A 115,343-nucleotide genomic window follows, 5' to 3' on the forward strand; every position below is an offset into this window, starting at 1 on the left:
ACCACGTTCCGCTCCTGCTGTCGCCCTACGGCTACTCCACATACCGCGGCAGCTGAGCCGCGCACCCCAAGATACCTCTCCTCCCGCTTGGCATCCGCCGGCGGTTCCCGTCCCAGGCAACTGGGGCGGGCTTTTTCATTCCGAAGGCAGCGACGCCTGGATGTGGTCCACCATGAAATCCATGAACAGCCGCACCTTGGGGTCCTGATGGCGGCGGTGGACGTACAGGCAGGCCATCTGGATCGGGATCGGCGGCTCCTCCGCCAGCACCGGCACCAGCCGTCCGGAGGCCAGATGCTCCGAAATCTCGAACACCGGCTTCAGGATGATCCCGTGCCCCTCCAGCGCCCAACTGGTCAGCACGTCGCCGTGATCGGATTCAAACGGGCCGGTGACCGTCACCCGCTTGACCCCGTCCTGACTGCGCAGGGGCCACTGGAACTCCGGCGCGCCGGGGTAGCGCAGGTTCAGGCAGTCATGGGCCTCTGTCTTCAGTTCCTCACTGTTTTTCGGCTGGCCGCGCTGGCGAATGTACTCCGGTGCCGCGCACAGCACCCGCGGGCAGTCGGCAATCTTGCGGATGCGCAGGTTCGAGTCCTCCGGCACGCCGAGGAAAAACGCCGCGTCCAGTCCCTCGGCCGCCAGGTCCAGCTTGCGGTCCGACAGCCGCAGCCGGATTGAGATCAGCGGGTAGGCTTCCTTGAACTTGGGCACCGCCGGCGCGATCAGCCGCTGCCCCAGCCCCAAGGGCGCCGCCACATACAGCGTGCCGCGCGGGGTTTGGGTGACGCTGCTGATGTCGGCCTCGGCCTCATCCACCGCTTCCAGAATCTTGACTGCGCCGTGGTAGAACAGGTTGCCCTGTTCCGTCGGATTGAGCAGCCGCGTGGTGCGCTGGAACAGGCGCACATTCAAGTGATCCTCCAGCTGTGAAATCCGCGACGACGCCACGGCCGCCGAGATCCGCATGTCACGCGCGGCGGCCGACATGTTGCCAAGTTCATAAACACGGACAAAGGTGCGGATATTGTCGAGATAGGCCATTCAAGTATTCTTTGTGTTATTTTGAAACAGCTTGGATTTTTTACCTAATACATGAAAATAACACCATGCTCTAGTGTCCTTGCCAAAGCTTATGAGGAGAGAACAATGGAAGAGCTTGTGATCATGTGGGACTGGCTGGGCTTTGCGGTCCGCTGGCTTCACGTCATCACCGCCATTGCCTGGATCGGATCGTCCTTCTACTTCGTCGCGCTGGACCTTGGCCTGCGGAAAGTTCCGCATCTGCCGGTCGGCGCGCATGGCGAGGAATGGCAGGTCCACGGCGGCGGTTTCTACCACATTCAAAAATACCTGGTGGCGCCGGAGAACATGCCGGACCATCTGATCTGGTTCAAATGGGAAAGCTACGCGACCTGGCTGTCGGGTGCGGGCCTCTTGATGATCGTCTACTGGGCGGGCGGCGAGCTGTACCTGATCGACTCGACCAAGGCCGATCTGGCCCTGTGGCAGGGTATCCTGATTTCCGGCGCATCGCTCAGCATCGGCTGGCTGGTCTATGACTACCTGTGCAAATCGCCCCTGGGGGAAAAGCCGACCTTCCTGATGGTGCTGCTGTTCGTGCTGCTGGTCGCCATGGGTTGGGGCTACAACCAGATCTTCACCGGCCGCGCAGTGATGCTGCATCTGGGTGCCTTTACGGCTACCATCATGACTGCAAACGTCTTTTTCATCATCATGCCGAACCAGCGCATCGTGGTGAAAGATCTGCAGGAAGGCCGCACGCCGGATGCGAAATACGGCAAAATCGCCAAGCTGCGTTCGACCCACAACAACTACCTGACGCTGCCGGTCGTGTTCTTGATGCTGTCCAACCACTACCCGCTGGCGTTTGCCACCGAGTACAACTGGCTGATCGCGGCGCTGGTGTTCCTGATGGGCGTGACCATCCGCCACTACTTCAACAGCAACCACGCGGGCACCTCCAACCCGACCTGGACCTGGCCGGTGACCGCCATCCTGTTCATCGGCATCATGATCCTGAGCCAGGCACCGCTGCAGCAGGACACCTACGAAGAGTCCGAGGCGCGGGAGCTCACCAGGAGCGAGCAGGTCTTTGCCAGCAACCTGCACTTCGAGGACGTGATGAATGTGGTGCCGGGCCGCTGCGCCATGTGCCACGCGCGGGAACCCTACTATGACGGCATCCGCCGCGCGCCCAAGAACGTGCTGCTGGAGACGCCGGCTGACGTGGCAAAATACGCCAAGGAAATCTACCTTCAGGCTGGCGCCACCGTGGCGATGCCGCCGGCGAATGTCACCCATATGGAAGAGGACGAGCGCGCTTTGATCCGACGCTGGTATAGCAGCGCTTCCAAGGATCTGCCCTTCGCGCTGGCCTCGAACTGAGCAGATCTTCCGCAGCGAAAGGAATGGCCCCGTCTCGGCTACGGGGCCATTTTTCGTGCGCGGGGATGACAGGACGGGCTGGAACCATTTGCAGACCTCACGCGTTCTTCTTGAAAACGGGTTTGCCCCAAAGGGTGGGGCGCATAGCGCTCTGGTGAGCTGAAACACAATTCTAACTCCTCACCGGCACACCCCGGCCCCTGCACCGGATTCCGGGGGCACTCCGTTCGGGACCACGGATGATTGTCGGAAACCGGCAGTCGAGGAGGATACAAAATGCTTCGGAAAACCATCGCAATCGGATTTGCCATCTGCACTGGCCTTGCTGCCTGCGGAGATACGACAGGCGAGCAGCTTCTTTACGGTGCCGGTGCCGGTGCGGCGGGTTCTGCCCTTCTGGACGGCAATTTGGTGACCGGCGCAGCGGTCGGCGCCGCAGCAAACGTTATCTACTGCAAGGAAAAGCCCGGCCGCTGCTGATGCAACTCCAGGTGCTCCAAAACTTGAAGGCGGTTCACTAAGAACCGCCTTTTTCCCTCGTGCCGCCGGGAGACTAGTTCCCGGTTTCGATGCGCCGGAAGGCGGCGAGCCCTTGTTTCACTGCATAATCCACGAATAGCCGGATCTTGGGGTCCTGCAGTTTCCGGTGCGGGTAAAGGCAGCCGAAGATCGTCGCCTCAGGCGGTGTGTCCGGCAGCACCTCGACCAAGGCGCCGCTGCGCAGATGCGCGGCCACGTCGAACCGCGGCTTGTTGACGATGCCGCGCCCGTCAAGCGCCCAGCCTGTAAGCACATCGCTGTCATCGGCGTCATACTTTCCCGACACCTCCAGCTTGCGCGGCCCCTCCGGGGTCGACAGCGTCCAGAAATATTCGGGCGATCGCGGGTAGCGCAGCAGCAGGCAATTGTGGCCGGTCAGCAGATCCTCCGGCACCTGAGGGGTGCCGTGGCGCTCCAGATACTCCGGCGCGGCGCACAGCACCCTGGCGCAATCGGCGATCTTGCGCATCTTCAGGGTGGAGTCGTGCGGGGTGCCGATAAAGAAAGCCACATCCAGCCCGTCGGCCAGGATATCAACCTTTCGATCCGACATCCGCATCCGGATTTCGGTCGCAGGATAGTCCTCGACAAATCCCGGCACCAGCGGCGCGATAATGCGGCGGCCGACACCCAGGGGCGCGGTCACCCGGATCACCCCGCGCGGTGCAGCTGAAAACTGGGAAACCACCGTCTCGGCGTCCTCAATCGATTCGAGCACCTTTTTGGCTTCGGCATAGAACAGCTGCCCGACCTCGGTCGGGGTCAGCGATCTCGTGGTGCGGTTGAACAAACGGACACCAAGGTGCTTTTCAAGCTCCTTGATGCGCTTGCTGGCGACCGCAGGAGTCAGCCGCAGGTCGCGCCCGCCGGAGGTGATGCTGCCCAGTTCGACGACTCGGGTAAACACCCGCAGGGATTCCAGATAAGACATGGTTCACAGACCTTTACGGGGCGCATCCGCCGCTTGCCCTTTACCGCGGCAGGCGGCAGACACGCCGGTTCCGGCACCTATTAGCCTAACCATTTTCAACAGGGTGTTGAAAGCCTTTCGCGATTGCGGCCGTTAACCGGGGCAGTCGGACAAGGTAAAAATGACTGAACAGAATTAGAAGCTGTCCAGCGACTACTTGGAGGCCAGATGGAACATCAAAACGACATTCGCTTTCTGCTGAACGGGCGGGAGCTTTCGGTCAAGGACGTGAAGGCGACCACGACCCTGTTGGATTTCCTCCGGCTGGAGAAGCGCCTGACCGGCACCAAGGAAGGCTGCGCCGAGGGCGACTGCGGCGCCTGCACCGTGCTGGTGGGCCGTCTTCATAATGGCGCGCTGCGTTACGAGGCGGTGAACGCCTGCATCCGTTTCCTGGCGTCTCTCAATGGCTGCCACGTTGTGACGGTTGAGCATCTGTCCGGCCCCAAGGGCCGTCTGCACCCGGTGCAGCAGGCGATGGTGGAGTACCACGGCAGCCAATGCGGCTTCTGCACCCCGGGTTTCGTGATGTCGCTTTATGCGCTGTGGATGGAAAACCCGCAGCCCAACGAAGCGGAAGTGGAGACCGCCGTGCAGGGCAATCTGTGCCGCTGCACCGGCTATGAGCCGATCGTGAAGGCAGCACTTGCGGTGAACCAGTACGGCACCCCGGCCAATGATTACCTGACCACCGAGCGTGAGAGCCTGACCGCCAAGCTGAAGGCGATCCAGCCGCAGGCCCGCGTTGTGACCGGCCCCGAGGACGACCGCGCCATCCTGCCGCTGGATGCGGCGGATCTGGCAGAGGTGCTGGCCGAGAATCCCAAGGCGACCATTGTTGCCGGCTCCACCGATGTGGGCCTGTGGGTCACCAAGTTCATGAAGCCGATTTCTCCGGTGGTGTTTGTCGCCCACCTGGAGGAGCTGAAGGCGGTTGAGCTGACGGATGAGGCGCTGATCATCGGTGCCGGCGTCACCTATACCGAGAGCGAAGCGGCGATCCGCGATGCTTTCCCGCATCTGAGCGCCTACTGGGACCGCATCGCCGGCTGGCAGGTGCGCAACATGGGCACCATCGGCGGCAATATCGCCAACGGCTCGCCCATTGGGGACACCCCGCCGGTACTGATCTCGCTGGGCGCCGAGGTGACGCTGCAGAAGAAGGGCGGTTCGCGCACGCTGCCGCTGGAGGATTTCTTTATCGACTACGGCAAGCAGGACCGCGAGCCGGGCGATTTCGTCGCCTCGATCCGCATCCCGCTGCGCCGGGACGGGCAGATCGACGCCGCCTACAAGATTTCCAAGCGCCGGGACGAGGATATCTCCTCGGTTGCGGCGGGTGTCAGCGTCACCGTGAAGGACGGCATGATCACCTCTGCGCGCATCGCATTCGGCGGCATGGCCGCAACGCCCAAACGTGCAGCCGGCGCCGAGGCGGCCCTGGTGGGCCAGTCCTGGAGCGAGGCCGCTTTTGAGGACGCAGCGGAAGCGGTGAAGCAAGACTTCACCCCGCTCAGCGATTGGCGCGCCTCTTCGAACTACCGGTCGCTGACGGCCAGCAACCTGCTGCGCCGCTTCTACCTGGAACATGACGCGGGAACCGCCGGTGCCGTCCGGCTGGCCGTCGCCTGAGGAGATTTTGAGATGAAAGACCATCAGACCATCAGCGGCGCCGTTCACCATGACCGCCAGCACGACAGCGCCATCAAGCACGTGACGGGCCGCGCCGAATACACTGACGATATCGCCGAGCCCTATGGCACACTGCACGCCTACCTGGGTGTCTCCACCGTGGCGCATGCCAATATCAAAGGCATCGATTTGTCAGCAGTGCGCGCTGCGCCCGGCGTGGTGGATGTGCTGACCGCCGATGACATTCCCGGTGTCAACGACATCAGCCCCACCGGCAAGCATGACGAGCCGGTGTTCCCGACCGAGAAAGTCGAATTCCACGGCCAGCCGATGTTTGCGGTCATCGCCGAAACCCGCGATGCCGCCCGCCGTGCGGCTGAGCTGGCGCAGGTGGATTACGAGGTGCTGCCGCACGCCCTGGACCCGGTCCAGGCGCAGGAGGCCGGTTATCCGATGATCACCGACCCGCTGAAGCTGGAGCGCGGCGATGTGGAAGCTGGGCGTAAGGGCGCTGCCCACCGCATTCAGGCGCAGATGACCGTCGGCGGCCAGGATCATATGTATCTGGAGGGCCACATCGCCTTTGCCATCCCCGGCGAAGACGAAGATGTGACCGTGCATTGCTCCACCCAGCACCCGAGCGAGGCGCAGCATATGGTGGCGCATGTTCTGGGCGTGGCGAACAACGCGGTGACCGTCAACGTGCGCCGGATGGGCGGCGGCTTTGGCGGCAAGGAAAGCCAGATGAACCTGTTCTGCGCGGTGGCTGCAATTGCTGCGAAGAAGCACAACCGCCCGGTCAAGATCCGCCCGGACCGCGATCAGGACATGACCGCCACCGGCAAGCGCCATGACTTCGTGATCGACTATGACGTGGCCTTTGACGATGCGGGCCGCATTCAGGCGGTCGAGGGCGGCTTTGCCGCGCGCTGCGGTTATTCCTCGGACCTGTCCGGTCCGGTCACCGACCGCGCGCTGTTCCATGCGGATAACGCCTATTTCTACCCGAACGTGCGGCTGAAAAGCCGCCCGATGAAGACCAACACGGTTTCAAACACCGCCTTCCGCGGCTTTGGCGGCCCGCAGGGTGTGGTTGCAGCGGAGCGGATCATCGAGGAAATCGCCTATGCCCTCGGCAAGGACCCGCTGGATGTGCGCAAGGCCAACTTCTATGGCGAAGAGGGCCGCGACCTGACGCCCTATCATCAGAAGGTGGAGGACAACATCCTCGACCGGCTGATCGGGGAGCTGGAAGAAAACGCCGAGTACCGCAAGCGCCGCGAGGAGATCATCGCCTTCAACAAGGAGTCGAAGATTATCAAGAAGGGCATTGCTCTGACCCCGGTGAAATTCGGCATTTCCTTCACTGCAACCTGGTACAATCAGGCGGGCTCGCTGATCCATGTCTACAATGACGGCTCGATCCACCTGAACCACGGCGGCACCGAGATGGGGCAGGGCCTCAACACCAAGGTGGCGCAGGTTGTGGCCGATGCCTTCCAGGTGGATTTCGAGCGCATCAAGATCACCAAGACTACCACCGAGAAGGTGCCGAACACCTCGGCCACCGCGGCCTCGTCCGGGTCGGACCTGAACGGTATGGCGGCGCTGGATGCGGCGGAGCAGATCATTGCCCGGCTGACCAAGTTCGCGGCTGAAAAGTATGAAGTCTCCGAGGCGGAAGTCCAATTCCTGCCCAACCGCGTGCGGGTTGGCAGCGAGGTGATCCCCTTCGACACGCTGGTGAAAGAGGCCTATATGGCCCGCGTCCACCTGTCGGCGGCGGGGTTCTACAAGACGCCGGAAATCCATTGGGACCGCGCGGCGGGCAAGGGGCAGCCCTTCTTCTACTACGCCTATGGCGCGTCCTGCTCGGAAGTCTCCGTCGATACGCTGACCGGCGAATACCGGGTGGAGCGCACCGACATCCTGCATGACGTGGGCCGCTCGCTGAACCCGATCCTGGACAAGGGCCAGGTGGAGGGTGCCTTCATCCAAGGCATGGGCTGGCTGACCACCGAGGAACTGTGGTGGGACGGCGAGGGCCGCCTGCGCACCCATGCGCCCTCGACCTACAAGATCCCGCTGGCGTCTGACCGGCCGCGCATCTTCAATACGCAGCTGGCCGAATGGTCGGTGAATAAGAAGCGCACGATCAAGCGGTCCAAGGCCGTGGGCGAGCCGCCGTTCATGCTGGGCATCTCGGTGTTCGAGGCGCTGTCGATGGCGGTTGCCAGCACCGCGGACTACAAGGTCTGCCCGCGCCTGGATGCGCCGGCCACGCCGGAGCGCGTGCTGATGGCGATCGAAACGCTCAAAGGGCAGGGCTGAGCGATGACCCGCCGCCTCTCCCTCCAGGGTTTTCTGGCAAGCCACAGCCGTGTGGTGCAGGTCGCGCTGACCCGCGTTCGCGGGTCCTCCCCGCGCGAAACCGGCACCTGCATGTTTGTGGCGGCGGAAGGCCTGTGGGGCACCATTGGCGGCGGCCAGCTGGAATACATCGCCATCGACCACGCCCGGCGGATGCTGAAGCAGCATGTGATCAGCGACACGCTGGATGTGCCGCTGGGGCCGGAGATCGGCCAGTGCTGCGGCGGAAGAGTGGAAATGTCGCTGGCGCAGATGCGCCAGGCCGACCGCGAGGACGCCATTGCCCGCCAGCAGGCCGAGGACCAGGCGCTGCCGCATGTCTATGTGATGGGCGCTGGCCATGTGGGCCGGGCGCTGGCGGATCTGTTCCAGCATATGCCGGTGCGCTGCATCCTGGTTGACCAGCGCGCCGAAGAGCTGGCCCTGTGCAACGCGGATGTGGAAGTCCGCCAAAGCGCTATTCCTGAGATCGACATCGCCACCGCCCCGGCGGGCAGTGCGTTCATCGTTCTTACTCATGATCACGCGCTCGATTTCCTGCTAGCCTCCGCTGCCCTGCAGCGCGGCGATGCGGGCTATGTCGGCCTGATCGGATCGGCCACCAAGCGGGAGAAGTTCCGCCGCTGGTGCCGGGACCATTGCGACGGTCTGGGAACCGACCGTCTCATCTGCCCCATCGGGGCAAGCGGTAGCCGCGACAAGCGGCCCAGCGTCATCGCAGCCTTCGTGGCGGCGGAAGTGATCGCTGATTTGACCTCTGAAACTGCCGCGTCCGCCCCCGCAAGGGGCACAGACCTGCCCGGAACGGGCAAGCAACCGGACGCAGAGGGAGACCCGGCTGGAGCAATCAGCCGGTAAGGACTGCGTCCTCTGATAGGAGGAGGCCGCCATGACCACAGGGCGGAGCTATACGTACAAACTGTTCGCGCGGAATGACTTCAGTGCATTCTGGGCGCTGTTCACCGACAACCTGATCAACCTGATCGTGCTTTCCGGCATCTGTCAGTTTGTCTTCAACATGCCGGCCGACATCGTGTTTGGCCGCATCGTGCCCGGCGCCGCAGTGGCGATCCTGGCCGGTATCGCGGTCTATACCTGGCTGGCCAAGCACATCGCTGAGAAAGAAGGGCGCGACGTGACCGCGCTGCCCTATGGCATCTCGACCCCGGTGATGTTCGTCTATCTGTTCGGCGTGATCGGCCCGATCTACTGGTCCACCAATGACGCCATGCTGGCCTGGCAGGTGGGCATCGGCGCGGGCTTCATGGGCGGCATCGTTGCAGGCCTTGGTGCCATCGTCGGCCCCTGGCTCAAGCGGGTGACCCCGCGCGCCGGTATGCTCGGCACCCTCTGCGGTATTGCCCTGGTGTTCATCGGCACCGTGCCGCTGGCGACGATTTTCGAGAATCCGTTCATCGGCTTTGCCTCGATGATCATCATCCTGTGGGGCCTGGTCGGCCGCCACCGGCTGCCGTTCAACATTCCCGCCGGTCTTCTCGCGCTGATCGTGGGTACCGTCGTGGCGCTTGGCATGGGCGAGGCCTCGGTCTCCTTTGAGGGCGTGGGTGTCTACCTGCCGGTCCCGTATTTCGGTGACCTGATTGCCGGTATCCAGCATCTGTTTGCCAACCCGGAGCTGTTCCTGGTCCTGGTGCCGGTGCAGGTCTACAACTTCATCGAAACCATGAACAACGTCGAAAGCGCCGAAGCGGCGGGCGACCACTATCCGGTGGGCCTGTGCCAGGTCACCGACGGCGTCGGCACCATGATCGGTGCGGTCTTCGGCTCGCCGTTCCCGACCACCGCCTATATCGGCCACCCGGCCTATAAGCGGATGGGCGCGCGGTCCGGCTATATCATCGGCGTCGGGCTGGTGATCCCCTTTGCCGCCTTCTTCGGCCTCCTGGCGTTCCTCAACAACCTGATCCCCGTGGCCGCGGCCGCGCCGGTGCTGGTGTTCGTGGCGCTGAGCCTGGTGACCAATACCGCGCATTCGGTGAAGACCGACCACATCGCCGCCGTGACCATCGCGATGATGCCGCATGTCTCCGCGTTCCTGGTGGTGAAATGGGGCGCGCTGGCCGGTGCCCTGGGCGCACTGGGTGCCACCGGCATGGCGCAGCTGGGCGACCCGGAACTGACCGCAGCGCTGCTGCAGCAGGGGGCGCATTACGAAGGCCATCTGGCCCTCAGCCAGGGTGCAATCCTGACCGGTCTGATCTGGGGCGCCATCGTGGCCAGCGTGATCGACGGCGATTTCCGCAACGCGGGCGGCTTTGCCCTGGCGGCAGCTCTGATGTCACTGGTCGGCGTAATCCACTCCGCCAGCCTGCACTGGCCGGAGTTCAGCGGTATCGCACTAGGCTACCTGATCGCCGCCGGCTTCCTGTTCATCTACCCGATCTTCCACAAGGCCGAGGAGCATGAGGAAGCTGAGGAGGACGGTGTGAAACCCCACGTGCCGCACCTGCCGGCCGGCGAATAATCTAACATGACACCCAAGTGACAATGGGCAGGGGGCCGCGCGCTCCCTGCCTGCGAACCAAGGACAACAACGACATGACATCGAAACAGACGCTGCTGCGCGGCCGGGTGCTTTCCTTCACCGCCGAGCCGCAAGACCCCCAGGACACCAGCGCCTATGAGTTCATCGAGGACGGCGCGCTGCTGGTCGCGGACGGCATGATCCTGGCCAAGGGAAGCTATGGCGACCTCGCCCAGCAGGCGGCGGATGCGGAGGTGATCGACCACCGCCCGAACATCCTGATGGCCGGCTTCATCGACACCCACCTGCATTTCCCGCAGGTGCAGGTGATCGCTTCCTGGGGCTCGCAGCTCTTGGAATGGCTGAACAACTACACCTTCCCGGAGGAGGTCCGTTTTGCCGATGCAGGCCACAGTGCCGAGATGGCCGGGCATTTCTTTGACCTGCTGACCAGCCACGGCACCACCACCGCGGTGGCCTACTGCTCGGTCCACAAGACTTCCGCCGAGGCCTATTTCACCGAAGCCGCCCGCCGCAACATGCGGATGATCGGCGGCAAGGTCCTGATGGACCGCAACGCGCCCGAGGGCCTCTTGGACACGCCAGTCAGCGGCTATGACGACACCAAGGAGCTGATCGCGAAATACCACGGCAAAGGCCGGGGCATGTATGCGATTACCCCGCGGTTTGCCATCACCTCCACCGCCGGTCAGATGGAGATAGCGGGCGCGCTGGTGCAGGAGCACCCGGATTGCTACGTGCAGACTCACCTGTCGGAAAACCACGACGAGATCGCCTTTACCGCCGAACTGTACCCGCAGGCGCGCGATTATCTGGACGTCTACCAGTCCTACGGGCTGCTGACCGAAAAAATGCTGCTGGGCCATTCCATCCACCTGCAGCCGCGCGAGATCGATGCACTGGCGGAGACCAAAGCCAAGCCGGTGTTCTGCCCGACCTCCAACCTGTTCCTGGGCAGCGGGCTTTTTGACGACGCAGGCCTGCGCGGGCGCGGCATCACCAATGCTATCGCCACCGACATCGGCGCCGGCACCAGCTATTCGATGCTGCAGACCCTGAATGAGGGCTACAAAGTTCTGCAATTGCAGAACCAGAAGCTGCACCCGCTGCGCGCTTTCCATTGGATAACCCGCGGCAACGCGGTGGCGCTGGGGCTGGAGGATAAGGTGGGCACGCTGGAAGCCGGCACCGAAGCCGATATTGTGGTGCTGGATTCCCGCGCCACGCACGCGATGGACCTGCGGATGCAGCGGGCGGAGACCCTGTCCGAGGAACTGTTCATCCTGCAGACCCTGGGTGACGACCGCTCCATCGTACAGACCTATGTGGCTGGCCAGCCGATGAAGGCCTGACCCTGCCGCCGCGGGCAAGCGCCCGCGGCATTTCCCGTTCGCTTTATCTACCGGGTCTTTGTTGCACCCTGCGGAAATTGGGCCAGGCAAGCGCTGCAATTGAGGTTCAGATTCCATTGATCTTGATTGATCGTCATGATTCACCGGACGCAAATCGAGCGGTGACCTTTCTGATCTCTTGTTGGCTGACCGGTGCGCAGTTGGCGCGACTGGCGCCGTATTTCCCAATGTCGCATGGCGAGCCTCGGGCCGATGACCGGAGCGTGCTGGGCAGGATTGTCTTCATCAATCGCAATGGCTTGCGCTGGCAAGAGGCACCGAAGGTATACGGCCCGCACAAGGCCTTGCACCACCCTTGTAGCGATGGAGCGTCAATGGCGGGCTTCGCTCAGATGATGGCTGGACTGGCAACTGACCTGTCAGCAGGCAAGCTCCCCGTTACAGCATCTCATTGAGTTTCAAAGCCAGTAGATGACGAGGGCGGCAAGAGCGATTGCTAAGTGGAATACCTGCGGACATTTGCCGGAGCGGGTCACGATGCGCCTCCAGTCCTTCAGCCTGCCGAACATGATCTACACCCGGTTTCGCCACTTGTCATATTCGATGGTCGCTGTCCCGTGTGCCTTGAGATATGATGCGTCAATTATGACGGTCTTGCCTTCATTGTGGTCAGCCGCCAGTCTCGGGGTCAAAAAAGGGGACGCGGACAGCTGATCGGGCGCGCCAAGGGTGGAATGGACACCAAGCTGCACGCAATCTGTGACAGCCAGGGGCGTTCACTGAACCTGTTCGTGACCGCCTGGCAGGTGAGTGATTACACCGACGCAAAGGCGCTTCTGAGTGGGCTGCCAGACGTCCAGTGGCTTCTCGGAGATCGCAGAAATGATGCCGATTGGGTTATAGAAGCGTTGAAGGACAAATGGATACGCGCCTGCCATCCCGGCCGAAAGCAGCGCAAGAAAGCCACCAGATACGACAAACGCCGATATAAGCGGCGCAACCGCATTGAGATTATGTTCGGCAGGCTGAAGGACTGGCGGCGAGTCGCGACACGATACGATACGATACGATACGATACGACAGATGCCCAAAAGTCTTCCACTTAGCAATTGCGCTTGCAGCACTCGTAATCTACTGGCTTTGAAACTCAATGAGTCCAGAGCCTAGATCACTTTCCGAGGCTGTTGGCGGTCACTGCGGCGGCCGGGACAGAAGCTCCTGCGGATCAGGCCAGCAGGCGGGTGCGATGATTCTGATTTACCCGGCACCGCTGCCATGCGGCCGGTCTGCAAACTCAGAGGCACCGCTTGGCGGTTGTTGTGACGCCGCGAAGCGGCTAAGCAGGCTTCGTGCGCGGTTCATTTTAAGAGGCGAGAGTGAAAGCTGTTCCTGGCTGCCCCTATCCGGGCACCGCGAGGCTGGCCAAAAAGCGGTCTCTGTCGTTCACGCTGCTTCGCGTGATACGCGGTCATCCAAGCGGAAATGAAATGTTCCTCGGCGCGATTCTGGAGCAATTGGGCGACAGGTCCTTTGGCTGGGCCATTCTGCTGTCCTGCCTGATCAATTTGCTTCCGTTGCCGCCGGGGGCGACACTGATCACCGCCATTCCGCTTTTGATCTTCTGCGGTCAGTTGAGCCTGGGGTTCTCCAGCGTCCGCCTGCCGAAAAGAATTGCGCGGATCCGGATTCCTCTGGAGGCCATGCGCCGCAATGTCCTGCGCCTGCGGCCGGTTTCCCGGCGGCTGGAACGCATTGCCCGCCCGCGTCTTCCTGCGGTCTTCCATCCGAAGCGGGAGCAGTTCATCGGCTGTTTGCTGTTCCTGGTGTCTCTGGCGCTGTTCGTGCCCTTGCCGCTCAGCGGCTGGTTTCCCGCAATTGCCCTGTTCGTCGCAAGCATCGGGCTGGTCGAGCGGGACGGGATAATAGTGCTGGCAGGCGTCTGCGCAGGGGTGTTTTCGATAGCCCTGACAGCCTTTGTTGCGGCATCGATCCTGATCGGAGCAAACAGCCTGCTGCACTGAATTCCTGTGATTCCGGCGGGCTGCAGGGCGGCCGCTGAAACAGCCCTGTTCCGGCCCCTGCCGTAGAGCTACTGACTGCTGCCCCGGAGTATGGCAGCAATATCCGCAAAGCCGCGGGCCTCGGCATGCTGCAACGGGGTGACGCCGTCGAAATCGGCAATTGCTGCGTTGGCTCCGGCCCCGACCAGGGCATGCACGGTGGCGGTGTGATCCGGCCCGCCGTCGCCTAGCACCACCGCCTCCATCAGCGCGGTCCACCCCAAGTTATTGACATGATCCAGCGGCGCGCCGCCGGCAATCAGGCGCCGGACCACCTCATGGTGGCCCAGATGGGCAGCGGCGATCAGCGCGGTGCCGTCATAGACGCTGGTGATCAGATCAGCGCGGTTGCCCAGTTCCAGCGCCAGCGAAACCATCTCGGGATCATCGGCGACCGCGGCGATGGTGAGCACGTCATAGAACCGGTTTTCCAGCGCGTTCATGTCGCCGCCGGCCTCGGCCAGGGCCCGCAGCGCCTCATCGCTGGAGGCGAAAGCGGCGACATGCGCCGGAGTCCGTCCGGCACGGTCCCGGGCATCAGGATCCGCCCCTGCGGCGGCAAGGCGGCGGATGGCAGCGGCATTGTCCTCGTGGGCCGCAAGGTGACCCCCCCCGTAGCCTGCCAGATCAGCGGCGGACGGCGGGGTTTGCGCCTGCACGGCGGGTGCCGCCAGCAGTATCAGGCTCAGCAATATGCGCAGCATTTGCAGGGTCCTCCTTGGCGTGCGGCCGCCCGGAAGTGGGCGGCCGCGGGTTCCGTGCGCGGTTTATTCGGCGCCGATGGCGTCCAGGCCCGCGCGAACGCACGTGGCGTCGATGTCGCCCGAGGGCGCGCCGCCGGCGCCGATGCCGCCCACCAGCGCGCCGCCGATGCGAATCGGCAGGCCGCCGGCCTGGATCACCAGGCGGCTGTCCATGTCGCGCAGCCCGTCGTTCTGCGGGTTGCTGCCGATAAAGCCCGCCAGGCCGGCGGTGTCGCGGCCCATGCTGGCGGAGGTGAAGGCCTTGCCGGTGCTGCTGCCGACGGTGTGCGGCCCGGCGTTGTCGGCGCGCAGTATCACCTTGGTCACGCCGCTGCGGGCGACGACGGCGACACTGACATTGTGGCCTTCGGCGGCGCAGGCATCAACCGCGGCCTGCGCCGCGGTCTGTGCCATCTCCAGCGGCAGGTAGGGGGCGGTCGGCAGCTCCTGCGCGGCGGCGGCAACCGGGGCCAGCAAGGCGGCGGCGAGGGTCAGTTTGCGGATCATTGCGGTCCTCCTTCATGTCTGATGGGGGCACCCTAGCGGCGCATCCGCCGGCCGGGAATTGGTAGGGCTTGCAGCGCTCTCGGTAGTTCTACGGAGTGCCGTGCGCCTCCAGCCAGAGCCGGGTCAGCTCGGCGGCGGAGGTGGTGCCGGCCTTGGTGCCGATCGCCGCCCGGTGGCTGTCGACGGTGCGCGGCGACAGGTCCAGCACCCCGGCGATCTGCCGTGTGGTCAGCCCCTTGGCGATCATCTCCAGAACTTCGGCTTCGCGTCCCGTCAGCCGCGCGAGCAGGCGCCGGGCCTCGTCGGTTTCCGACGCCTGGCGGCGGCTGCGCTCCAGCTCGGCCTGGCCGCGCTGGATGGCGTCGATCAGGTCGTGCTCGTCCACCGGCTTGCTGAGAAAGTCGATGGCGCCGCTGCGGAAGGCGCGGCGGCAGGCCTCGATATCGCCGTGGCCGCTGATCACCACCACCGGCCAGTCCACGCCCTGCGCGCGCAGCTGCTCCTGCAGCTTGAGGCCGGAGATCACCGGCATCCGGATGTCGAGGATCAGGCAGCCCGGCGGCAGCGTGGCGAGGGCGCTGAGGAACGCCTCCGGCGCGGCAAAGCCGCGGACCTCGATGCCGACGGTGCGCAGCAGCAGCGACAGCGCCTCGCGCACCGCGTCGTCGTCATCCACCAGGTAAACCGGGCAGCTCATTCCGCGGCCTCCGCCGGGCGGGCGCCGGCGTCCGGCAGGCGCAGGCGGAACAGGGTTTGCGGCGCGTCCGCGCCGAGCGACAGATCGCCGCCCATGCGTTCGGCCAGCCGCTGGCAGAGCGCCAGGCCGAGGCCGGTGCCGTCCGGCTTGCCGGTGACGAAGGGTTCGAACAGCCGCGGGCGGATCTCCGGCGGCACGCCGGGGCCGCTGTCGGCAACCTCGATCAGCACCCCGCCGCCGCTGCGCCGGGCTCTGAGCGCGACCTGTTTCTCATCGCTCTCTGCGGCGGCCTCGATGGCGTTGCGCACCAGGTTGAACAGGATCTGCTCCAGCTCGACCGGGTCGGCGCGGACGGTCATTGCGGACGGCCCCGGATCCACCGCGAGGCGGACGCCGGCGCGCCCGGCCTCGGGCCGCAGCAGCAGCTCGACGCTGCGGATGGCCTCCTGCACCGGCGCCGGCCCGGCGGGGCCGGTGCGCGGCCGGGTCCAGCTGCGAAGCCGCCCGAGAATGGCGGAGGCACGCTTGGCCTGGCTGGCAATGCCCTCGAACACCGGGCCGGTCTGGTCCGCGCCGCCGCGCGCCGCCAGGTGCCGCCCGGCCTGGGCCTGGCTGAGGATCGCGGTCAGCGGCTGGGTCAGCTCATGCGCGATGCCGCTGGCCATTTCGCCCAGGGCGTTGACCCGCGAGGCATGGGCGAGGCGGGCGTCCTGCGCGCTCAGCCGGGCCTGGCTTTCGGCCTGCCGCGCCCGCAGCAGCTGGCGCAGGCCGAGCGCGGCGATCAGGTAGAGCAGGGAGGTGAAACCCGCCACCGCCAGCAGCCGTTGCAACGGCAGCAGATCGGTGAGGCCGGGCGCAATACCGGCGCTGAACGACAGGGGCTGCGAGGCACTGCCGAGCGGTTTGGCGAATTGCGCGGCAGCGTCAGCGGCCGGGCCGCCTTGAAGCAGGCCGGTGCCATCGGGCAGGTCCAGCGTCCGGGACACCGAAGGCCGGGACCAGAAGGCGCTGTCGGAGGCCAGCAGCGCGGCGGCATCGATCTGCAAGGCCAGGCCGAAGCGTGCGCTGTCTGAGTTAGGGCTGCGCTTGACCAGCAGGTAGTGGCCTGGTGCGCTGGGTGTGGCCGCCAGCACCAGCTGCCCGCTGGAGGCCCGCGCGGCGCTGCGGACAATGGCGGCGGTTTCCTCCGGCAGGCCGGGGCGGCTGGTCAGATAGCCGCCGCCCGCCAGCGGCACCAGGTCGATGGCGGTGATGCGCGGGTAGAACCGAAGGATGGTGGCGCCGACATCCAAGAACAGATCGCGCCGCACCTCTTCTCCCGCAGTGGCCAAGGCGGACAGAGAGGTCAGGTGGGCGTCGTGCTGATCGGCGCGCTGCGAGGCGAGGCGGTGGAGGATATGCGCCTCGGTCTGCAGTTCGTTTTGCAGCTTCTGGCGTTCCAGCAGCGCCGAGAGCCCGGCCGCCACGAACAGAACGGCCAGCCAGCCGCCCAGCAGGCGCAGGGGAGAGGCGGGCGGACGTGGGGTCGGGGAAGGCGTTTTCATGGTCCGGTAGGTGCAGATCTGGCAGGACAGACCGTATGGGACGGAAGGGGCCGCTGCAAGCCGCGGCGGCAGCGGGCCGGATCAGGGCCGGTCAGACGGGCGGGCCGCGCCGCAAGGCTGCCTCAATCGTACCGAGGTGGCGGGTCATCGCGGCGTAAGCCTCCTCCGGATCGCCCCGGGCGATGGCCTCGGCCACCGCGTGATGCTGGTCGCTGTGCAGGCTGCGGAACTCGCCGACGCCGATCCGGCGGTAGGTGCGGTCCCATTCGCGCTGCCAGGCGGTGCGGCGGCGGGTGCCCGAAAGAAAGCCCAGGAAGCCGATCAGCACCGGGTTGGCCGAAACCTGGGCGACCGCGCGGTGAAAGGCATCATCGACCTGTTCGCAGGCCAGGGTGTCGCGCGCGCTGCGGCCGGCCGCGGCCTTGCGCCGCAGGTAGTCCGCATCCGCCGCATCGGCCCGCCGTGCGGCCTCGGCCGCAATCTGCGGCTCCACCAGCAGCCGTGCGCGCATCAGGTCCAGCGGTGTCACCCCGTCTATCAGCACGGTATCCCGAAGCGGCAGATGCCGCGGGCGCGAGCCGCGGAAGGTGCCCTGTCCGACGTGGCGCCAGATTTCGCCCTGCGCCTCCAGCCGGGCCAGCGCCTTGCGCAGCGTATCGCGGCTGCAGGACAGCATCTGCGCCAGTTCCCGTTCGGGCGGCAGGCGGTCGCCTGCTGCCGGGGCAAGGCTGTCCAGCAGTTGCAGCAGCGCGCTGCCTGCCGCTTCCACGGTTTGCCTAGCCATATTGTCCTCCCGAATTTCAGACCAATTTGCAGACCAATCAATGCGAGGGCAAGCAGGGGCCGCTGAAGACGGAGATGAAAAAATGCTGGAGACTGCACTGCTGTTCGTGGCGGGACTCGCCGGGGGGCTGCTGAATGCCGTTGCCGGGGGCGGCACCTTTCTGACCCTGCCGGCGCTGATCTATGCCGGAGTGCCGCCGGTCAGTGCCAACGCGACCGCGGCGCTGACGGCGCTTCCAGGCTACATCAGCAGCGCCTGGGGCTTTCGCGGCGACCTGCGGCCGGAAGGCAGGCTGGGGCTGAGGGGTACGGTGGCGATTGCGGCGGCAGGCAGCATTGCCGGGGCGCTTCTGCTGGTCGTGACGCCGGGGGAGACCTTCCTGTGGGTGGTGCCATGGCTTCTGCTGGCCGCCACGGCGCTGTTTGCTGCCGGACCGCATCTGATGCGGCTGATGAGGCGGCAGGACGGGGAGACGGCTGGTCCGGGCGGCTCAGCCGTGGTCATTCTGGCGGTGTCGGTCTATGGCGGCTATTTCAACGGCGGGCTGGGGATCATGCTGCTGGCCGCGTTCGGGATGATCGGCTACCGCAGCCTTCACGGGATGAACGGGCTCAAGAACATGCTGTCGGCGGTGCTGTCGCTGACCTCGGTGCTTGCCTTTGTCACCGCAGGGCTGATCGCTTGGGAACAAGCGCTGGTGATGGCGGCGGGCGCAGCGGCGGGTGGTTACGCCGGCGCGCGGCTGAGCCGCCGGATCGTGCGGACCGATCTGCTGCGCCATTTCGTGACCGCCACGGGCGCCGGAATGACGCTGGTGTTCTTCCTGGTCTGATCCGCCGGATGCCGGGCCGGCGCCAGAAACCGGACCCTGCGAATTGCACGCCGGTTGCGATCGATGCGGCAAGCGGGTGCGGTCGAATTGGCCGCTCCTTGTGACTTGATAGGCTCTGTTTGACCTGCCCGCCGATAGGTTCAGGGGACCGTAGACCGAGATACCGGAATAAGCGGTACTGGCTGTCGTTAACAGGTCAGAAGTCCAACAGGTTGACGTGGCTACAGCGCAAGGCAACCCGCGCGAGAATGCGGTTCGCGAGGGTGCAATTTTCGGTTATGCGCTCTTGAGCAGCAGCCGCGGCACCTGTAATGGCGCGGGCGCCATCATTTAACATAATCATCATTATGGAATAATTTATTCGCAGCAGCTGTTCTCCGCGAGGCTTTCACAGGGTTTGCCTCCTGAAACGTAAAGCAGCAAACAGGCTGGCCGCCATCACCCCTGAGTGAACAGCTGATAGCCCGGATGCGCCACAGCGCGCAGGCTGGTTATCGGATCCTCCCCGATCCATGTGGTGCGCTCCATGACGAACAGTGCGTCACCGGTTTTGCTCTGGAGCACTTCGCTGTCGCTTTCGGTGCCGGGCCGCGCGTAGAGCCGCAAGTCGCACCGGCTGTAAGGACGATGGCGGACCAGCCATTCATTTGCACTTTCACGGGTCAGATCGACCGCTTTGATTTCCGGCACGGTTTCCAGGCAGATCCAACGGTCCTCAAAGATATAGGGCCGGTTGTCAGCCAGGTGAAGTGCTTCGACACGCAGCATCGGGCGGGCCTCGTGCAGGCCGAAATTGGCCATGATGGCCTGGGATGAAATCTGAACGGACTGGCGGATCAGCTGATACTGGTAAACGCTGCCCTTCTGTTCGACCTCAAGCCGGGTGATCGGGATATTCAGCGTCGCGCGGGTGACCGGATCGCGCCGCACCATCGTGCCGCCCTTGCGCCGCCGCTCCACCGTCCCGCTTTCGGCCAGGTCCCGCATGGCGCGGTGAACGGTCGAGCGGGCACAGCCGAATTGGGCCGCAAACTCTTCATCGCGCGGAAGTTTATCCCCGGGCCCGTAGGTGGAATCCAGGATCATCTTCCGGATGCTGTCCCGGATATCCGTCCAGGAATGGCGCCGCTTGTCCGTCAAGATTCCTCCCCCAGACCACACGGGACAATGGCCGTTTCCGCTCCATATTTCATCCCGCGGCAAAAGGCGAACGTGAACTGCCAACCACGATTGACAATATTATGTAGCTACATATTAATGTAAAGCACTTACAAAACAAGACCGAGTCTGCGCCACCGGCCAGCGGCCACCGCAGATCCACCGACAGACGGAGGAATGGAACATGCAAAGACGGAAGTTTCTGAAGGCCGGCGCTTTGGGCGCAGCGGCCACGGCGCTGGCCAGCCCGGCCATCGCCCAGGGCAAGATGCAGTGGAAGATGGTCACTGCTTGGCCGAAAAACCTGCCCGGTCCCGGCGTGGCGGCACAAATGCTGGCGGACCGGATCACCACGCTGTCGGGCGGCCGGATCGAGGTGAAGCTGTTTGCCGCCGGCGAACTGGTTCCGGGCCGCGGCGTGTTCGATGCCGTCTCCGAAGGCACTGCCGAGCTGTATCATGCGGTGCCGGCTTACTGGGGCTCCAAGTCCAAGGGCATCCTGCTGTTCGGCTCGCAGCCGTTCGGCCTGCGCGCAGATGAGCAGGTCGGCTGGATGTATCACGGCGGCGGCCAGGCGCTCTATGACGAGATGTACGGCCGTTTCGGCATCAAGCCGTTCCTGTGCGGCAATTCCGGACCGCAGTGGGGCGGCTGGTTCAAGACCGAGATCAACTCCGCCGAAGACCTGAAGGGACTCAAGTTCCGCACTACCGGCCTGGCCTCGGAAATGGCATCGAAACTGGGCATGGCAGCGGAGGCCACCAGCGGCCCGGCGATGTTCCAGGGCCTGCAAACCGGGGCGCTGGACGCGGGCGAGTTCATCGGCCCCTGGACCGACAGCGCTCTCGGCTACTATCAGGTCGCCAAGAACTACTACTGGCCGGGCGTGGGCGAGCCTTCCTCGGCCGAGGAATGCGGCGTCAACGCCAATGTGTTCGCGGAACTTCCGGAAGACCTGCAACAGGTGGTGACGATGGCCTGTGAGAGCCTCTACAACCCGGTCTGGACCGAATACACCACCAAACACGCGCTGGCGCTGAAGAAGATGGTGGAAGAGGACGGCGTGCAGGTGAAAATGTTCCCCGAGGACGTGATCGCCGCAATGGGCGCAGCCGCCAAGGAAGTGATCGCCGAGCTGCAGGAGGACGAGGACGAGCTGGTGCGCCGCATCACTGAAAGCTTCCTCTCCTACCGCGACAGCGTCGGCGGCTACATGACCTATGCCGACAACGGCCAGATGAACGCCCGTGCCTCGGTGATGGGCTACTGAGCTTTGCAAAGACCGCCGGCATCCGGGTGACCGGGCGCCGGCTTTTTGATGGGGGAGAGACGCAGGATGCTACGGGTTGCGGAGGCGCTGGACGGCCTCAACCGGGGTCTGGCAATGGGGATACGCTGGCTGGCGCTGCTGATGGTGCTGGCGCAATTTGCCATTGTGGTCGGGCGCTACGTGTTCGGGGTGAACTCCATCGCGGCGCAGGAAAGCGTCCTCTACATGCATTCCGCCCTGTTCATGCTGGCGGCGGGCTACACGCTGCTGGTCGACAAGCATGTGCGCGTGGATGTGTTCTATGCGGGCCTCAGCCCCCGCACCCAGCGCCGCATCGACATCTTCGGCCATCTGGTGCTGCTGCTGCCCTCGATGGCAGCCCTGCTCTACTGGTCCTGGCCCTCGGTGCGCAATTCCTGGGCCATCCTCGAAGGCCCGATCGCCGTCGGCGGCCTTGAGGCTGTGTTCCTGCTGAAGTCGCTGATCCCCGCCTTCTGCGTGCTGGTCATGCTGCAATCCATCGCCCTGCTGATCCGCCTGTTCTCCGAAAGAGCCCCCCAATGACGGAATATCTCGACCTGGTCATGTTCGCGGCCCTGATGGCAGCGATCCTCATGGGGTTCCCGGTGGCCTTCTCCATTGCGGGCATTGCGATCCTGTTTGCCTATCTCGGCTGGGCGCTGGGGGTGATGGACATCTCGCTGCTGGGGGCATTGGGCCAGCGCGCCTTTGGACTGCTGAGCAACCAGGTGCTGATCGCCATCCCTCTGTTTGTGCTGATGGGTGCGATCCTGGAAAAGAGCCGCATCGCCGAAGAGCTGCTGGACACAATGGGGCGGCTGTTCGGCCAGCTGAAGGGTGGATTGGGCATTTCGGTGGTGCTGGTCGGGGCTCTGCTGGCGGCCTCAACCGGTATCGTCGGTGCGACCGTTGTGGCGATGGGCATGATCGCCCTGCCCGCCATGCTGCGCGCGGGCTACAACCCGCGGGTGGCTTCCGGAATTGTCTGCACGGCTGGCACCCTGGGGCAGATCATCCCGCCCTCGACCCTGCTGATCATCCTCGCCGACGTGATGTCCAATGCCTACCAGCAGGCGCAATACGAACAGGGAAAATTCTCGGTCGAGGCGCTGTCCGTTGGCCAGTTCTTTGCCGCGGCGCTGTTGCCCGGGCTGGTGCTGGTGGTGTTGTACCTTCTCTATATTCTAATCCGGGGTTTCCTGCGTCCACAGGATATGCCCTCTGCCCCGGCTGACCTGGCCCGCCCCGGCCGCGTCGAGGTCGTGCGCGCCGTCGTGCCGCCGATCCTGCTGATCTTTGCCGTGCTCGGCGCCATCCTCGGCGGCGTTGCAACCCCCACCGAAGCCGCCTCTGTCGGCGCCATCGGCGCCCTGCTTATGGCCGGCGTCCGCGCCGGCGGCCCGGTCCGGCTTATCCTGCTGGGGGCTGCTGCGCTGATCCTGCTGGGCATCCTGTCCGGCCTGCATCCCATCCGCCTGCAGCGCAGCGACCTCAGCAGCGGCGATTTTGCGGCGGGGATGTTTTATGCGCTGCTGGCCGCAGCCGGAGCCATCGCGGTGATCGCCGCCCTGCGCAGCGGGCTGAAACAGCGCATTCTGCACGAGGCCGTGACCTCGACCACGACAATGACGGCAATGATCTTTGCCACCATCCTGGCCGCGGGCATGTTCTCGTTGGTGTTCATCGGCCTGGGCGGCGAAGAGCGGGTGGCGCATATCCTCGGCAACATGCCGGGCGGACCCTCCGGGGCGCTGCTGTTCTGCATGCTGTTCATCTTCGTGCTGGGCTTTTTCCTCGATTTCGTCGAGATCTCGGTGATCGTGCTGCCGCTGGTCACGCCGACGCTGATCCTGATGGGGCATGACCCGGTCTGGCTGGGTATTTTGATAGCGATCAACCTGCAAACCAGCTTTCTGACCCCGCCGTTCGGCTTCTCGCTGTTCTACCTGCGCGGCGCCGCGCCCAAGGAAGTGACCACCAGCCACATCTATCAAGGAGTAGTTCCGTTCATCGGGCTGCAGGCGCTTGGCGTTCTGATGGTCTGGCTGGTCCCAAGCCTTGCCACCTGGCTGCCCGCTGCAATTTTCTGACGCCCCACGCCCTGGTGGCAGCTCCAATGGAAACCAGCCGTAAAGGCAAAGAAGCTCAGGACTGAAGAAGAAAAACAGTCGCGCGGCGCCGTAAAGCCAACAGAGGTTCGCGGCCCCTTGCTTGCGTGGCGGGAGCCGCGTGATTCAGAAGCCGATCAAAAGCACGGTTCCCGGCGCCGACCAGGCCATCGCCACAGGCAGCCGGAACTAAAGGCAGAGGCTGAGGCTCGACACGACCGCCGCCTCCGCAGGCGTTTCGGCCGCCGGCACGCGCAGTCCCAGAATGCGCCGCGCCTCCTGCCAGGTCGCAACCGGGCGGCTGTTTGCTGCGCAGATCTCGGCGGTGCGTCTCACCAATGCGGCGTTGGACGGGGCCAGCGTGTCCCGGTCAAGCCGGACATTGTCCTCCAGCCCGGTGCGCGCGTGCCCGCCCGCAGCAATTGCCCATTCGTTCAGCGTCAGCTGATTGGCCCCGATGCCGGCCGCGCACCACGGCGCGTCTTCTCCGAACAGCCGGTGAACGGTGCGGACGTAATAATCGAATACATCCCTGTCCGCCGGCATGGCGTTTTTCACCCCCATTACGAACTGAATATAGGGAGTGCCCGCCAGCTGGCCTGCGTCGGCCATCTGCTTTGCCTTCAGAATATGGCTCAGATCGAACGCCTCGATCTCCGGCTTGACGCCGAAGTTCAGCATTTCCGAGGCCAGCCAGTCCACCAGTTCCGGCGGGTTCTCGTAGACGCGGGTGGGGAAATTGTTCGACCCCACCGAAAGCGACGCCATGTCGGGCCGCAGGGGCAGCATGCCGCCCCGCGTCCGGCCCGCCCCCGACCGCCCGCCGGTCGAGAACTGGATGATCATACCGGGACAGTGTGTTTCGATACCTTCCTTCAGCGCCGCGAATTTCTCCGGGTCGGACGAGGGCGTCTCATCCTCGTTGCGCACATGCGCATGCACGATCGCGGCCCCCTCCTCAAAGGCTTCATGGGTGGATTCCACCTGTTCCGATACGCTGATCGGAACCGCCGGATTGTTGGCTTTGGTCGGCAGGCTGCCGGTGATCGCCACGCAGATGATACAGGGGTTTGTCATTGTTTCGTTCCGGTTTCTGAGGCGTTTCGGGACTGCGGCCTGTCAGGTCATGAGCCGCTCAGCGCGCGCCTTGCGCGGTGCGGAGGCCTTACCGCCCCGCTGCAAGCTCTCGATCGCGGCGCCTTCTTCATCGCTGAAGAACATCCACGCCGCATCGGGCTTCTTGTGTTTTATGCACCCCGGACAAGGGTCTCCGGCATTCTTGCACATGGCTCCGTCTTCCCGTGCTGTCTTTAGTTTCAGGCCGCCCTGGCAGCCGCTTCCGGCATCTTCCCGAGCGCCTCAAGAAAGAAGGGGCGGAACCCCTCCGGGTGTTCGCTCATCGGGAAATGACCCAGCTCGTCCATCACGGCCAGCGTGGCGCCGGGGATCGCCTTGGCGGTGCGCTTGGCATCCTCGGGCGTGCAGGTCAGATCGTAGGCGCCGACGATGATGTGAACCGGGGTCTGGCCCGTGTCGATCCCGGCCAGCCGGGGGATCAGGCTGTCGTCCTTGGTGTAAAAACTCAAGTCTCCGCGGAATACGCCGGGGCCGCTCTGCATGAACATCCAAAGCGTGTTCCAGCGCTCGGCATCCGGTGCAAAGGGTGAAATATTGGCCGAAACCAGCGCCGCCCCCATTTCGCCGCCATGGGCGTCCGGGCGGTGGAACCAGTCGATGTCATACCAGGCGGGCTGGAAATCAGACGCTTCGATGGCGATGAAGCCGCTGAATTTTTCCGGATGCAGGGCGGCAAGCTGCAGTGCGATGCGCCCGCCCATCGAACAGCCCGCCAGCACCGGGCGGTCCAGCCCCAGCCCGTCGATAACCGCCAGAACGGTTTCGATATAGGCTTCGGTGGTCAGCAGGTATTCCTGCGTCTCGAACCCTTCGGGCGGCAGCGATTTGCCGTGCCAGGGCATGTCAAAGGCAATCAGCCGGTTCGCGGCAGTGATCTCCGCGTCATTCAGCAGATGCCGCCACTGGCGGGTGTCGGCCCCGGCGGTGTGCAGGCAGAGGACCGGACGGCCCTGCCCGGCTTCCTCGAAATAGATCCGGCGCGGGGCGCCGCCCACAGTGACCGTCACATAGCGGCCGGTGATCGGTTCGATAGTCATGCGGCCAGCTCCTCTTCTGCGCGGGCAAGCGACAGCACCTCCTTGAAGAACCGCAGGTTCTTGACCAGGCTCAGGACGTCGCCGTCGATCCGGCCGCGGCCGGTCTTGACCAGTCCGAAAATGTCGTGAAAGCCCGGCTCGGGCCGCGCCTGCCAGAACTTCTCCAGCGCCTCGGCGTCGGTGCGCAGGGCAAACCGCCAGGGCGTTTTGCGGCTCGGGCCTTCGGTAACGGACAGGATATGCCCCTTGTCGAACGCCAGATAATATTCGCGCCCGTCGATCTCGATCAGCACCGTTTCGGAAAACAGACGGCCAAGGCGCAGCAGATGCGGCGCCGCCTCCAGACTGGCCTGAATATGCTTGAACATTTCGATCACCTGCACCTCCCGCAATCTCATCAGCTGGGAAAGTGTTGCCACAGCGGGATGCGCGGCGGCCATGCCGGCACGGGTATCAGGTGATACTTGCGGGCAGTGCGCGCGGGGGTGCACCCTGCGGTCCGCGGTATCACCCGATACCGCCTCAGGCATTGGGAAACCCGTCCGTATTGGCAAAGCTCCGGTGCATGCGAGGGACGGTGGAGCGTCCTGCAACCGACCCAGCCTGCCAGGAGGAGGAACAACCCATGGGCATCGTCAACCAAGACAACATTACGGACGTCGTGATCGGCAGCCTTGGCCAGCATGGCACCATCACGGACCGCGAGCGCGAGATCGCCACCGGCATCATCAAGCACATGCACGCCTTCATCAAGGACGTGAAACTGCAGCACCATGAGTTTCTAGCCGCCTGCGATTACCTGGCGCGCGCGGGCCAGCTGTGCGACGACAACCGCCAGGAATTCATTCTGCTGGCCGACATCCTCGGGATCGAGGTCTTGGTCGACATGATGACCAACCCGGTCGAAGGCAACGAAAGCGAGTCAACCGTTCTCGGCCCGTTCTACCGCGAGAACCCGCCGGTCCTGCCCAAGGGCGCCTCGACCATCCAGAAGCATTTCGACAACGAGGAAACCGCCTATTTTGAAGGCTATATCAAGGACGAAAGCGGCAACGGCATCGCCGGCGTGACGATAGACGTCTGGGAGGACGCCCCGAACGGCGTTTATGAAAACCTTGATCCGGACCAGCCCGAATACAACCTGCGCGGCCGATTCGAGACCGACGAGAACGGCCACTATGCCTTTGTTGCGGTCCGCCCTGTCCCCTACCCGATCCCCGATGATGAAACCGCGGGTGAGCTGCTGCGATTCATGGGCCACCACCCGAACCGCCCCGGCCACATGCATTTCATTATCTCCAAGGACGGTTACCGCCCGCTGATCAGCCAGATCTACGACGCCGACAGCGATTGGCTGGAGAACGACAGCGTCTTCGCCGTCAAGCAAAGCCTGATCGGCAAGTTCAAGACCGCCGCCAAGGAGCTGGGCACCGACCTGCACTTCGAATTCGACTTTGTGCTCAAGGAAGGCGCCGCCGCGCAGGCCGTCGCCGCCGAGTGAGTGCCTAATACCTCCCACCAGACTGGCCTCCGATTTTCGGGGGCCTTTTTTCACTTGCAAGGATCCCCTATCGTGAAGACGTGGGGGAGACGCGGACAATGAACTTCAAACAGCTGTCCTATTTCATTGCAGTGGCGGAAGAATTGCATTTCGGGCGGGCCGCAGAGCGTCTTGACATGGCGCAGCCGCCGCTCAGCCGCCAGATCAAGCAGCTGGAAGAGGAACTGGGCGCGATTCTGTTCAACCGCGGCCGCAGCGCGATCACGATGACCCAAGCGGGGGAACGGCTTCTGGAGCGCGGGAAATCAATCCTGGCCCAGCTCGAGGACACCCGGCTGGAAGTGCGCCGCCTGGGCCAAGGCGCCGAAGGGCGGCTGCGCATCGGCTTTGTCGGTTCTGCGACCTTCGGCATACTTCCGAACATTATCCGGTCCTACCGGGCGAATTATCCGGAGGTGAATCTCAGCCTCATTCCCATGAATAACGCGGATCTGCACCGGGCATTGGTTTCACGCGAACTTGACGTCGTGTTCGCGCGTCCGACGCTTCAAGACCCGGAGTTTCTGTCAAAACACCTGGTCGAAGAACGGCTGATCCTGGCCTTGCCCGATATCGTGGACACCGGCACACGCTCGGTTGCGAAGCTGGAGCGCCTGAAGACGCATCATCTGATCCTTTACCCCGAAAAACCCCGGCCGAGCTATGCGGACATGGTCCTAAAAGCTATCGAAGAAGCCGGATTTGAAGCGCCCTTGCGCATCTGGTGCATGGATCTGCAAACCGCGCTTGGTCTGGTCGCTGTCGGCGAAGGCGTTTGCATCGTCCCGGAGTCAGTTGCAAACGCCCCGCGGAAGGGCATGAAATTCCTCAAGATCGAACCGGAAGTCGCGCGCACCGAACTGTCCTTGAACTATCGTCTGGACGAGCAAGGGCTGCACGTGAAGAATTTCGTCGACATTGCCCAGAAGGTTGCCCGGAAGGTCTTTTGAAGGAACGGCCCCTGTGAGAGGCCGTCCGCTCACACGCCCAGCCAGGTATGCTGTGCGGCCTCGTCGGCGCGGATTTCCTCTGCGCTGCCGGTCCAGACGGCCTGCCCCTTGCCGACCACCACCACGTCATCCGCAAGCGAGGTCGCGAACCCGAAGTTCTGCTCGACGATGATCATCGGCAGCCCCGCGGCCTTCAGATCCTGCAGCTTGTCATGGATCAGCTTCACGATGATCGGCGCCAGCCCCTCGGTCGGCTCGTCCAGGATCAGAAGGCGCGGGTTCATCAGCAAGCCGCGGGCAATCGCCAGCATCTGTTGTTCGCCGCCCGACAGCTGGGTGCCGCCGTTGTCCATGCGTTCGCCAAGGCGGGGGAACAGGTCCAGCACCCGCTCCATCGTCCACTCCGGCGCGGCGCCGCCGAACCGCTTGGCGGCGATCTCGAGGTTCTCGCGCACTGTCAGCGACGGGAAGATGTCCCGCGTTTCAGGCACATAGGCGATGCCGCTCTTGGCAACGTCATACGGCTGCCGCGCGATCGGCTTGCCCTCAAAGACGATCTTGCCGGATTTCAGCGGCAGCAGGCCCATGATGGTTTTCAGCGTGGTGGATTTTCCCGCGCCATTGCGGCCAAGGATGGCGAGCACCCTGCCCTGTTGCGCTTCCAGCGACAGGCCATGCAGGACCTGCGTTTCGCCATAGCCGGACTCAATTCCGCTCAGTTCAAGCATCTTCCCAGCTCCCCAGATAGATTTCCTTGAGCAGGCTGGACCCCCGCGCCGCCTCCGGCAGTCCGTCAAAGACCACCTCGCCGTAGTTCAGCACGGTGATCGTGTCGGCCACGTCAAAGGCCAGGTCCATGTCATGCTCGATGATCAGCAGGGTCAAATCCCGCGGCAGGTTGTTCAGCAGATCATGAAACCCCTTCGCCATCTCCGGCCCGACGCCGCTGGTCGGCTCATCCATCAGCAGCACATGCGGCCGGGTAGCAAGTGCCACACCGACCTCCAGCTGGCGGCGCACGCCATAGCTCACCTCGGACACCCGGGCCTGCAGGAAGTCCGTCAGGTTGACCTGCTCGGCGACCTCTTCGACGATCTCGCGAACCTCGGGCTTGGCCAGGCTGTCCGACCAAAGCTGCGTCGCGCTGCCGGTATGCACCGCGGCGGCCAGACCGAGGTTTTCCTCCACCGTCAGCCCGTCGAACAGGGTGTTCTTCTGGTAGCTGCGCGACAGGCCGCGGCGGGCGCGTTTCGCCACCGGCAGCGCGGTGACATCCGCGCCCGCCAGATGAACCGAGCCGCTGTCGGGCGTCAGCTCCCCGACCAGCTGGTTGAACAGAGTCGTCTTGCCCGCCCCGTTCGGCCCTAGGATCACCCGGCGCTCGCCGCGCTCCAGCTTCAGCGACACATCGCGGGTGACGTGGACGGCGCCAAAGCTCTTGTCCAGATTGCGTGTCTCAAGCATCGCTCAGCACCTCCTTGGTCTTTTGTTTGCGCACAGCCTTGGCCGCCCGGCGCTCGGCGCGCCCGCCCCAGCAGGCCTCGATCCAGCCGAAGATCCCATTGGCGCGGCTCATCACCACGGCGATCAGGATGACACCGACGACAAGGTGCCAATGGGGGGTCAGCGCGCTCAGCTCATGTTTAAGCAGCACAAAGGCAGCAGCACCCACCAGCGGGCCAACCAGAGTTCCCAGCCCGCCAAGGATGACAACCACCAGCGCCTCGCCGGACACCGTCCAGCTGAGCAGACCGGGCGAGATATACATGACGTGCTGCGCCGCCAGCACCCCGGCGAGGCCCGCAATCATGCCCGACAGCCCGAACACATCCGCCTTGACCCGCCAGACCGTCAGGCCAAGCGCCCGCATCCGCTGCTCGTTGTGCATCACGCCGGCCAGCGACCGGCCCAGCCCGGAGCGCAGGATCAGCACTGACGCGCCATAGACGGCACCAAGCACCGCAAGGCAGAACAGCGCGAAGCTGCGGCTGTCGTTCAGGTCCACGCCGATCAGGCTCAGATCCAGCCGGGCGATGCCGCCCAGCCCGTCATCGCCGCCAAAAACCGGCGCTTCAAACACATAGGAATAGGCCATCTGGCCGAAGGCCAGCGTCGCCATGATGAAATAGATGCCATGGCTGCGCGCGCAGATGGCGCCGATGACCCAGGCGCAGCCGCCAGTCAGCGCAAGGGCAGCCGCCATCGCCACCGGCGGCGAAAGCCCCGCCTTGGCCGACAGGATGGCATAGGCATATGCGCCCACGCCCATCAGCGCGCCGTGGCACAGCGACACCATGCCGCCAAAACCCGCGGCGATGTCGAGCGCCAGCACAAGAATGGCGAGGATCAGGATCTCGGTCAGGATTTCCAGCCCGAAATACCCGGCCGTCAGGGCTTGGAACAGGGCCGCGGCGGCCAGCAGCAACAGCACCGTGCAGCGAAGCGCGTTGTGACGAAACATCGGCTTATCCTTTCGCGGGAAACAGGCCCACGGGCTTGATCACAAGGACCGCCGCCAGCAGGGCATAGATGAGGACAGAGGCAAGCTGCGGCGCCAGCACTGCACCGAAGGTCTGAACGAAACCATAGATCAGCGACCCAGCAATCGCGCCCTTGAGCGAGCCGAGACCGCCGATGACGATCACGATCAGCGTCGGGATCAGGATCTGCAGCCCCATGTCCGGCGTCACGCTGAGAAGCGGCGCCGCGACAACCCCGGCAAGCCCCGCCAGCGCGCAGCCGACACAGAAGACGATGAAGAACAGCCGCTCGACGTTGATCCCGAGACAGGACGCCATGGCGTCATTGTCGACACCGGCCCGGATCATCGCGCCGATCTGGGTGCGGCCCAGCACAAACGCCAGCGCCGCGAAAATCGCCAGGCCGAGACCTATGATGAACAGCCGGTAGGCGGGATACTCGATGCCCAGCAGTTCCACCCGGCCGGCAAACAACGTCGGCACATCGATGGCCAGCGCCAGATCGCCCCAGAAGATCCGTGTCAGATCAAGCATCACGAAGATCAGCCCGAAGGTCACCAGCACTTGCGCCATCGGACCGGACTTGCGCATCCGCCGGATCAGCCCGGAGTAGAGCAGAATGCCCACTCCGGCCACGGCGACGGGCGCCAGAAAGAACCCCATCCAGTAGCCGCCGATGGCAGCCAGCGAGGCGGCAAAGTAAGCCCCCAGCGCATAGAGCGATCCATGCGCAAGGTTGACGAAGTGCATCAGCCCGAAGATGACCGTCAGGCCGATGGAAAGCAGGAAAAGCAGCATGGACAGTTGCAGCGCATTCAGCGCCTGAAGCGTCCAGAAACCAAGATCATGTGCCATGAGAGGCCCTCCTCGGAGTAGGGGCCCGGCCGCACGCGTGGCGGCCGGGCCGCAGTGTCAGTTGGAGACGGGAGCCATCTCGCAGCCGTTGGCCGGGTCGGCCTCGGCGGGCAGCTCGGCCAGCACTTTCTGGGTAAGCCCGCCTTCGCCCGCCACGGTCTCGTAGACGTAAACCGGCTGCACGATGTTGTTGGTGGCCGAGTCGATCGACAGCTTGCCGCGCGGGCCGTCAAAGCTGACCTGGCGCAGCGCGTCGGCCAGCGATGCGCGGTCACGCGCGCCTGCCTTGGCGGCCTCGACCAATGCGCGGGCCGCGTCATAGCCATGCACGGCGAATTCCGACGGCAGGCGCCCTGTCTTGGCCTCGAAGGCCGCGACAAAGGCGGCGTTGGCCGCGTTGTCCAGCGTCGGCACGTAATGCAGCGCGGTGATCACCCCCTCGGCGGCCGGGCCTTCGGCGTTGACATACAGCGGCGAGGTCAGGAAGCCGGAGCCGTAGAGCGGCAGATCCGCCTTCAGCCCGAAACTGTCGTATTGTTTGACAAAGGAAATCGCCTCGCCGCCGGCATAGAACACATAGACCGCATCGGCGCCGCTGGCCTTGGCCTGCGCCAGGTAGGGGCCGAAATCCTGGGTCTTCTGAAACGGGGTGAAATCCTGCCCGACGATCTCCCCGCCCGCGGCGGTAAAGGTCCCGGCAAAGCCCCCGATCATCTGGCGGCCCGCCGCATAGTCCGGCGCCAGCGTATAGACCTTGCGGATGCCCTGATCGTACATCCACTGCCCCATCGGACGGTTCACCTGCCCGTTGGAAAAGGACATCCGGGTGATATAGGGCGAGCAGCTGGTGCCGGTGGCCTCGTCATTGCCGGCGTTGGCGACGATCAGCGGCACCCCGGCGCCATGCACCATGTCGCGCACTGCCCCCAGAACACCCGAGCTGACGACGCCCGCCATCACGTCCACCTTGTCCTGCAGGATCAGCTTCTTGGCCTTGCCAAGCGCCACTGGCGGCTTCACTTCGGTGTCCTCGCGGACGATGTCGAACCCGGTGCCGGCCTCGCTGCCGAACTGTTCCAGGGCGACGCTGAATCCCGCCTCGATGTCGTTGCCAAGCGCGGCATAGACGCCCGAGAACGGCAGCAGCAGGCCGACCTTGATGTTCTCCTCTGCGGCTGCAGGCACAGCGAGACTGGTGGCGAGCCCGAGGGCCGCCAGGATTGCGCGTTTCATGATGATTTCCTCCTGTTGGTTTTGCGGCCCTCTCCTCAGGGCCTGCCCGGCTCGGCGTCAGCCGAGATCTCCGCCCCCCACCGGCACCGTGACGCCGGTGATGTAGGATGCGTCCTGCGACGCCAGGAACAGGATCGGGCCGGCCTGTTCGTCGAGCGTGCCGTAGCGTTTCATCAGCGACGACTGCACCGTCTGATCGACAATGGTGTTGTACCAGTCTTCGCGCTGTTCTTCCTCGGCATTGGGATTGCGCGGGACGACGCGCGGCGGCGCCTCGGTGCCGCCCGGCGCGGCGGCCACCACGCGGATGCCGCGCTCGGCCACTTCCCAGGCCAGGCTCGCCGTGATCGCATTCACACCGCCCTTGGCGGCCGCGTAAGGCACGCGGTTCAGCCCGCGCGTGGCGATGGACGACACGTTGACGATTACCCCCGAGCCCTGCGGCAGCATATGCTCTATCGCGGCGCGGCAGCAGTAGAGCGTCGGGAAAAGCGACCGGCGTACCTCGGCGTCGATCTGCTGCGGCTCGTAATGCTCAAACGGTTTGGCCCAGATCGTGCCGCCGACATTGTTGACCAGAATGTCGATCCGGCCCCACAGGTCCACGGCCGCCTGCATCGCCTCCGCGCAGCCCCCCCAGGTTTCCAGATCAACAGCGACCGCCTGCGCCGTGCCGCCCGCGCTGCGGATTGCCTCCGCCGCCTCCTCGCGCGCGGGGGAGCGGTCCACGATCAGCACCCGGGCGCCCTCCGCCGCGGCCCGTTCGGCAACCCGGCGGCCGATGCCCTGGGCCGCGCCGGTCACGACCATGACTTTTTCATAAAACCGGCGGCTCATGCGGCTTCCGCCTCTGCTTCGGTCGGGTTGAACTTCTCGAAGTAGAAATTCGCAGGCTCGACCCCCAGCTTGGCGAAGTGGCCCCGCACCGCATCCACCATCGGCGGCGGGCCGCAGAGGTACACATCGCAGTCGCCGCCGTTCAGATCACCGGCGGTGACATGATCGGTGACAAAGCCCTTGCGCTCATGCGCGTCTTCCTCGGCGGCCAGAATTGTGATCACGGTGACATTGCCGATCTTTTCGGCCAGCTCCTGCACGCGCTCCAGTTCCACCAGATCGGCGGCGCGGGTCACCGCGTAATACAGCACGATGGGGTGATCCGCCCCCTGCTCTGCGACCTGCTCCAGCATCGACAGGAACGGCGCCAGGCCGGTGCCGCCGGCCAGCCACAGCTGCGCGCGCTCGATCGGGCGCAGGTAAAACGCGCCCATCGGCCCGGTCAGCGTGACGCTGTCGCCGGCCTTGGCCCGCTCGCCCAGATAGCTGCTCATCACGCCCCCGGGCAGATTGCGGATCAGAAACGCGGCCTCGTCGGCTCCGGGTGCAGAGGAGAAGGAATAGGACCGGTGCTTGCCCGTGCCCGGAATGGTGACGTTCACGTATTGACCGGGCAGGAAGCCGATCGGTTTGGCCAGCTTCACCCGCAGCCCGAAAGACGTCTCCGACAGGCGGTCCACCCCCAGCACCTCGCCCTCGACGGCCTCCGGCGCGGTCTTGCACGCCGCGGAGGGTACCGGGACGCGCACCACGCAGTCGCTTTCCGGCGTCATCTGACAGGTCAGCGCATAGCCCTGTTCCGCCTCATCGTCGCTCATGGACTCATCCATGAAGAATTCCAGCTCGTACTCGCCCTTCTCAACAAAGCACTTGCAGGTGCCGCAGACCCCGTCGCGGCAATCCATCGGCAGGTTGATCTTCTGACGGAAGGCCGCATCGGTCACCTTCTCGTCGTCATCGCACTGGATGACGCGGGTGACACCATCCTCGAAATTCAGGGCAACTTTGTAGCTTGTCATGGCATGCTCCTCCCTTGGCCGCGCACCCTGCCGGGGATGCGCGGAGGTCTTTTGGCTCCCGGAATGGCCCGGATCAGATGTGGTAGACGTCGATCACGTGGTGGATGAGGTCGTTCTTCAGAACCACCTTCTTGTCGATGATCAGCGGCTTTGGCCCGCTCGCGTCGATCATGTAGAAGGACGTGCCCCAGTGCTGGTCGGTCTTGCCGTAACGGAAGCTCAGCGTGTGCCAATTGAAGCGCAGCTTGATCTCCGTACCCTGGCGGCTCAGCACCTCGATCCCCGACAGGTAATGGCAGGTGCGCGGTTCCGGCAGCGAGGTCGCCGAGGAGCGGTCGGTCTTGATGCGGAACACCCGGTCCTCGATGCCCTGCTTGTTGGGGTAGTACATCAGCGACATCTCGTTCTGCGGATCTTCCGTGAGCGTGTCGTAGTCATCCCAGGCTGGCATCCAGAACGGGCAGTCTGCGTGATAGAACGTCAGCCAGGTGTCCCAGTCCCGGTCATCCAGCGCACGGGCCTCGGCAAAGAGAAAGGCCTGGATGGCTTCGTAATTCATTGCCGGGCTGGTGCCAGTGCGTTCAAGCGTTTCGGTGGTCATGTCTTTTCCTCCTCACTCGGCCGCGGTGCGTGCCTCAGGCGCCGTGGCGCGTTCCTTGGCGATGGCTTCGCCCATGCGCTCGGACCAGTTGCTGTGCTGGATGACGAAGAGCCCCTCGTCTTCGGTGCGGGCGCCGGAAAGAACCGGATTGATGCCGAGCGCCTTGGCGTCCTCGTCCGGGCCTTCGATCCACTGGGTCGCGCCGCGGGTTAGGTCGTTCCACTGGGCATGGGCCGCGCCGGCATAGCCGCGCTGCGTGGCCCGGAATTCCTCGGTGTCATCCGGCGTTGCCATGCCGGAGGCGTTGAAGAAGTCCTCGTACTGGCGGATGCGGCGGCTGCGGGCCTCTTGGCTCTCGCCCTTGGGGGCGATGCAGTAGATCGTCACCTCGGTCTCGTTCACGCTGACCGGGCGAAACACGCGGATCTGGCTGCTGAACTGATCCATAAAAAAAACGTTCGGATAAAGGCAGAGGTTGCGCAGAACGCCGACCATCCATTCCGCCTTGGTCTTCCCGTATTTCTCGGTCCATTCCGCCAGCCGCGGATATCCGGGGCGGTTGGTCGGATCGGCCCATTCGGTCCACAGCAGGATGTGTCCGTTGTCGTAGGCGTGAAACCCGCCGCGCTGCTTGGCCCATTTCGAGGCATCGGTCGCCTTGATCTGGTCTTCCTTGCCATCGTCGGTGCGGTGCGCAGTGGTCGCGACATAGTTCCAGTGCACGGCGGAGACGTGGTAGCCGTCGGCGCCGTTTTCGGCCTGCAGCTTCCAGTTGCCGTCGTAGGTGTAGGTCGAGGACCCGCGCAGCACCTCCAGCCCCTCGTCGGCCTGATCGACCATGATATCGATCATCTTGCGCGCCTCGCCGAGATACTCCTCAAGCGGCTGCACATCCGCATTCAGCGAGCCGAACAGGAAACCGCGGTAGTTCTCAAAGCGGGCAACCTTGGTCAGATCGTGGCTGCCGTGCTTGTTGAACTGCTCGGGATAGCCTGCGCCCTTGGGGTCCTTGACCTTGAGGAGCTTGCCGGTGTTCGAGAAGGTCCAGCCGTGGAACGGGCAGGTAAAGGTCTTCTGGTTGCGGCGTTTGAACCGGCACAGCTGCGCGCCGCGGTGCGAACAGGCATTGACCAGCGCATGCAGTTCACCGTCCTTGTCGCGAGTGATGACCACCGGCGTGCGGCCCATCGTCAGGGTGAAATAATCGCCCGGCTCCGGGATCTGGCTTTCATGCGCCATGTAGATCCAGTTGCCTTCGAAAATGTGCTTGATTTCAAGCTCGAACAGCTCTTCGTCGGTGAAGATGTCCCGGCGGCAGCGGAACACGCCGTTTTCAGGATCGTCCTGGATCGCACCGTCGAGACGGGCCTCGAATGCGTCGAGATTGGATTGTGTGAACATCAGTCGTCCTCCTCCTGACAGCCGCGGCGCCTGAGGGGCGTCGGGCTGGCTTTGATGTCGTGCCGCGGGCTATTGCCCGGCGGCGGTTTTCAGGGTCCGGCCGCCATCCCGGCGGAAAAATGCGATCTTGTCGGGGTCCAGCGCCGCGCCGATGCCGGGGCCGCGCGGGATCTCGACACAGAAATCGCGATAGGCGATCGGCTCGGCCAGGATCTCCCCGGTCAGCAGCAGCGGGCCGAAGAACTCGGTGCCCCAATGCAGGGTCTCGACAGTGGAAAACAGCTGCAGCGCCGCCGCAGTTCCCAGCCCGGTTTCCAGCATCGTGCCGCCATAAAGGCCGCGTCCCGCCGCCTGGGCGATGGCAATCACTTCCGACGCCCGCTTCAGCCCGCCGGACTGCGCCACCTTGACAGCAAACACATCCGCAGCATGGGCATCGGCCACCGCCAGGGCATCCTCCGGCCCATTCAGCGCCTCGTCTGCCATCACCGCGATCTCGTAGCCGCGGGTCAGCTCCGCCATGGCGCGGTGATAGCGGGCCGGCACCGGCTGCTCGACCAGCTCGCAGCCCGCCTCCTGCAGCCCCCTCAGCCCCCAGCGCGCGTCCTGCAGCGACCACGCGGTGTTCACATCGACGCGGATGCTGGCGGCATCGCCGACGGCGTCCTTGATCCGCGCCACATGGGCCACATCCTCGCGCACCGGACGCTTGCCGATCTTCAGCTTGAAGATGTTGTGGCGGCGCGCTTCGATCATCTCGCGGGCTTCCGCGATATCGGTCTCGGAATTGCCGGAGGCCAGCGTCCAGGCCACCGGCAGGTTGCCGTGCACGGCCCCGCCGAAAAGCTGCGAGACCGGCACGCCCAGGCGCTTGCCCAGACCGTCCCACAGCGCGGTTTCCACTGCCGTCTTGGCGATCCGGTTGCCCTTGGCCACCTTGTCGATCCGCTGGATTGCCCCGTTCACGTTGTCCGCGTCACAGCCCAGCAGCGCCGGGGCGATATAGGTGTCGATGGCGGACTGGATGCCTTCCGGGCTTTCCGCGCCATAGCTCAGCCCGCCGATAGTGGTGCCCTCGCCGATGCCCTCGGAGCCGTCCGAGAACGCGATCCGGACCAGAACGGCCGTCTGCACCCGCATCGTCGCCATGGACAGCACGTGGCCGCGGATGGTGGGGATGTCGAGTATCATCGTCTCGATCTGGTCGATCTTTGTCACGGAGGTCACCACATCTGCATGTTTCGTTGGAATGCAGATTGCCCGCCCCGGCTGGAGTCTGTCGATGATGGCGGGGGTCTCGGGTGATACCCTTCAGGCGCAAACCACCTTAATCAGCACCCTCGGTTGCCAAGTTCTCCGGAAGCGGGCGCGCCGGGCCGCCGGACGGAACCCCGGTTTGGCACATTGCCGCAAACCCGTCCCGGGAACCGGCGTGACAGGCCGGTTAATCTTTCACACCTGAAAGCTGCGGACCGCAGGTGATTGCGCTATTTCTTTCGCACTGCGCTGAACCATTCAGCCATAAACCGGCGGCGCTTTTCGGCATCCTGGTACACCAGCAGCCCAGGCCCCAATTGAATGGGCCGCTTCGGGCTGGCGGAATCCACAAAAGCGACTGGCGGCTTGCTGAACGGGTAGTCCGCTGCCGGGGGCTGCGACCAGGCAGCCGAGATCAGATGGTCGGCAAACATCCTGGCGAGCTCGGGATGGCTGCCGCCCTTCAGCAGCACGGCAGAGCGCATCATGAGGTTGGTATAGTCTTCCGGGTCCACCACGACGATCTTGCCCGCCAGATCCTGCCGCGCCCGGGCGTAGCTGCCAAGGACGTTGTAGGCCACCAGAAGCTCACCCGACGCGACACGCTCTATCATGCTGGCAGAGCAGCAGTGCAGCTGAGGCTCCAGGCTGCCGAGCACTTCCATCAGCCGCCAATAGGCCTCGGCAGTGCGGGCATCCTGTGTCGCAAACAGGTATCCCAGCCCGCTGACCGACACATCATAGGTGCCGACCCGGCCCCGGAAACGCTCCGGCTGCGCGCGCAGCAGGGCAATCAGGTCCTGACGTGTCCGGGGCACGCCGGCACCGGCAAAGGCAGACGCCGACAGCACGATCGACGCCGGTTCAAGCGAAAATGCAAACACATGGCTGCGCCATTCGCCCCATTCAGGGATAAGCGCCGTCGCGGCCGACCTGTGCGGCAGGGTGAAACCGTCATTCGCCAGCCTGGTTTGCAGGTCCATGGCCGAGGACAGGGCAATGTCGAACCGTTCCTCACCTTCCAGGACCGCCTTCATGACCTCGCTGCTGTTGGCCACGGTGTAGTCGACGGCAACCCCGGGATTCTGCAGCAGATAACTTTTGATCAGCGGCGCCAGAATCTCCGTGTCCGTGGTCGAAATCACCCGCAGCGGCGTGCCGTCCTGGGGCCCGATCCAGTGCCGCTCCTCCACTTCAAAGCCGGCTGCGGACTGGGCTGCAATGGCCAGAAAAGTCAGTGCGAGGGAAAACAAAGCGTGACGCATGCGCCTGCTCCTGTCTGGCTGTTCTTGATAATCAGGCTGCCGCCATGGGCTTCGGCCACTTCGCGGGCAATGGTGAGCCCCAGCCCCGATCCGATTGTATCCTTGGCGTTCGCCCCGCGGACGAAACGGCGGGTCAGCGCCTCGGTGTCTTCGCCGCCAAAGCCGCCGGCCTGATCCTCGACTTCAATCTTCTGTTGAGCGCCGGACCCGGCCACCCGTACCCAGACCTCGCTGTCCTGCCCGGAATATTTGATGGCATTGTCCAGGATATTACGGACAGCGTTCTGCAGCAGAATGCCATCGCCTTGGATGCAGACCGGGCTGCCGCCTTCGAAATGCAGGGCAATGTCCTTCAGCTCTGCCACCGGCTGCAGCCGTTCGGTCAGATCCCGCGCGAGTTCGGTCAAATTGACCTCCTTCAGCTCCAAGCTGTCCGTGCGGAACGACACCATCGCATGATCCAGCAGCTGCCCGGCCGCGCGGGAGCTTTCGTCGATGGCGCGGATCATTTCGCGCAAGCTGGCACGGTTCTTCTCCTTTTCCACCCGCATTAAGGTGGTTTCGGCCTGGGTGCGCACAGTAGCCAGCGGCGTCCGCACCCGGTGCGCGGCCTCTGCAATGAAATCTTCCGACCGCGCCAGCGAGGCCTGCAGGCGGCTGATGAAACTGTTGAGCGAGGACACCAGCGGCGACATTTCGGCCGGCACCGGGCGGGTGACCGGGCGCAGGTCCTTCGGGCCGCGCCGGGAGACCGCCTCCGTCAGCGACCGGAGCGGCTTAATGCTTGATTGGGCCGACCAGAAGGCAAGCGCGGATGCCAGCACAAAAAAGCCCGCGCCGATATAAAGCGCCGACCAGACCAGCTGCTCCAGCAGCGTCGCTTGCCCCAAGCGGGTCTGCGCCACCGAAACCTGAACCGGCACAGGCACACCCTGCACCGACAGCCTCCGGGAAATGGTCACGGCCCGGATGCCTTCGCCCTTGTAGCGGGCACTTTCGAAGACCGGCTGCCCCGGCTGCACCGGGACACCGCCAACGGGCAAATCGTCATAGCCGGTCAGCGTGCCGCCGGGGTGTGTGATCCGGTAGAAGACCCTGTCGTCGCTGACATTGCCCAGCATCGACAGCGCGGCATAGGGGATGTCCGCCGTGAGCTCTCCCGACTGGACGGAAACTGAATCCAGAATGGAGGTTGCCGAGGCCAGCAGGATCCTGTCGTGGCTTTCCTCGGCGACATTGCGGACAAACGCCAGCACCGCGATAAACAGCAGCGCTGCCAGCAGCGCAGCGCTGCCCACAAGCTGCACCAGCAGGCGGCGGCGGATCGAACCGCTGACATTGACGCCGGCGCTCATCCCAGCGACAGCCGGTACCCGAGCCCGCGCACCGTGGTGATCTGCACCCCGGAACCGGCCAGATGCTTGCGCAGCCGGGCGACATAAACTTCGATGGCGTTCTCCGAAACGTCCTCGTCATAGGAAAACAGCCGGTCCACCAGTTTCGATTTGGACAAGATCCGGTCCGGCGCATTCAGAAACACCTCCAGCAGGCGGAGCTCCTTGTTGCGCAGGGTGATGGTTCTGCCGCCGGCTGAAACCGTCCCGGCCATCGGGTCGAACTGCAAATTCCCGAATCGCCGCAGGTTGGAACTGCCGCCGCCGCGGCGGCGCAGCACAGCCCGGCAGCGGGCTTCGAGCTCGGAAAAATCGAACGGTTTGGTGATGTAGTCATCCGCGCCGAGATCCAGCATCCCGACCCGGTCCGAGACCTCGGATCGCGCCGTCAGGACGATGACAGGGGTTTCCTTCTGATGCTCCCGGTGGGCTTTCAGAAAACTGCGGCCGTCCCCGTCCGGAAGCATAATATCCAATAAAATCAGATCATAATCTGTGGTATCAGAGAACGCTGCGGCGGTTCCGGCGTCGGGTGCGTGATCCACCACATGCCCGTCCAGCCGCAGCCGGTCCAGAATGGCATTCGCCAGGCTTTCGTTATCCTCAACCAGAAGGAAGCGCATGGGTGCAGGCCCTTTCCAAGCGGTTCCTGACAGGCCGTGACAGGTCCATGTCAGCTTGCTGTGCTCCCTTTCAGTCATGAGCGGCGGGACCGCGATTTGTCAAATGGGAGGACAAAATGAACACATGGACCCTGACGCGCCGGGCCGCGATTGCGGCTGCAGCGGCAGCATTGGCCTTTGGCACACCGGCGGCGGCCGGGGAAAAGGTTCTGGACAGCATCCATTTCCTGATTCCGGGCGGCGCAGGCGGCGGCTGGGACGGCACCGCCCGCGGCACCGGCGAAGCGCTGACCGGATCCGGCCTAGTCGGCAAGGCGTCGTACGAGAACATGTCCGGCGGCGGCGGCGGCAAGGCGATCGGCTATCTGATCGAAAACGCCGCCAGCCAGCACGGCACCCTGATGGTGAACTCCACCCCGATCGTGATCCGCTCGCTGACCGGCGTGTTCCCGCAGAACTTCCGCGACCTGACGCTGGTGGCCGGCACCATCGGCGACTATGCGGCCATCGTGGTCGGCAAGGACAGCCCGATCAACTCGATGCAGGACCTGCTGGACGCCTACAAGGCGGACCCGCGCGGCACCGCCGTTGGCGGCGGCTCGGTTCCGGGCGGCATGGATCACCTGGTCGCGGCCATGGTGATGGAAGCCGCGGGCGAGGACCCGACGGCAGTGAAATACATCCCTTATGACGCGGGCGGCAAGGCGATGGCGGCGCTGCTGTCGGGCGAGATCGCGGCGCTCAGCACCGGGTTTTCCGAAGCGATCGACCTGGCCAATGCCGGCGAGATCAAGATCATCGGCGTCACAGCGGAAGAGCGGGTGGACAGCTATCCCGACGCCCCCACTATGACAGAGCAGGGGCTCGACACCACATTCGTCAACTGGCGCGGCTTCTTCGCGGCTCCCGGCCTGCCCGAAGACAAGCTGGCCGCCTACCAGGAGGCGCTTGCGAAAATGTACGAAACGCCGGAGTGGGAAGAAGTTCGCAGCCGCAACGGCTGGGTGAACATCCACAACTCGGGCGACGACTTCCGCGCCTTCCTGGAGGAACAGGAGCAGGTGATCGGCAACCTGATGAAGAAGCTCGGCTTCCTCTGATCCGGCACCCCGCGGCCGTGCGGTGGCTCTGCCCTCGCGCTTCCAGGGTATTTGCAGCAAGAGGAAGGGAAGACGCCTGCCTTCCCGTGCCGGTCAAGGCACAACCCTCGCCTTGCGCGGTCATCGGCGCCCGGCCGGTCCCGCACCTCAGGCGCCGCGGACGGCGGTCAACGAACCCTTTCCTCTTGCCCGGAATAGCCCGGGAGAACCGCGCCGCGCGCGGCGGGGGCAGCGCCCCCGGCCCGATTGAAACCACACAAGACACCCGGAGGAGCACATGGCCCTCGACAGATGGATTGCCCTGGTCATCCTGATGATCTGCCTCGCCTACGGCTATGCCGCGTTCTTCACCATGGACGCTGCCCTGCCCCCCTTCATGAGACACAACCCGATCTGGCCAAGCACCTTCCCCAAGATCCTGTCGGTGATGGCCGTGCTGGCGGCGCTGTTCGTACTGCTCGGGTTCGAGAAAGGCGCGGAGGACCCCAAGCCTATGGACATCAACTACCGCCGCCTGACCGATTACAAACTGGGACAGGCGCTGGCACTGCTGGCGCTGATGGCGGCCTATGCGCTGCTGCTGCGCCCGGCGGGCTTCCTGCCCGCCACGGTCGGCTTCCTCGCTGCCGGCGCCTGCATTCTCGGCGAGCGCAAGCTGCATATCCTGCTGCCCGTCGCGGCGCTGGCCGCGGGCGTGGTCTGGTATCTGGTCCAGGAAGTGCTGGGGATCTTCCTCAGCCCCTGGCCCGCAATCGTGATGAACGGAGGCTGACATGCTGGACGGCATCCTGATCGGGCTGGGAACGGCCTTTTCCCTCACCAATCTGCTGATGGTCATCGGCGGCTGTCTGATCGGCACATTCATCGGCATGCTGCCGGGGCTGGGGCCGATGTCGATCATCGCCATCATGATCCCGGTAGCGATCTCCATCGGCGACCCGTCCGCGGCGCTGATCCTGCTGGCCGGTGTCTACTACGGCGCCATCTTCGGCGGCTCGACCTCCTCCATCCTGATCAACGCGCCCGGCGTCGCCTCCACCGTGGCGACTTCGTTCGACGGCTACCCGCTGGCGCGCCAGGGCAAGGCCGGCAAGGCGCTGACGGTGGCCGCCATCGCGTCGTTTTCCGGCGGCACCATCGGGGCCATCCTGCTGATGATCTTCGCCCCGGCGCTGGCCACGGTGGCGCTGCTGTTCCATTCAGCCGAATACTTTGCGCTGATGGTGGTGGGCCTGTCTGCCATCGCCGCCTTTGCCGGCTCCGGCCAGGTCGGCAAGGCGCTGCTGATGACCCTCCTGGGCCTCATCATGGCAACGGTGGGCGAAGGCGCGCTGTTCAACATGCCGCGCTTCACCATGGGCATCATGGACCTGCAATCGGGGTTCGGCTTCATCACCCTGGCGATGGCCATGTTTGCCCTGCCCGAAGCGATGTACCTGGTGCTGGACCCCTCCCGCTCCAATTCCGGCAGCGGCAGCGGCGAGATCAAGGACCTGCGCATCACCCGCGAGGAAGCCAGGGCAATCACCCCGGTGATCGGCCGCCAGTCGGTGCAGGGCTTCCTGATCGGCGTGCTGCCGGGGGCAGGCGCCACCATCGCCTCCTTCCTGGGCTACGCGGTGGAGCGCAACATCGCCTCCAAGGAGGAGCAGGAGCAGTTCGGCAAGGGCTCGGTCAAGGGGCTCGCCGCGCCGGAAAGCGCCAACAACGCTGCCTGCACCGGTTCCTTCGTGCCGCTCCTGACGCTGGGCATTCCCGGCTCCGGCACCACCGCGATCCTGCTGGGCGCGCTGATCGCCCTCAACGTTTCGCCCGGGCCGCGCCTGATGGTGGATGAGCCGCAGATCTTCTGGGCAGTGATCATCTCGATGTATCTCGGCAACCTGATCCTGCTGATCCTGAACCTGCCGCTGATCCCCTATATCGCCAAGGTTCTGGCGGTGCCGCGCAACTACCTGATTCCCTTCATCCTGTTCTTCACTCTGATGGGGGCCTACATCGGCCAGAACAACGCCACCGAGCTGCTGATCTTGGTCGGGCTGGGGATCTGCGCTACCGTGCTGCGCTTTGCCGATTACCCTCTGGCGCCGCTGCTGATCGGTTTCATTCTGGGCGCGATGCTGGAAAACAACTTTGCCCGCTCGATGCAGCTTTACGACGGACTGGGGTTCCTGCTGGAGCGGCCGATGACCGTCGGCCTGCTGGCCCTGGCGGTGCTGCTGGTGGTGCTGCCCAGCTACCGCGCCCGCAGGGCCCGGCTGCGGGCCGAAGGGGCCGCCGACGCTGATTGAACCGCAAATGGGAGGCTCCAGCCTTCCATTTTTCCTCCCCCCTGCCCCGGATATCAGATGAATCTGCGCCGCCGTCTTTTCACCGCCTGCATTGCCCTGCTTGGTGCCGGCCTCTTCCTGTGGCTGCGCCTGCCGCTGCCGTTCCTGCTTGGCCCGATGTTCCTGTGCCTGGCCTTTGCCCTCGGCGGCGCCGCGATGGAGGGCATGGGGCGGCTCGGCACTGCCTTCCGCACTATCCTGGGGGTCGCCGCCGGCACCTCGATCACCCCGGAGGCGGTCGCCGCGATCCCCGGCCTGGCGCTGTCGCTGCTCTTCGTTCCGGTGTTTGTCGCAACCGTCGCGCTGGTGTCCTTTCCGCTGATGCGCCGGGGCTTCGGATTCGACCGGATGACCAGCTATTATTGCGCAATGCCGGGCGGGCTGCAGGATCTGGTGGTCTTCGGCGAGCAGGCCGGCGCCAATGTCCGGGTGCTGTCGCTGGTGCATGCCACCCGCATCCTGCTGATCGTCAGCGCCGCGCCCTTTCTGCTGGACTGGATCTGGCAGGTGGATCTGCTGGCCCGTCCCGGCCGCCCGTCGGCAGAGCTGCCGCCCGCGCAGATCGGCTGGATGGTGTTTGCCGGCCTTGCCGGCTGGGGCATGGCGCACCGGCTGGGCGTGTTCGGCGCGTCCATCATCGGGCCGATGGTGCTGGCCGCAAGCCTCAGCCTGTCCGGCATTATCACCGGACGTCCGCCGGCCGAAATGATCTGGGCCTGCCAGTTCTTCATCGGCATGGCGGTGGGCGCCAAATATGCAGGTGTCACCTGGGGCGAGCTGCGCAGGGTAGTCTTTGCCGGATCCGTCAACGGAGTTCTGCTGGCGGCGGTCAGCGCCGTCTTCATCCTCTCGGTCAGCGCCTCGGGCATCGCTGCGCCGCTGGATGCCTTCCTGGCCTTCCTGCCGGGCGGCCAGGGCGAAATGGTGGTGCTGGCGATCATTGGGGGCGCGGACCTGGGATTTGTGGTTCTGCACCATATCTTGCGGGTCGCATTGGTCGTCACCTGTGCCCCGCTGGTATTGCGTCTGGCCAAGTGACCCCTTGCCTGTGCAACGGCGGCCTGGCTCTCCCGGCCAGGGTGAAGGCGCTGATGGATCACCTTCTGCCGCGGCACGGCCCCGGAACAAATCCGGCATCAAGCCGTCCGGCAATAATTGACAAAATTAGTAAATTATAATACCCGCCGCGCTCGAAGGAGTTGCGGATGTTTTACGACCTGGCCAAATTGCGCGCGTTCGGCGCCCGTCCCTGCCTGATCTCAGCGGACGGAACCACACTTACTTATGCCGCGCTGGCTGAGGCATCTGACCAGTTTGCGCGCCAGCTGCCGCGGGGCCGCCAACTGATCGCGATTGAAGCCGCAAGCAGCTTCCAAGCCATCTCCGCCTACCTCGGCGCCCTGGCCGCAGGCCATGCCGTGATGCCGCTGCCCGCCAGCGACGGCGCCACCGCCGAAAGCCTGGAGCAGCGCTTCCGCCCCGCCGCCAGCTTCCGCCTCATTGGCGGCACCTGGCAGCTGCTCGCCCACACGCATGAAGCCGCGGGCATCCACCCGGACCTTGCCCTGCTGCTGCAAACCTCCGGCAGCACCGGCCATGGCCGCGGTGTGCGCCTGTCCGGGACGGCCGTGGATAGCAACGCCCGCGCCATTGCCGGGTATCTGGACATCCGGCCTCAGGACCGCGCCGCGCTGATCCTGCCGCTGCACTATTCCTACGGCCTGTCCGTCCTGCACTCGCATCTGGCGGCGGGGGCCAGCCTCTGGCTGGCACCCGGCTCGATTCTGGATGCAGGCTTTGCCGATATGCTGGAGGCCTCCGGCGCCACCAGCCTGGCCGGGGTGCCGCATCACTTCCGGCTGCTGGACAGCGCGGGCCTGTCCCAGGCGCTGCCGGAAAGCCTCAAGACCCTCACCGTCGCGGGCGGCGCGATGGAGGCGGATCAGGTGCGCAGCTGGGCCGCCCGGATGCAGGCCCGTGCAGGCCGGTTCTTTGTCATGTACGGCCAGACCGAGGCCACCGCCCGGATCAGCTATCTGCCGCCGGAGCAGGCATTGCAAAACCCGGGCGCCGCGGGCCGCGCCATTCCCGGCGGCCGCCTGCTGCTGCGGGATGCCGGCGGCCAGGAAATCACCGCGCCCGAGGGCGAAGGCGAGCTGATCTACCAGGGCCCGAACGTGATGATGGCCTATGCCGAAAACAGTGCCGATCTGGCCAAAGGCGCAGAGCTGGAAGAACTCGCCACCGGCGACCTGGCCCGGCGCGATGCAAACGGGCTTTATCACATCACCGGGCGGCTATCGCGGATGTCCAAGATTGCCGGGCTGCGCATCGGCCACGACGCCATCGAAAGGGCGCTTGCCGCCGAAGGGCATGAAGCCGCGGTCTGGGGTGATGATGCCCGCATCTCCATCGCCGTCTGCGGCCCGGAGGACGGCATCGCCGCGCTGGCCGCCAGGCTGACCGGCGTCGGCCAGCAGCATTTCACGGTGATCCCGCGCGAATCCCTGCCGCGCCGCGCCAACGGCAAGATCGACTACCCGGCGCTCAAGGCGCAATCCGCCAAGCCCAAAACTTCCAAGGGCGTGCTGGCCGCCTTCCAGGCCGCCTTTGCGCCGCAGACCGTGGGCCGCAACGACAGCTTTGCCTCGCTGGGCGGCGACTCACTGCGCCATGTTGAGCTGTCGCTGGCGCTGGACGAGGCCCTGGGCGGCGCCCCCGCAGGCTGGGAGGACATGCCGATCAGGGATCTGGAGCAGGCCGCCCCGGCGCCCGCCGCCAGCCTGCCCTTTGATCTGGTTGCGCGGGTGATTGCCATCTTCGCAGTGGTGGTCGCGCACCAGACCTTCTGGCCGGTCTTCGGCGGCGCCGCGGCGATGGTGATCCTGATGGGGATGAGCGTTGCAGGGTTCCGCTGGGAGGCGCTGAAATCCGGCGACATGCGCAGTTTCTTCAAACCCGTGGCGGCGGTACTGATCCCCTATTACCTGATTCTGGCAGGCTATGCCGTGGCCTGGGAGCAGGTCCCCTGGGCCTCGGTCTTCCTGGCGGGCAACTTTGCCCTGACCACCCCCGAAACCCATCTGATGCTGCCGTATTTGTACTGGTTCATCGAGGCCTATCTGCAGATGACCCTGCTGGTGGCGCTGCCCTTTGCGCTGCCGCCGGTGCGGCACTGGCTGGTGCAGCAGGGCGCCTACCGCGCGGGCCTCTGCTTCCTGGCCTTTGCCGTCGCCATCCGCCTGATTGCGCCGGAAGTCTGGCAGATCGGCGGCCGGGCGCAATTCACCGTGCCGTGGGTCTTCTACCTGTTTGCCCTCGGCTGGTGCATCACCGCCGCCGGCACGCTGGGGCAGCGGCTGCTTGTGCTGGCTGCGGCCTGCGTGATCATGCCCGCCGCCGCCTATCTGGGAGGCAATTGGTATGGTGGCTGGATCAAATACATGTGGCTGCTGGCGCTGATTGCCGGGCTGCTGTTCATCACCCGCCTGCCGGTGCCGCGGTTTGCCGCCCGGCCGCTGATGCGGCTGGCCCAGGCCGCTTTTCCGATCTACCTGCTGCACCGCTTCGTGCCGGAGCTGCTGATGCCGATGATCGGGCTGGAAGGCCGCAGCCCGCTGAACGATGCGCTGGCGATCTTCGGCGGCATCGCCTTGGGCCTCGCCGCCGCAGCCCTGCAGCGCCAGCTGGTGCAGGCATGGTCCGGCGCCCGGAACCGCCGCCAGCCGGATATGGCGCAGGCCTAGGCCAGGGCCGCCACCGCCCGGCCGATCCGGGTCAGCGCCGCGCGCAGTTCCGCCTCGGACGTGGCATAGGAAACCCGGAAATAGGGTGAAATGCCAAAAGCCCGCCCCGGCACCACCGCCACATGGTGCCGGTCCAGCAGATAGGCGCAGAAATCCGCGTCCGTCTCCAGCACCCTGCCGTCCGGCGTGCGCTTGCCCAGCACGCCCGCACAATTGGCGAATGTGTAAAACGCCCCGTCCGGCACCGGGCAGGTGATCCCCTCCATGGAGTTCAGCGCCTCCACCACCAGATCGCGCCGCGCCTGGAAACTTTTCCGCCGCTCCGCCAGCACCTCCTGCGGGCCGTTCAGCGCCGCCGCCGCGGCTGCCTGCGAAATCGACGAGGGATGCGAGGTCGATTGCGACTGCACCACTTTCATCGCATCAATCAGCGCCTCCGGCCCGCCCGCATAGCCCAGCCGCCAGCCGGTCATCGCATAGGCCTTGGAGACGCCGTTGACGGTCAGCACCCGGTCCTTCAGCCGCGGCTCCACCTGCGCGGGGGTTGCAAATTCAAAGCCGCCGTAGGTGATGTGCTCATACATATCGTCGGCCATCAGCCAGACATCCGGATGCTGCAGCAGCACCTCCAGCAGCGGCCGGTAATCCGCGGCGCTATACGCTGCCCCCGCCGGGTTCAAGGGTGAGTTCAACAGCAGCCAGCGAGTGCGCGGGGTGATCGCCGCCTCCAGCTTCTCCGCGGTCAGCCGGAACCCGGTGTCATCGCCGCAGGGCACCAGAACCGGCTCGCCCCCGGCAATGCGGATGATGTCGGAATAGGACGTCCAATAGGGCGTGGGAACGATCACCTCATCGCCTGGGTTGAGGCTGGCCATGAAGGCATCGAACAGGATCTCCTTGGCGCCAGCACCCGCGATGATCTCGTCCAGCGCATAGTCCAGCCCGTTGTCGCGCCTGAACTTGGCCTGCACCGCCTGCCGCAGTTCCAGCGTGCCGCCAAGCGGGGTGTACTTGGTCTCCCCCGCCCGCATCGCGGCAGCGGCGGCCTCCTTGATGTGGTCCGGCGTATCGAAATCCGGCTCCCCGGCACCCAGGATGATCACCGGCGCGCCCTGCCGCTTCATCTCTGCCGCCTTGGCGCCGATGGTCAGGATTTCGGAGACCTTGAGCGGGTCAAGACGGCGGGCGCGGCGGAACTGGGTCATGACAAAGGCTCCCTGCTGGTTTTGGCGCAGCCAGATTGAAACGAAAGCCGTGCTTCGGAAAACCTTCGCTTTACGACACAACCCATTCCGGTTCGGCATCTATCGCCGAGGGCAGCGGCCGTCCGAGGGCGGAAAGCGAAGCGCCCGCCGCCGTTTTGCCGGAGGCAAACCTCCGGTTTGACGGGGGCGGACGGACGCTGCCCGGCCTTCGGCCAGGCGGAACACCTCAGACAGGCCTGCCCTTCAACTGCTTGCGCATCCAGGCTTCCAGCTTCTGCACCGCCTCCGGCACCACCCCGTGCGGGCGCACCAGGTAATAGCGTTTGCGCGACACCAGCGCCGGACCGGGGATGCGCATCAGATCGCCGGCCGCAATCTCCCGCGCCACCATGTCATAGGGCACAATCGCCGCGCCCAGCCCCGCTGTGGCGGCGGCAATCACCATCGAATGCTGGTCGAAATAGCGCCCGTCCTGCCGCGGCGCGCCCGCCAGCCCGGCCCGCTCGAACCACTCGGCCCAGGACCCCGCCCGGCTCTCCAGATGCAGCAGCGGCGCCTGCGCCAGGCTGGCCGCCCGTTCCAGCTGATGGGCGGCATAGAACCCCGGCGCGCAGACCGGCACCATCTCCTCGCCGAACAGCGGCGCCATATGGGTGCCGGGCCAGTTATCCAGCCCGTAATGCACCGCCAGATCAAAGTTTTCGCGGGCAAAATCAAACGGCTCCAGCCGGGTGGAGAAGCTCAGCTCCACCTCCGGGTGGCGCTGAAAAAAATCCGGCAGCCGCGGGATCAGCCACAGGTTGGCAAAGGCCGGCAGCACCGCGATCCGCAAAGCCGAGCGCCCGGCCCCGGCGGCGGCGGCTTTCTGCAGCGTTGCCCGCAGCCCCGCCAAATCCAGCTCCAGATCGGCCGCCAGCCCCTGCCCCGCAGGGGTCAGCACCACGCCGCGCCCGGCCCGCTGGAACAGGTCGAACCCCAGGTCCGCTTCCAGCTCCTTCACTTTCTTGCTGACCGCACTTTGTGTAAGGCCCAACTCCTCCCCCGCAGCGGTAAAACTCTGGTGCCGCGCAGCGCTTTCGAAGCAACGCAAATGGGTCAGGCTCGGCAGCCGCATGTCACTTCTCCTCCAGCTGTAACAGCAGCCACTCGCGGAACTTGATCAGCGGATATTCTTCCGCCTGATCCGCGGGCCAGACCAGGAAATACTCGCCCAAGCTCACCGCAGCGCCCTCCATCGCCAGCGCCAGTCTTCCCTGCGCAATCTCGTTCTCCGCCAGGAAATCCGGCAGCAAGGCCACCCCCAGCCCATGCACCGCGCCCTGCGTCATCGCCGAGGACTGGTCAAACAGCATCCCCCGCAGCTTGGCCGCCGGCACATCGTGCAGGTGAAACCACTGCTCCCAGCAGTCGGGATGCGTCTCCAGGTGCAAAAGCGGGTAATCCAGCAGCTCCGCAGGCGAAGAAACCGGCCCGTCCATCAGCCCCGGCGCGCAGACCGGCAGCACATGTTTCGGCATCAGGGGCAGGTACTCCACCCCCGGCCAGTCCCGCGTGCCGTAATGGATCGCCGCCTGCGCGGTGCCTGCGTCAAAGCTGAACGGCAGATTGTGGGTGTGCAGGTTCACCGTGATGCCGGGATGGGCTGCGGCAAAGTCCTTGAGCCGCGGCGCCAGCCAATGGAGGCCAAAGGACGGCAGGATCGACAGGGTGAAGCTGCCGCCGTCCGGATTGGCCCTGAGCTTGACCGAGGCCTGCGCCAGCCGGGTCAGGATCGCGCGCGCCTCCTTGGCAAAGCCCGCGCCCGCTGGCGTCAGCTGCATCCGCATCTGGTCGCGGGCGATCAGGTCCACGCCCATCTGCTCTTCCAGCTGCTTCAGCTGGCGGCTGATGGCGCTTTGCGTCAGCGACAGATCCTCCGCCGCGGCCGAAGCACTGCCCAGCCGGTCCACCGCCTCCAGCGCCAGCAGAGAGGGGATTGAAGGTAAAAAACGGCGCGGCGCAATCATATGATTATTACTCATGGTTGCAGGATTTACTTTCATTAGCAATCCGCCCCGCAAGGTGCAAATTCTATATCAGACCTACGCCCGGCGGGACATCCCGGCAAACCACCCTAAAGTTTTCCTCATGCCCGCCCTCGCATCAAAAGGAATCCGACATGCCCCATTCCGACATCCTCGCAGCTGCCGGCCTGACCCAAGCCGAGCTGACCGGCGGAAGCCTGACTGTCACCACGCCGGTGGATGGCAGCGAGATCGCCAGGCTCAAGACCCACAGCACGGCCGAAGCCGAGGCGCAGATCGCCGCCGCCAAAAACGCGTTCAAATCCTGGCGCCTTGTCCCGGCCCCGCGCCGCGGCGAGTTGGTGCGCCTGCTGGGCGAGGAGCTGCGCCGCGAAAAGGAAAACCTGGGCCGCCTAGTGACGCTGGAATGCGGCAAGATCTACCAGGAGGGTCTGGGCGAAGTGCAGGAGATGATCGACATCTGCGACTTCGCCGTGGGCCTGTCGCGCCAGCTTTATGGCCTCACCATCGCCTCGGAGCGCCCCGGCCACGCGATGCGCGAGAGCTGGCACCCGATGGGCACCTGCGGCATCATCACCGCCTTCAACTTCCCCGTCGCCCCCTGGTGCTGGAACGCGGCGCTGGCGCTGGTCTGCGGTGACCCGGTGATCTGGAAGCCCTCCGAGAAAACCCCGCTCACAGCGCTGGCGGTGCAGAAGATCTGCGAACGCGCCATGGCTGCCTTCGGCGAGGACGCGCCCGAAGGCCTGATCCAAGTGCTGATCGGTGAGCGGGATCTGGGCGAGACGCTCACTGCCTCCAAGGACGTTGCCATCATTTCCGCCACCGGCTCGGTGCCGATGGGCAAAGCCGTGGCGGCGGACATGTCCAAACGCCTGGGCCGCACCATTCTGGAGCTGGGCGGCAACAACGCGATGATCGTGGCGCCTTCCGCCGATCTGGAAATGGCCCTGCGCGCCATCGTGTTCTCCGCCGTCGGCACCGCCGGTCAGCGCTGTACCTCCCTGCGTCGCCTGATCGTGCACGAAGACATCTATGACGCGCTGATCCCGCGCCTGATCAAGGCCTACGAAGGGCTGCCGATCGGCGACCCGCTGGCGGACGGCACCCTGGTCGGCCCGCTGATCGACCTCGCCGCCCTGGATGCGATGACCAGCGCGCTGGAGCGCGCCAAGGCCGAAGGCGGCACCGTGCATGGCGGTGCCCGCGCCCTGGCGGACACTTTCGCGGATGCCGCCTATGTCCACCCGGCCATCGCCGAGATGCCCGCCCAGACGGAGATCATGCACACGGAAACCTTCGCCCCGATCCTTTACGTAGTGAAGTACTCCGATCTCGACCAAGCCATTGAAATGCAGAACGAAGTGCCGCAGGGCCTCTCCTCCTGCATCTTCTCCACCGACGTGCGCGAAACCGAATATTTCCTCTCGGCAGCGGGCTCCGACTGCGGTATTGCCAATGTGAACATCGGCCCCTCCGGCGCGGAAATCGGCGGCGCCTTCGGGGGCGAGAAGGAAACCGGCGGCGGCCGCGAAAGCGGCTCAGACGCCTGGAAAGGTTACATGCGCCGGCAGACCAACACGGTGAACTATTCACGCGAGCTGCCGCTTGCTCAGGGGATCAAGTTTGACATCTGATCTGGCGTCCTGCCTCTGGCACCAAACCTGCCAGGAAAACCCCGCCTTCCCGGACCTCGCCGGGGAGGCCGAGGCCGACCTCGTGGTGATCGGCGGCGGCTACACCGGCTGCTCTGCGGCGCTCAAGGCCGCGGGCCTCGGCGCCTCGGTCCGCCTGATCGAGGCCGAAGACATCGGCAGCGGCGGCTCCGGCCGCAACGTGGGGCTGGCCAACGCCGGCCTCTGGCTGCCGCCCGAAGACATCAATGCCGAACTGGGCGCCAAGGCCGGAAACCGGCTGTCAGCCCTGCTGGCCGGCGCGCCCGGGATGGTGTTCTCGCTGATTGAAAAACACGCCATCCGGTGCGAGCCGGAGCGCAGCGGCACCCTGCACTGCGCCCATGCCCCGACGGGCCTGAAGGACCTGCAGCGCCGCCACGCCCAGCTGACTGCCATCGGCGCGCCGGTGGAACTGCTCCCCCGCGAGGAAGCCGTCCGGCGCACCGGATCGGATGCCGTTCACGGCGCCCTGTTCGACCCCCGCGCAGGTACTATCCAGCCGCTGGCTTATGTCCGCGGCCTCGCCCGCGCCGCTGCCGGGGCCGGCGCGCAGTTGCACGGGAACTCGCCCGCCACCGCCATCAGCCGCAAGGGCGGCACCTGGCATGTGGCAACGCCAAAGGGCAGCATCCGCGCCAGACACCTGATCATGGCCACCAACGCCTACGCCCGCGGCATATCCGGCTATGACGCGCCGCAGGTGATCCCGGTGCATTACTTCCAGGCCGCCACAGACCCGCTGCCCGCGGCCCTGCTGCAGAAAATCCTGCCGGGCAAGGAAGGCTGCTGGGACACTGCACTGGTGATGTCGTCATGGCGGCTGGATCAGGCCGGGCGGCTGGTGATCGGCGGCATGGGCGCGCTCAACCATTGCGGCAGCGCCCTGCACCGGAACTGGCTGCCGCGCAAACTGGCCGCGCTTTACCCAGACCTGAAGGAAGCCAAACTGCGCAGCTTCTGGCACGGCCGCATCGCCATGACCACCGAACACCTGCCCAAGATCCTGGACCTGCAAGACGGCTTTGCCTGCTTCGGCTATTCCGGCCGCGGCATCGGCCCCGGCACCCTGTTCGGCGCAGCCATGGCCGAGGCGCTGCTGACCGGCGACAGCGCCTGCCTGCCGGTGCCGCCGGTGCGCGATCACGCGATCCCCTTCGCGTCCTTACGCAGCGCCTATTACGAAACCGGCGCCGCGCTCACCCATCTGGTCAGCAACAGATGAAAAGGGCGGGCCGCCTTGGCCCGCCCCTCTCTCACTCGCAGGCGGCAATCGCCGCGCCGATATCCTGCAGCAGCGCCGGGTAGAACTGCGGTCCCGGCTCCAGCTTGGCACCCAGCGGGTCCAGCACCGCGGCGCCCGCGCCGGTGCCGTCCAGCACCGTGGCGACCAGACCCGGATTGAACTGCGGCTCAGAGAACACGCACGACACGCCGCGCTCTACCACCACGTCGCGGATTTCCGCAATCCGCGCCGGGCTGGGTTTCACGGCGTCACTCAGCGAAATCGCCCCCGCCGCGCTCAGGCCGAAGCCCTGCTCGAAATACTGATAGGCATCGTGGAACACGATGAACTGCTTGGCCCGGAAGGGCTCCAGCTGGGCTGAGATGCTGGCCGCCGCGTCTGCAATCTCCTGCTTGCCGGCTTCGGCATTGGCCCTGTAGGCCGCTGCATTCGCCGGATCGTGCTCCGCCAGCTCTTCGGCAATCACGTCCAGCCACGCCCGGGCATTGGCTGGCAGCAGCCAGGCATGCGGATCGGCACCCTCGTGGGGATGCCCATGAGCATCGCCATGCCCGTGATCATGGCCTTCATGGTCATCATGATTTCCGGCAGCAGCATGGTCTTCGGCGTGGCCCTCATGACCATGGCCATCGTGATCCTCGTGGCCGCCGTGATCCGCATGATCGCCATGGCCCTCGGCATGCTCCTCATGACCGTGATCATCATGTTCCTTGTGATCTTCATGCTCGCCGTGGTCCGCATGCTCCTCGTCATGCGCATGCGCCTCGAACCGCGCGCCCTCGCGGAACGGCAGAACCGTGGTGCCCGCGGCCTCCAGCAGTTCAATCCGGTGCGCATCCCCGGCCAGCTCTTCCAGCGGGCCTTCCAGCCAGGGGGTCAGCGCACCGCCCAGCCAGAACACCACGTCCGCCTGATCCAGCGCCCGCGCCTCGGAGGGCCGCATCGCATAGCCATGCGGCGAGGCACCGGGCGGCACCACCAGCGCCGGTTCGCCCAAACCCTGCATCACCCGCGCCACCAGCCCGTGCACCGGTGCGATATCCGCCGCCACCCGCGGCACCTCGGCCCAGGAGGCCCCTGCACCCGCCAGCAGTGCCGCCGTTGCCGTGCCAATTTTCTTCATGCCTGCACTCCGCATCCCGCGCCTCATGTAATCTTATAACATCGCGCCGCTTGATAAACGTCATAACATAACATATCAAGGGACAAATCCGCTGCCGCCCCAAAGGACCCCCGCATATGGATTCCATCGGCTTTGCCCCGCATGACCACACCAGCTGCATCCAGGACGGCATTGCCGCCGTGGACGCCCAGTGCCGCGCCGGGGGCCTTCAGTTCACCCCCGTCCGGCGCCGGGTGCTGGAAATCCTGCTGCAGGAGCATCGCGCGCTGGGGGCCTATGAAATCCTCGACCGGCTGCGCGAAGAGGGCCTCGGCTCGCAGCCTCCCGTCGCCTACCGGGCGCTGGATTTCCTGGTGAAAAACGGCTTTGCGCATAAGATAGAGCGGCTCAATGCCTTCATCGCCTGCACCCATCCGGGCGAGAATCACGCGCCTGTCTTCCTGATCTGCCGCGCCTGCGACGCGGTGGCGGAGGCGCAGCGCGAACCGACCCAGGGCCAGCTGGGCCAGGCCGCCCGCGACGCCGGTTTCATGATCGAACGCGCGGTGATCGAGGCCGAGGGCCTGTGCCCGAAATGCCAGGAGACCCCCGCCGCATGAGCAGCCTGATTTCCCTGGACGGCCTCACTGTTGCCCATGGCGGCAACACGGTGCTGTCCGGTGTCTCCCTGTCGATCGCCCCCGGTGAGATCGTCACTGTGGTCGGCCCCAACGGATCCGGCAAGTCCACCCTGCTGCGCAGCGTCATCGGCGCGCAAAAGCCCGCGCGCGGCCGCATCATGCGGGCGCCGGGGCTGCGCATCGGCTATGTGCCGCAGAAGCTGCACATCGACCCGACCCTACCGCTGACGGTGCGCCGGTTTCTCAGCCTGCCCGCCCGCGTCAGCGACGCCTGGGCCGCCGAGGCGCTGGAGCAGGCGGGCGCCGGCAATCTTGCCGCGCGGCAGATGTCCGGCCTGTCCGGCGGCCAGTTCCAGCGGGTGCTGCTGGCCCGCGCCCTCCTGTGCGATCCGCAGCTGCTGATCCTGGACGAGGCCACCCAGGGGCTGGACCAGCCGGGCTCCGCCGCCTTTTACCAGCGCATTGAAAAGGTCCGCCAGGACCTGGGCTGCGCGGTGCTGATGGTCAGCCACGAACTGCATGTGGTGATGGCGGCCTCCGACCGGGTGATTTGCCTCAACGGGCATGTCTGCTGCGAGGGCGCGCCGGAGCAGGTCGCCTCCGCCCCGGAATACCGCGCCCTGTTCGGCACCGGCACCCAGGGCGCGCTGGCGCTCTACCGGCATGAGCACAACCACAGCCACGATCACGACTGCGCCCGCGGTCACGGGCATCAGCATGAGGCCGCAGAATGATCCTGCTTGACGATTTCCTGATCCGCGCCGCGCTGGCGGGTATCGGCGTGGCGCTGGCTGCGGCTCCGCTCGGCTGCTTCGTGGTCTGGCGCCGGATGGCCTATTTCGGCGACGCCACCGCGCATGCCTCGATCCTCGGTGTGGCGCTGGCGCTCAGCTTTGATGTGTCGGTCTTTGCCGGCGTGCTGGCCACGGCGCTGGCGATGGCCACCACCGTCTCGGCGCTGGCCGGGCGCGGCTATGCGATGGACACGCTGCTGGGGGTTCTGGCGCATTCCTCCCTCGCCTTCGGCCTGGTCGCCGTCTCCTTCCTGCAGGGGGTGCGGATCGACCTGATGGCTTATCTTTTCGGAGACATCCTGGCAGTGGGCCGGGCGGATCTGGCGGTGATCTGGGGCGGCGCAGCGCTGGTGCTCGGGCTGTTGTGGTGGCGCTGGTCCGCCTTGCTGACCGCCACCCTGAACCCCGACCTGGCCTATGCCGCCGGCATCGATCCCCGCCGCGAGCAGATGGTGCTCACCATAGCGCTGGCGCTGGTGGTTGCGGTGGCGATCAAGGTGGTGGGGGTGCTGCTGATCGCCGCCATGCTGCTGATCCCGGCCGCCGCCGCCCGCCCCTTTGCCGCCACGCCCGAACGCATGGCCGTCATTGCCGCCCTTCTGGGCATGCTGGCGGCCGTTGGCGGCCTGCAGCTGGCCTTTGCGCTGGACACGCCGGCAGGCCCGAGCATCGTCTGCCTGGCTGCCGCGCTGTTTGCCGCCTCCAGCCTCACCGGGCTTCTGCTTCAGCGCCGCCGCGGCTGACGCAGCCGGCCTTCCGGCGCCGTTCCGGCGATCCCCGCCCCCGGCGCCGGCACATTCAGCTGCCGGTCCGCTGCAGGTCCGCTGCCGCCGTCCATTTGCTGATGGCCTCGGTCAGCGCCTTCTTGTTGATCGGCTTGCTGAGGAAATCATCCATTCCCGCCTGCAGGCATTTTTCCCGATGCGCCTGCAGCGCATTGGCGGTCAGCGCCACAATCGGGCATTTGCTGCCACCGTCCTCCGCCTCGATCCGGCGCATTTCGGCGGTGGCTTCCAGGCCGTCCATCTCCGGCATCATCATGTCCATCAGAACGATGTCCGGCCTCTCGGCCCGGAACTGCTTCACCGCCTCGACGCCGTTCCGGGCAATCCGGATGTCCAGCAGCGCGTCTTTCAGCATCTTGGTCACAACCAGCTGATTGGTCCGGTTGTCCTCGGCAAGCAGCAGCTTGAGGCGGCGGCCGGACGGCCGGGGTCCGCTGCCGCCGCCCGCCGCGGCTTCGGCCTGGCGGCCGGGAAGGCTCAGCGCCCTGTCGAGAACCTGCCTCAGCTGCCCCGCCCGCACCGGTTTCAGCGCAAACTCGCAGGTCCCGATCGCCTCGCAGTCCGACCGGCTCAGCGCGTGCTCCACCGAGGACAGGATGATCAGCGGCATCGTCTCGAACCCGGGCATCGCCCGGATCCGCGCCGCCAGGGTGTGCCCGTCCATGGCGGGCATCTGGAAGTCGAGAATGACAAAATCGAACCGGCGCCCGTCCAGCTGCGCATCGGCTAGGATTTCCAGCCCCTCATGCGCCGAGGCCGCCAGGCTGCTGGAGATCCCCCAGGCGCTCAGCCGCTCGGACAGGATGACCCGGTTCAGCTCCAGATCATCCACCACCAGGCCGTGCAGCCCGGCGAAACTGTGCGGCCCGCCCGCCGGAGCCGTCTCCGGCTTGCCGCCGGCCCGCAGCGGAATCGCGATGGTGAACACCGAACCCTCGCCCGGCTCCGACTTCACCGCCACCGATCCGCCCATCAGCGCCAGCAGCTGCGACGAAATCGCCAGCCCCAGGCCGGTGCCCTCGAAGTTGCGGGTGGCGGCGTTGTCGGCCTGCTCGAAGGCGCGGAAGATCTTGCTGAGCCGGCTCGGCTCGATGCCGATCCCGGTATCGCGCACCTGCAGCTTCAGCAGATGGCTGCCCGACTCCTGCAGCTCCCCGGTCACCTCGATATACACATAGCCTTCGCGGGTGAACTTGACCGCATTGCCGGCGACATTGGTGATCACCTGGCGGATGCGGCCGGCGTCCCCCTCAAAGACTTCCGGCAGCGCCGGATCGTAGCGCATGGTGATCTCGACCCCCTTCTCCGCCGCCTTCGGCGACAGCAGGGTCACCACGTCCTCGACCGCGGTCTGAAGGTTGAAGGGTTTGATGCTGAACTCGACCTTGCCGGCCTCGATCTTGGAGAAATTCAGGATGTCGTTGATAATTGTCAGCAGCGCCGAGCCGGACTTGGCGATGGTCTCCGCATACATCTGCTGGTCTTCATCCAGTTCGGTGTCGCGCAGCAGCTCCGCCATGCCGATCACCCCGTTCATCGGGGTGCGGATCTCGTGGCTCATGTTGGCGAGGAACTCCGACTTGGCGCGGTTGGCGATATCCGCCGACTCGCGGGCCTGCTCCAATGCGAACTCCCGCTCATCGCGCTCGGCAAAGGTCTCCTCCAGCACACCGACCGAAAAATCCAGCGCCCGGAACTCGCGCGAGGCATACCAGGGCAGCCTTTGCGCCGGGCTGCGCAGGCCGGAGATCGCGTCCGACATCCGCTTGTGGATCATTTGCAGCGGCCGCAGCGCCAGCCCGTGCACCAGCAGCAGGACCAGGAATGACAGCACCAGAACCGGCACCACCGTCCAGATGATGATCTGGCGCACCGAAGCCGCCACCAGCGCTTCGCCGTCCCGGGTCGACCATTCGACCAGCATGGTGCCGAACACCGCCCCTTCCAGCTCGATCGGCCGCTCGTACATCACGCGGCCGCCTTCCGGCGGCACGCCGGGAGCCTTGGCCGACGCCAGCATCTTGCCCGCCGGGGTGCGGATCTCGATCGACACGATCTGCGGCTTGCGGGTCACCGCCTCATTCAGGCCGGTTTCCAGCACCGGCACATCCTCGACGATGATCGATTCCAGCATCAGGCCGCTCAGCAGCGACACCGTGAGGTCCGCCTGCTCGGCCAGTTGCTCCTCCAGCCGCCGCGCCTCCTGGCGCTGCGCCAGATCGCCGACGACTATGCCGACCGCCGAGGCTGCAAGCAGCAGCGACAGCACGATCTGGAAAAGAATGCTCGTACGTTTCATAGTGTCAACGCGGCGCCCTAAAAGGCCAGGCTGCGCTCCATTGCCCGGCGGATGATGTCGTAGTCCTGATCATCCCCCAGCAGGAACCCGTTCTTGGAAATCCGGCGCACGATCTCCTCATTCTCCGAGGACAGCATCACCTTGCGCATCGCCTCCAGAACATCGTCCGGCATCTCCGACGACGCCAGCCAGGGCTTGGTCACATTGTCAAAGGACGCCAGCACCCGGATCGGCACGCCCTTGGCCACCAGTTTCTTGTAGGTGCTTTCCTTCAGCGCGCCCGCCGTGTACTTGCCCGCGCCGACCGCCTCGCCGACCAGGTCATGGCGGCCGAGATAGGCGAATTCCATCAGGTCGGCACTGCTGATGCCCGAGTCCAGCAGGTACTCCTGCGACAGGTAGCGGCCGATGGTCGACAGCTCGTCCCCGAAGGCAAAGCTCAACCCGGCCAGGTCCGCAACCGACTGCACCGTGCTGTCGGCATGCACTACGATGACCCCTTTGAACCGCTTCTGGCCGTTCTTGGATTCCATCGCGATGATGCGGATACCCGGGTTTTCCTTCATGACATGCACGTAGGAGGCCGGGCCGAAACGGGCAAAATCCACCTCGCCGCTGGCCAGCTGGCGGATGCCTTCCTCATATTCCTTGGCGATCTTCAGCCGGATCGAAACAGGCTCGCCCAGCTCTTCGCTCATCCGGCCGGCCAGGAAAGAGAGAAAGGGCTGATACTGTTTGACCGTTGCGGTTGGTTTATCCGCCGCATAGGTGCCGAAAACCAGTTCTGTTCCGGCAAATCCCGCAGCTGGCAGCAATGCCGCAAGCCAGGCCGCCAGCACCGCACCGGAAGCGGCCTGCCTCAGCCGTGTCCGGAAAAGCGCAATGATACCAAAGGTCCACTCAAACACATTCACGGTTCTCGCCTCCTGAGTCGCATCGGCTGGCACGGCAGGAAGGCCGCGCTTCTTCGTTACATGGCACAAGGTTAAGAATACAATGTTAACGCGCCTGCAATTCTCTGAAAAATTTTGCGGTTCTTTTATCCTGCGACATCTATATTAACCCTTCAGTAAGGTTTTCGTAATCTTTTAGGCAAATTCGCCTTAAATTCAAAACAACAGACTCAGCTGGCCCAACAGGATCCACCTTGAAGACGACCTTTATGCCCTCCTGGACCGCTCGGTCCCTCCGCCGCTCAGCACAAACCATTGTGCTGACTTCGCTTTTGTCAGCGCTCCCTGTTGCGGCATTTGCCATTCCATCGCCAGAACTGGTCATCGGCTCGGTGTCCTCTCTGTCCCAGGTCCTGGCCGTGGGAATTGCCATGATTTCCGGTCTGGGGGCTGTAATTGCGGCAAAACTGGGTTTTACCCCCAAACCGGGCAACTCACCTAGGCGCTACCCGGTCAAGCTGATCTCCGTCCTCGTGCTGGCGGCTGCGGCGCTGGCAGCCGGTAATTACTGGCAGTATTCCTCGCATGCGCAGGCTGAGCTGGCAAGGCTGCAGGCCACTTTGACGCGGCCGGCGCAGTTTGACGGCACCACCATCAAGGACGCCTCGCTGAAGGAGACCAGCTTCTCCAAACAAGAGGACCATCCGCTGGCGATGAGCACCGCCGACGCGGCCGCAGCGCTGCAGGATGGCGCCACCCTGTTCTACGACATCCGCGAAACCGGCGAGAACGCCATGGGCACCCTGCCCGGCGCCACCCATATCCGCTTCCCCGATTTCGTCCAGAGCCAGCCGGTGCAGCCGGGCCAGAAGGTCGTGCTTTTCTGCCACAACGGCAACCGCTCCTCGGAAACCTGCGCCAAGCTGGCGGCGATGGGCATCGACTGCAGCTTCATCGCCGGCGGCATCGAGAAATGGATCGTCGAGGGGCGCGCATTCTCCGACAAGGATGTGAAGACGCTGTCCGACCTGCGCGCCATCCCGGACTACCCGGGCAAGGACGTCCTGCTCAGCACCGATGACTTCAAGACCCTGCTGACCACCGAGGACCTGCAGATCGTCGACACCCGCTATCCCGGCGATTTCGAAGTCGGCCACCTGCCCGGCGCCATCAACATCCCGATCCGCAAGATGACCACGGATGACCTGATGGCGCGCATCGCCGAGCTGGACCCGGATAAGCCCACCATCGCCGCCTGCTATGACCGCCGCAGCTGCTTCATGAGCCAGGTGCTGGGGCTGGAGCTGTCGCAGCAAGGCATCGATTTCCTTGGCCGCTATACCCTGCCGTGGGAATATTTTGTCGCGCCCAAGCCGAAGCCGCATGTGCAGGACTGGCTGGCGGACCAGCAGTCCGGCCTGTGGGACAAGGCGATCTCGGCCCTGGCCGCCGCCCTTTTGTGGGTGCATGAGCGCAGCCATATCCTGCTGGGCCTGCTGGCGCTGTCCATCGTGACCCGCCTCCTGGTGCTGCCGGTGGCGCTGAAATCCGAACGCGACCAGATCATCACCAATGACACCGCGGATGAGATGAAGGCGCTGAAGGCAAAACTGGCCCATGACCCGGTGCGCAAGGCCCGTGCAGTACAGGCGTTCTACAAGGACAAGGGCCTGACCCCGATGAAAAACCTCACCGCGCTGCTGTTCCTGCCGGTGATGATGCTGGGCGTCTCCGCCGCGCAGGAGGCCAGCGCCTCGCTGCAAACCCCGTTCCTGTGGATGGCTGACCTCGGCGCAGCCGACCCGCTGTTCATCATGCCGGTGCTGTTCTGCATGCTCGCCGCCGTCTACCTGCTGTGGGCCGTGGCAAAGACCCCGCGCCAGAAAACCCTGTGGATGGTGCTGGGCATGCCTGCGCTCTTTGCCATGGTGTTCACCCTGACGGCCGCCGCCAACGCCTATCTCTGCTTCAGCTTGACCCTTCTGCTGGTGCAGCGCGCCTACGTGACCGGCCTGCACCGCAAGCTGGCTGAGGCACTTGCCCTGCGCGCCCACAAGCGCCGCCTCGCCAAGCTGCCGCGCGGCGTGATCCCGATGGGCTACACCGAGGAGCTGGAGCACGCCGGCAACAAGGCCCTGCGCCTGTCGATCCTGCGCAACGCGGGCCTGCCGGTCCCCGGCGGCGTGATCGTGCGCTCCGACGCGATCCACGACTACCGCGAAATGCCCGAAGCCGGCAAAGACGCCTTTGCGGCCAAGGTCTTCACCCTCGCGGGCGGTAAACCGGTTGCCGTGCGCTCCTCCGCCAGCAATGAGGACGGCCACGACCAGAGCTTTGCCGGCGTCTTTGAATCGGTGCTCGACGTCACCGCGGACACCATGCGCGCCGCACTTGACGAGGTGGTGGAAAGCTTCTCCTCCGAGCGCGCCGCCAGCTACTCCGGCGAGGGCGACAGCACCGGTCAGGGCAATATCGTGGTGCAGGAAATGGTGCAGGCGGAATACGCCGGCGTTCTCTTCACCCAGGACCCGATGGCCCCCGGAATGGCGATGATCGAATGGGTCGAAGGCTGCGGCGAGGACCTGGTGTCCGGCCGCGTCACCCCGACCAGCTTGCGCTTTGGCCGCTACACCGGCCTGCCCGCGGCGGTAGATCAGGACCGGACGCTGGACATGGCGCCGCTGCTGGCCCTTGGGCGCCAGATCGAGGACACCTTCGGCTGCCCGCAGGACGTCGAATGGGCCTATGCCAACGGTGAATTCCAGATCGTGCAAAGCCGCGACATCACCACGCTGTCCTTGGGCACCGAGCAGGAGCAAACCCGCCTGGCCGAGTGGCGCGATCTCTTGGACCGCTACGCGGACGCAGACCCGGATCAGACCATCCTGGAGCAGGACGAGATGTCCGAGGTCCTGCCCCGCCCCACCCCGCTCTCCTTCTCACTGATGAGCGAGCTGTGGGCGCCGGGCGGCAGCGTCGACCTGGCCTGCCGCGAGCTGGGCGTGCCCTATGGCCTGCCCGAAGGGCGCGACGGCCATCTGGTGAACCTGTTCGGCAAAACCTACGTCGATGTGGCGCTGAAACAGGGCATGACCCTGAAACTCACCGCCGCCAAGGCCAAACAGCTGCGCAAGCAGGCGCATCCGATGATCACCCGCTTCCGCAGCGAGGTGATGCCGGAACTGCGCGACAAGCTGGCGATCTGGCAGGCCGTGAACTACGCCGCCCTGCCCCAGGACAAGCTCCTGGAGGCGATCTCCACTCTCAAGGGCATGTTCATCCGCGACGTCTATCTGGAGGCCGAGAAGATCAATATCCTGGCGGGTTTCACCATGGGCGAGGCCGGCAGCGCCGCCGCCGGCGACCCGGCCCTGCGCGCGCATCTGATGCACGCGGAGCTGCCCAACGCGCCTTCCAGCCTGCTGGCCTCCTGCACCGGCAAGGATGCGCAGGCCCGCGCCATGCGGCTGATGGGCCACCGCTCGATCTTCGATTACGAGCTGTCCTCGCCCCGCTACGCCGAGGCCCCCGCGCTGCTGCATTCGCTGCTCGACAGCTCGGTGGAGCCGATCGGCTCGGTGCCGGTCCCGGCCAACCTGCCGGATGAGCTGGACGGCACCATCGGCCTTGCCATCGCCTATCAGGACCTCAAGGAACAGGCCAAGCACGAGGCCCTGCGCGTCATCGCCGAACTGCGCCGCGCCCTGCTGGCCCTGGGCCAGACCAGCGGCCTCGGCGATCTGGTGTTCAGCCTGACCTTCGAGGAGGTTCTCGCCGGCGACTGGTCCGCGCCTGCCCCGCTGCGCGATCTGGCCGAGACCCGTTCCGCGAAAGAAGCCCTGCGCAAGAAATCCGCGCCCACGGACGTCACCCTCAACCTGCGCGACTGCGAACTGCTGTCGCTCGGCGCCCAGGCCCAGGCGGGCGGCGGCACCATGGGCGGCACCTGCGTCGCGGGCAGCGGCAGCGCCACCGCCCGGGTGTTCTGGATGGAGGACGACAGCCGCATCGACCCCGAAGCCTTCGCGGACTTCCAGGACGGTGACATCCTGGTCTGCCGCATGGTCAACCCGGCCTGGCTGCCGTGGGTCCAGCGGTCCGGCGCTGTTCTGTCCGAGGTCGGCGGCTGGCTCAGCCATATGGCCATCGTCGCCCGCGAGAAGGACGTCCTGATGCTGGTCGCCTGCAAGGGCCTCGACAGCCTTGAGCACGGCGAACAGGTGACCGTCAGCGAAGACGGTTCCATCCAGCCGCTGGAGGAAAAGGGCCTCAAGGTGGTTTCCGCCTGATCATCGCCAAACAGGAACATGAAGCACCCGCGCCTCCCGGCCGCGGGTGTTTTCTACCCCGCCCTGCGCTGACTGGACAATCTGCCTGCCGGCTCACGACCGGAGGCACCAGCTGCCCCTTGAACAGTTGGCAAAGATTGCCATATCCTGTTTCAGAGAAAGGAGCCCGCCCATGGCCACCATGAACGTATCCCTGCCGGACCAGATGAAGACTTGGGTCGAGGAACAGGCCCGCGCCGGCACCTATGCCAACTCCAGCGATTATGTCCGCGACCTGATCCGCCGCGACCAGGCCCGTGCCGCTGCCATTGCCGAGCTGCAATCCGCAATCGACGCAGGCCTGGCCAGCGGTCCGGCAGAAACACTGACAGCTGAAGGTTTCAAGGCCGCTATGCGCCGCAATGGCTGAGGCGCGCTGGCGGATCCGCCCCGCCGCACGCGCTGACCTTGCCGCCATCTGGCGCTACGGCCTGGAAACCTGGGGTGAGGCGCAGGCGGACGCCTATGCCGACAGCCTGTTTGCCCTGTTCGACCTGCTGGCGGACTTCCCCGGAATGGCCCGGGAACGGTCCGAGTTCACGCCCCCGGTCCGCATCCACCCCACGGGCGCGCATCTGGTGATCTACCGGCTGGAGCAGGGCCGCCCCGACGTCCTCCGCATCCTGCACGCCCGCCAGGACCTGATGGCCTTCCTGTCAGACTAAGCCAAGACGAAACACACGTTCCGCCCTTGCCATTTTCCGCACATCTGCTCTGATGCGGCGCATGGACCCGCATCTCGACCCGAAAAAGACCGCCCGGCTGCTTCAGCGCCTCAGGGAACAAATGGATGAGCTGCCGCCCAAGCTGAAGGCGGCGGCCAAATACGTGATCGACAATCCCGGCGACTTCGGCCTCGACACCGTCCGCACCTCGGCGCGGAAAACCGGCATCGGCGCCAATGGCTTTGTCCGCCTCGCCAACCATCTGGGCTATGACACGTTTGAGGCCTTCCGCGCCCCTTTCCGCGCTGCGCTGACCACCACGCACGAGGCAGATCTCGGCCAGGACTGGCTGGACCGGATGCAGGACGAAGGCCCCGCAGGAAAGCTGCAGGCCGCCGCCGCCCGAAACCAGCTCAACATCACCTCCCGTTCCCTGCGGCTGATGACGGCCGAACGGACGCAGGCGATCGTGGACACCCTCACCGCCGCCCGCCGCAGCTATGTCACCGCCACAAGGTCGTCCTACGCACTGGCCTATTACTTCCACTACGTCGGCCGCATGGCGCTGCCGGGGCTGGAACTGGTCCCCCGCGACATGGGCGCGGCGCTCGACGATCTGCTGGACATAGGCCCCGAGGACTGCCTCATCGCCCTCACCTTCGCCCCCTACTCCGCCGGCACCATCCAGGCGCTGCGGCTGGCGGGCGCGCGCGGCGCATCTGTGATCCTGATTTCCGACAGCGAAGTGATCGCCCCCGGCATCCGCACCGACCATGTGCTGGCCGTCGCCGCCAACTCGCTGCACCCGTTCGGTGCCATCGGCGGCGCCATGGCGGTGCTGGAATGCCTGCTCACCCATCTGATCGACGCCGGCGGCGATGACGCGCTGCGCCGGATCGAAGCCTATGACGCCCTGCGCCAAGACACCGGCGCCTATTGGAGCGGCCCCAGGCTGCCGCGGATCCGGAGCTGATTGCCGCCCGGCGTCAGGCGGCCTCCAGCGGTGACGCGGCATCGGGCTTCGGCGCTCTCTCCGCCGCCAGCTGCCGGGCTTGCGACACGCTCAGGCAGCGCCGCGCCTGCGGCCCGTAGCCGGTTCCGGGGTGCTCGCGCAGCCGCGGGCACAGCGCCAGAACCGCGGCCCGGGCGTGCGGTGCGAGCATCGCCAGCGCCGAAGGCCCGGGATAGAAGCTTTCCGCTGCCGCGCCCTCGGCAAACAGGATTTCATGCCGCTCCAGCAGGAGATGGTAATAGGTGACCTGCCGCTTGCCCGCCATCGGCCGGATGCCCGGCAGCGCCGCCAGCCCTTTGGCCGGGGCCAGCACCTGCTCCGCGCCGGTCTCCATCAGCATCTTGTGCTGCGGCGACACCGCCAGGTCCCGCCGCGGCAGGCCGCCGCCCAGGGCTCCGGCCCGGATCAGCACCGGCCGCACCCGCGCCGGGCTGCCGGGCCAGGCATGGCGGGTCGCCGCAATCCAGCGCACCGGCTGCGGGCCGCTGTCCAGGGTGCAGACCAGATCGCCCGGCCGCAGCTGCTCCACGCAAACCTCGCCTCCGGGCGTCAGGATGCGGCTCCCGGCGGCAAAACACACCGCCCCGCCAGAGCTTGTGTCGACGTTCTGAAGGTCAATGGCGCCCTTGCCGAAGGAATTCATTTCCTGCTCGGTGGCTGCTTCCTCGGGCATGAAGGAGAGCCGCGTGGTCATGCCGGGCGACGGGTAGTTCTGCACCGTCACAACGTAGACCTTGGAGCCTTCGTACTGGTCCGGCACCTGGTTGGCGCCATCGCTTTTCTTGGTCGGCAGGTCGCCGCTCATTTCAAACACGAAATCGTATTCGACGCCGCCGATCGACAGCTTCGTGTCGGGGTCCGGCGCCCCGCCTGCCTTGTCCAGAAACAGGTCGCCGTCCGCGCCGGACGGCACAAAGGTAATCTCCACCGCCGGATCACCGGTGAGGTTCAGCGCCGGGTTGTTCGCTGTGCCACTGTCTGTCCGTGCCCAGAACGTCGTTGCCACCACTCAGCCCTTTCCACCAGTGCGCGCGGGAACTTAACCTGATATTGCCTAAGAATTGCTGAAATCCTTCGGCGGAATTGCGGCAGCATCAAGGCAGTCGCCGCCGCTGCCAGTGCCGTAACGAACCAGCACCCGGCCCGGCGCACAAGCCTGGAGCCCCCGCAATTCACCTTGTATTTTAACGTGTTACAGACGCAAGTCCGCCTCATCCGGCGCCAGTACGTACTTCAGATCATAGACCAGCGCGCCCGCGGTGCCAAACTTGCGGACCGCCCCGGCCCCCATCTCGCGGAACTCCGCATGCGCCACCGCCAGAACCACCCCGGCATAGACCCCCTGCCCCGGCTCGGAAACCAGCGGAATCCCGTATGCCTCCTGTGCTTCCTGCGGGTCCGCATGCGGATCATGCACATCCACCGCCACGCCGAACTCCTCCAGCCCCCGCACCACGTCGATCACCCGCGTATTGCGCAGGTCCGGACAGTTCTCCTTGAACGTCAGCCCCATCACCAGCACCCGCGCGCCCGCCACCGGCAGGCCGCGTTTCAGCATCGCCTTGACCATTTCACCGGCAACATAGGCGCCCATGCCGTCATTCAGCCGCCGGCCCGCCAGCAAGATCTCGGGATGATAGCCCAGCTGCTCCGCCTTATGCGTCAGGTAATAGGGGTCCACCCCGATGCAGTGGCCGCCCACCAGGCCGGGCCGGAACGGCAGGAAATTCCACTTGGTGCCGGCGGCTTCCAGCACCGCCTGGGTGTCGATTCCCATCTTATTGAAGATCTTGGCCAGCTCGTTGACCAGCGCGATGTTGATGTCGCGCTGACTGTTCTCGATCACCTTGGCGGCCTCCGCCACCCGGATGCTGGCGGCCTTGTGAGTGCCCGCGGCCACCACCTCCTGATAAAGCGCATCCACCCGCTCCGCCACTTCGGACGTCGAACCGGAGGTGACCTTCACCACATCCTTCAGCCGCCGCTGCTTGTCGCCGGGGTTGATCCGCTCCGGGCTGTATCCGGCAAAAAAGTCCCGGTTGAACGCCAGGCCGGAGCGCGCCTCCAGCACCGGCACGCAGTCCTCCTCGGTGGCGCCGGGATAGACGGTGGATTCATAGATCACCAGATCGCCCGGCTTCAGCACCCCGCCGACAATGGCAGAGGCCGCCAGCAATGGTCCCAGGTCCGGCCGGTGGCTGGCATCCACCGGCGTCGGCACGGTGACGATATAGATCGAGCAGCCCGCAATTTCCGCAGGGTCCGAGGTGAAGCTCAGATGCTCGGCAACGGCCAGTTCCTCAGGCTCCATCTCGCGGGTCCGGTCCACGCCCCGGCGCAGTTCGCTGATGCGCCCCGGATCAATGTCAAACCCGATAACCTCCCGGTGCCGCCCGAAGGCCGCCGCCAGCGGCAGCCCCACATAACCCAGGCCAATGACACAGATCTTCTCTTGCGTGCCGTTCATTCCGGGCTGCTCCTTGTTCTGCGGCGCCTGTCGCGCCAGGCCCCCTGCCCGCCCACATAATGCCTCGCCCCCGAAGGGTTCAACCGCGGGGGGCGCAGTTTCCGCCTCACGCCTCGACCACAATGGCAGAAACTTTCCCATCCACATCCCGGCAGGCCGCCAGCAGCCGCGGCATCAGATGCGACATTACATAGTTCGCATGGAACCGGCTCGGCGCCTTCAGCACCAGCCGCCCCCCTGCCCGGCCGACGCGCTCCAGCCCCTGCACCCAGGAGGCGTAATTGGCCGGATCCTCCGCATGCAGCACCGCCTTGGCCAGGCTCCATTCGCTGCCGTCCGAGATATCGGGAGCGGGCGGCGCGGCACCGGGACGCAGCGGCACCACGTTCGGCGCAGGCTCATCCGCGGCCTGCATCCGGTGCTCAAAATCCGGCCCCACCGCGCCCCAGCGCTCCTCGGTGTCCGCAAGCAGCCGCTCCAGGTCGATGCCGTATTCGGTCACCCGCCCCCGGGCACCCTGGCGCTTCACCACCAGCCAGCCCATGCAGCGAAGCTTGGCCATCTCGCGCTTCACCGTGCGCTCGTCCACGTCCCACAGACGGGCGATCTCCCGCTGCCCCACCGCCAGTTCGTCCCGCTGCCAGTTGTAGCGTGCGGTCATCAGTGTCATGAAACGCAGAACCAGCTTCTGCGCGCCCTTGCCCTGGCCAAGCGCAAAAGCCCCCATCGCCGTGAGGATGTCATACTTCAATGCAGAGGCGTTGCGCCCCGCAGGCCGTTTGGCAAGCATTGCTGCCCCCGTTTCTCCCTCCCTGCCCTCCTGGGCCAGGATATGCTGCCTCAAATGTTCCCGGACCTTTTGCCGGGAATTGCGTTGGCGGGTTTCCCCCGAACTCAACGCTATTCGTTTGCTGTATCCGATTTGCGTCCGGAATTGCGATTCTGTCAAGCGCTGACGGAAATTGAATTCAGCCCCAAACCTTTTTTCGAAAGAAAAATTGGTATCAATGGTATTGGGGGACATCCTTGGTGACCCCTATTGAGCCGGAAATGTCCCCCAATCTGCTGTATCCCGGCCCGGGGTGTCCCCCTAAATCTGGTCCCTGCCCACCGGAAAAAGTCAATGAAACGAATCGTTTGCCGCGGGGCGCGCGAATCGCGCCGGGCCTTGTTTCGCAGGGCTTTTCTCCGGTGTGTCCCCGCAGGGACAGGACGCTCTTTGCAACCATATTAGCTTTTGCGTTTTTTGCAAATTCGGCGTAAATGGATATTGAGGCTGAATTAGCGTCCGCAGGAAAATGGATGCTGCCAAAAACAACAACGTGCAGATCGAGGAGCAGTGATGTTTACGCACGAAGACCTGTCCAAAATGCAGGCCCAATCTCTCAAGATGCAAAGCTGGATCCGCCAGCAGACCTTCTCCCCCGAAATGGAAAAGACCCTGCGCCGGTTCTCCTCCTGGGAAGTGGCGGAGCTGATCTTCCGCGTCAACCAGTCGACCCTGCGCGGCCGGCTCTCCGCCGACCCCTCGCTGCCGCAGGGCCATGTCGAGGAGGACGGCCGCCAGCGCTGGTATTCGCTGGAGGAGATCAACGAGCTGCGCCGCCGCATCAAGATCAACCGCAAGTCCCTGCTGCCCAAGCGCCCCGCGGGCAAGCGGGCGTTGCGGGTGGCGATCTCCAACTTCAAGGGCGGCGCCGGCAAATCCACTGTCGCCCTGCATTTTGCCCATGCCGCGGCGCTGGACGGCTACCGGGTGCTGTGCGTCGATTTCGACCCGCAGGCCACCCTGTCGCATTCCATGGGCCTCAGCGACGTCACCGAGGATTACACCGTCTGGGGCATCATGGCCCGCGACCTGGTGCGCGAAACCACGCGGATGAACGCCTCGCTGCAAGGCGCCGAGTCCGGCACCGCCCTGCCCCAGCGCCAGCTGCCCGACGCGATCACCGGCATGGGGCTGCAGGACCTGCGGGTGAGCGATTTCGTCAAACCGACCAGCTGGCCGACCATCGACATCATCCCGTCCTGCGCCAATGCGGCCTTTGTCGAATTCGCCTCCGCCCAGTACCGCCACCTGAACCCGGAATGGTCGTTCTTCGCCGCGGTCTCCCGTTACCTCGACCAGCTGCCGTCCGAGGATTACGACCTGATGATTTTCGACTGCCCGCCGGCGATCGGCTACCAGTCGATGAATGCGGTGTTTGCCGCCGACATGCTCTATATCCCCTCCGGCCCCGGTTACTGGGAGTATGACTCGACCACCTCTTTCATCGGCCAGCTCTCCGAGGCGCTGGAGGATCTGTCGGCCTTTAACGGCGTTGTCCCCGCGGGGACATTTTCGCTGCCCAAGGTTTTCCAGGACGTCCGCTTCCTGCTGACCCGTTACGAAAGCGGTAACGATTTGCACCGTGCGATGCGTTCGGCATTTATGAAGGTGTTTGAGGGTAGAATGACAGAGCACCCGATCGAGATGACCCGCGCAGTCGAACAGTCGGGCCGCTTCCTGAGTTCCATCTACGAAATCGATTACCGGGATATGACACGCGAAACCTGGCGCCGTGCGCGGGCGTCGTTTGACCAGGCCTATGACGAATTCAAGGCCTACGCGCTGGAAGCCTGGGAAAACCTGGAGGATGAGGCATGAGCAAACGCAGAGTCTTCGACATCGACTTCACCCCTGACACCGCCGCTGTCCCCGCGGGGACAGCCCCGGAAAAACCGGCCGAGAAAGCAACCGAATCCCGCCGCGGCCCGATGGCCACCGCGATCTCCGAGAATGCCGATGCGTTGCGCACACGCGCGGAAGCCGAGCAGAAGATCCGCGACGAAAACGACCGGCTTGCGCATGAATTCGTGCGGCTGAAAAAGCTGGGCCTGGTGGTCGACCGGATTCCCATCGGCCGGATCGGCGCCACCAAGCTGATCCGCGACCGCAGGGAGGGGCGCGACCCGGACCTCGATGAGCTGAAGGTGTCGATCAAATCCCTCGGCCTGTCGAACCCGATCCGGGTCGAGGAAAAGGAAGACGGCACCTATGAGCTGATCCAGGGCTACCGCCGCCTGCGGGCCTATCTGGAGCTGCTGCGGGAGACCGAGGATGAAACCTATGAGCGCATCCCCGCGGGGCTGGTGGCCAGGGGAGACAGTCTGCAGAGCCTCTACCGCCGGATGGTGGACGAGAACCTGGTGCGCCGTGACATCTCCTTTGCCGAGATGGCTCAGTTGGCGCTGCGCTATGCCGAGGACGCGGGCACCAGGGCAAAATCCCTCGAGGATGCGGTCAGTGACCTCTATGCCTCTGCCGGCCGCCAGAAGAAGATCTACATCCGCCATTTTGCCCAGCTGCTGGAGGCGGTGGGCGATCTGCTGAAATATCCGGAGGCGATCCCGCGCGCGCTGGGGCTGGAGCTGAGGAAACGGCTGGAGGCTGATGCGGCAAACCTGCCGGAGTTGCGGGAGGCGCTGACGCGGGCGCAAGCCGAAACCGAAGAGGCGGAGCTGAACGTGCTGCGCGGTTTTATCGAAGGCAAGCGCAAACCCGCGCCCCGCGCAGCCGCCGCCCCGCGTCCCGGCGTGGCCAAGACCACCCTGCGCTGCACTGTCCCCGCGGGGACAGTCCGCTGCCAGGCGCGCGACGGCAAGATCGAGATGGCGATGGAACGCGACTTCTCGGAGATCGACCGGCACAAGCTGGAGGGGGCGATTGCGGCATTTTTCGCTGCACTCGAACAGGAAGACTGATCCGGCTGTCCCCGCGGGGACAGCGGCGAAAGACTACTGAGGCCCGGCAGCGATGCCGGGCCTTTTTCATGCTTGCCGAGGCGCAGTGCGGTGTTTCCGGCCGGTGTCCCGGCGGGGACAAACTTGGCGATACGGACGCCGATGCCGGGAAAAACAGTGTCTAATGCGGGCTGTTCGAGCCTGTGTTGCGCCTCAGGTCCGGCCTGATCGGACGCGCAGAGGCCAAAGGCGGCGGGGGATCACACGCTTCCTGTGGCGCGGCTAAACCAGTGTCCAGCCATCAGCCAGCCATTCCCATGCCGCCGGAACGAAAGCTGTCCCCGCGGGGACATGCTGGGGAGCCCAGTAGCGGAAGCCTCTGCCTGCCGGTACGATTCCCTAGTGGGGCGGGAATTCGGTGCGGCGGGGCATTCGCCTGCTGTGCGGCGGACCCGGCTACGACGTGTCCCCGCGGGGACAGGGGGGCTGGATCGGGCAATGGATCAGGGAGTTCTTGTCTGTCCGCGCGGGACACGAAACCGGAACGGCGGGCGCAGCGGTGAGCCTGCAAGCAAAAAGACCCGGCACGGCGGCCGGGTCCTGCGGTGTTTCTGCGAGGCTGTCCCCGCGGGGACAGAGGGATATGCAGCCGGTCCAGCCGCGGGTCAGTTCAGAACCTTGAACTCGATCCGCCGGTTCTTGGCCCGGTTCTGCACCGTGTCATTGGGCACCAGCGGCGTGGTTTCGCCGTAGCCGACCGCGACCAGGCGGTCGGCCGGGATGCCTTTCTGCTGCAGGTACTGGTTTACGGCTGCGGCGCGCTTTTCGCTCAATGCCATGTTCCAGTCCGCCTTGCCCTGACTGTCGGTGTGGCCGCCGACCTCGACCACCATACCGGGGCAGCGGCGGATGATGCCCGAAAGGCTGTTGAGGAAGCCGCGCGAATTGGCATCGAGCCGGGCGGTGGAGGGCGCGAAATTGACACTGCGGCCTTGCGACAGGATCTCGAACCGGCCGGTGCAGGCCTCGCGGGTGAAATCGCCGCTGGCCTCCAGCGCAGTGGCGGCGCCTGCGGTCACTGTCCCCGCGGGGACAGCAGACCCGGCGGCCCCGTTGCGTTCAAACATCAGATCCATGCTGACAAGGCCGACGGGGGTGATGGTGACGCCCGCCGCTTCCTCCAGTTTTTCGCGGCCGGCATTCAGATTGAAATCCTCCAGCTTCAGGATCACCGGCTGCACGGTGGCCACGGCGACGAGGTTTTCGTTCAGCAGCGTCACAGCCACCGGAATTGTAAGCCCGGCCTCGACCCCATGCAGCGACAGGGTGACGGGCAGGTCGATCTGTTTCCGCTGCACTGCAGCAAGGTCGGCGATCAGCGCCGGGCTGATCTGTGCCGTGACCGCAGCCTCGGGGTAGGTGAAGGTTTCGAAGAACAGGAAGCGCATCCGGACGTTGCGCAGGTCGATGGAGGTGTCGACGGAATCCAGCGCGATATGGATTTTTGCCTCACCGGATTCGGAGATGCTGCCGGAGAAGGCGGCAAAGCGGCTGGATTCCGCAATGCTGCCTTTTTTGATCGATATGAAACGGATGGCGGAGGATTCGGCGTTGAGCTGCCAGCCGCCGTCAAACGGGCCTGCCGCCAAGGCAGGGCGGGTTAGTAGTAGGAAAAACGTTAATATAGAAAGAGTTAGGCGGTACATGCAAGGTCCATTCTGGTTGCTGGCAGTGGTCCCATGGCCCGCGGGCCGGGGCGAAAATGATGCACCCAGCCTAACCGCAGAGTTGCCGCCGGACGCAAGGGACGCGATAGTTTGGTAACGAAATACCCTTAAGAATTGGGAAGCAGCCCCCGCGCGGGCGGGCGCAGGGGCGGGAAATGGAGCAGATACGTGCGAATTTTGATGATCCGGGTCCGGCTGATGCTGCTAGCGGCTGTTGCGTCCTGCTGGGCCGCGGCGGCACTGGCGGAGGAGCGGCTGGCGCTGGTGATCGGCAACTCCGCCTATGGCGCGGTTCCGGCGCTGGACAACCCGGTGCGCGATGCGCGGCTGATGGCGGAGGTGCTGGAGGGGCTGGGGTTTGACGTGACCCTGGCGGCGGATGCCAAGCAGATCGAGATGAAGCGCGCCATTGCCCAGTTCGGCCGCAAGCTGCGCGGGGCAGGGGAGGAAGCCACCGGGCTGTTCTACTATGCCGGCCACGGGGTGCAGAGCTTTGGCAGCAACTACCTCCTGCCGGTGGATGTGGCGCTGGCGGACGCGGCGGACCTGGACCTGATGGCAATCGAGGCGCAGTCGGTGCTGCGGCAGATGGCGTCGGCCCGCAACCGCACCAATATCGTGATCCTGGACGCCTGCCGAAACAACCCGTTTGAGGCGGTGGCGGATCTGAACGAAAGCGGCCTGGCGGAGATGAAGGCGCCGACCGGAACCTTCCTCGCCTATGCCACGGCGCCGGGCGACGTGGCGCTGGACGGAGAGGGGGAGAACAGCCCCTTCACCGAGGCGCTGGCACGCGAGATCAAGGTGCCCGGGACGCCGGTGGAGCAGGTGTTCAAGCAGGTGCGCCGGGCGGTGCTGGAACAGAGCGGTGGCAGGCAGACGCCCTGGGACACGTCCTCGCTGGTCAGCGACTTTGCCTTTGCCGCGGCGGCGCCGGAGGTGGTGATGAGTGCCGCGGAAATGGAGGAGGCGCAGATCTGGGCTTCGATCAAGGCGTCGCGGGATGCGATGCAGATCATGCTGTTCCTGCGCGGCTATGGCGACGGCAGATTTGCCGATGAAGCGCGGGCGCTGCTGGCGGAGCTGGTGCAGGAGGAACTGCAGGGCGGCACCGCAGCGGCGGCGGCCGAACCATCCGACGAGCCGCTGCAGGACGCCGAGGCGGCGATGTTCAAGGCAGCGCAGGACGACGGCAGCAAGGCCGCCTATGAAGCCTATCTGATGGCTTACCCCGAGGGACGGTTTGCCGAAGCGGCAGCGGCCGGGGCCGCGGCGCTGGCGGCCGGTGCGGGACAGGACCCGGCGGCCGGAGGTGAGGCCCCGGCTGCGGCACCTGAAGCAGAGCAGGAAGAGGTGAAACTGGCGGAAGCGGGGCCTGTGACCTATGCCACCCCGCTGGACACCGGCGTTGCTGAGATTTCCGGGCTGACGCTGGCCGAGGCGGTGACCCGCTCGCCGTCGTTTCCGCCCATCGAGGGCCTGCCGGAGAGCTATTGGAAGGATCAGTCCTGCAGCAATTGCCACCAGTGGACGCGCGAGCGGCTGTGCACGCAGGGAAACACGTATCTGAGCCTCAACATGCAGCGGTCCCTGGGCAAGCAGCATCCGTTCGGCGGCGCATTCAAGCAGGTGCTGAAAAGCTGGGCGGCGGGCGGCTGCCAGTAGAGCGTAGAGCGGTTTCCGGCTAGGAGATGCCTAAGGGCAGGTTTGCCCTTGAGGCACCCTTCCGGTGATCTTCCGCCATTCTCAGCCTTAAGCGGAACCGCGCGTGCCACACGGCTGCCGGCGCAGCCCTTGACCCGGAACAGGCCGGGGGGACGCGCAGCGCGTCAGCGCTGCGCCGGGCCCAAGGCCGCCAAGGCCCGGCGGCGTCAGCCGCTGGCCTGCGGGCGCGGGAGCACTGCGGTTGCGGTTTGGTATCACGGGGCGTGGGTTGTGATCAGGAAATAAACCCATTCGCCCTTGAAATCAGGATGTTCGGCGCGGGCCTCCGCCACCTGAGTGCGCAGGAAGTCCAGATAGAGCGCTGCCGGTTCGCTGAGCGGGCGGATGCCCTCGTAAAGCGGGTGCGAGGCAGCAAAGGCCACCGCGATTTCCTGGCCATAGGGCGGGCCGACGGTGATGTGCAGGCCGGGGTCTCCGGCCTCCCTGGCGCCGACACGCAGGGCGCTTTCGGGGGCGGCTTCCGCCAGCGGCACCAGTTCGTTCGGCGACAGATGCAGCACCGCGCCGCCGGCGTCGAAATAATCCACATAGACGTAAGACGGGTAGTCCGGTGCGGTGAGGTCGAAAAACAGCCGCTCGCCGCCGGAATAGTCGAGCACGCGGGCATGGGCATCATCGCCGACCAGCAGCGGGTTGGTGATCTGGTCGGTGCTTTGCGGCAGGCCGACGTTTGAAATGCCCGCCAGCGCGCCGCATTGCGGCCGGGGCAGCAGGCGCATTTCGTCCGAGACGGTGATGTCGGCGCCCATTTGTGCCTGAAGGGCTGCCAGAACCGGGGAGCGGAGGCCGTCCTCGGGCAGATGGCCGCGCACCTGCAGCGTTGCGGTTTCCGGGACAAAGGCAACCTGCAGGCGGGAGCAGGGCACGGCGGCGAGGATGCCGGCGACGCCGTCGCGCAAAGGATCTCCTTCAGCCGTCGCGTCGCCCGGCTGCATGAAGCTTTGGAACGCGGCGAGGGAGACCGGGTCGATGCCGCCGCTGCCGCCCTGGAAGGCGAGCGCGGCCTTGATGCGGGGGGTGTCCGGAATGACGGCCGGCGTTTGCTGCGGATTGGGCGCGGTGCCGGGCAAAATGGGCGCATCCGGCTGCGCCTCCTGGCCGGGCTGGCTGGCTGGAGCGGTTTGCGGCAGCGCGGCCGCGTCGGGGCGTGCTGCTGGGGCGGCCGTCAGCGGAGCAGGTGCCGTTGCAAGGGTAAGTGACGGTTCCTGCGCAGCGGCCAGCACCAATGGCGCGGGGGCTGCGGCGGCGGCGGCCTGTGACGGCGCCGGGGCGGCGGCCTGGGCCTGCTGGGTTTGCGGGTTTGCAGCGGCCAGGCTTGCGGCCGGGAGGCTGGCGCTGGCGAGGGTGCTGGCGGCCGCCTGGACCGGAGCTGCAGCGGCGGCTGGCGCGGCGGCGGCAGCAAGGGGTGCAGCAGGCGGAACAGCAGCGGCAAGGCGGTCCGCGTCAGGCGGCTGCGGCAGGGCCGCCGATTGCGGGATGCTGCCGGACGCCAGCCCATGGCTTTGCGCTTCGCTTTCAGCGGCTTGCTCGCCCTCGGGCGCCTGTTGCACGGCCTCGGCCCGGGGGACGCGGTGGGCCTGCAGGTCGAGGCTGCTTTCCGGCGTGGGCTGCTGCGGAACCGGGCCGGGTGTCAGCGAGATCAGAAGCGCTGCGGCACCGCCGGCGTGGACCAGGGCGGAGGCTGCAAGCCCTAGCACCCATATGGCCGGGGTGCGCGTCATCCGTCCGTTTCCGGGGTGACCACCAGCACCACGTCCCGGAATCCCAGCGCCTCGCCCTGGGCGACCAGCGGCAGCACGTTGCGCAGCTCCGCCGTGCGGTGCGCGTTGATGCGCAGGCGCAGATCCGGGTCGTCTGCCAGCAGCGCCGAGAGGGCAGGGGAAAGGGCGTCTCGGGGGATTGCCTTGCCGTCGAGTGCCAGGTCTCCAGTGGCGGAGACTGCCAGGGTGATGCCGCCCGAGGGCATGTCGCGGCCGGTGTCGGCGGTGGCAGGGCGGACATCGAACGGCGCGGTGGCGTCCATCCGGCCGATCAGCATGAAGAACACCAGCAGGAAGAAAACCACATCGATGAGGGCGATAATGGTTTCCGAATGCGGATTGCGGGCCGGGCGGTTGAGTTTCATGGCGCCGCCTCCAGCCGCAGGACGCGCAGGCGGGTGACGCCGGCCAGGGCGGCTCTGTCCATCACCGTGATCAGCGCCTGTGTCTGCGCGGCGCCGGAGGGAAGGACCACCACTTGGGTGAGGGGTTCTTCGGCCACTGCGGCGGAGAGGGTGGCTTGCAGGGTTTCCGCGTCCAGCGCGGTGCCGCGCAGCACCGGAATGCCGTCGGCGCCGAGGCGGATCATCAGGGTGCCTGCCGGCGCCTGCGGGCGTCCTATTGGGGCGCCTTCGGAAGGTTTCACCGCCGGGATCATATCGAGGTTCAGGTAGGTGGAAGTCACCATGAAGAACACCAGCAGGATCAGCATGACGTCGATCATCGGTACCAGCGAAATCAGGGCGCGGGGACGGGCGGGCCGGTTGATCATCATGGCGGCGTCCCCCGTGTCAGCGCGAGCCGTCGATCAGCAGGAGGCGGCCGGCGGCGCTTTCGATGGCTTGCGCGGCGGCGTCAATGCGGGCTGCGAACAGGCCCGCGGCGATGGCGGCGGGGATGGCGACAAGCAGTCCCGCTGCGGTGGTCAGCAATGCCTGCCAGATGCCGCCGGCCAGCACCGAGGCGTTGGCAGCACCTTGGGCCAGTTCCAGCTCCTGAAACGATTGGATCATACCGAGAACGGTGCCGAGAAGACCCAGGAGAGGCGCCACCATGGCGATGAGCTCCAACAGGCGGATGAGGGAATTCATCCGGCTTACCTCCTCATTGCCGCGGCGCTGCAGTTCGTCTTGCAGGAGCGGTCCGCGCAGGCCCTCTTGCAATGCCTGCATGGCGTAGGCCATCACCCGGTCGGCGGGGGATTTGCCGCCCGCTATGCTGTCCTGCGCCTGCTTGCGGTCGCCGTCTTTCCATCGGGTCAGCGCTTGTTCGCGGGCGTCAGAACCGGAGCGCACCGGCCAGAGCTGGATCAGTTTGACGGCGATCACCGTCAGCGACAGGAGTGACATCAGCGCCAGGATCACGATCACTGGTCCGCCGGTGCCGAGCATTTCCCAGGTGCCGGCCATGGTTTACTTCACCAGCGGCGCGGCGGCGCGGGAGCCGAGCTCCAGGATCGGGAAACAGTCCATCTGCTCTTCGTTCTGGGGCTGGCAGGAGGTGATGTCGTGCAGCAGGATCTCGGAGATATTGCCGCAGGCGATCTCGGGAATTTCAAAGAGTTTCAGAGTGGTGCGCTGAACGGGCAGGGGGGCGGCGTTGATCGACAGCAGCCGGTCGATCACCCCCTGGCCGTCGAGGATGGCGAGCGACATCTCGAAGCCCGCAAAGCTCTTGCCGGTCTGGTTGCCGAACAGGAAGAAGGCGCGGCAGCCGCCGCCCTCGATCTCCTCGGTCTTGTTCAGCTCGACCCGCAGCGGGCCGGTCTCGGCCGCGGCGGCCAGCGGCAGGCAGATCAGGGCGAGGGCAGAAAGCAGGCGGTTCAAGGGCATCACTGTCTCCGGGTTCCGGTTGGTGTTGGCCAGCCCGCCGGGTGCGGATTGGTTCTTTGGGTCAGACCAGTGCGGTCAGGGCCTTTTCGATCCTGTCCATGGCGTCGCGGGCGGAATCGAGGTCGCGGCGTTTCAGGTGGCGGGCGGCCACATGCAGCGCGCGGCCCAGGCGGTCGCGGACCTTGCCCGGGGCGCGGGCGACATTGGCCTGCAGCGATTGGGCGCGCTTGACCTGGGCGCCGAGCGAACGCTGGTCCATTTCGCGCTGACCGCGTTTCATCGACTTGCCTTCGTCCTCTCGGTCCTTGCCGATGCGGGCGACGGCGCGTTCGATGACCACGATCATAGTTTCAGCCTCCTGCAGGCGGCCGGCGTTGATCAGGCTGACGGATTTTGCGAGCGCGCGCTTCAGTTTCAGCTCCAGCGGCCCGGCGGCCAGGCCGATGCGCGGCTGGATGCGTTTCAGGCGGCGCTTGAGCGGCGCGATGGCCTTGAGGTCGATGCCGGCGGCGGAAATGTCGGAAGCGTCTTCCTCGGTCACCTGGCCCTCGGGGGCCTCCGGCTTGAGGCTGTCCAGCAGGTTGCCGCCATCGTCGTAGAACAGCACGTTGACCTTGGCCGGGTTGCGCTTGAGGAATTTCTTGAGCTCGGTGACCATCCGCTGCGGCGCGCTTTCGCAGATCATTTCCATATCGCCGGAACGCACCACATAGGTGCCCCAGGCCATGGGCGGGCCGCCGCCTTCCTTCTTCATCGGAGCCTTCAGGGTTTCCGGCTTCTTGCCGGGCTGGATCATCAGCAGAGGGTCCTTGCTGGCGTCGAGGCAGAAGGCGAAACTCATCCGCTTCTTGGCCCCTTCGCGGACCATCTCTTTGACTTCCTTGCCAGAAATACGATCAATACTCATCATTCAACCGCCGGAACGAGCTGTGAAAAGGTTTGACATTAGGATGGCGATAAGGCTCTCTTGGGGTCAAGTTATTGTTTGAGGTTTCCGCGGGTTTAACCACCGGGCTCGAAAAGAGTGGCACCTGCTTTCCGTCGCGTTACCACACAGGAACGTGACCAATAAAGAATGCACCCAGGGGGGCGAACGAAAATGGATCCTGCAGTATTGCTGCAATCCAAAGGGGACGATGCCCCTAGCGGTGAAAACCTCGAGTATGATCCGGCTTTCACCGAAATGGAGCTGGCGGCCCAGCCCGGCGAGGAGTCGGTGGTCGGCAACGAGAAGATCGAGGCCACCGATCCCGATTACCGCGAGGTGCAGAAGAAAGCGCTGGAAGTGCTGGAGCGCAGCCACGACCTGCGGGCGGCGGTGTTTCTGGGCGACGCGCTGCTGCATTCCGAAGGGCTGCCCGGCTTTGCCGATGTGACCACCTATATCCGCGGCTGCCTGGAAGAATTCTGGGAGACCTGCCACCCGGAGCTGGATGAGGACGACGGCGACCCGACGATGCGGATCAACGCGGTGCAGGACCTGTGCGGCCAGCCGGACGGGATGGCGGGGGCGTCGCCCTTGTACCGTTCGCTGCGCCGGGCGCCGCTGAGCGAGAGCCGCGGTTTCGGCCGCTTCTGCCTGCGCGACATCGAGATCGCCGAAGGGGTGATGACGGCGCCGGAGGATATGGAGCATGTCCCGGATACCGCCACTATCGGCGCCGCGTTCCAGGACAGCGACGAGGAGGTGATCGCCGCGCGCCTGGCCGCGGTGAAGACGGCAGAGGAGAACGTCCGGGCGATCTCGGCGGTGTTCGACGAGCAGACGCCGGGGCAGGGGCCGGACCTGAGCGCGCTGATCAAGCTGCTGCAGCAGATTTCCAAGCGGATCGGCAGCTATGCCAACCTGAGCGCGGAAGACGGCGCGGACGAGGATGAGGCGGCAGAGGGTGGTGCGGAGGACGGCGGTGCTGCCGCGGCGCCGGCGGGCGGCGGGCGCCCGGTGCCCTCGGCGCCGGGAGCGATCAACTCGCCCGCGGATGTGTCCAACACGCTGGACCGCATCATCAGCTACTACCGGCGGGCGGAGCCTTCCAGCCCGCTGCCGATCCTGCTGGAGCGGGCCAAGCGGCTGGTGGGGGCCGACTTCCTCACCATCATGAATGACATGGCCCCGCAGGGGGTGGAGAACGTCCACCTGATTGGCGGGATCGACGACGACGATGACGACTGACGGACACGGGGCACTTCCGCGGCGGCACCTGCCGCGGCACCCGTGAAAGCAAGACGAGTAAGGAGACCTAGATGGCCGGAAGTTCACAGAAATTCATTGCCCGCAACCGGGCACCAAGGGTCCAGATCGAATATGACGTGGAGCTGTACGGCGCCGAGAAGAAGGTGCAGCTGCCCTTCGTGATGGGCGTGATGAGCGACCTGGTGGGCAAATCCGAAGTGGAGCAGCCCGCGGTGGCGGACCGCAAGTTCCTGGAAATCGACGTGGACAACTTCGATGACCGGATGAAGTCGATGGCGCCGCGCGCCGCCTTCACGGTGCCCAACACGCTGACCGGCGAGGGCAACCTGGCGGTCGACATCACCTTCGAGAGCATGGACGACTTCAAGCCCGCCGCGATCGCCGCCAAGGTCGAGCCGCTGCGCGAGCTGCTGGAGGCGCGCACCCAGCTGTCGAACCTGATGACCTACATGGACGGCAAGACCGGCGCCGAGGATCTGATCTCCAAGATCATCCAGGACCCGAGCCTGCTGAAGACTCTGGCGGCGCAGCCGAAACCCGGCGGCGACGCCGAGAGCGAAGAATAAGAGGGGAGGACAAAGATGGCTGAAGAAGAACTCCAGGCGGAAGCCGCTGCTGGCGAAGCCGCCTTTGGCTCAACCGAATTTGCGAGCCTGCTGCAGAAGGAATTCCGGCCCAAGTCGGACCAGGCCAAGACCGCCGTTGAAAGTGCGGTCAAGACCCTGGCCGAGCAGGCGCTGGCAAACTCGGCGCTGATTTCGGATGACGCGCTGCGTTCCATCGAGAGCATCGTGGCGGAGATCGACAAGAAGCTGACCGAACAGGTCAACCTGATCCTGCACAACGAGGAATTCCAGCAGCTGGAAAGCGCCTGGCGCGGCCTGCACTATCTGGTCAACAACACCGAGACCGATGAGCAGCTGAAGATCCGGGTGATGCCGATCACCAAGAAGGAGATGTCGAAGACCCTGAAGAAATTCAAGGGCACGGCATGGGACCAGTCGCCGATCTTCAAGAAGATCTACACCGAGGAATTCAGCCAGCTGGGCGGCGAGCCCTATGGCTCCCTGGTGGCGGACTACCACTTCGACCATTCGCCGCCGGACATCGAGCTGCTGGGCGAGATGTCCAAGATCGCCGCGGCCGCGCATGCGCCGCTGATCACCGGCGCCAAGCCGACGCTGTTCCAGATGGACAGCTGGGCGGAACTGTCGAACCCGCGCGATCTGACCAAGATCTTCCAGACCCCCGAATATGCCGCCTGGCGCAGCTTGCGCGACAGCGAGGACGCGAAATACGTCGGCCTGGCAATGCCGCGCTTCCTGGGCCGTCTGCCCTATGGCTCCAAGACCGACCCAGTGGAGGAGTTTGCCTTTGAGGAAGACACCGCAGGGGCCGGCAGCGAGAAATACGGCTGGGTCAATGCGGCCTACGGCATGGCGGTGAACATCACCCGCTCGTTCAAGATGTACGGCTGGTGCTCGCGCATCCGCGGCGTCGAGAGCGGCGGCACGCTGGAGAACCTGCCCAGCCACACCTTCCCGACCACCGATGGCGGCGTCGATCAGAAATGCCCGACCGAAATCGCCATCGACGACCGGCGCGAGGCGGAACTGGCGAAGAACGGCATGATGCCGCTGATCCACCGCAAGAACACCGACGTTGCGACCTTCATGGGCGCGCAGTCGCTGCACAAGCCGGCCGAATACGACGATCCGGACGCCACCGCCAACGCCAACCTGGGCGCGCGGCTGCCGTATCTGTTCGCCACATGCCGGTTCGCGCACTATCTGAAGTGCATGGTGCGGGACAAGGTCGGCTCGTTCAAAAGCCGTCAGGACATGGAATCCTGGCTGCAGGACTGGATCAACAACTATGTTGATTTCAACGCGGATATCTCCTCGGAGAACGAGAAGGCGCGCAAACCTCTGGCCGCAGCCGAAGTGGTTGTGGAAGAGGTCGAGGGCAACCCGGGGTATTACACCTCGAAATTCTTCCTGCGCCCGCATTACCAGCTGGAGGGGCTTTCCGTCTCGCTGCGGCTGGTATCGAAACTGCCCTCGGAAAAAGGAGGCTGATTTCCCACTCCCCAGCCTCAACCAAGCATAGTGCAGTAGAGTTCTTAAATTTTGAAAGGATAGAAAAATGGCTGCAAACATGTTCGTACAGATCTCGGACATCGAAGGCGATGCAACCGAGGAAAACCACAAGAAGTGGATCGTTGTTCAGTCGGCAAGCTGGAACGTCGAGCGCGCGGTTGAAATGACCGACCTGGGCTCCACCCAGCGGATGCACGCCAACTCGAACTTCGGCAAGATCGAGCTGACCTCGCAGATGGGCAAAGCGTCCAACGATCTGGCGCTGTCGGTTGCCAACGGCACCGTGCGCCCGGAAATCATTATGCATTGGTGCCGCTCGGGCGACAGCGCCAGCCAGGGCCTGCTGGTCTATTCGATCTGGAAGCTGAAGGACGTGGTTGTCGACAGCTATTCGATCTCGGCAAGCGAGGACGGCATCCCGGAAGAGACATGGTCGCTGGCTTATGCGTCGCTTGAGCACGAATACAAGTCGACCAACCAGAAAACCGGCAAACTCACCACTGAAGGCACCTTCAAGTGGAACGTGCAGACCGGCAAGGTCGAGTAAACCATTTGGCTGGCCCCGGGTGCATTTACACCCGGGGTCCGTTTTTTCTGACGTATTTGCAGCACGCAGTCCTAGTTGCGGAGTAGAGCCCCATGACACCCGAAGAGCATCTGAAAGCTGGTGATCCCAAGGCGGCGCTGGAGGCGCTGCAGCAAAAGATCCGGGGAGATGCGAGCAATGCCAAGCTGCGGATCTTCCTGTTCCAGCTGCTGTGCGTGCTGGGCGACTGGAACCGGGCGATTGCCCAGCTGAAGGCCGCCGCCGGGCTGGATGAAGGCGCCACGGTGATGGCGCAGGCCTACCGCGAGGCGATCATCTGCGAGGTCTACCGCGAGAAGGTGTTCGCCGGGGAGAAATCGCCGCTGATCCTGGGCGAGCCGGAAGAGTGGCTGGCGCATCTGATCGAGGCGCAGAAGCTGCTCGCAACCGGCAACCCCAAAGAAGCCGCGGAGCTGCGCGCCCGCGCCTTTGATGCGGCCCCTGCCAGCCCTGGCGAGGTGAACGGCAAGCGGTTTGACTGGATCGCCGACGCCGACATGCGGCTGGGGCCGGTGCTGGAAGCTGTGGTCAACGGCAAATACTACTGGCTGCCGTTTTCCAAGATCGTCTCGTTCGAGGCGGAAGAGCCGAGCGACCTGCGCGACGCGGTGTGGACGGCCGGCACGCTGACCCTTGCGGGCGGCGGCGCGGTGGCGGCGATGATCCCGACCCGCTATCCCGGCAGCGAGAAGGCGGACGGGCTGTCGATGCTGGCGCGCGCCACCGTGTGGCAGGATGCCGGCGAGGAAACCTACACCGGTCTGGGCCAGCGGCTGCTGGCGATCGGCGATGAAGACATTGCCATCATGGACGTGCGCACGCTCCGGATGGACGGGCACGGCGAAGAGAATGGCTGACAAGACACTGGCCGAGCGCCTGCAGCCCTCGCTGCTGGACCGGCTGACCGATAATGCTCCTGGTGATTTGAAGGAAACCCGCGAGAGCCGGGTGATTGATCTGGTGCGGCTGCGGGAAATCATTCAGCGCGATCTGTCCTGGCTGCTGAACACCCAGAATGTCGAGAGCCACTTTGATGCGGAGAAATACCCTTCGGTGTCCGTTTCGGTGCTGAACTACGGGCTGATCGAGGTGGCGGGCGAGGCATCGACCACCGAGAAAGCCGAGGCGATCCGGCGGTCGATCAAACAGGCGATAGCCACCTATGAGCCGCGGATCATCGAGGGCTCGGTCGATGTGCGGCTGCAGGACGGCACCGACGCGACTGAGATGACCGTGGGGCTGGAGATCCGCGCCGACATGTGGGCGCAGCCGATGCCGCTGGAGCTGTATCTGCGCAGCAAGGTCGATCTGACCACCGGCGAAGTGGAAATGGAAAGGGCCCTGTGATGGATACACGGCTGCTGACCCATTACGAGAACGAGCTGAACTATCTGCGCGACATGGGCGCGGAGTTTGCGGCCGCCTATCCCAAGATTGCCGCCCGGCTGGGTATGGAGGGGGTCGAGGTTCTCGACCCCTACGTGGAGCGGCTTCTGGAGGGCGTCGCCTTTCTGACTGCGCGGGTGCAGCTGGAGCTGGAGCTGCAGTATCCGAACTTCACCTCCAACCTGCTGGAAATCATTTATCCGCATTATCTGGCGCCGACGCCGTCGATGATGATTGCGGCCTTTGAGCCGGACGTGGCGAACTCGGCCGTGAAAAGCGGCTATGTGCTGAAGCGCGGATCGACCCTGCGGTCGCGGCTGACCGAGGGCGAACAGACGCCTTGCGAGTTCCGCACCTCCGCCGATCTGACCATGTGGCCGATTCAGATCACCGAGGCGCAGTATATCGACGGGCGCGGCGAGTTGGTGGCGGCGGGTGTGGCCACCGGGTATGACGCCCGGGCGGGCATCCGGCTGCGGATCAAGCGCATTGACGGCGACCCGATCAGCAAGCTGGAGATGGACAAGCTGTCGCTGTACCTGACCAGCGAGGCGGGTAACAGCTGGCCGCTGCTGGAACTGCTGTGCACCCAGGTGCAGGGGATCGTGGCGCGCTCCACCGACCGGCGGGCGGACTGGCAGCTGCCGCTGCGCGGAGCAAAGGTGGTGCAGAAGGGGTTCAGCCCGGAGGAGGCGCTGCTGCCGCTGCCGCGGCGGGTCTATGACGGCTACCGGCTGCTGCAGGAATATTTCGCGATGCCGGAGCGGTTCCGCTTTGTCGAGCTGCAGGGCCTGCGGGCGGGTTTGCAGAAATCCGCGGGCAATGAGGTCGACCTTTACATCCTGCTGCGCGAGGGGATGCCGGAGACCGCGCCGATCGTGGTCCCGGAGGTGTTCAAGCTGAATGCCGTGCCGGCGGTGAACCTGTTCGAGAAGCGCTGCGACCGGGTGCGGATTTCGCCGATCGATACGGAGCATCACGTGATCCCGAACCGCACCGCGGGCCTTGATTTCGAGATCTACGGGCTGCAGAGCGTGGTGGGCATCAGCGGCGAGGGCGAGGATGACGTGATCTTCCGCCCGTTCTATTCCGCCAATGATTTCACCGCCGCCGGTGAAAGCCACCCGGCCTATTACACCGTCAAGCGGCGGATGCGGCAGCGGTCGGAGAAGGAGCGGCTGCGCGGGGTGCGCAGTTCCTATCTCGGCTCGGAAGTGTTCCTGACGCTGGTGGACCGGTCGCAGGCGCCGTATTCCGCCGGGCTGGAGCAGCTGGCGGTCAATGCGCTGTGCACCAACCGCGACCTGCCGATGCTGCTGGCGACCGGCAATGACGACGTGTTCCACCTGCCCGAGGGCGGCCCGGTGCGCAAGGTGACGCTGCCGGTGTCGCCGACCCGGCCGCATCCGACGCTGGCGCAGGGCGACACCGCTTGGCGGCTGATCTCGCATCTGAGCCTCAACTACGTCTCGATTGCCGAAACCGGCAAGGGCCAGTCGGCGGAGGCGCTGCGCGAGCTGGTCGGGCTTTATGCGCCGCTGGGCGACCGGGTGACGGAGAAGCAGCTGGAGGGCATCCTGTCGGTCGGCGCCCGGCCCATTGTGCGCCGCATGAGCGACGAGGTGCTGTCAACTGCGGTACGGGGGCTGGAGATCACCCTGGGCTTTGACGAGAGCTTCTTCGAGGGCAGCAACATTTATGCGCTAGGGGCAGTGCTGGAGCGGTTCTTCCGCGGCTACGCCAGCATCAACTCATTCACGGAGACAGTCCTGAAGACTGAAAAACGCGGGGAAATAGCCAGATGGCGACCGGAAAAGGGCCTCGGCCGGATGATCTGAGCCTTTATGGCCGGTTGGCCATGGACCCTGAAAAGCACCACGTTTTTCAGGCCCTGAGGGTATTGGAAGCGCATTTCAATGACGCCCCGCGCCTTGGTGAAAGCCGCCGTCCGCGCCAGGACAGGCTGCGGCTGGGGCAGGAAGCGGAACTGGCGTTCCCGCCTTCGACCATCGCCGCGTTCAAACCGGCGGAGGGTGACAAACCGGCGGTGCTGACCAACCGGTTCTTCGGGCTGTTCGGCCCGCAGGGGCCGCTGCCGCTGCATCTGACCGAATACGCTCGCGACCGGAAGCGCAACCACCGCGACCCGACGATGGTGGCCTTTGCCGATATGCTGACGCACCGGCTGATGAGCCTGCTGTACCGGGCCTGGACGCAAGGCTCGCCCGCGGTGAGCTTTGACCGCGCCGATGACCCGATGGCGCGCAAGGTGGCGTCGCTGATCGGCTATAACGGGTTCAAGTTCACCAGCCGCGACGACATGCCGGACCTGGCCAAGCTGCATTTTGCCGGCCATCTGGCCAAGGGGGCCAAGAATGCCGAGGGGCTGGTGTCGATCCTGTCGGCGTTTTTCGAGGTTCCGGTTACTCTGGAGGAATATGTCGGCAGCTGGCTTGAGCTGGAGCCGGACGACCGCTGGCAGCTGGGCTACGGCGGGCTGGGGCAGACCACCAGCATCGGCGACAAGGTCTGGAGCCGGTCGGCCAAGTTCCGCATCCGCATCGGGCCGCTGAAACTGAAAGATTACGAGCGGCTGCTGCCGGGCGGCGAGGCGCTGAAACGGCTGCGGGCGATTGTGCGGTCCTACGCCGGCGATGTGCTGGACTGGGACGTGAACCTGATCCTGGCGGGTGACGAGGTGCCGCGGGCATCGCTGGGCGGCACCACGCGGCTGGGGCACACCAGCTGGGTGCGCTCGCGCCCCGATCCGGATGCGGATCAGCCGGACGTGAATGATTTGTACCTGTACCCGGGACTAGGCGCCGGGGCTGAAGAGCGAGTAGAGGGAGGGATTTGAGATGACCGAGATCAGCCGCGTGGCGCTGTTTGGCAAATTGAACAAGCTGGGGTACCAGGCCGTCGAGAGCGCAACCGTGTTCTGCAAGATGCGCGGGAACCCCTATGTGGAACTGGTGCATTGGATGCATCAGCTGCTGGCGCAGCAGGACAGCGACCTGCACCGGATCATCCAGCATTACGACCTGGATACCGGCAAGATCGCCGCCGAGCTGACCCGGGCGCTGGACATGCTGCCGCGCGGCGCCTCGACGATCTCGGACCTTTCGGACCATCTGATGGATGCGATGGAGCGCGGTTGGGTCTGGGGCTCGCTTCTTTATTCCTCCGGACAGGTGCGCAGCGGCCACCTGCTGCTGGGGATGCTGAAGACGCCGGCCCTGCGCAACATCCTCTCCAATATGTCGCCGGAGCTGGCAAAGATCGGGGCCGATGATCTGGCGGACAACTTCCATAAGGCCACCGATGGCTCGCCCGAGGAACGGCTGGGGGCGCAGGACGGCTCCAACGTGACCGGCGGCGGCGCGGAGCCGGGCGAGGCCTCCGGCTCGATGGCGCCGGGTGCAATGGGCAAGGGCGAGGCGCTGCAGCAGTTCTGCACCGACCTGACCGAACAGGCCCGCAACGGCGAGATCGACCCGATCGTGGGCCGGGACGAGGAGATCCGCCAGATCGTCGATATCCTGATGCGGCGGCGTCAGAACAACCCGATCCTGACCGGCGAGGCAGGTGTCGGCAAGACCGCGGTGGTCGAGGGCTTTGCCCTGCGGATCGCCCGCGGCGACGTGCCCCCTGCGCTGAAGGATGTGCGGCTGCTGGTGCTGGACGTGGGGCTGCTGCAGGCGGGCGCCAGCATGAAGGGCGAGTTTGAAAACCGCCTGCGCCAGGTGATCGACGAGGTGCAGGCCAGCCCGACGCCGATCGTGATGTTCGTGGATGAAACCCATACGCTGGTGGGGGCAGGGGGCGCGGCCGGCACCGGCGATGCGGCGAACCTGCTGAAGCCGGCGCTGGCGCGCGGCACCCTGCGCACCATCGGTGCCACCACTTGGGCCGAGTACAAGAAATACATCGAGAAGGACCCGGCGCTGACCCGCCGCTTCCAGGTGGTGAAGGTCGATGAGCCGGGGATCCCGAAAGCGATCCTGATGATGCGGGGCATTGCCTCGATGCTGGAAAAGCATCACCGGGTGCAGGTGCTGGACGAGGGGATCGAAGCCGCCGTCAGCCTGTCGGCACGCTATATCCCGGCACGCCAGCTGCCGGACAAATCGGTGAGCCTGCTGGATACCGCCTGCGCCCGGGTGGCGGTGAGCCAGCACGCGGTGCCGGCCGAGGTAGACGACAGCCAGCGCCGGATCGAGGCGCTGACCACCGAGCTGGAGATCATCGGCCGCGACGAGACCGCTGGGTACGAGGTCGCGGACCGGCGCGAGGCGGTGGAGGCTGTCAAAGCCGCCGAGGAGGAGCGTCTGGCCGGGCTGACCGAGCGCTGGGACAAGGAAAAGGCAGTCGTCGAAGGCATTCTGGACCTGCGCGCCAAGCTCCGGGAGGGGGCCGCGCCCGTGGATGATGCCGGGGATGCTGGGGACGACGCTGCGGAGGGCGCCGCCGGAAGCCTGCTGACGGAGGACGAGCGCGCCGAGCTGATGCAGCAACTGAAGGACAAGAACGCGGAGCTGGAAGCCCTGCAAGGCGACTCGGCGCTGATCCTGCCGATTGTTGACCACCAGGCGGTAGCGAGCGTCGTGGGCGACTGGACCGGCATCCCGGTGGGCCGCATGGTCAAGGACGAGATCGAGACCATCCTGAATCTGGAAGAGCGGCTGGCGCAGCGGGTTATCGGCCAGGACCACGCGATGAAGATGATCGCCAAGCGCATCCAGACCAGCCGGGCGGGCCTCGACAACCCGAACAAGCCGATCGGGGTGTTCATGCTGGCCGGTACTTCGGGCGTGGGCAAGACCGAGACCGCGCTGGCGCTGGCCGAGGTGCTCTATGGCGGTGAGCAGAACGTCATCACCATCAACATGTCGGAATACCAGGAAGCCCATACCGTCAGCTCGCTGAAAGGCGCGCCGCCGGGCTATGTCGGCTATGGCGAGGGCGGGGTGCTGACCGAGGCGGTGCGGCGCAAGCCCTATTCTGTGGTGCTGCTGGACGAGGTCGAAAAAGCGCACCCCGATGTGCATGAGATCTTCTTCCAGGTCTTTGACAAGGGCGTCATGGAGGACGGCGAGGGCCGCGTGATCGACTTCAAGAACACGCTGATCCTGCTGACCTCGAATGTCGGCACCGAAACCATCATGGACCTCTGCTCCGACCCGGATCTGATGCCTGAGCCGGACGGCATGGCGAAGGCCCTGCGCGATCCGCTGCTGAAGGTGTTCCCGCCGGCGCTGCTGGGGCGGCTGGTGACGATCCCCTATTACCCGCTCAGCCCGGAAATGATCGGCGAGATCACCAAGCTGCAGCTGGGCCGCATTCAGAAGCGGGTGCAGGAGGCGCATGGGGTGCCGTTCGAGTATACCGACGGGGTGGTCGAGGAAATCGTCAACCGCTGCCAGGAGCTCGACAGCGGCGGCCGGATGATCGACGCGATCGTGACCAACACCATGCTGCCGGAGATTTCCAACGAGTTCCTGCGCCGCCTGATGGAAGGCAAGGAAGTCGAGAAAGTCGCCATCGGCGTCAAGGACGGGGAGTTCACCTACGCGTTTGACTGATCACAGCCAAGGGTAATTAGCGGGAGGAAATTCTATGGTTAAGCATGTTGTAATGGACATGAAGAACGTCGATATCGGCGCTTCGGGGCTGGAGATGGTCAAACCGCCCAAACTGTCCTTCAAGGTTGTGGTCGAACTGGACAAGAAAATGGAGAAGGGGGTCGAGAAGGACCCGCTTCTGCAGCATGAGTTCCAAGCCGGTGCCAGCGAAGTTTTCGAGCAAACCCGCAACACCATCGAGCAGAAGTGCAAGGTGTTCGACAAGGCCTTTGTTCAGATGGCCAACAAGGGCGCCGACAAGAAGGATATGGAAAAGCAGCTGAAAGGGCTGAACGACGCCATCAAGAACGACATCAAGGTCGGCGAGAAGGCGGCGGAACTGGCGGCGCAGAAGGCCTGGACCAGCCTGCAGAAGAAGAAAAAGGAATGGTCCAAGTTCAAGATCAAGGTGGCCGTATCGATTGCCGGCACCCTGGCCGGGCTGGCGGTGAGCATCGCGGCGATGGCGACATCGCCGTTTTCGGGCGGCGCCGGCGCGGCTTTCGGCATCATCGGCCTGATCAAGTCCGGTGTCACGCTGGCCAAGGATATCGGCAAGCTGGCGATCAATATCGATCAGTCCAAGGCGATCCTGGTGAAGAACCTGGTGGTGGTGGAAAAGGCGGCCTCCAACAAGGCGCTGAATGCCACGAACGAGGTGTCGGCGGCGGTGTTCCAGGAATTTCTCGGCATTTCACAGCCCTCGGTCAAGACGGTGGAGGATGCGGCGGATACGCTGAAGGCGAAATACGCCCAGATGGTCGTCAAGATGCATGACCTGTCGAAGACGCTGAACAAGATCCTGAAGGAGCAGGAGAAGCTGAAGAAGGAGTTCCTGGCCGAGGTCGGCAAGAAGCTGAAGAAGCACCCGGTGAAGGACAAGAAGACGCAGCTGGTGATGGTCAGCAAGGCGCTGGATACGGCGCTGGCCGGCAACTATGCCGAGGTTCAGAAAGCCATCGACAAAATTCAGACGATGTATGCCGATGCCCGCGGCTGGGCCAACAACATCAAGGACCTGATGAAGCGGGTGAACGCGCTGACGATCAAGGATCCGAAGGCGCTGAAGGTGTTCCGCGAGGGGTTGAAGTTTGCCGCGCTGGCGCTGTCGCCGATCGACGGCAACTCGATCGCGACCGGGGCCAAGGATCTGGCCCTGGGTGTGGGCGGCGCGGCCGGCGGCTATGCCTATGACAAGATTACCAGCAAGGTGCTGGACGGGACCGTGTTCGACGCGGCCTGAAGCTGAGACAAAGACTGCCGGGCGCCTGCGGCGCCCGGACGAATGCAAGACCGGCGGGAGAAGGACATTGGACAGCAGCGCGCAAACCGCAGAGACGCTACGGGACAAGGCCCGCGAATTTGTCGAGCGCCCGTGGGTGACCAATGCCATTCTGGGCATCATCATTTTCAATGCCATCACGCTGGGGCTTGGCACGTCTGCCGCGGTGCAGGCGCATGCGGGCGGGCTGCTTGACGTGATCGACACCGCGGTTCTGACGATTTTCGTGCTGGAGCTGGCGCTGAAGCTCTTTGCCTATGGCTTACGGTTCTTCTCCTCCGCCTGGAACATCTTCGACCTTATCGTCGTCTCCTTCGGCCTGTTCCCGGACAGCCAGGGGCTGTCGGCGCTGCGCGGCCTGCGGGTGGTGCGGGCGCTGCGGCTGTTGTCGGTCATTCCGCAAATGCGGGCTGTTGTGCAGGCGCTGCTGGATGCGCTGCCCGGCATGGGCGCGGTGATCGTGATGATCTCCATCGTGTTCTATGTCTTCGGGGTGATGGCGACGATGATGTACGGCGCGGTGTTTGACGAATGGTTCGGCACATTGGGCCGGTCGCTGTATTCGCTGTTCCAGATCATGACGCTGGAAAGCTGGTCGATGGGCATTGTGCGCCCGGTGATGGAGGAATTCCCCTTTGCCTGGTCGTTCTTTGTGCCCTTTATCGTGATCACAGCATTTTCGGTGCTGAACCTGTTCATCGGCCTTCTGGTCAACACCATGCAATCGGCGGTGGAGGCCGAGGCCGAGGCCGAGTTCGAGAAGCTGCGTGACCTGGTGAAGTCGGAGACCGACGTGGTCGACGCGCATGTGATGGAGCTGCATGAGGAGATCAAGGCGCTCCGGGCGGAGATTGCCGAGCTGAAGGGGCAGGGCAATGGCTGACAGCTCGCAGAAGTTTATTGCCCGGAACCGGGCGCCCAGGGTTCAGATCGAATATGAAGTGGAGCTTTACGGCGCCGAGAAGAAGGTGCAGCTGCCCTTTGTCATGGGGGTGATGAGCGATCTGGTCGGCAAGTCCAGGGTCGAGCAGCCCGCTGTGGCGGACCGCAAGTTCCTGGAGATCGATGTCGACAATTTCGACGAGCGGATGAAGTCGATGGCGCCGCGCGCGGCTTTCACCGTGCCCAACACGCTCACCGGCGAGGGCAACCTTGCGGTGGACCTGACGTTCGAGAGCATGGCGGATTTTGCGCCCGGAGCGATTGCCGCGAAGGTGGATGCGCTGCGGCCGCTGCTGGAGGCGCGCACCCAGCTGCAGAACCTGATGGCCTATATGGATGGCAAGACCGGCGCCGAGGCGCTGATCGAGACGATCCTTCATGACCCGTCACTGCTGGCGGCGGTGTCGGCCCCGGCGGCGGATGCGGAAAGTGCGGCGGCGCTGGACAGCCTGCGCAATCTGGAGCTGCCGGAGGAAGAGGCGGACACCAGCGGCGGCGTGCTGGCCGGCCTTGCTGCGCAGTCACCGGAGGACGTGGCTCCGGAAGATGCCTCCAGCGGCGTATTGGATGCGCTGAAGGAAGCCGCACCGGAAGAGCGGCCTGAAGAGGATGCCTCGGCCGGCGTGCTGGAGGGTTTGCGCACCGCAGCGCCTGAGGAAACCGAACAGCCGGATGAGGCCGCGGATGCCTTGTCGTCGCTGGCGGCGTCTGAGGTTCCGGAGACTGTTGAGGAAGACACCTCTGCGGCGGTGCTGGATGGGCTGGCCCAGGCAGACCTGCCGGAAGATAAGAAAGATACGTCGGGTGACGTGCTGGCAGGGCTGAGCGCCGCCGCGCGGGAGGAGGAAGACCAGGGCGACGAAGCCGGGGAAGCGCTGGCCTCTCTGGCGGGCGCGGCGGTTCCTGAAGCTGAAGAGGAGGATCAGACAGGATCCGTTCTGGAAGGCTTGGCGCAGGCGGAAACACCGGAAGAGGACGAGGACACGTCTGGCGATGTTCTCGCCGGGCTGGCCGCGCAGGAGGTGGAGGACACCGCCGAAGAAGATACCGCGGGTGCGGCGCTGGAGAGCCTCGCTGCGGTTGAGGTGACGGAGACGGATGAAGAGAACCATTCCCGCGTTCTGGATGCGCTGGCGGACCTCGATGTGCCGGAGGCGGCCGGTACTGCCGCAGATGATGCGCTCGAAAGCCTGGCGTCTGTCGAGATTGATGAGGCGGAGGAAGAGGACCATTCCGGCGTCTTGGACGCTTTGGCGGATGCTGCGGCGGAGGACGTTGAGGACACTGCAGCGGAGGATGCGCTGGAAAGCCTGGCGGCTGTCGACGTTGACGAACCGGCGGAAGAGGATGCTGCGGGCGCGGCCTTGGATAGCTTGGCGGAAGCCGAGGTGCCGGTGGCTGAAGACACTGAGGAAACGTCCTCGGTTCTGGATGAGCTTGCCGCAATCGAGTTGCAGGAAGAAGACGAGGACGAAGACGCCGCCGGAGCCGCGCTAAAGAGCCTGGCCGCGGCGGAGGTTGAGGTACCGCAGGCTGAAGATCACTCGGACATTCTGGAAGGGCTGGCAGATCTGGAGCCTGAGGAGGCCGAAGCGGATGATGATGCAGAGGCGGCTTTGGGCAGTCTTGAGTCCGTGGCGGAAGCCGTGGAGGAGGACGAGGATATCTCCGGTGTTCTGAGTGACCTTGCGGATGTTGGGCTGGCGGCAGACGAGGAGGGCGCGGAGGCCGCTGCGGCGCTGGACAGCCTGGCGGATGCAGAGATTTCGGTGGCTGAGGAAGACGATAGCCTGGATGATGTGCTTGGCGGTCTGCTGGAGGATGCGCCTGCGGAAGAAGACGCCGGCAGCGAGGCGGAAGGCGCGCTGGAGAGCCTAGCGTCCGTTGAGGTTGAGGAAGAGGCCGACGGCGGGTTCGATGACGTTCTGGACGGGCTGCTGGAGGGCGGCCTGGATGATGCGGAGGACACGGGCGAGGATCTGAGCGCGGTTCTGGAAGGCCTTGGAGCACCGGAGGAGGCAGACGCAGGGAAGAGTTCTGACGATGTGCTGGCCGGGCTTGCCGATGACCTGACGGAGGAAGCAGAGGACAGCGATGACCTAAGTTCTGCGCTGGACACCCTGGACGCGCCTGCGGAGGAAGACGCGGACGATGGCGGGCTGGACGATCTGCTTGGCGATCTTGGCATTGACAGCGTTGAAGACACGGCGGAGGAGGATACCGGCGAGGTGCTGGATGCTCTGACCGCGGATGAGGTCAGCCCGGAAGACGCAGGCGGTGGCGAGCCGGACCTGGATCTGGACGCCATGCTGGACAGCGGGGACGGGGCCACCGCCGGGGATGATGATCTCGACAGCTTGCTTGGGGACCTGGAGGAGGAGACGGAAGCCTCGGACGCTGATGACCTGGATGCGCTTCTGAGCGGTGCTGAGGACAGCGGCCTGGATGATTTGCTCGGCGATCTGGATGATGTGGAAGCCGACGCGGCTGAGGCGGACAGTTCCGGAGCGCTGCTGGCAGGCGATGCGGACACAGAAGACGCCGGCGGGGACGATCTCGATGCCTTGCTGGGCGATCTGGATGAGTCCGGAGATGAGACCGCAGAGGAACCCGAAGACAGCAGCCTGGATAATTTACTTGGCGGGTCGGAGGACGACGGCGCCGCCGCTGCCGGCGGGGCTGGCGATGATCTGGACACGCTGCTTGGCGGGCTGGACGATGACGCGGCCGGAGAGGACGCCAGCCTGGACGATCTGCTGGGTGATCTTGGCAGCGATGAGGAAGAGGATGGCGATCTGGACGGCCTGCTGGCCGGTCTTGGCGAAGAAGCGGAGGCCGAAGAGGCAGAGGACGCGGACAGTGCCGAGGACGACCTCGACGTGCTGCTGGGCGGCTTGGGGGATGCGGACTCCGATCTGGACAGCCTGATAGGCGGCGACGGCGGGGACATGGATCTGGATGATCTGCTTGGCGATCTTGCCGATGATGAGGAGGACACCGCAGAGGCGGGCGGCGATGATCTGGATGCACTTTTGGGAGATCTGGACGAGGGCGGCGATGAACCGGCAGCAGCGGCAGCCGACTCCACGGGCGAGCCGGAGTTTGCCTATGGCACCATGAGCGCGGAGCGGCCCGCGGTGCAGAAGCTGGAGCGCAAGCGGTTCCGGATGGCTATTCTGGGCGATTTCTCGGGCCGGGCTGCCAGGGGGCAGCTGGAGACAGGCGATGCGCTGGCCGCGCGCAAGGCGATCCTGCTGGATCCCGACACGGTCGAGGATGTGATCGGGCGCTTCGCCACCGAGCTGGTGCTGCCGGTCGGCAAGGACGGCGTCGGCATTGCGGTCAAGCTGGAGGATCTGGACGGGCTGCACCCGGATGAGCTTTATGAAAACGTGGAGCTGTTTTCAGAGCTGGTGGGGCTGCGCAAGCAGCTGCAGAGCGGCGCGACGGCGGATCACGCGGCGGGGACGCTGAAGGCTTGGGCGGAGAAATTCGGCACCAAGGCGCGGGCGCCGAAGCGGACTTCAGCCGGGAATTCGGTGCCGGCTGACAAGCGGCTGAGCGCCTTCCAGCAATTGATCGGTGATACCGGCAACACGCTGCGGGAGGCGTCGCCGGTGGAGGACCTGCTGGCGCGCGTCGTCGGCCCGCACATCCGGGCGCTGCCGGATCCGGATGTGGCGGCGATGCAGAAGGCGGTGGACGAGGCGCTGTCAGACGCGATGCGGCTGGTGCTGCATCACCCGGAGTTTCAGTCGGTCGAGGCGCAGTGGCGCTCGCTGGATCTGATGGCACGCTCGATTGAGGCGGACGATTCGCTGGATGTGATGCTGTATGATATCTCGGCGGAGGAGCTGGCGGCGGATCTGGCGGCAGAGGACGACCTCTCGAAGACCGGCTTTGTGCGGCTGCTGACCGAGGAGCCGCTGGACGAGGAGAACGGCCGCGGCGGCTATTCTGCGCTGATCGGCATGTATCAGTTCGAGGAAACCCCGCCGCATGCGGAGCTGCTGGGCCGGATCGCGCGGGTGGCGGCGCATGTGGATGCGCCTTTCTTCGCGTCGATCTCGCCGGAGTTCCTGAAAACGCCCAAGGCGGAGCGGCCCAAGCTGGTGGCGGTTGCCTGGGACACGTTGCAAGGCATGGCGGAAGCCGGTCATCTGGGGCTGGCCAGCCCGCGGTTCCTGCTGCGCCGCCCCTATGGTGAAAAAACCGATCCCTGCTATGAGTTTGATTTCGAGGAGTTTACCGAAACGGAAGGCCTTAAGGGTATGCTTTGGGCCAATCCGGTGGTGCTGGTGGCGATCCTATTGGGGCGGTCGTTCACGGAACACGGCCCGTCGCTGCAGCTGGGGAAAATTATGTCTCTGGGCGGGATGCCCTATCATTATGTGAACGACAAGTTCGGCGACCAGGTGGCACTGCCCTGCACCGAGCGCAATATCGATCTGGACAAGATCGCGCTGGCGCAGGAGCGCGGGTTCATGGCGGTGAGCGCGGTTAAGGGGCGCGACGAGGTGCGGCTGACCTCGTTCAACTCGCTGAAGGGCGGCGAGATCCTGGGGCCCTGGACCGGCCTGCCGGCGCCGGAGCCCTCGCCGCCGGATCCGCGGGGGTTGCCGAAGCCGCCTGCAGGCGGCGGCGATGAAGACGAAGACCTGGATCTGGACCTGGATACGGGCGGGGACGATGAGGACGATCTCGGCCTGGATGATCTGGATTTCGGAACCGGTGACGGGGATGACGACGGCCTCGGGGATCTGGACGATTTGCTGTCGTCATTCGGGGATGACGATGACGGCGACGATGGGGACGATGACGAAATGGATGCGGACCTAGCCGCGCTTTTGGATGATTTGTGATGCGAATGTTTGAGAACACTGCCGGCGATTACCGGCCCGGTTCCCGTCGCGGAAAGGAGGAGACATGGTTGTAAGCAAGGGCCATGAAAACGACCTCGCCTGGATGTCGGGGACATATTCCACCGACGGGCTGATGATGAGCCGGGCCATTGTGCGCGAGGGATTGAGCAAGCTCACCGAGACCACCATCGAATTTGCCGCGACCAAGGCTCAGCCCAAGCTGGAGGACCTGGTCGGCAAGCAGATGAACGTGCATGTGATGCGCCAGGAGACGGAGCATCAGTTCAACGGCATCTGCGTCTCGGTCGAGCATCTGGGGTTCCGCAACGGGTACGAGATGTTCGTGGCCGAAGTGCGCCCGTGGTTCTGGATGCTGACGCGGACCTGCGACCTGCGGGTGTTTCAGGACAAGACCACGGTCGAGATCATCAAGCAGCTGTTCGGGGAATACGGTTTCAGCGATTTCACGGACAAGCTGAGCGACAGCTACGAGAAGCGCGAGTACTGCCTGCAGTACCGCGAGAGCGACTTTGATTTCCTGTCCCGCCTGATGGAGGAAGAGGGGATCTATTACTACTTCGAAAGCCCGATTGGCGAGACAACGCGGGAAAAGCTGATCTTGTGCGACGGGGTCAGCGGCCATTCCCCGATCAGCGGCGGCTCGACCGTTGAGTTCCACGCCCGCGACGACAGCGACCGGCGGCGCGAGGAGCATATTTCCGAGTGGACCAAGGATGAGCGCGTGACCCGCGGCAAGGTCACGCTGAACGATTTCGATTTCCTGACGCCGTCAGCGGATCTCAAGGCCACGTCCTCCATTGCCAAGGGCAAGCATTCCTACAAGGACTATGAGGTCTACGACTACCAGGGCCACTACCGGAAGAATTCCGGGCTCGGCACCAAGCTGGCGCGGGTGCGGATGGAAGCGGAAGCGATCAAGCATATCCGCTGGCGCGGCGCTTCCAGCGTGCCGACGCTGGTCACCGGCACCACCTTCACCATGACAGAGCACCCGGTGAAGGAGAACAACAAGGAATACCTGGTGATCGATGCGGAGCATCACATCAAGGTGGCCTGGGATTATGGCGAGCGCGAGAGCCAGAAGCAGAAGAAAACCGCTGCCAAAGGGTCAATGCGGCGCGATCTGAAGCCGAAGAACATGGACGTCCCCGAGGAGATGGAGCACGATGTCTATGCTGCGACCTTTGGCGCAATCCTGAAATCCGACCAGTTCCGGGCGCCTCTGGTGACACCCTGGCCGGAAGTGCAGGGATTGCAGACCGCAACCGTGGTCGGCCAGAGCGGCGAGGAGATCTGGACCGACGAGCACGGGCGCATCAAGATCCAGTTCCATTGGGACCGCGAGGGCAAAAAGAACGAGACCTCGTCGTGCTTCGTGCGGGTGATGACGCCCTGGTCGGGCAAGAACTGGGGCATGGTGGCGATCCCGCGCATGGGCCAGGAGGTGGTGATCCAGTTCGAGGACGGCAACCCGGACCGGCCGATCTGCACCGGCATGCTTTACAATGCGGAAACAATGCCACCCTATACCTACCCCGACGATCAGACCCAGCTCGGGATCAAGACCAACTCCTCGAAGGGCGGCGGCGGCTATAATGAGCTGATGTTCGACGACAAGAAAGACAGCGAACTGATGCGGGTGCAAGCCGAGAAGGACCACCAGATGCTGGTCAAGGACCGCTCGACGGTGACGGTGGGCATGGATGCGCCGGACCCGGAAGTGACGTCTGCGGATGAGAAAAGCTACGTCTTCACGGTGCAGCAGCACATGAAGGAGACCGTGCATCAGGGCGACAGGACCGAAGTGGTGGAGACCGGCGACAAGTCGGAAACCATTCAGACCGGCAACATGACGCTCGACGTGGATACAGGAAACCTGACTGAGACCATTGCCCAGGGCAACCACACGGAAACCGTGTCGCTTGGCAATCTGACCGTGGATGTGACCGCGGGCAAGATCGCGATGAGCGCGGGCCAGGAGATCAAGCTGACCGTGGGCGCATCCGAGGTGAAGATCGACAACTCCGGTGTCAGTATCAAAGGGCCGATGATCAAGATCGAAGGCACCGGAATGGTTGAGGCGAAAGCGCCGATGACCACCGTCAAAGGCGAGGCCATGCTGACCCTGAAGGGCGGCCTCACGATGATCAACTAGGTGGGTGCAGATGTCGGCAAGATTTGAAAAGCTGGTGAAAATGCCCGCTGACCCGGTGGCTAAGCTGCTGTCGCGGGCAAATGTCATCCTGAAGACGCCGCTGGAGGCGCCGCCCACGGCACAGGCGGGGGTTGTTCTCGAGGAGCTGGACCGCAAGGGGGCTCTGGTCGATTTGCTGCGCACGCTGGCGGTGCTGCTGCCCCCGCGCGAGCGGGTGTGGTGGGCTTGCCTGGCGGCGCGCGATTACATCGGACCGCGCTCGGACAAGGACCCGGCCTCGCTGACGGCGTCGGAGGCCTGGGTGTTTGAGCCCACAGAGGAGAACCGCGACAAGGCGCGGATCACCCTGGACCACGCCTATGTGGATGATGACACGGTGAATTGCGCGCTGGCGGTGCTCTATGCGGCGGGAACGCTGGGACCGGGAGAATTGAATCAATATCCTGCCCCGGCAGGGGCCTCTGAGGCGGCTGCCTTTGCCATGAATATGGTGGCCTTGGGTCAATTGTCTGATAAGTTTGAAGAACACGGCGGCGTTTTGGTGGAGCGGGCGCTGGATATCGCGCGCGGCGGCAAGGGCCAGGTGATCGAGGTCCCGATGCAGGCCGCGCAGGACTGAAAGGGAGGACGTAACAGATGGGAATGCCACAGGCCCGGGTGACGGATCTGCATGCCTGCATGCTGCCCTCCACCCCGCCGCCGCCGGTGCTGCCGGTGCCGACGCCGATCCTGCCGCCCTGCGCTGTCACGGTGCTGGTGGCCAGCCTGCCGGCCGCGCGGCTGACGGACATGTGCACGGCTGCGCCATCGCCGCACCCGATCATCAAGGGCTCCGGCACGGTGCTGATCAACAACCTGCCGGCCGCGCGCGTTCTGGACAGCACCGCCTGCGGCGGCATGATTGCAAAGGGTGAGTTCACCGTGCTGGTGGGAGGATAGGCCCAGGCATGGGAGTGACACTGAAATTCCAGAGCTCGGGCGCAATGCCCGGCGATGCGGCCCCTGTTCCGATGCGGGGGCCGAGCCTCACCGTGGGGCGCGGCGCCAGCAATGACCTAGTGCTGCCGGACCCGGACCAGATGCTGTCGCGCAACCACTGTGTGATCGAGGATCACAACGGCAATGTGGTGGTGGTCGACCTCAGCTCCAACGGCACCTTTCTGAACTATTCCAAGATCCCGCTGGGCCGCACGCCGACGCCGCTGAACAATGGCGATGTGCTGTGCGTCGGCAACTACGAGCTGGTGGTGGAAATCCGCGATGATCTGGCGGATGTGGGCGACATGATCTCTGCGCCTGCGGCGCAGGCGCCTGCCTCGCACGGGAATGCCGCCAATGCGCCGGATCCGCTGCAGCTTCTGGAGGATGCGGGGCCGGGCGGCGATTTCCTGGACGATCTGCTGGGCGAGGGGCCGAAAGGGCCTGCGCAGTTCAACCCGGTGGACCCGATCGACGAGCTGCTGCCGCCGCTGGGCGAGGAAGAGGATCCGTTTTTCCAGAAGGCCAGTGACGGGCGCGAAGGGGAGGGGGCCAGCCTGCCTAATCACAACCCGACGGCTTCGGACGGGTTTGCCGCGCCCGCGTCGCAGTCCAATCTGATCCCGGATGACTGGGACGATGATTTCCTGTCGGGCATCGGCGAGCCGGAAACCCCGGTGCCGCCGTCGGATCCCCAGCCCGCCGAGCCGCCGCGCGAGGTGCCGCAGCCGCCCTCAGAGGTGCCGCCGGCGGCACCGCCGCAGGAAGCACCGCCTGCGCCGCCGCAAGAGATCCCGCCGCAGCAGGATACTCGCGGGAAAACCGCTGCGCCCTCGCAGGAGGCGCAGGAGGCGGTGGAGGCGTTTCTCAAAGGCGTTGGAGCGGAGGTCAGCATCGATCCGGCGGACCACGCCAGCACCATGGCGCGGATGGGAAGGGTGATGAAAACGCTGGTCACGGGGCTGCGCGAAATCCTGATGACCCGGACCTCGATCAAATCGGAATTCCGCATCGAGCAGACGATGATTTCCGCCGGCGGCAACAACCCGCTGAAGTTCTCGATCACCCCGGAGCAGGCGGTGGAGGCGATGGTGCGACCGGCGACCAAGGGCTACCTCAGCCCGGAATCCGCTGCCGAGGAAGCGCTGCGGGACATTAAGGCGCATGAGGTGGCGATGGTCACCGGCATGGAGGCGGCGCTGAAAGGCGTGCTGAAGCGGCTCGACCCCAAGGCGCTGGAGGCGCAGATCGAGGACAAGGGCGGGTTCACCGGCCTCCTGCGCGGGAAGAAGGCGCGCTACTGGGATGTATACGAGCAGCTCTATGCGGAGATTTCCGACCAGGCTGAGAATGATTTTCACGACCTGTTCAGCCGCGAATTTGCGCGGGCCTACAAGGATCAGCTGGACAGGCTGAAGGAATGATCGGCACCGCGCCCTGCGCGCGTGCCCGCAAGTAAGAGGAGATCCCGGTGTCCTGGGACAGCAAGGTACTTTGGACGGAGGGGCTGTTTCTGCAGCCGCACCATTTCCAGCAGTCCGACCGTTACAACGAGGCGCTGGTGGCCGGTCTGGCGCGGCGACTGAGCCCCTATGCCTGGGGCGTGAACGGGCTGGAAATCGACCATGAGGCGCTGAAGATCGGCCAGTTCGCGGTGAAGTCCTGCGAGGGGCTGACCCATGACGGAACCGTGTTCCGGGTGCCGATGGCGGACCCGCATCCGCCGGCCATGGAAGTGCCGACCACCGTCAAGGATTGCATTGTCTACCTGACCGTGCCGCAGCGCCGCCAGGGCGCGACCGAGGTGGATCTGAGCGGTGCCGAACGCTCGGCCAGCCGTCTGCGCCCGAACAAGGTGGAAGTGACCGATGTGACCTCGACCGAGCGCAAGCCGGTGGAGCTGGATGTGGGCAAGATGCGTCTGCAGTTCGCGCTGGAGGTGGACGATCTGGCCGACCTGCTGGCGATTCCGGTGGCGCGCATCATCGAGGTGCGCCCGGATAAGGAAATCGTGCTGGACCAGGCCTTTGTGCCGTCCTGCCTGGACGTGCGGGCCGCGCCGGCCCTGAGCGGGTTTCTGCGCGAGCTGGAGGGGCTGCTGGCGCACCGGATGGAGGCGCTGGCGGGCCGCCTGTCGGAGGCGGGCGGCGCCCGCGGGGTGGCGGATGTGTCCGACTTCATGCTGCTGGCGGTGGTGAACCGGTTGCTGCCGCAGGTGCGCCACTTGCGCAATATCGAAAACCTGCACCCGGAACGCCTGTTCACCGCCTGTGCCGGGCTGGCAGGGGAGCTGTCGGTGTTCATGTCGTCCGAAAAGCAGGCACCGGAGTTTCCGCCTTATACCCATGACAACCTCGTTGCATGCTTTGCGCCGGTGATCCGGGTGCTGCGGCAGTACTTGAGCTCGGTGCTGGAGCAGACGGCGATCCCGATCAAGCTGGAAGCGCGCAAATACGGTATCTCGGTGGGGGTGATTGCCGACCGCAAGCTGCTGGGCAACGCGGGCTTTGTGCTGGCGGTCAGCGCCGACATCCCGGCCGAGGACGTGCGCAAGCATTTTGCCGGCCAGGCCAAGATCGGCCCGGTGGAGGAAATCCGCCAGCTGGTGAACTCGGCGCTGCCGGGGATCACCCTGCGGCCCCTGCCGGTGGCGCCGCGGCAGATCCCCTATCATTCGGGCGTGGTCTATTTCGAGATGGATGCGGACAGCCCCTATTGGCGCAAGATGACCACCTCGGGCGGCATCGCGGTGCATGTATCGGGACAGTATCCAGGGCTCAAGATGGAGCTTTGGGCGATCCGTAATGCATAAGGGAAGGCGCTGAAATGGCTGATTATGACGATCCCTTTGCCGAACCGGGGGATACTGACAAGACGGTGATCAAGCCGAACCCGGGCGGGCGGCGCACCGCCACGCCGATGCAGCAGCCGGACGTGCCGCAGCAGACCCAGCCTGTGCCGGAACAGCCGGCGGAGCCTGACCTGGATGCCTATGGCGTGCCGCAGGCGGCAGCGCCGAAGCCGCAGGCCGCGGCGGGCGGCGCCAAGGCGCCGAAGATGGCGCTGACGGGGATGAACCAGCTGACCGCTTGCGCCTCGAACCTGTTTGCGCTCATCTCACGGATCCGCAACCGGGCTCAGCACATGGATCCGGACGGGCTGCGCAAGAACGTGGTGGCCGAGGTGCGCGCGTTTGAAAACCGCGCCCTGCAGGCGGGCATTCCGGCGCAGACTGTGAAAATTGCCCGCTATGCGCTGTGCGCGACGCTGGATGACGTGGTGCTGAACACGCCCTGGGGCGGCCAGTCCGCCTGGGGCTTGCAGTCGATGGTGGCGACCTTCCACCGCGAGGTTGTCGGGGGCGACCGTTTCTATGACTTGCTGGCGCGGCTGGAGAAGGAGCCGGGCAATAACATTGACATGCTCGAGTTCCTCTACATGTGTCTGTCGCTGGGATTCGAGGGCCGCCTGCGGGTGGAGCAGGGCGGTTCCGAGAAGCATTTGCAGATCCGCGGCGCGCTGGCCCGGATCATCCGCAACCAGCGCGGCCCCGTTGAGCGCGATCTGTCGCCGCATTGGGAAGGCATCAATAAACCCTTCAAGGCGCTGTCGGTCTGGCGGCTGGTGTGGATCACCATGGCGGCAACCTGTGCCATCCTGGCGCTGCAGTTCCTGGGCCTCAGCTGGATGCTGTCGAACCAGACCGAAAATGTCGTGGGGCAGCTGACAATTGTGGACTTCGGCCCCAAGGCTGAGCTGGAACGGCGCGCGCCGCCGCCGCCGCCGGCGCCGCTGGCACCGACCACAGAGGAGCAGGTCGCCAAGGTCGCGGGCTTCCTGGAGCCTGAGATCAAGGAAGGCATCGTGCAGGTCTTCCAGAAGGGCAACACGCTGATTATCCGGCTGACCGGCTCGGGCATGTTCGGCTCCGGTTCCGACCAGCTCAGCAGCGCGTTCCGGTCGCCCGTCAACCGGGTGGCGGAGTCGCTGAATGATGAAAAGGGCAGGATCATCGTGGCCGGGCATTCCGACAACGTGCCGATCCGCTCCTCGCGCTTCCCGTCCAACATGGCGCTGTCGCTGGCGCGGGCGAAATCGGTGATGGCAGGCATGGCAAAAGTGATGACCGATCCGGACCGGCTGTCGGCCGAGGGCCGCGCCGACAAGGAACCGATTGCAGACAATAGCACCCGCGCAGGGCGGGCCAAGAACCGCCGGATTGAAATCCTGCTGGTTCAGGAGGTTGAAGGATGATCCGCCGTTATATCTTTCCCTTGTTCCGGTCGATCTACACCATCCTGCTGATCCTGGCAGCGGTGCTGTCGGTCTGCGTGTGGTACTTCGCGCCTTTCATCGGCGGCGCGGAGTGGCGCCCGTTTGACGGGGTGATGTCGCGGCTGATCGCCATCGGGGTGATCTTCCTGCTGTATTTCATCACCATCGGCATCATCTTCTGGCGCCGCCGCCGCAAGGACAAGGAGATGACCGAGGAGATCGCGGAGACCGTCGATACCTCGGAAGACGATGTGCTGTCGGAGGAAATCGGCGAGCTGCGCGGCAAGTTCAAGGATGCGATGAAGGAGCTGCGCAAGTCCAAGGGCGGGCGGCGGCACCTGAATGACCTGCCGTGGTATATCATGATCGGCCCCCCGGGCGCCGGGAAAACCACTGCGATTGTGAATTCCGGCCTCCAGTTTCCGCTGGCGGAGAAACTGGGCAAGGCAGCGATCGGCGGCGTCGGCGGCACCCGCAACTGCGACTGGTGGTTCACCAATGAGGCGGTGCTGATCGACACTGCCGGGCGCTATACCACACAGGAAAGCGATGCCGAGGCCGACAATGCCGCCTGGCTGGGCTTCCTGGGACTCTTGAAGAAGTACCGCAAGCGGCAGCCGATAAACGGCGCGATCATTGCGATTTCGCTGTCTGATCTGTCCTTGCAGGATGAGATCACCCAGAAAAGCCACGCCGCCGCGGTGCGCCGCCGCCTGGCGGAGCTGCGCGAGAAGCTGGGCGTGCGTTTCCCGGTCTATGTGCTGTTTACCAAGGCGGATCTGATTGCCGGTTTCCAGGAGTTCCATGACGCACTGGGCAAGGAGGACCGCGAGCAGGTCTGGGGTTTCACCCTGCCGCTGCCCAAGGGAAAGAAGGAGAAGCCGCCGATTGCCGGTTTCGACGAGGAGTTCGGCCTGCTGCTGGGGCAGCTGAATGCGCAGCTTCTGGAGAAGATGCAGACCGAGACCGATCATCAGCGCCGGGCGCTGATCGCCGGTTTTCCGGCGCAGGTTGCCTCGATGCGCGGGGTGGCGCGTGAGTTCCTGATGGAAGTGTTCCAGGACAACCGCTATGAGCAGCGCCAGATGCTGCGCGGGGTTTATTTCACCTCCGGCACCCAGGAAGGCACGCCGATCGACCGGCTGATGCTGGGCATGGCGCAGACCTTTGGCATCGGCCGGCAGGCGATCGGTTCAGGGCGGGGCACCGGGCGCAGCTTCTTCCTGACGCGTCTGTTCGAAAGCGTGATGTTCCCCGAGGCGGGGCTGGTCTCGGCCGATGACAAAGTCGAGCGCCGCTACCGCTGGACGCGGCGGATTGCGATTGCCGCGACGGTGCTGGTGGCCATTGCGATGGGTGCGCTCTGGGTGCGCTCCTACCTCAAGAACACCGACCTGATCGCCCAGGCAGAGGGGCAGGTGGCAGCCTATCAGGCAGCGGCGGCACAGCTGCCGCCCAGCCCGGTGGGCGACACCGATCTGGTGCCGGTGGCCGCGGCGCTGAACAACCTGCGTGACATGCCGGGCAATCCGGTGCTGTCCGATCCGGAGCCTGAAGGCGCCATGACATACGGTCTCTATCAGGGCGAGGTGATCGGCACCCAGGCGGCGCAGACCTACCGCGGGGCGCTGAACCGGCGGCTGCTGCCGCGGCTGCTGGTGCGGCTGGAGCAGCAGATCGAGGGGAACATGAACAACCCCGACACGCTGTATGAGGCGCTGAAGATTTACCTGATGCTGGGATTGCAGGGGCCGATGAACCCGGATCTGGTCAAGGAATGGATGCGGCTGGACTGGGAAAACATTGCCTATCCCGGCATCGCCCGCAACCAGCTGCGCGGGGACCTGATGGACCACCTCACCGCGCTGCTGTCGCAGCCGATGGAGGAGATCGCTCTCAACGGGCCGCTGATCGAGCAGGCACAGAGAATCCTGTCCGAGATGCCGCTGGCGCAGCGGGTCTATAACGGCATCCTGAATTCGCAGCAGGCAACAGCGCTGCCGAAATGGCGGATCACCGATGTCGGCGGGCCTTCGGTCAAGCGGGTGCTGGTGCGCAGTTCGGGCAAGCCGCTGAACGACGGGATCGAGGGCATTTTCACCTATGACGGCTTTCACAACGTGTTCCTGCCGGAAGCGGTCAGCGTTGCCGAGCGGGTCCACCGCGAGGCCTGGGTGCTGGGTAAGAATAACGAAGCCGCGCAGAGTGAGGCCGTGCTTCTGAAGCTCAGCCGTGACGTGCTGGACCTCTATTACAACGACTATATCAGCCGCTATGACCAGATCCTTGGGGACATCGACATCATCCCGCTGGAATCGCTGTCCCATGCGGTGGAAGTCACCAACGTGCTGTCGGGGCCGACATCGCCGATCGTCAACATCCTGACGGACGTCAGCAACGAAACCCGGCTGAATGAGGACAAATCGCTTCTGGATGCGGGCACGCTTGCCGCGGGCGCCCAGAACGTGGCCGCGATTGAGGCGCGCTCCAACCTGTCGATCCAGGGGCAGATCCTGCTGGAGGCGCTGGTCGGCTCTGCCGAAAACGCGCCCGGCCAAGCGGCCAAGCCGCCGGGGGCCTATGTGCAGGAGCGGTTTCAGTGGCTGTACGATCTGGTCAACCGGCCCGAAGGACAGCCCTCGCAGCTGGATGATCTGATGGGGCAGCTCCAGCTGGTCTATCAGGAGCTGAACAAGATGTCCTTCTCGGGCGTCGCTACCGGCGGCCAAAGCGGCCAGGCGCTGCTGCAGTTCCAGCAGAGCGCCAGCCGAATGGGCGGGCCTCTGCCGCGTTGGGCAACCCAGATATCGGCGGGGTCTTCGGGGATCACCTCCGAGGGAACCCGGGCCTCGATCAACGCGCGCTGGCAATCTGCAGTGCTGCCCTTCTGCGAGAAGGCGCTGGCGAACCGCTACCCGTTCAACAGATCGGCGCGCGCCGATGTGGCGATGGCGGATTTTGCCAAGTTGTTCGCCCCGGACGGGCTGATCGATGGCTTCTTCAATGAGCACTTGCTGAAGTATGTCGACACCCGAAGCCGCCCCTGGACCTGGAAGCGGGTCAATGACGTGGATCTGGGCATCAGCCCTGCTGTGCTGCAGCAGATGCAATATGCGGCGGAAATCAAGGAGGCGTTCTTTGCGGGCGGGCCGCAGCCTGCGGTGCAGTTCCAGATCACCGTCAACGCGCTGGACCCGAAGGCCAAGGAAGTGCTGCTGGAGATCGACGGAACGAAGGTGGCCTATAACCACCGGTCCGGAGCGCCGACGCCGGTTGCGGTGACCTGGCCGGGCTCGGTCGGGCTGGCGCGGCTGACCCTGCTGCCGCAAAAGCGTGACAGCGAGAACGTGCTGTCGCGGGACGGGCCCTGGGCCTGGTTCCGGCTGCTGGATGCGGCAGAGGTGCGGCGCACCAATGTTTCCGACCGGCGGCGGGTGAATTTCCGCGTTGGCGGCCGGCTGGCGCTGTTCGAGCTGCAGTCCGGGTCGGTCATCAACCCCTTCGCCCTGCCGGCCATGGCGAAGTTCAGCTGCCCGAAGTCGATGTGATGGCGGGGTTCGGCGCCTTTGGAAAGATGCCGTCAGCCGGGGATTTTTTCCGGCTGAACACCCCGGGCGGGTTCGTGCGGGTCTGGGATGCCTGGCTTCAGCAGGTTATGCTGGACGGCAAGGCGGCTTATGGCTCCGGATTTGACGGGCATTACATGACGGCGCCGATCTGGCGGTTCACCTTGCCTGCCGGTCTGGCCGGCAAGGCGGCGGTCTGGGGCGTGATGATGCCGTCGGTCGACCGGGTCGGGCGCCGGTTTCCGCTGACGCTGATGGCTTCGCTGCCCGGAGCCGGTCCCGGGGGGCTGGGCCATCTGGGGGCATCGGCGCTGTTCGGGCAGCTGGAGGAGCTGGCACTGGATGCATTGGAGGACACGATGACCAAGGACAGCCTTGTTGAGCGGCTTGCAGCCTTGCCGCTGCCCGGCAATCTTCAGGCAGAGGCTTCCGATGCCGACGGTCTGAACGTGGTTGTGACTGGGCAGCAAGGCCTGCAGCGGCTGTCTGTGAACGGTTCCGATGGAAGGCTGAATCCGCAGCTCTCCGGCTGCAGCCTGTGGACGGCGGTCTTGGAGGAGGGGGCGCGGACGCTGGCCTGCCCGGGGCTGCCGGCGGGCACCGCCGCATTCGGGCTGTTCGATCTGGGCGCGCCGGTCTGGGCCGGGGTTGAGGCCGCATAATGAACCAGCTGCGCCAATACCGCTATACCGCGCAAACCCATGTGGGGCTGAAGCGCAAGGTCAATGAGGACTCCGTGCTGGCCTTGCCGGAGCATGACATCTGGCTGGTTGCCGATGGCATGGGCGGCCATGATGCAGGTGATTTCGCCAGCAGGCTTATAGCCGATGCGGTCGCGATGATCCCGCTGGGCCTGGACCCGGCGGCGCGAATGCATGCGCTGCGCGACGCGATCCAGAACGCGCATAAGGCGATCCGGGCCGAAGCGGAGGCCCGCGGCGGCGGCACCATCGGCTCGACCGTTGCAGCGCTGATCATGGCGAACCAGCATTTCGTCGGCCTGTGGGCCGGGGACAGCCGGATCTACCGGCTGCGCGACGGTCACATCGAGATGCTGACAGAGGACCATTCCGCGGTGGCGGAATATGTTCTGGCCGGCAAGATGACCTGGGACGAGGCAGAGCAGCACCCGCATTCCAATGCCATCACCCGTGCGGTAGGGGTCGGGGAAAAACTGGAGATCGATAAGATCCGCGGTGACACCGAACCCGGCGACCGCTTCCTGATCTGCTCCGACGGGCTGACCAAATACGCCACATTCCAGATCCTGGAGGATTTGCTGGGAAACACACCTCTGGAAACCGTCGGTGATCAGCTGATCCAGACCGCGCTGACGGGCGGCGGCGCCGATAATATCACTGCGATCGTTATCGACGTTCTGTAAGCCAGCCTTTCCGCAGACCCAAGTTGCTTCAGGATTTCTGTGCGCCGTCAGGGTTTGGCGGTGACCAGGATGCGGCTGTCCAGCGAGCGGATGCGGCTGGAGTCCGCCTCATAGCTCGCCTTCAGCGCCTCGGCAAAACCCACGGCGCTTTCCGATGTCGGCCGCATGCCGTCGAACAGGGGTTCGGCGGAATGCAGCACTAGCACTTTGCTTTTGCCCAATGTGCTGTCATCGACCTTGAAAGCGATGCCGCCGTTCTCCGCCGATTCCTCCAGGCTGTAGGCGACCCGCACCGGAACCTCGCCGGGGGCACCGCCCCGCAGGCTGGACACGGCGTTGTCCTCGCGCGAGATATTGGGCAGCAGGTGGAACACATTGCCCGATACGTCCAGGATCGAGACGGTCAAGTATCCATCGGTCAGATGATTGGGCAGCACGACGTCGATCACCGGGTTTTCGCCGACGAAGAATCGGCCTGACGGGTTCGGCTCAACCGTGGTTCCACCCACTGCGAATTCCACCTCGGTGCCGCCCGGGGGGGCCTTGGGCAGATGCTGCTCGACCACGCAGAGCGAGTCATTCAGCACCTCGACATCCAGTACAACCTGCCGTTCGTGGGCCAATGCGCGCAGGGCGTCGAACAGCTCCAGCCGGGTGGCGGTGCTGGCGACGCGGCCGCTGATCAGGATCGGGTCGGTGGGGCCATAGCCTTCGAGATGGCCATTGCCGTCGCGGACCAGCGGGCCGCAGTCGGCAAAGGTGTCCATGATTGATTTGACCTCGGCCACCGGCAGAACTGGAAGCTCGAACCGGATTTCCGCCTTGCCCTCCAGCGCGCCGGGGAGGCCGTTGCGGAACATCTCGTTCAGCATTTCCGCGACATTGGGATCGTCTGTTGTGCCGCTGAGCCGGGCCTTGTTGTTGCTGATGACCAGACGCCATTCGCGCAAGCCGTCGAGCGGCTTCACCGTGTCCAGCACATCCGTGCCCCAGGTCTCTGCAATGGCGCCGGAAGCCAGGGTGAGGTCGGCGTCCTGCGACAGCGCCATCAGCCCGTCCCGCACCGTCTCGGAAGGCACATTGCCGACGATCTGAACCGGACCACCGGGCTGTTTTTCCGCAATCAGCGAATAGGGTCGGGCTTCCGGGTAGCTGGGGCCGAGAACTCCGTCGAGGAAACCGCCGAAGTAGGCGCCGGCCCCGCCGCCGCCAAGCAGCAGCAGCACCGCCAGGGCCGCCCAGAGCCCGCCGCCGCTTTTCTTCGGCTTTGCCGGCGCCGCCTTGGAAGCCGGCGGAGACGGCGGCGGCTGGCTGGACTGCGGCACGATGATGGTGGCGTCCTCATTCGGGGCGTCCAGAACATCCCCCAGGCTGCCGCCATCGGGATTGTCCAGGAATTCCAGCACCTCGCCTGCGCTCTGGAAGCGGTCATCCGGGTCGGGGGCGCACATCCGGTCAATCAGGGATTTCAGCGGCTCGGGCAGACCGTCGGTGTCCAGTGGCTTCTGCTTGTTTTCAACCACTTCCATGGGGTTGGCGCCGAGCTTGGGCGCGGCACCGCGGAAGTTGGCCAGAAGAAGAGCCCCTAGCGAATAAATGTCCGATCTGGCATCGGTATTTCCGCTCATCTGTTCCGGAGCGGCATAGGAATACTTGCCGGCGAATTCATTGCCGACGATGGTCTGGGCGCCGGGGTTGGTGTCCTTGGCGATTCCGAAGTCTATGATCACCGCCTCGGCCGGGTCGCCGCCGCGCAGGATGATGTTGTCGGGGCTGAGATCGCGGTGGACGATATTGCGCGCATGCGCCGCCTGCAGGCCCTGGGCGACCCGGCGGCAGATCACCAGCAGGTCCTCGGCCGGCATCGGGCCCTGTTTCAGACGCTTGTCAAGGCCGGGGCCGTCGACATAATCCATCAGCAGATAGATATGGCCGTCCGGCGTGCGGTGGTTCTCCGAATACCGCACGACGGCGGCGTGGCGGATTTCGCGGATGTTTTCTTCGCGCGCCATCAGGACGGTAAAGTCCTCATTGGCAGCGAGTTCCTGTTTCAGCACCTTCAGGGCGACCAGGTTGCCGGAGATCTCCGACCGGGCCTTGTATACGTCAGACGTGCCGCCGCGCCCCAGCAGGCATTCGATCCTGTAGGTATTGTTGAGCAGATCACCCGGCTGGAACAGGTCGCCAGGGCGCGATTCAAGCATGGAAGTCTCCCTGGCCTTTTGTCCGGCGCGGGTCCGGGCTGTTCTCAGCCCAGAGCCTGGAATTCGACGCGGCGGTTTTCATCGGCGCGCGTGTTTTCCTGATTGAAGGGCGCGGTTTCACCCATCCCGATCGCCTTCAGCATGTCTTCCGGCACGCCGCAGGAACTGATCAGGTGGCGGCGCACTTCCTGTGCCCGCAGCAGCGACAGCCGTTCGTTGTAAGCAGCCGAACCGGAGCTGTCTGTATGGCCGATGATCTGGAACACGGTGCCGTCCAGCGCTTTCATCGAAGCGCACATATTGGCCAGCTTCGGCTCCTGATCCGGGCGCAGGGCTGCGCTGTCGAAATCGAAGGTGATCTGGACGTTGATCTGGGTCTGGCGGTCTACGGGATTGTATTCCTCCGCCGCCGCGGCGACGGTTGTGGCCTCTTCGGAGGCAGCCTGGCCTGCATCCGCACTGCTTGGCACGATTACCAGACCGCGGGTTTTCTGTTTCTTGAAGGCTTCGGTGATTTCCTCCACCGACAGTCCGCTGTCATTTGATTGTGCCTGCGCCATTGGCGCGAAAATCAGGCCGGCCCCCAGAACACTTGTAAAAATACCTTTCAGGCGGATCATGCTCTGCGCCCTCCCCTACCGTTTCAACATTGCTGGCAGTCTATACCAGCGCTATCAGCCTGCCAATGCCGGGCAGCGGGGAGCGCGGGAAAAAAGCGCGGTGTTTCCGGCAAGTTGTAAACAGGGGGTTTACTGCCGCGCGGCTAAAGATTGAAATGGGTGAAACCGGACCGGGAGGGGAAATGCGGGTACTGCCAGCTGTGATTATCGCCATTGGCCTTGTGCTGGCTCCGGCTGTCTGGTTCGGGCTCAGCTGGCTGCTGAGCGAAGAGGACTATCAGGGCTCCGGCGGGGTGGATTCCACAGCACGGATCGAGATCGAGATGCTGCGCCAGCAGGTCGAAGATCTGCAGGCCCGGATGACGGACCTGCAGAATGAAGTAGCCAGCCTGCCCGCCGGAGGGGCAGGCGCCGCAAGCCCTTTCACTGATGATGCGGCCGGAGAGGCCGCGATCTGGAACCAGACCGGCGGCGCGGATCTGGACTACGCCCAGGTTGTGCTGATCGCCGACCGTTTGAACGTGAACCGCGGGCTGCGGGTCACAGGCGGAAGGTATCTGACCGAGAAGCTGGGCCGCCCGCGGGAAGACCTGAATGACACCTGTCAGCCAATGACCAATCCGGACCTGAAGGAAAAGCTGGTCACCGAACAGGTCGGGCCGATCCGGGTCAGCATGCTGCGCCCGGCGATCGAGAGCCTGAAGGTGGTGTTCGAGAATATCCGCCAGGCCGACCCGGACCTTTATGCCCGTATCAATACCGCCGGCGCGCTGTGCGTGCGGCGGATCCGCGGCACCACCAATTCGCTGTCCACCCATAGCTACGGGCTAGCGGTCGACCTGAACATCGATGGAAAGCTGGACAATTTCACCGATGGCAAGACCCAACTGGGCCTCACCATCATGGCGGACTTCTTTTACGATCAGGGCTGGGTCTGGGGCGCCGGGTTCCGGCGCGAG

General features: G+C 65.0%; 98 protein-coding genes and 3 pseudogenes (2 of these 101 cut by a window edge). 57 read left to right on the top strand and 44 right to left on the bottom strand.

Annotated features, from left to right (window positions below; all coding sequences use genetic code 11):
* Positions 1–56: the final stretch of a hydroxyisourate hydrolase gene (uraH, locus tag KUV26_RS12885; RefSeq protein ID WP_027233834.1), read on the top strand. Its footprint begins 301 nt before the window's first position; the window shows 56 of its 357 coding nt (coding positions 302–357); its start codon lies off the left edge, out of view; its stop codon occupies positions 54–56.
* Positions 57–135: 79 nt separating this feature from the next.
* Here uraH and KUV26_RS12890 read toward each other — a convergent pair whose 3' ends face one another.
* Entirely contained in the window at positions 136–1,044 is a 909-nt protein-coding gene (locus KUV26_RS12890) for a LysR family transcriptional regulator (protein WP_222506374.1), read from the bottom strand.
* A gap of 105 nt (positions 1,045–1,149) precedes the next feature.
* Here KUV26_RS12890 and KUV26_RS12895 point away from each other — a divergent pair, with 105 nt between their 5' ends.
* Together KUV26_RS12895 and KUV26_RS12900 are read left to right on the top strand one after the other, a co-directional pair.
* The gene (locus KUV26_RS12895) at positions 1,150–2,409 is read left to right on the top strand and encodes a urate hydroxylase PuuD (protein ID WP_222508638.1); all 1,260 of its coding nucleotides are present in this window, start codon (positions 1,150–1,152) and stop codon (positions 2,407–2,409) included.
* 276 nt (positions 2,410–2,685) lie between these two features.
* The gene (locus KUV26_RS12900; RefSeq protein WP_222508639.1) at positions 2,686–2,889 is read left to right on the top strand and encodes a hypothetical protein; all 204 of its coding nucleotides are present in this window, start codon (positions 2,686–2,688) and stop codon (positions 2,887–2,889) included.
* Between the two features lie 73 nt (positions 2,890–2,962).
* Here the strand turns inward: KUV26_RS12900 and KUV26_RS12905 are convergent, their stop codons facing one another.
* A complete protein-coding gene (locus KUV26_RS12905; RefSeq protein WP_222508640.1) occupies positions 2,963–3,880 on the bottom strand; it encodes a LysR family transcriptional regulator in 918 nt (305 codons plus the stop codon).
* A 207-nt stretch (positions 3,881–4,087) separates the two neighbouring features.
* On the opposite strand from KUV26_RS12905, the gene xdhA reads away from it, so the two are divergent.
* The 6 genes from xdhA (at position 4,088) to KUV26_RS23855 (ending at position 12,234) form a co-directional block, all read left to right on the top strand.
* On the top strand, positions 4,088–5,551 hold the full coding sequence (gene xdhA / locus KUV26_RS12910; RefSeq protein WP_222508641.1) for a xanthine dehydrogenase small subunit: 1,464 nt from the start codon (positions 4,088–4,090) through the stop codon (positions 5,549–5,551).
* Between the two features lie 12 nt (positions 5,552–5,563).
* Positions 5,564–7,882, top strand: coding sequence for a xanthine dehydrogenase molybdopterin binding subunit (xdhB, locus tag KUV26_RS12915; RefSeq protein WP_222508642.1), 2,319 nt, complete (start codon positions 5,564–5,566; stop codon positions 7,880–7,882).
* A gap of 3 nt (positions 7,883–7,885) precedes the next feature.
* Positions 7,886–8,779, top strand: a complete 894-nt coding sequence (gene xdhC, locus KUV26_RS12920; RefSeq protein WP_222508643.1) for a xanthine dehydrogenase accessory protein XdhC — start codon at positions 7,886–7,888, stop codon at positions 8,777–8,779.
* 31 nt (positions 8,780–8,810) lie between these two features.
* Positions 8,811–10,406 carry a xanthine/uracil/vitamin C permease gene (locus tag KUV26_RS12925; protein WP_222508644.1) on the top strand — a complete coding sequence of 532 codons (1,596 nt, stop codon included), beginning with the start codon at positions 8,811–8,813 and terminating at the stop codon, positions 10,404–10,406.
* Between the two features lie 74 nt (positions 10,407–10,480).
* Positions 10,481–11,779 carry a guanine deaminase gene (gene guaD / locus KUV26_RS12930; RefSeq protein ID WP_222508645.1) on the top strand — a complete coding sequence of 433 codons (1,299 nt, stop codon included), beginning with the start codon at positions 10,481–10,483 and terminating at the stop codon, positions 11,777–11,779.
* A gap of 116 nt (positions 11,780–11,895) precedes the next feature.
* Positions 11,896–12,234 carry a transposase gene (locus tag KUV26_RS23855; RefSeq protein WP_222508646.1) on the top strand — a complete coding sequence of 113 codons (339 nt, stop codon included), beginning with the start codon at positions 11,896–11,898 and terminating at the stop codon, positions 12,232–12,234.
* 3 nt (positions 12,235–12,237) lie between these two features.
* On the opposite strand, the pseudogene KUV26_RS12940 reads toward KUV26_RS23855, so the two are convergent.
* A pseudogene (locus KUV26_RS12940) lies at positions 12,238–12,351 on the bottom strand (IS5/IS1182 family transposase); the annotation flags it as partial.
* A 106-nt stretch (positions 12,352–12,457) separates the two neighbouring features.
* On the opposite strand from KUV26_RS12940, the pseudogene KUV26_RS12945 reads away from it, so the two are divergent.
* Positions 12,458–12,923: pseudogene (locus tag KUV26_RS12945) on the top strand (IS5 family transposase); the annotation flags it as partial.
* 232 nt (positions 12,924–13,155) lie between these two features.
* Positions 13,156–13,800: an exopolysaccharide biosynthesis protein gene (locus tag KUV26_RS12950; RefSeq protein ID WP_315900113.1), complete on the top strand. Its 645-nt coding sequence runs from the start codon at positions 13,156–13,158 to the stop codon at positions 13,798–13,800.
* Positions 13,801–13,868: 68 nt separating this feature from the next.
* On the opposite strand, the gene KUV26_RS12955 is transcribed toward KUV26_RS12950, so the two are convergent.
* From KUV26_RS12955 to KUV26_RS12975, 5 genes are all read right to left on the bottom strand, one after another.
* On the bottom strand, positions 13,869–14,543 hold the full coding sequence (locus KUV26_RS12955; protein ID WP_222508647.1) for an ankyrin repeat domain-containing protein: 675 nt from the start codon (positions 14,541–14,543) through the stop codon (positions 13,869–13,871).
* 63 nt (positions 14,544–14,606) lie between these two features.
* On the bottom strand, positions 14,607–15,089 hold the full coding sequence (locus tag KUV26_RS12960) for a GlcG/HbpS family heme-binding protein (RefSeq protein WP_222506384.1): 483 nt from the start codon (positions 15,087–15,089) through the stop codon (positions 14,607–14,609).
* Positions 15,090–15,177: 88 nt separating this feature from the next.
* A complete protein-coding gene (locus KUV26_RS12965) occupies positions 15,178–15,786 on the bottom strand; it encodes a response regulator transcription factor (RefSeq protein WP_222506385.1) in 609 nt (202 codons plus the stop codon).
* Complete coding sequence (locus tag KUV26_RS12970; RefSeq protein WP_222508648.1) at positions 15,783–17,330, bottom strand: sensor histidine kinase; 1,548 nt, start codon at positions 17,328–17,330, stop codon at positions 15,783–15,785. Before KUV26_RS12970 ends, KUV26_RS12965 begins: the two co-directional genes overlap by 4 nt.
* 91 nt (positions 17,331–17,421) lie before the next feature.
* Entirely contained in the window at positions 17,422–18,114 is a 693-nt protein-coding gene (locus KUV26_RS12975) for a FadR/GntR family transcriptional regulator (protein WP_222506387.1), read from the bottom strand.
* Between the two features lie 82 nt (positions 18,115–18,196).
* Here KUV26_RS12975 and KUV26_RS12980 point away from each other — a divergent pair, with 82 nt between their 5' ends.
* The gene (locus tag KUV26_RS12980; RefSeq protein ID WP_222508649.1) at positions 18,197–18,946 is read left to right on the top strand and encodes a sulfite exporter TauE/SafE family protein; all 750 of its coding nucleotides are present in this window, start codon (positions 18,197–18,199) and stop codon (positions 18,944–18,946) included.
* A gap of 438 nt (positions 18,947–19,384) precedes the next feature.
* Here the strand turns inward: KUV26_RS12980 and KUV26_RS12985 are convergent, their stop codons facing one another.
* Entirely contained in the window at positions 19,385–20,086 is a 702-nt protein-coding gene (locus tag KUV26_RS12985; RefSeq protein WP_222508650.1) for a GntR family transcriptional regulator, read from the bottom strand.
* 202 nt (positions 20,087–20,288) lie between these two features.
* Here KUV26_RS12985 and KUV26_RS12990 point away from each other — a divergent pair, with 202 nt between their 5' ends.
* The 3 genes from KUV26_RS12990 (at position 20,289) to KUV26_RS13000 (ending at position 23,485) form a co-directional block, all read left to right on the top strand.
* The gene (locus tag KUV26_RS12990; RefSeq protein WP_222505711.1) at positions 20,289–21,374 is read left to right on the top strand and encodes a TRAP transporter substrate-binding protein; all 1,086 of its coding nucleotides are present in this window, start codon (positions 20,289–20,291) and stop codon (positions 21,372–21,374) included.
* 66 nt (positions 21,375–21,440) lie between these two features.
* On the top strand, positions 21,441–21,938 hold the full coding sequence (locus KUV26_RS12995; RefSeq protein WP_222505710.1) for a TRAP transporter small permease subunit: 498 nt from the start codon (positions 21,441–21,443) through the stop codon (positions 21,936–21,938).
* Positions 21,935–23,485 (top strand): TRAP transporter large permease subunit, encoded by a 1,551-nt coding sequence (locus KUV26_RS13000; RefSeq protein ID WP_222508651.1) that lies wholly within the window; start codon positions 21,935–21,937, stop codon positions 23,483–23,485. The genes KUV26_RS12995 and KUV26_RS13000 overlap by 4 nt, the downstream gene beginning before the upstream one ends.
* A gap of 207 nt (positions 23,486–23,692) precedes the next feature.
* Here KUV26_RS13000 and KUV26_RS13005 read toward each other — a convergent pair whose 3' ends face one another.
* From KUV26_RS13005 to KUV26_RS13020, 4 genes are read right to left on the bottom strand one after another with little or no spacing between them, the layout of a single operon-like run.
* Positions 23,693–24,580 (bottom strand): 3-keto-5-aminohexanoate cleavage protein, encoded by an 888-nt coding sequence (locus tag KUV26_RS13005; RefSeq protein ID WP_222508652.1) that lies wholly within the window; start codon positions 24,578–24,580, stop codon positions 23,693–23,695.
* A 42-nt stretch (positions 24,581–24,622) separates the two neighbouring features.
* Positions 24,623–24,790, bottom strand: a complete 168-nt coding sequence (locus KUV26_RS13010) for a hypothetical protein (RefSeq protein ID WP_222508653.1) — start codon at positions 24,788–24,790, stop codon at positions 24,623–24,625.
* A 29-nt stretch (positions 24,791–24,819) separates the two neighbouring features.
* Positions 24,820–25,677: an alpha/beta fold hydrolase gene (locus KUV26_RS13015; RefSeq protein ID WP_222508654.1), complete on the bottom strand. Its 858-nt coding sequence runs from the start codon at positions 25,675–25,677 to the stop codon at positions 24,820–24,822.
* Positions 25,674–26,075 (bottom strand): hypothetical protein, encoded by a 402-nt coding sequence (locus KUV26_RS13020; RefSeq protein WP_222508655.1) that lies wholly within the window; start codon positions 26,073–26,075, stop codon positions 25,674–25,676. Before KUV26_RS13020 ends, KUV26_RS13015 begins: the two co-directional genes overlap by 4 nt.
* Positions 26,076–26,302: 227 nt before the next feature.
* Between KUV26_RS13020 and KUV26_RS13025 the strand changes: the two genes are divergently transcribed.
* Together KUV26_RS13025 and KUV26_RS13030 are read left to right on the top strand one after the other, a co-directional pair.
* A complete protein-coding gene (locus tag KUV26_RS13025; RefSeq protein WP_222508656.1) occupies positions 26,303–27,178 on the top strand; it encodes a dioxygenase in 876 nt (291 codons plus the stop codon).
* A gap of 98 nt (positions 27,179–27,276) precedes the next feature.
* On the top strand, positions 27,277–28,167 hold the full coding sequence (locus KUV26_RS13030) for a LysR family transcriptional regulator (protein ID WP_222505703.1): 891 nt from the start codon (positions 27,277–27,279) through the stop codon (positions 28,165–28,167).
* A 29-nt stretch (positions 28,168–28,196) separates the two neighbouring features.
* On the opposite strand, the gene KUV26_RS13035 is transcribed toward KUV26_RS13030, so the two are convergent.
* The 13 genes from KUV26_RS13035 to KUV26_RS13095 form a co-directional block, all read right to left on the bottom strand.
* Positions 28,197–28,895: an ABC transporter ATP-binding protein gene (locus KUV26_RS13035; RefSeq protein ID WP_222508657.1), complete on the bottom strand. Its 699-nt coding sequence runs from the start codon at positions 28,893–28,895 to the stop codon at positions 28,197–28,199.
* Entirely contained in the window at positions 28,888–29,631 is a 744-nt protein-coding gene (locus KUV26_RS13040) for an ABC transporter ATP-binding protein (RefSeq protein WP_222505701.1), read from the bottom strand. Before KUV26_RS13040 ends, KUV26_RS13035 begins: the two co-directional genes overlap by 8 nt.
* Positions 29,624–30,628, bottom strand: coding sequence for a branched-chain amino acid ABC transporter permease (locus KUV26_RS13045; protein WP_222508658.1), 1,005 nt, complete (start codon positions 30,626–30,628; stop codon positions 29,624–29,626). Before KUV26_RS13045 ends, KUV26_RS13040 begins: the two co-directional genes overlap by 8 nt.
* 4 nt (positions 30,629–30,632) lie before the next feature.
* Complete coding sequence (locus tag KUV26_RS13050) at positions 30,633–31,502, bottom strand: branched-chain amino acid ABC transporter permease (RefSeq protein WP_222508659.1); 870 nt, start codon at positions 31,500–31,502, stop codon at positions 30,633–30,635.
* A 57-nt stretch (positions 31,503–31,559) separates the two neighbouring features.
* Positions 31,560–32,735, bottom strand: coding sequence for an ABC transporter substrate-binding protein (locus KUV26_RS13055; protein WP_222508660.1), 1,176 nt, complete (start codon positions 32,733–32,735; stop codon positions 31,560–31,562).
* 57 nt (positions 32,736–32,792) lie between these two features.
* On the bottom strand, positions 32,793–33,572 hold the full coding sequence (benD, locus tag KUV26_RS13060; protein WP_222508661.1) for a benzoate diol dehydrogenase BenD: 780 nt from the start codon (positions 33,570–33,572) through the stop codon (positions 32,793–32,795).
* On the bottom strand, positions 33,569–34,591 hold the full coding sequence (gene benC, locus KUV26_RS13065) for a benzoate 1,2-dioxygenase electron transfer component BenC (protein WP_222508662.1): 1,023 nt from the start codon (positions 34,589–34,591) through the stop codon (positions 33,569–33,571). The genes benD and benC overlap by 4 nt, the downstream gene beginning before the upstream one ends.
* Before the next feature lie 73 nt (positions 34,592–34,664).
* Positions 34,665–35,192 (bottom strand): benzoate 1,2-dioxygenase small subunit, encoded by a 528-nt coding sequence (benB, locus tag KUV26_RS13070; RefSeq protein WP_222508663.1) that lies wholly within the window; start codon positions 35,190–35,192, stop codon positions 34,665–34,667.
* A 12-nt stretch (positions 35,193–35,204) separates the two neighbouring features.
* The gene (gene benA / locus KUV26_RS13075; RefSeq protein WP_222508664.1) at positions 35,205–36,593 is read right to left on the bottom strand and encodes a benzoate 1,2-dioxygenase large subunit; all 1,389 of its coding nucleotides are present in this window, start codon (positions 36,591–36,593) and stop codon (positions 35,205–35,207) included.
* A 69-nt stretch (positions 36,594–36,662) separates the two neighbouring features.
* Positions 36,663–37,811, bottom strand: a complete 1,149-nt coding sequence (locus KUV26_RS13080; RefSeq protein WP_315900114.1) for a muconate/chloromuconate family cycloisomerase — start codon at positions 37,809–37,811, stop codon at positions 36,663–36,665.
* Positions 37,812–38,080: 269 nt separating this feature from the next.
* Positions 38,081–39,115 (bottom strand): ABC transporter substrate-binding protein, encoded by a 1,035-nt coding sequence (locus tag KUV26_RS13085; protein WP_222508666.1) that lies wholly within the window; start codon positions 39,113–39,115, stop codon positions 38,081–38,083.
* Positions 39,085–40,470: a sensor histidine kinase gene (locus KUV26_RS13090; protein WP_222508667.1), complete on the bottom strand. Its 1,386-nt coding sequence runs from the start codon at positions 40,468–40,470 to the stop codon at positions 39,085–39,087. The genes KUV26_RS13085 and KUV26_RS13090 overlap by 31 nt, the downstream gene beginning before the upstream one ends.
* Positions 40,467–41,132, bottom strand: a complete 666-nt coding sequence (locus KUV26_RS13095) for a response regulator transcription factor (RefSeq protein WP_222505717.1) — start codon at positions 41,130–41,132, stop codon at positions 40,467–40,469. Before KUV26_RS13095 ends, KUV26_RS13090 begins: the two co-directional genes overlap by 4 nt.
* Positions 41,133–41,248: 116 nt before the next feature.
* Here KUV26_RS13095 and KUV26_RS13100 point away from each other — a divergent pair, with 116 nt between their 5' ends.
* The 5 genes from KUV26_RS13100 to KUV26_RS13120 all read left to right on the top strand — a co-directional run bounded on the left by KUV26_RS13100 (position 41,249) and on the right by KUV26_RS13120 (position 48,308).
* Complete coding sequence (locus tag KUV26_RS13100; RefSeq protein ID WP_222508668.1) at positions 41,249–42,232, top strand: tripartite tricarboxylate transporter substrate binding protein; 984 nt, start codon at positions 41,249–41,251, stop codon at positions 42,230–42,232.
* Positions 42,233–42,509: 277 nt separating this feature from the next.
* On the top strand, positions 42,510–43,004 hold the full coding sequence (locus tag KUV26_RS13105; RefSeq protein WP_222508669.1) for a tripartite tricarboxylate transporter TctB family protein: 495 nt from the start codon (positions 42,510–42,512) through the stop codon (positions 43,002–43,004).
* Between the two features lies 1 nt (position 43,005).
* Positions 43,006–44,523, top strand: a complete 1,518-nt coding sequence (locus tag KUV26_RS13110; protein ID WP_222508670.1) for a tripartite tricarboxylate transporter permease — start codon at positions 43,006–43,008, stop codon at positions 44,521–44,523.
* A 57-nt stretch (positions 44,524–44,580) separates the two neighbouring features.
* On the top strand, positions 44,581–45,600 hold the full coding sequence (locus KUV26_RS13115; RefSeq protein ID WP_222508671.1) for an AbrB family transcriptional regulator: 1,020 nt from the start codon (positions 44,581–44,583) through the stop codon (positions 45,598–45,600).
* A gap of 167 nt (positions 45,601–45,767) precedes the next feature.
* The gene (locus KUV26_RS13120) at positions 45,768–48,308 is read left to right on the top strand and encodes an AMP-binding protein (RefSeq protein ID WP_222508672.1); all 2,541 of its coding nucleotides are present in this window, start codon (positions 45,768–45,770) and stop codon (positions 48,306–48,308) included.
* Here the strand turns inward: KUV26_RS13120 and KUV26_RS13125 are convergent.
* The 3 genes from KUV26_RS13125 to KUV26_RS13135 form a co-directional block, all read right to left on the bottom strand.
* A complete protein-coding gene (locus KUV26_RS13125; protein ID WP_222508673.1) occupies positions 48,305–49,513 on the bottom strand; it encodes a pyridoxal phosphate-dependent aminotransferase in 1,209 nt (402 codons plus the stop codon). The two genes, KUV26_RS13120 and KUV26_RS13125, sit on opposite strands and share 4 nt — an antisense overlap.
* A 226-nt stretch (positions 49,514–49,739) precedes the next feature.
* Entirely contained in the window at positions 49,740–50,627 is an 888-nt protein-coding gene (locus tag KUV26_RS13130) for a LysR substrate-binding domain-containing protein (RefSeq protein ID WP_222508674.1), read from the bottom strand.
* A gap of 1 nt (position 50,628) precedes the next feature.
* On the bottom strand, positions 50,629–51,534 hold the full coding sequence (locus KUV26_RS13135; protein ID WP_261399871.1) for a LysR substrate-binding domain-containing protein: 906 nt from the start codon (positions 51,532–51,534) through the stop codon (positions 50,629–50,631).
* A gap of 137 nt (positions 51,535–51,671) precedes the next feature.
* Here KUV26_RS13135 and KUV26_RS13140 point away from each other — a divergent pair, with 137 nt between their 5' ends.
* Both KUV26_RS13140 and KUV26_RS13145 read left to right on the top strand, forming a co-directional pair.
* On the top strand, positions 51,672–53,174 hold the full coding sequence (locus KUV26_RS13140; protein WP_222508675.1) for an aldehyde dehydrogenase family protein: 1,503 nt from the start codon (positions 51,672–51,674) through the stop codon (positions 53,172–53,174).
* Positions 53,164–54,435, top strand: a complete 1,272-nt coding sequence (locus KUV26_RS13145) for an NAD(P)/FAD-dependent oxidoreductase (protein ID WP_222508676.1) — start codon at positions 53,164–53,166, stop codon at positions 54,433–54,435. Before KUV26_RS13140 ends, KUV26_RS13145 begins: the two co-directional genes overlap by 11 nt.
* 31 nt (positions 54,436–54,466) lie before the next feature.
* On the opposite strand, the gene KUV26_RS13150 is transcribed toward KUV26_RS13145, so the two are convergent.
* Positions 54,467–55,579 carry a zinc ABC transporter substrate-binding protein gene (locus tag KUV26_RS13150; protein ID WP_261399872.1) on the bottom strand — a complete coding sequence of 371 codons (1,113 nt, stop codon included), beginning with the start codon at positions 55,577–55,579 and terminating at the stop codon, positions 54,467–54,469.
* A gap of 116 nt (positions 55,580–55,695) precedes the next feature.
* On the opposite strand from KUV26_RS13150, the gene KUV26_RS13155 reads away from it, so the two are divergent.
* Genes KUV26_RS13155 through KUV26_RS13165 form a run of 3 tightly spaced genes read left to right on the top strand, consistent with a single transcriptional unit; the run spans position 55,696 to position 57,736 of the window.
* Positions 55,696–56,178 carry a Fur family transcriptional regulator gene (locus tag KUV26_RS13155; protein WP_222508678.1) on the top strand — a complete coding sequence of 161 codons (483 nt, stop codon included), beginning with the start codon at positions 55,696–55,698 and terminating at the stop codon, positions 56,176–56,178.
* Entirely contained in the window at positions 56,175–56,933 is a 759-nt protein-coding gene (locus KUV26_RS13160) for an ATP-binding cassette domain-containing protein (protein ID WP_222508679.1), read from the top strand. The genes KUV26_RS13155 and KUV26_RS13160 overlap by 4 nt, the downstream gene beginning before the upstream one ends.
* Positions 56,930–57,736 carry a metal ABC transporter permease gene (locus tag KUV26_RS13165; RefSeq protein WP_222508680.1) on the top strand — a complete coding sequence of 269 codons (807 nt, stop codon included), beginning with the start codon at positions 56,930–56,932 and terminating at the stop codon, positions 57,734–57,736. Before KUV26_RS13160 ends, KUV26_RS13165 begins: the two co-directional genes overlap by 4 nt.
* 55 nt (positions 57,737–57,791) lie before the next feature.
* Here KUV26_RS13165 and KUV26_RS13170 read toward each other — a convergent pair whose 3' ends face one another.
* Together KUV26_RS13170 and KUV26_RS13175 are read right to left on the bottom strand one after the other, a co-directional pair.
* Positions 57,792–60,077, bottom strand: coding sequence for a response regulator (locus tag KUV26_RS13170; protein ID WP_222508681.1), 2,286 nt, complete (start codon positions 60,075–60,077; stop codon positions 57,792–57,794).
* A 17-nt stretch (positions 60,078–60,094) separates the two neighbouring features.
* Positions 60,095–60,991, bottom strand: coding sequence for a PhnD/SsuA/transferrin family substrate-binding protein (locus KUV26_RS13175; RefSeq protein WP_222508682.1), 897 nt, complete (start codon positions 60,989–60,991; stop codon positions 60,095–60,097).
* Positions 60,992–61,239: 248 nt separating this feature from the next.
* On the opposite strand from KUV26_RS13175, the gene KUV26_RS13180 reads away from it, so the two are divergent.
* The 4 genes from KUV26_RS13180 to KUV26_RS13195 all read left to right on the top strand — a co-directional run bounded on the left by KUV26_RS13180 (position 61,240) and on the right by KUV26_RS13195 (position 66,936).
* Positions 61,240–65,259, top strand: coding sequence for a PEP/pyruvate-binding domain-containing protein (locus KUV26_RS13180; RefSeq protein WP_222508748.1), 4,020 nt, complete (start codon positions 61,240–61,242; stop codon positions 65,257–65,259).
* A gap of 172 nt (positions 65,260–65,431) precedes the next feature.
* The gene (locus tag KUV26_RS13185; RefSeq protein ID WP_222505674.1) at positions 65,432–65,668 is read left to right on the top strand and encodes a type II toxin-antitoxin system ParD family antitoxin; all 237 of its coding nucleotides are present in this window, start codon (positions 65,432–65,434) and stop codon (positions 65,666–65,668) included.
* Positions 65,661–65,963, top strand: coding sequence for a type II toxin-antitoxin system RelE/ParE family toxin (locus tag KUV26_RS13190; protein ID WP_222508683.1), 303 nt, complete (start codon positions 65,661–65,663; stop codon positions 65,961–65,963). Before KUV26_RS13185 ends, KUV26_RS13190 begins: the two co-directional genes overlap by 8 nt.
* A 61-nt stretch (positions 65,964–66,024) precedes the next feature.
* Positions 66,025–66,936 (top strand): MurR/RpiR family transcriptional regulator, encoded by a 912-nt coding sequence (locus tag KUV26_RS13195; RefSeq protein WP_222508684.1) that lies wholly within the window; start codon positions 66,025–66,027, stop codon positions 66,934–66,936.
* A gap of 13 nt (positions 66,937–66,949) precedes the next feature.
* On the opposite strand, the gene KUV26_RS23805 is transcribed toward KUV26_RS13195, so the two are convergent.
* The 3 genes from KUV26_RS23805 to KUV26_RS13210 all read right to left on the bottom strand — a co-directional run bounded on the left by KUV26_RS23805 (position 66,950) and on the right by KUV26_RS13210 (position 70,232).
* Positions 66,950–67,984, bottom strand: coding sequence for a Hint domain-containing protein (locus KUV26_RS23805; protein ID WP_222508685.1), 1,035 nt, complete (start codon positions 67,982–67,984; stop codon positions 66,950–66,952).
* 183 nt (positions 67,985–68,167) lie between these two features.
* A complete protein-coding gene (locus KUV26_RS13205) occupies positions 68,168–69,442 on the bottom strand; it encodes a nucleotide sugar dehydrogenase (RefSeq protein ID WP_222508686.1) in 1,275 nt (424 codons plus the stop codon).
* A gap of 106 nt (positions 69,443–69,548) precedes the next feature.
* Positions 69,549–70,232, bottom strand: a complete 684-nt coding sequence (locus KUV26_RS13210) for a DnaA N-terminal domain-containing protein (RefSeq protein ID WP_222508687.1) — start codon at positions 70,230–70,232, stop codon at positions 69,549–69,551.
* A 552-nt stretch (positions 70,233–70,784) separates the two neighbouring features.
* Here KUV26_RS13210 and KUV26_RS13215 point away from each other — a divergent pair.
* Together KUV26_RS13215 and KUV26_RS13220 are read left to right on the top strand one after the other, a co-directional pair.
* Entirely contained in the window at positions 70,785–72,089 is a 1,305-nt protein-coding gene (locus tag KUV26_RS13215; RefSeq protein WP_222505668.1) for an AAA family ATPase, read from the top strand.
* The gene (locus KUV26_RS13220; RefSeq protein ID WP_222508688.1) at positions 72,086–73,186 is read left to right on the top strand and encodes a ParB/RepB/Spo0J family partition protein; all 1,101 of its coding nucleotides are present in this window, start codon (positions 72,086–72,088) and stop codon (positions 73,184–73,186) included. Before KUV26_RS13215 ends, KUV26_RS13220 begins: the two co-directional genes overlap by 4 nt.
* Before the next feature lie 644 nt (positions 73,187–73,830).
* On the opposite strand, the gene KUV26_RS13225 is transcribed toward KUV26_RS13220, so the two are convergent.
* Entirely contained in the window at positions 73,831–74,814 is a 984-nt protein-coding gene (locus KUV26_RS13225) for an OmpA family protein (protein ID WP_261399873.1), read from the bottom strand.
* Positions 74,815–75,060: 246 nt separating this feature from the next.
* Here KUV26_RS13225 and KUV26_RS13230 point away from each other — a divergent pair, with 246 nt between their 5' ends.
* Positions 75,061–76,557: a caspase family protein gene (locus KUV26_RS13230; protein ID WP_315900115.1), complete on the top strand. Its 1,497-nt coding sequence runs from the start codon at positions 75,061–75,063 to the stop codon at positions 76,555–76,557.
* 254 nt (positions 76,558–76,811) lie between these two features.
* On the opposite strand, the gene KUV26_RS13235 is transcribed toward KUV26_RS13230, so the two are convergent.
* The 6 genes from KUV26_RS13235 to KUV26_RS13260 all read right to left on the bottom strand — a co-directional run bounded on the left by KUV26_RS13235 (position 76,812) and on the right by KUV26_RS13260 (position 81,119).
* Complete coding sequence (locus KUV26_RS13235) at positions 76,812–78,338, bottom strand: DUF4384 domain-containing protein (protein WP_222508690.1); 1,527 nt, start codon at positions 78,336–78,338, stop codon at positions 76,812–76,814.
* Entirely contained in the window at positions 78,335–78,742 is a 408-nt protein-coding gene (locus KUV26_RS13240; protein ID WP_222508691.1) for an ExbD/TolR family protein, read from the bottom strand. The genes KUV26_RS13235 and KUV26_RS13240 overlap by 4 nt, the downstream gene beginning before the upstream one ends.
* Positions 78,739–79,152, bottom strand: a complete 414-nt coding sequence (locus KUV26_RS13245) for an ExbD/TolR family protein (protein WP_222508692.1) — start codon at positions 79,150–79,152, stop codon at positions 78,739–78,741. The genes KUV26_RS13240 and KUV26_RS13245 overlap by 4 nt, the downstream gene beginning before the upstream one ends.
* 16 nt (positions 79,153–79,168) lie before the next feature.
* Complete coding sequence (locus KUV26_RS13250) at positions 79,169–79,786, bottom strand: MotA/TolQ/ExbB proton channel family protein (RefSeq protein WP_222508693.1); 618 nt, start codon at positions 79,784–79,786, stop codon at positions 79,169–79,171.
* Between the two features lie 3 nt (positions 79,787–79,789).
* Positions 79,790–80,209 (bottom strand): hypothetical protein, encoded by a 420-nt coding sequence (locus KUV26_RS13255; protein WP_222508694.1) that lies wholly within the window; start codon positions 80,207–80,209, stop codon positions 79,790–79,792.
* A 61-nt stretch (positions 80,210–80,270) separates the two neighbouring features.
* Positions 80,271–81,119, bottom strand: coding sequence for a hypothetical protein (locus KUV26_RS13260; protein ID WP_261399874.1), 849 nt, complete (start codon positions 81,117–81,119; stop codon positions 80,271–80,273).
* Positions 81,120–81,308: 189 nt separating this feature from the next.
* Between KUV26_RS13260 and tssA the strand changes: the two genes are divergently transcribed.
* The 22 genes and pseudogenes from tssA to KUV26_RS13365 all read left to right on the top strand — a co-directional run bounded on the left by tssA (position 81,309) and on the right by KUV26_RS13365 (position 111,560).
* Complete coding sequence (gene tssA / locus KUV26_RS13265) at positions 81,309–82,382, top strand: type VI secretion system protein TssA (RefSeq protein ID WP_222508695.1); 1,074 nt, start codon at positions 81,309–81,311, stop codon at positions 82,380–82,382.
* A 71-nt stretch (positions 82,383–82,453) separates the two neighbouring features.
* A complete protein-coding gene (gene tssB, locus KUV26_RS13270) occupies positions 82,454–82,969 on the top strand; it encodes a type VI secretion system contractile sheath small subunit (RefSeq protein ID WP_027233793.1) in 516 nt (171 codons plus the stop codon).
* A gap of 15 nt (positions 82,970–82,984) precedes the next feature.
* Positions 82,985–84,481, top strand: coding sequence for a type VI secretion system contractile sheath large subunit (tssC, locus tag KUV26_RS13275; protein WP_222505659.1), 1,497 nt, complete (start codon positions 82,985–82,987; stop codon positions 84,479–84,481).
* Positions 84,482–84,548: 67 nt separating this feature from the next.
* Positions 84,549–85,049, top strand: a complete 501-nt coding sequence (locus tag KUV26_RS13280; protein WP_222505658.1) for an Hcp family type VI secretion system effector — start codon at positions 84,549–84,551, stop codon at positions 85,047–85,049.
* Between the two features lie 92 nt (positions 85,050–85,141).
* The gene (locus KUV26_RS13285; protein WP_222505657.1) at positions 85,142–85,945 is read left to right on the top strand and encodes a type VI secretion system accessory protein TagJ; all 804 of its coding nucleotides are present in this window, start codon (positions 85,142–85,144) and stop codon (positions 85,943–85,945) included.
* Positions 85,938–86,435 carry a type VI secretion system baseplate subunit TssE gene (gene tssE, locus KUV26_RS13290; protein ID WP_222505656.1) on the top strand — a complete coding sequence of 166 codons (498 nt, stop codon included), beginning with the start codon at positions 85,938–85,940 and terminating at the stop codon, positions 86,433–86,435. Before KUV26_RS13285 ends, tssE begins: the two co-directional genes overlap by 8 nt.
* Positions 86,435–88,312, top strand: a complete 1,878-nt coding sequence (tssF, locus tag KUV26_RS13295; RefSeq protein ID WP_222508696.1) for a type VI secretion system baseplate subunit TssF — start codon at positions 86,435–86,437, stop codon at positions 88,310–88,312. The genes tssE and tssF overlap by 1 nt, the downstream gene beginning before the upstream one ends.
* Positions 88,276–89,331: a type VI secretion system baseplate subunit TssG gene (tssG, locus tag KUV26_RS13300; protein WP_222508697.1), complete on the top strand. Its 1,056-nt coding sequence runs from the start codon at positions 88,276–88,278 to the stop codon at positions 89,329–89,331. The genes tssF and tssG overlap by 37 nt, the downstream gene beginning before the upstream one ends.
* A gap of 1 nt (position 89,332) precedes the next feature.
* Complete coding sequence (gene tssH / locus KUV26_RS13305) at positions 89,333–92,056, top strand: type VI secretion system ATPase TssH (protein WP_222508698.1); 2,724 nt, start codon at positions 89,333–89,335, stop codon at positions 92,054–92,056.
* Between the two features lie 34 nt (positions 92,057–92,090).
* On the top strand, positions 92,091–93,338 hold the full coding sequence (locus tag KUV26_RS13310) for a hypothetical protein (protein ID WP_261399875.1): 1,248 nt from the start codon (positions 92,091–92,093) through the stop codon (positions 93,336–93,338).
* A gap of 67 nt (positions 93,339–93,405) precedes the next feature.
* Entirely contained in the window at positions 93,406–94,260 is an 855-nt protein-coding gene (locus KUV26_RS13315) for an ion transporter (RefSeq protein ID WP_222505652.1), read from the top strand.
* A pseudogene (tssB, locus tag KUV26_RS23635) lies at positions 94,253–94,750 on the top strand (type VI secretion system contractile sheath small subunit); the annotation flags it as partial. The gene KUV26_RS13315 and the pseudogene tssB (KUV26_RS23635), both read left to right, overlap by 8 nt.
* A 963-nt stretch (positions 94,751–95,713) precedes the next feature.
* Positions 95,714–99,181, top strand: coding sequence for a type VI secretion system contractile sheath domain-containing protein (locus tag KUV26_RS23860; RefSeq protein ID WP_409996947.1), 3,468 nt, complete (start codon positions 95,714–95,716; stop codon positions 99,179–99,181).
* 64 nt (positions 99,182–99,245) lie between these two features.
* The gene (locus tag KUV26_RS13325) at positions 99,246–101,357 is read left to right on the top strand and encodes a type VI secretion system Vgr family protein (RefSeq protein WP_222508700.1); all 2,112 of its coding nucleotides are present in this window, start codon (positions 99,246–99,248) and stop codon (positions 101,355–101,357) included.
* Positions 101,358–101,367: 10 nt separating this feature from the next.
* Positions 101,368–101,976, top strand: coding sequence for a DUF6931 family protein (locus KUV26_RS13330; RefSeq protein ID WP_222505649.1), 609 nt, complete (start codon positions 101,368–101,370; stop codon positions 101,974–101,976).
* 17 nt (positions 101,977–101,993) lie between these two features.
* Complete coding sequence (locus KUV26_RS13335) at positions 101,994–102,296, top strand: PAAR domain-containing protein (protein WP_222505648.1); 303 nt, start codon at positions 101,994–101,996, stop codon at positions 102,294–102,296.
* A gap of 8 nt (positions 102,297–102,304) precedes the next feature.
* A complete protein-coding gene (gene tagH, locus KUV26_RS13340) occupies positions 102,305–103,759 on the top strand; it encodes a type VI secretion system-associated FHA domain protein TagH (RefSeq protein WP_222505647.1) in 1,455 nt (484 codons plus the stop codon).
* 47 nt (positions 103,760–103,806) lie between these two features.
* On the top strand, positions 103,807–105,147 hold the full coding sequence (gene tssK / locus KUV26_RS13345; protein ID WP_222508701.1) for a type VI secretion system baseplate subunit TssK: 1,341 nt from the start codon (positions 103,807–103,809) through the stop codon (positions 105,145–105,147).
* Between the two features lie 14 nt (positions 105,148–105,161).
* Positions 105,162–106,589, top strand: a complete 1,428-nt coding sequence (gene icmH / locus KUV26_RS13350) for a type IVB secretion system protein IcmH/DotU (protein ID WP_222508702.1) — start codon at positions 105,162–105,164, stop codon at positions 106,587–106,589.
* Complete coding sequence (gene tssM, locus KUV26_RS13355; protein ID WP_222508703.1) at positions 106,586–110,158, top strand: type VI secretion system membrane subunit TssM; 3,573 nt, start codon at positions 106,586–106,588, stop codon at positions 110,156–110,158. The genes icmH and tssM overlap by 4 nt, the downstream gene beginning before the upstream one ends.
* Complete coding sequence (tagF, locus tag KUV26_RS13360) at positions 110,158–110,838, top strand: type VI secretion system-associated protein TagF (RefSeq protein WP_222508704.1); 681 nt, start codon at positions 110,158–110,160, stop codon at positions 110,836–110,838. The genes tssM and tagF overlap by 1 nt, the downstream gene beginning before the upstream one ends.
* On the top strand, positions 110,838–111,560 hold the full coding sequence (locus KUV26_RS13365; RefSeq protein ID WP_222505642.1) for a PP2C family protein-serine/threonine phosphatase: 723 nt from the start codon (positions 110,838–110,840) through the stop codon (positions 111,558–111,560). The genes tagF and KUV26_RS13365 overlap by 1 nt, the downstream gene beginning before the upstream one ends.
* 47 nt (positions 111,561–111,607) lie before the next feature.
* Here the strand turns inward: KUV26_RS13365 and KUV26_RS13370 are convergent, their stop codons facing one another.
* Positions 111,608–113,764, bottom strand: a complete 2,157-nt coding sequence (locus tag KUV26_RS13370) for a serine/threonine protein kinase (RefSeq protein ID WP_222508705.1) — start codon at positions 113,762–113,764, stop codon at positions 111,608–111,610.
* A gap of 44 nt (positions 113,765–113,808) precedes the next feature.
* Positions 113,809–114,384: an OmpA family protein gene (locus tag KUV26_RS13375; protein WP_222508706.1), complete on the bottom strand. Its 576-nt coding sequence runs from the start codon at positions 114,382–114,384 to the stop codon at positions 113,809–113,811.
* A 182-nt stretch (positions 114,385–114,566) separates the two neighbouring features.
* Here KUV26_RS13375 and KUV26_RS13380 point away from each other — a divergent pair, with 182 nt between their 5' ends.
* Positions 114,567–115,343, top strand: the 5' portion of a protein-coding gene (locus KUV26_RS13380) for a M15 family metallopeptidase (RefSeq protein ID WP_222508707.1). Its footprint extends 66 nt past the window's final position; only the first 777 of its 843 coding nucleotides appear in the window; the start codon lies at positions 114,567–114,569; its stop codon lies off the right edge, out of view.

This window comes from Leisingera daeponensis, assembly GCF_019801465.1.
Classification (GTDB): Bacteria; Pseudomonadota; Alphaproteobacteria; order Rhodobacterales; family Rhodobacteraceae; genus Leisingera; species Leisingera daeponensis_A.

Bases quoted from the DNA above. Each gene is read 5' to 3' on its own strand.
- KUV26_RS12890 (WP_222506374.1), bottom strand. From the start codon at position 1,044: ATGGCCTATCTCGACAATATCCGCACCTTTGTCCGTGTTTATGAACTT.
- KUV26_RS12895 (WP_222508638.1), top strand. From the start codon at position 1,150: ATGGAAGAGCTTGTGATCATGTGGGACTGGCTGGGCTTTGCGGTCCGC.
- KUV26_RS12900 (WP_222508639.1), top strand. From the start codon at position 2,686: ATGCTTCGGAAAACCATCGCAATCGGATTTGCCATCTGCACTGGCCTT.
- KUV26_RS12905 (WP_222508640.1), bottom strand. From the start codon at position 3,880: ATGTCTTATCTGGAATCCCTGCGGGTGTTTACCCGAGTCGTCGAACTG.
- xdhA (WP_222508641.1), top strand. From the start codon at position 4,088: ATGGAACATCAAAACGACATTCGCTTTCTGCTGAACGGGCGGGAGCTT.
- xdhB (WP_222508642.1), top strand. From the start codon at position 5,564: ATGAAAGACCATCAGACCATCAGCGGCGCCGTTCACCATGACCGCCAG.
- xdhC (WP_222508643.1), top strand. From the start codon at position 7,886: ATGACCCGCCGCCTCTCCCTCCAGGGTTTTCTGGCAAGCCACAGCCGT.
- KUV26_RS12925 (WP_222508644.1), top strand. From the start codon at position 8,811: ATGACCACAGGGCGGAGCTATACGTACAAACTGTTCGCGCGGAATGAC.
- guaD (WP_222508645.1), top strand. From the start codon at position 10,481: ATGACATCGAAACAGACGCTGCTGCGCGGCCGGGTGCTTTCCTTCACC.
- KUV26_RS12955 (WP_222508647.1), bottom strand. From the start codon at position 14,543: ATGCTGCGCATATTGCTGAGCCTGATACTGCTGGCGGCACCCGCCGTG.
- KUV26_RS12960 (WP_222506384.1), bottom strand. From the start codon at position 15,089: ATGATCCGCAAACTGACCCTCGCCGCCGCCTTGCTGGCCCCGGTTGCC.
- KUV26_RS12965 (WP_222506385.1), bottom strand. From the start codon at position 15,786: ATGAGCTGCCCGGTTTACCTGGTGGATGACGACGACGCGGTGCGCGAG.
- KUV26_RS12970 (WP_222508648.1), bottom strand. From the start codon at position 17,330: ATGAAAACGCCTTCCCCGACCCCACGTCCGCCCGCCTCTCCCCTGCGC.
- KUV26_RS12975 (WP_222506387.1), bottom strand. From the start codon at position 18,114: ATGGCTAGGCAAACCGTGGAAGCGGCAGGCAGCGCGCTGCTGCAACTG.
- KUV26_RS12980 (WP_222508649.1), top strand. From the start codon at position 18,197: ATGCTGGAGACTGCACTGCTGTTCGTGGCGGGACTCGCCGGGGGGCTG.
- KUV26_RS12990 (WP_222505711.1), top strand. From the start codon at position 20,289: ATGCAAAGACGGAAGTTTCTGAAGGCCGGCGCTTTGGGCGCAGCGGCC.
- KUV26_RS12995 (WP_222505710.1), top strand. From the start codon at position 21,441: ATGCTACGGGTTGCGGAGGCGCTGGACGGCCTCAACCGGGGTCTGGCA.
- KUV26_RS13000 (WP_222508651.1), top strand. From the start codon at position 21,935: ATGACGGAATATCTCGACCTGGTCATGTTCGCGGCCCTGATGGCAGCG.
- KUV26_RS13005 (WP_222508652.1), bottom strand. From the start codon at position 24,580: ATGACAAACCCCTGTATCATCTGCGTGGCGATCACCGGCAGCCTGCCG.
- KUV26_RS13010 (WP_222508653.1), bottom strand. From the start codon at position 24,790: ATGTGCAAGAATGCCGGAGACCCTTGTCCGGGGTGCATAAAACACAAG.
- KUV26_RS13015 (WP_222508654.1), bottom strand. From the start codon at position 25,677: ATGACTATCGAACCGATCACCGGCCGCTATGTGACGGTCACTGTGGGC.
- KUV26_RS13020 (WP_222508655.1), bottom strand. From the start codon at position 26,075: ATGAGATTGCGGGAGGTGCAGGTGATCGAAATGTTCAAGCATATTCAG.
- KUV26_RS13025 (WP_222508656.1), top strand. From the start codon at position 26,303: ATGGGCATCGTCAACCAAGACAACATTACGGACGTCGTGATCGGCAGC.
- KUV26_RS13030 (WP_222505703.1), top strand. From the start codon at position 27,277: ATGAACTTCAAACAGCTGTCCTATTTCATTGCAGTGGCGGAAGAATTG.
- KUV26_RS13035 (WP_222508657.1), bottom strand. From the start codon at position 28,895: ATGCTTGAACTGAGCGGAATTGAGTCCGGCTATGGCGAAACGCAGGTC.
- KUV26_RS13040 (WP_222505701.1), bottom strand. From the start codon at position 29,631: ATGCTTGAGACACGCAATCTGGACAAGAGCTTTGGCGCCGTCCACGTC.
- KUV26_RS13045 (WP_222508658.1), bottom strand. From the start codon at position 30,628: ATGTTTCGTCACAACGCGCTTCGCTGCACGGTGCTGTTGCTGCTGGCC.
- KUV26_RS13050 (WP_222508659.1), bottom strand. From the start codon at position 31,502: ATGGCACATGATCTTGGTTTCTGGACGCTTCAGGCGCTGAATGCGCTG.
- KUV26_RS13055 (WP_222508660.1), bottom strand. From the start codon at position 32,735: ATGAAACGCGCAATCCTGGCGGCCCTCGGGCTCGCCACCAGTCTCGCT.
- benD (WP_222508661.1), bottom strand. From the start codon at position 33,572: ATGAGCCGCCGGTTTTATGAAAAAGTCATGGTCGTGACCGGCGCGGCC.
- benC (WP_222508662.1), bottom strand. From the start codon at position 34,591: ATGACAAGCTACAAAGTTGCCCTGAATTTCGAGGATGGTGTCACCCGC.
- benB (WP_222508663.1), bottom strand. From the start codon at position 35,192: ATGACCACCGAAACGCTTGAACGCACTGGCACCAGCCCGGCAATGAAT.
- benA (WP_222508664.1), bottom strand. From the start codon at position 36,593: ATGTTCACACAATCCAATCTCGACGCATTCGAGGCCCGTCTCGACGGT.
- KUV26_RS13085 (WP_222508666.1), bottom strand. From the start codon at position 39,115: ATGCGTCACGCTTTGTTTTCCCTCGCACTGACTTTTCTGGCCATTGCA.
- KUV26_RS13090 (WP_222508667.1), bottom strand. From the start codon at position 40,470: ATGAGCGCCGGCGTCAATGTCAGCGGTTCGATCCGCCGCCGCCTGCTG.
- KUV26_RS13095 (WP_222505717.1), bottom strand. From the start codon at position 41,132: ATGCGCTTCCTTCTGGTTGAGGATAACGAAAGCCTGGCGAATGCCATT.
- KUV26_RS13100 (WP_222508668.1), top strand. From the start codon at position 41,249: ATGAACACATGGACCCTGACGCGCCGGGCCGCGATTGCGGCTGCAGCG.
- KUV26_RS13105 (WP_222508669.1), top strand. From the start codon at position 42,510: ATGGCCCTCGACAGATGGATTGCCCTGGTCATCCTGATGATCTGCCTC.
- KUV26_RS13110 (WP_222508670.1), top strand. From the start codon at position 43,006: ATGCTGGACGGCATCCTGATCGGGCTGGGAACGGCCTTTTCCCTCACC.
- KUV26_RS13115 (WP_222508671.1), top strand. From the start codon at position 44,581: ATGAATCTGCGCCGCCGTCTTTTCACCGCCTGCATTGCCCTGCTTGGT.
- KUV26_RS13120 (WP_222508672.1), top strand. From the start codon at position 45,768: ATGTTTTACGACCTGGCCAAATTGCGCGCGTTCGGCGCCCGTCCCTGC.
- KUV26_RS13125 (WP_222508673.1), bottom strand. From the start codon at position 49,513: ATGACCCAGTTCCGCCGCGCCCGCCGTCTTGACCCGCTCAAGGTCTCC.
- KUV26_RS13130 (WP_222508674.1), bottom strand. From the start codon at position 50,627: ATGCGGCTGCCGAGCCTGACCCATTTGCGTTGCTTCGAAAGCGCTGCG.
- KUV26_RS13135 (WP_261399871.1), bottom strand. From the start codon at position 51,534: ATGAGTAATAATCATATGATTGCGCCGCGCCGTTTTTTACCTTCAATC.
- KUV26_RS13140 (WP_222508675.1), top strand. From the start codon at position 51,672: ATGCCCCATTCCGACATCCTCGCAGCTGCCGGCCTGACCCAAGCCGAG.
- KUV26_RS13150 (WP_261399872.1), bottom strand. From the start codon at position 55,579: ATGAAGAAAATTGGCACGGCAACGGCGGCACTGCTGGCGGGTGCAGGG.
- KUV26_RS13155 (WP_222508678.1), top strand. From the start codon at position 55,696: ATGGATTCCATCGGCTTTGCCCCGCATGACCACACCAGCTGCATCCAG.
- KUV26_RS13160 (WP_222508679.1), top strand. From the start codon at position 56,175: ATGAGCAGCCTGATTTCCCTGGACGGCCTCACTGTTGCCCATGGCGGC.
- KUV26_RS13165 (WP_222508680.1), top strand. From the start codon at position 56,930: ATGATCCTGCTTGACGATTTCCTGATCCGCGCCGCGCTGGCGGGTATC.
- KUV26_RS13170 (WP_222508681.1), bottom strand. From the start codon at position 60,077: ATGAAACGTACGAGCATTCTTTTCCAGATCGTGCTGTCGCTGCTGCTT.
- KUV26_RS13180 (WP_222508748.1), top strand. From the start codon at position 61,240: ATGCCCTCCTGGACCGCTCGGTCCCTCCGCCGCTCAGCACAAACCATT.
- KUV26_RS13185 (WP_222505674.1), top strand. From the start codon at position 65,432: ATGGCCACCATGAACGTATCCCTGCCGGACCAGATGAAGACTTGGGTC.
- KUV26_RS13190 (WP_222508683.1), top strand. From the start codon at position 65,661: ATGGCTGAGGCGCGCTGGCGGATCCGCCCCGCCGCACGCGCTGACCTT.
- KUV26_RS13195 (WP_222508684.1), top strand. From the start codon at position 66,025: ATGGACCCGCATCTCGACCCGAAAAAGACCGCCCGGCTGCTTCAGCGC.
- KUV26_RS13205 (WP_222508686.1), bottom strand. From the start codon at position 69,442: ATGAACGGCACGCAAGAGAAGATCTGTGTCATTGGCCTGGGTTATGTG.
- KUV26_RS13210 (WP_222508687.1), bottom strand. From the start codon at position 70,232: ATGCTTGCCAAACGGCCTGCGGGGCGCAACGCCTCTGCATTGAAGTAT.
- KUV26_RS13215 (WP_222505668.1), top strand. From the start codon at position 70,785: ATGTTTACGCACGAAGACCTGTCCAAAATGCAGGCCCAATCTCTCAAG.
- KUV26_RS13220 (WP_222508688.1), top strand. From the start codon at position 72,086: ATGAGCAAACGCAGAGTCTTCGACATCGACTTCACCCCTGACACCGCC.
- KUV26_RS13235 (WP_222508690.1), bottom strand. From the start codon at position 78,338: ATGACGCGCACCCCGGCCATATGGGTGCTAGGGCTTGCAGCCTCCGCC.
- KUV26_RS13240 (WP_222508691.1), bottom strand. From the start codon at position 78,742: ATGAAACTCAACCGCCCGGCCCGCAATCCGCATTCGGAAACCATTATC.
- KUV26_RS13245 (WP_222508692.1), bottom strand. From the start codon at position 79,152: ATGATGATCAACCGGCCCGCCCGTCCCCGCGCCCTGATTTCGCTGGTA.
- KUV26_RS13250 (WP_222508693.1), bottom strand. From the start codon at position 79,786: ATGGCCGGCACCTGGGAAATGCTCGGCACCGGCGGACCAGTGATCGTG.
- KUV26_RS13255 (WP_222508694.1), bottom strand. From the start codon at position 80,209: ATGCCCTTGAACCGCCTGCTTTCTGCCCTCGCCCTGATCTGCCTGCCG.
- KUV26_RS13260 (WP_261399874.1), bottom strand. From the start codon at position 81,119: ATGATGAGTATTGATCGTATTTCTGGCAAGGAAGTCAAAGAGATGGTC.
- tssA (WP_222508695.1), top strand. From the start codon at position 81,309: ATGGATCCTGCAGTATTGCTGCAATCCAAAGGGGACGATGCCCCTAGC.
- tssB (WP_027233793.1), top strand. From the start codon at position 82,454: ATGGCCGGAAGTTCACAGAAATTCATTGCCCGCAACCGGGCACCAAGG.
- tssC (WP_222505659.1), top strand. From the start codon at position 82,985: ATGGCTGAAGAAGAACTCCAGGCGGAAGCCGCTGCTGGCGAAGCCGCC.
- KUV26_RS13280 (WP_222505658.1), top strand. From the start codon at position 84,549: ATGGCTGCAAACATGTTCGTACAGATCTCGGACATCGAAGGCGATGCA.
- KUV26_RS13285 (WP_222505657.1), top strand. From the start codon at position 85,142: ATGACACCCGAAGAGCATCTGAAAGCTGGTGATCCCAAGGCGGCGCTG.
- tssE (WP_222505656.1), top strand. From the start codon at position 85,938: ATGGCTGACAAGACACTGGCCGAGCGCCTGCAGCCCTCGCTGCTGGAC.
- tssF (WP_222508696.1), top strand. From the start codon at position 86,435: ATGGATACACGGCTGCTGACCCATTACGAGAACGAGCTGAACTATCTG.
- tssG (WP_222508697.1), top strand. From the start codon at position 88,276: ATGGCGACCGGAAAAGGGCCTCGGCCGGATGATCTGAGCCTTTATGGC.
- tssH (WP_222508698.1), top strand. From the start codon at position 89,333: ATGACCGAGATCAGCCGCGTGGCGCTGTTTGGCAAATTGAACAAGCTG.
- KUV26_RS13310 (WP_261399875.1), top strand. From the start codon at position 92,091: ATGGTTAAGCATGTTGTAATGGACATGAAGAACGTCGATATCGGCGCT.
- KUV26_RS13325 (WP_222508700.1), top strand. From the start codon at position 99,246: ATGGTTGTAAGCAAGGGCCATGAAAACGACCTCGCCTGGATGTCGGGG.
- KUV26_RS13330 (WP_222505649.1), top strand. From the start codon at position 101,368: ATGTCGGCAAGATTTGAAAAGCTGGTGAAAATGCCCGCTGACCCGGTG.
- KUV26_RS13335 (WP_222505648.1), top strand. From the start codon at position 101,994: ATGGGAATGCCACAGGCCCGGGTGACGGATCTGCATGCCTGCATGCTG.
- tagH (WP_222505647.1), top strand. From the start codon at position 102,305: ATGGGAGTGACACTGAAATTCCAGAGCTCGGGCGCAATGCCCGGCGAT.
- icmH (WP_222508702.1), top strand. From the start codon at position 105,162: ATGGCTGATTATGACGATCCCTTTGCCGAACCGGGGGATACTGACAAG.
- tssM (WP_222508703.1), top strand. From the start codon at position 106,586: ATGATCCGCCGTTATATCTTTCCCTTGTTCCGGTCGATCTACACCATC.
- tagF (WP_222508704.1), top strand. From the start codon at position 110,158: ATGGCGGGGTTCGGCGCCTTTGGAAAGATGCCGTCAGCCGGGGATTTT.
- KUV26_RS13365 (WP_222505642.1), top strand. From the start codon at position 110,838: ATGAACCAGCTGCGCCAATACCGCTATACCGCGCAAACCCATGTGGGG.
- KUV26_RS13370 (WP_222508705.1), bottom strand. From the start codon at position 113,764: ATGCTTGAATCGCGCCCTGGCGACCTGTTCCAGCCGGGTGATCTGCTC.
- KUV26_RS13375 (WP_222508706.1), bottom strand. From the start codon at position 114,384: ATGATCCGCCTGAAAGGTATTTTTACAAGTGTTCTGGGGGCCGGCCTG.